The following is a 115343-nucleotide window of genomic DNA, read 5'->3' as shown; positions in this document are numbered from 1 at the left end:
TCAAGGAAGAAGAGTGGTTCAGCACCACAGACAAGTAAATCGTTCACACACATTGCAACCAAATCCTGACCAATTGTGTCATGACGGTTTAAATTCAATGCTAAACGTAATTTTGTACCAACACCGTCTGTGCCAGATACGAGAACAGGTTCTTCATAACCTTTAGGAATTTTACAAAGTGCACCGAAGCCACCAAGACCGCCCATTACTTCAGGACGAGTCGTGCGTTTAGCGACAGATTTGATACGATCGACTAACGCGTCGCCCGCCTCAATGTCGACACCTGCATCTTTGTAGCTTAAACCAGTGTTTGGGGTAGAAGTTGAGTTGCTCATATTGAAGTCTCCGCATTCGCGCGGGGATTATAACCTGAATATACGAAACTCTTATGTTATTTATGCACTAAAATGTTATCTTTACTAAAATATTTTCCTTTACATAACGAATAATCTTAAAAAAGGCGAGTTTCTATGGTAGATCGTACCCTACGCCGTGTTTTTATCCTTGCAGGGATAGCTTTATTTCTCTGGATTTTATACTTATTAAAACCGGTCGTAATCCCATTTATTGGTGCATTTTTAATAGCTTATCTTTTCAGTCCATTGGTTGATCGATTGCATAAGATAGGTTTACCTCGTTGGTTGTCTATCAGTTTGGTATTTATTGGTATTGGCGTCGTGATCACATGGGCAATGTGGTATTTGGTTCCATTAATTTGGGAACAGCTAATGTATGCTAAATCCAGTATCCCGAAAGTAGTTCATTGGGTAAATTATAGCTTCTTACCGTGGTTATCAGATACTTTCAATATAGTGCCACTAGAATTAGATGTAGACCAGATTTCAGCAGCTGTTATGGAGTATGTTCAAACCAATTATAGTGCTGACAGTATCCAAGCGATGGCACTCAAATTGGCACAATCTGGTCTGAATTTTATTCAAATTGGTGGGACAATTGTACTGATTCCAATTATTGCATTTTACTTCCTCTTAGATTGGGATCGAATGCTGAATAGTTTACGTCGGCTCATTCCACGCCCTTATGAAGCTTCAACGCTTGAAATCGTAGGTGAATGCCATAGCGTACTAGGCGCATTTGTAAAAGGACAATTCCTCGTGATGATCCTTTTGGGGATTGTTTATGCCGTTGGTTTACAATTGATTGGTCTGGAAGTTGGTTTGATTATTGGCATGATTGCAGGCTTGGCAAGTATCATCCCATATTTAGGATTTGCAGTAGGAATTATTGCTGCCGTGATCGCAACTTTCTTTCAATTTGGTATGGATTGGACTCAACTCCTTTTAGTTGCAGTGGTGTTCATGGTAGGGCAAGCTGTTGAAGGTTATGTGCTTCAGCCATTCTTATTGGGAGATAAAATTGGTCTTTCTCCAGTAGCGGTCGTATTCGCTGTATTGGCTGGTGCACAATTGGCTGGTTTCTTGGGTATGTTGATTGCATTACCTGTTGCAGCTGTAATCGTTGTACTGCTCCGACATGCACGTGACACTTATGAAAGGAGTACAATTTATGGTACGCCAGCTGTTGCCGTAGCTGATCATGGTGGTGGTGAAATTACAATCCAAACCGATCAGGTTGATATTGAGCTTGATCTCAAACCACAATCAATCAATAATCAACAAGATATTGCAACATCTGAAAAAATCGATGTGCAGAAACAAAATAAAGAACCTTAAGGTGACCAAGCATTTATGCGGCAACTGCAACTTGATATAGAACCTCAACTTGATGCACGGATCAGTGATTTTTCCGGCCCAGGTTGGGGACCCGTCATTGATGCAGTTCGCCAACTTCATGCTGGATTAATGAATCGATTTTACCTTTATGGCGGTGCGGGCACAGGTAAGAGTCACTTATTAACTGCGATATGTGACTCATATCTAGATGTTGGGAAATCTGCAATTAAAGTTTCATTGCTAGAATTGCTCGATGCTCCAATTGAGGCGATTACTTCATTGGATCGTTATGATTTGGTCGCTCTAGACGATATTGAAGCGATTAGTGGTGTACCGCATTGGCAAAAGGCGGTATTTCATTTAATAAATAATAATAATGATGGTGGAGGACAACTAGTCTTTTCATCTAGATCTGCGCCAATTGAATTGAAACTTGAATTACCAGATCTTCAGTCGAGATTAACTCAAGCGGTGAGTGTTAAAGTGCCAACAGGTCAATCCTACGCTGACCGCTATGCCTTATTACATTCTGTGTTAGATCGTAAAGGTGTGCATTTTGATCCTTTAATTATTGATTATCTGCTGACCAATGGCCCGATACAGACCAGTACCTTATTACAAACGGTTGATCAATTATCAAAGTTACTACAGGGTGAAAAAGTTAAGCTATCCAACGCAACCCTTAAGCAAATCTACGCGCTCATCGATCAGTATAGTGCTTAAATGCTTTTTAAATGTTATTCAAAACTCAAAATGTAGATTTTATCTGAACTCGGCAATTTTTTACTTAAAAATAATTGAGAATTCTAAAAATTTGTGACAGATTATTCAAAATGGACAAATAGCGCTACATAATTAAAGTTCGCTACTTAAAAAAATAAAGAAAAATTAAGGAGATGGTAATGCTCAGACGGGGCTTAGGTCTTGTATTGTTGTGTGCAACAGGGCATGTATTCAGTGCAGATATTGTGGTTACGACTACTGAAGATATCACCAAAAATGATGATCAATGTTCGTTGCGTGAAGCAATTGAATATATTAATCAGGGTAAACCTGAAGCAGGTCTCAATGGCTGTGGTGGTAAAGATGCCACAGATAATATTATCCTATCTACGAAAGAATATCTCCTAAACGAGCAAGTTCGCATCTCTAAACCGATGGTTTTTAGAACGCAGTATGAAACTACCATTGTCGACGATATTCCTGGTACAAAAAATGCCGTCATAACAATGAAGGGTACTGATAGAATTTTCCATATTGAGCGAATTCGTCCTAAAGCTGATGATGAAATTAGAGATGCTGCAATTGGTGTGGAATTTTACGAAATTACCTTGCAAGGTTGTACGGCATCTGTATGCAAAGACAAAGGTGGATTAATTCTCAATTATGAACGGCTAAAATTTGATAAAAGCCATCTTATCAATGGCAAAGCAAATTTTGGTGGTGCGATTTATAATGTTGAATCATTTATTGAATCCGAAACTAGCAAAATTCGTTCCGCGCGAGTGAATCTAGTTAATTCGTTACTGGAAAACAATCAAGCACAACAAGGTGCTGTTTTGTATAGTGAATTTCCTGATTTTGACATTAGTGCTTCTGTTATTAAAGGTAATAAAACAACAGATTCAGAAGGTTTCGCAATTTATAGCCATAAAGTGTTGAGTGAAGATGAAACTAAGCTGACCAATCTCAATTATGCCAAAGTGACCAATTCAACAATTTTTAATAATAAGGGCTATATTATCAATGTTAAGGATGGTATTGCACTTAATAACAATACGCTGGTCTTTAATGATTTTGGATTGATTTTTAATGCGCCGTTTAAGAAGGCATTGCTTACTAACAATATAATTGCAAAAAATGGCAATCGAGACTGTCGTGTAGAGACTGCAATAGATCAATCAAATTTAAACAATAATTTATATGGTTTTGGTTGTGAGGGCACAGCTTCAGAAAAACTGGGCGAGCGCACATTATTAGCTGGGACTGATGTAGAAGGTGAATGTGATGTTAATTCATCTGGCATTTTATGTCCGTTCAAAGTCTATTCTGGCTATGCTTTAGGATATTTCCGCCCAAGAGTGTTGCCTAGTTATCGACAATTGACAGATTCTCCGATCATTAATCGTGGACCAGATTCAAATGGTACATCATGTGAAACAGTTGATCAGCGTGGCAACGCACGTAAGGATCGTATTTTGTGTGATCGAGGCGCAATCGAACTGATTCAGTCAAGTACGTCTTCAGGTAGATTTGGCAAAGATATATTTTACGGAGAAATTGTTAAGTTAAATATTAATGATTTTCTAGGCGATGGTGAGCTAATACCTGCTAGTCAATGTGATGCCTTAGTCGGACCTCATCCCAAAAAAGAAGAATGGCAAGCGGGCTGTATGATCATCCAACAAAATAATTCTCCAAGTAAAGGTAAAGCTGAACTACTCCAAAATGGGGAGTTTACTTATACGCCTCAAGGGAATTGGCACGGAACTGATGATTTTAAAGTTTTGGTCGTTGTTTCTACACGTCAATTGAATGAGTCAATGAATCCTTATATTGAAATTCCAACTGTCATTAAACAAGACCCCAGAGATACTTATACAAGCGATAAAGTAAAAACTTCTGGTGGGGGACTAGGTCTAATCTCCGTATTAGGTCTGATGACTTTAATCGCGATACGTAGAAAAAAATAATAAGGGAATCGTATGTTGAAAAGTAGAAAAGCTTTTTTGACCTTAGCAGTCCTTTCTGCAATGTCCTTGATGGCTGCTGAAGATACAATAATTCATGTCACTACCTTTGATGATGAAGACGGTACTAATGATGCAAAGTGTTCACTCAGAGAAGCGTTGACGGCTGCTTCGACTAATCGAGCTTATGGAGGTTGTGCTAAAGGTAATACGGATCGAGTACAAACTGACATTATTCAGCTTGAAGCTGGTACCTATAGCTTGAATGCAGAGCTTCAGCCAACTTCTTCAGTGATAATTAGGGGAAAAGAGCCTGTCGATTATTCCAAACCGAATGTCATTTCAAATAGTTATCCTGCGCAAACTAAAATTCAAACTATAATTAATGGTCAAAATACACATCGCATTTTCAATACGACCAATCTAAATCGACCAAGTTTGAGTTTAAGAAATATAGAGCTGAGAAATGGTAAATCATCTACCAACGGTGGCGCTTTGCTATTGGGCGGCGAGACTGATTTATATAATGTAAATATCACTAGCTCTTCTGCATTAAGAGGTGGAGCGATATTTTTGAATGACAGTGATAGCTCTTTAAGTTATTCGGTCGGTTGGGTGAGTGGTAATACAGCTCAGCAAGGCGCTGTTATAGCGATGTCTTGTTTGGATAATCTTGTGTTCACACGCCGTAAGATTGATTTATCCCGTATGTCTATTACCGAAAATGGAAATACAGCTTCAAACAGTTTATTCTCATTTTGTGGTGAACCTACAGCTCAATTGCAAGCAAATACAATCTCTTCCAATGTATTAAATACTACACAAGGTCAAATTTTTCAATTTAGTGATCGTTTAACAGATGGGGGTCAAATAAATTTGAGTCCCAATTCTATTTTGAAGCTCGATAGTAATACGATTATCGCGAATACCGCGCGATCTGTGCTTTGGTATGGAAATACAGGTGCAAAAGCCTTAAATCATAATGTGATAGGTTTTAATCAGGCTAAAGCCTGTATATATAGTCACGGTGATGTGAGCCAAGTTGAGTCAGCAGGTATTGAATTATTGGCAAATGCTATTCCACTGAGTAATCCATCTATAGACTGTGATCTACCAGCAAAAGCGTCAGAAAATGCTCAAAAAAATAGTCTTGATGTTAGTCAATTGAGTATCAATGATCTGTTTTCAACATCGTTACCGGTTAATGATGAGAATACTAACTTTCATCCTGTCTTTTTTCCGAAGATTAATTCTAGTGGTACAGATTTAGTTGATTTTGGTACTGATGGTTGTTCGCTGCTTGATCAACGAGGTATTAATCGGATTGGATTGGACTCGCTCAACAGTTTAGATGCGACTCCCAATACTTGCGATATTGGTGCGATAGAAACCTTAAAGTTGACTGTTTCCAATTTAAGTAAAGCAAATGAATCATTGGTTCAAATAAAGAAATCAACTGAGAATAGAATTAAAGCATTCGAAGATGCTATTGCCGATCCTGAAACCAAAGAAGAAGTGATTGATTATTATAATAAGGAGCTCACTGAACAAAAAGCATTTTTGAATGAGTTAAATAATCTTAATCAATATCGTCCAATTTTGTTCGATCCATTTAAATTGAATTTACCAGATGAATTTGTTTCTCCTGATGGTAAGGTGCGAAAAATTGAGCATCTTAATGTTGATAATTATGATGTCAAAGTTGAGGTTGTGGGAGTTGGGAAATTAGATATCGATAAAACATTCTTAGGTAAGTTTGATGATCGGTTGAAATGTGAGTGGAAACCGCAGCTTAAGCAGATAGTCATGTATAGAACAGATGGTCGCATAACACCGAGTGGAGACTCTGAATTCTGTACATATACGCTTACTTCAAAAAGCGACAGTAAAAAAACATCAAGTGCATATTTAATTGGTAATTTTATCAATATCGTGCCAACTGTTCCTGAACGTGTGGAATATACAATCAATCCAAAAAAATCGACTCAAATCAGTGTAAATTTACTGGCTGAAGCGAGTGATGCTGGTGATGGCAACAGAAATGCAATCAATCCTCCAAATAAAAAGGAGTTTTACCATAATGCTAATGGGGATGAGGTATCAATTTATTTTGCAAGAGTACCGAATCCCGTTTCAATTATCGCGGATCGGGTAGAGCCATGTGCTAATGACCGTTTTAAAAAGTGTTATGGTGGAAACATTCGAGTTCAGTTGAACAATAATTTGGATGTCTTTTCCTATGATCTTAAGTACTCAGTATTGGACGCAGACGGCGCTTCATCAGGTGAGGGAACATTAGCTGTTCTAAATACGGAAACAGGGCCTGGAAGTTCTCGTACGAGTGGAGGGGGTAGCCTAGGTGGGTTCGGGCTTTTAGGACTCATTGGTTTGAGTTGGCTTAGAATGAGAAAATCTAAATCGCATTAATCAAAAGCCAGCATTTGCTGGCTTTTTTTGTATTTGATTTTGTGTAATATTTTGCAAAAAATTAGTATATTTTGAACAGTTTATTGCTACATTTATGGATTGCTGATTACTTGCTTAAATTACGCTAATGTCATCTTTTAATGAGCTTATACCCTTAAATCAAATTGAAGTTAATCCTTCGGATTTACTCTCAATTAAGAGGCATGATCTTGTTCCTTTATTGACTGATTCGTCTAAACTTAATTTATATGCTGAACATATTGTGCAGGCACAGAATGCTTTATTGGTCGGAATAGACCCGACTTTAAATAAAAAATTAAGCGAAACAATTTCAGATATTATTCAAAAATTGAATCAATCCAAAAAGAAATTAAAACAAAAAAAATTTAATGCTCTCCAAAAGTGGTTAGGTCTGGATTTAGAGTTCGGTGCGAGTCAAATTTCTTATATTCGTGATTTAGATAGACTCATTCTAGATGCTGATCAGCTGTCCCAACGTATTCACATTGAAATCCAAAAGTCTAGTTCTCGATTTCAGCAAGCAGTTGGTTTAAGAGAGCAAATGGCGCGCTACATTCAAGCAGCAAGACAATTTTTAACAGAATACACAGATTTTTCTCATCATCGCCATCCACTCGATAACTTTGAGGAGCGATTGGCTAAAAAAATACAAACATTAGAGTCGGTACAAGCAAACAATGATATTTCTCTCATGCAAATGCAATTGACTCAACAACTTTCATTAACTCTGACAGATCGTTTTCGTGAAGCGCAGCAAGTATTAATCCCAGCTTGGCAATATCATCTTGAGCAAACTCAAATTAAAAATGGCGCAGTCGATATTGAAAAGTTAGATCAAAGTCGCGAACAACTGATTCGATCTCTAAAAAAATCATTAATTAAAGAATAAGGTGTGTTATGTCTGATTTACCAATTCAAAAGAAAAATGAATCGTTAAGCTTAATTTCTACTGAGGAAAAGTTTTCCAAGTTAGATTTAAAAGAAATTGGGTTGACGACGTCAGACCTTGTAGCAGTCGAATCAGTTCACCAAGAACTAGCTGATATGAATCATGCAACGGTTGCTGAATATGGGAAAAACATTGCGACTAGAACGGCGACTTATACGGATGAACTGCTGGATTTAGTCAAAAATAAAGATTTGGATGCAACAGGTCAAAAGTTAAATGAAGTTGTTACAGTGGCTCAACAGCTCAATACAAACAGTATTTTAAGCCCTGCTAAAAGTTCAGGCTTCTTGGGCAGTATCTTAAATCGATTTAAAGGTGCGAAGCAGAGCTTTGATCAAAAGTTCAATTCCACTAAAGAACAAATAGATGCTTTAGTTAAAGAAATCGAAACCTCTCAACAAGGTTTAAAAGACCGTGTAAATACATTGGATCGTATGTTTGATGGTGTGCAGGATGAATATAAACAATTAGGGGTTTATATTGCTGCAGGGAAAATTAAACAACAAGAAGTTCAAGAGCAAATAGCTGAATTGAGTACGCTAGAACAAGATGCGCAAACCAATCAAAAAATCTACGACTTAAATCACTTAGCAAACAATTTGGAAAAAAGAGTGAGTGATTTACAGGTATTGCAACAATCTGCGATGCAAACATTACCGATGATTCGAATTATTCAATCAAATAATTCAATGTTGGTGGATAAGTTTTATGCGATAAAAAATATCACGCTTCCTGCTTGGAAAAATCAAATTAGTTTGGCGATTTCATTACAGGAACAAAAAAATAGCGTCCAATTGGCCAATACTATTGATGATGCGACGAATGAATTGCTTAAACGAAATGCAGATTTATTACACCAGAATTCAGTCGATACTGCTCGAGCAAATCAACGCTCAGTGATTGACATTGAAACACTTGAACATGTTCAAAATACCCTCATTAAAACAGTGAATGATGTTATTAGTATTCAGAAAGAAGGGATGCAAAAACGTGAAGAGGCATCAATTCGTATTAAGGCTTTGCAAGGAAATCTTCAACAACTTGTTTTGGATTCGAGTCAAAATCAGCCAAAACACTAATTTCTTGAGGTTTAAATTTGAATAAAACCAATGAATATCTTGTGGCGCAGACTGAGATTCAAAAAAGATTGCCTGAATTGTACAAGCGAAATCGCATACTTAATTTATGGGGATTTCTAAGTAGCAGCGTACTCATTATTTCAGTTGTGTCGCTTTTTGTTCATCAGGACATGATTTATGGTTTTATGGGTATGAGTGAAACTGTTCAGCAGCTTCATTTGCCACATACTTTAGATGAAGTCGTAAACGTGTACCAACATCAGCCTGACTATTTTTTTAATTTAATATCTTGGTTGGGCTGGTTCATTCTAAAAGTATTTAGCTCAGTCATTGGTGCTTTTTTTATCGTTCATTTTTTAAAGAAAATACGTTTTTTCTATGTGCGCTTTCAATCATTTGTACTTAAGTTTGTTGGTTGGTTAATTGCTGTCTTTTTAATTTGGTCAGGTTTGACCTATGTTCAATATGACTTGAATGATGAGTCGTTGGAACAACAATATCAATTAAGTCATTATGATAAATCGATTCATGAAAGTCAGATTGCTGTCATCATGACTGAACAACAGGTCAATCCAATTATACAAGCCTACGTCCTTGCGCAAGTGGCTTTGATTCACAAACCTGAAGATACCAAGCTAGCAACTACATATTTAGCTCGACTTGCCCAAGCTGAAAGAAATGAAAAACAGTTTGTCGAATATGGTTTTAATGCAGAGCAGTTATGGTCAATGCAGCAACAAGTTTATGGTCAATCTATTACTCCTTGGGCAAAAGCGATAGATCCTCGGGCAAATCAGGCACGACAAATCTCAGAAGTCGTCAAGATGATGTTCATGCTGCTCTCAGCTATCATGTTATTGGCAATGTTTATTTTCTTTGGATTAGCTCGTAGTTTTAAAAGCAGAATTCAAACGATCACTCAACGTTTGGAGATATAGTTAAAGTTTGTACTGTTACGATCATCATAAAAGAATCATTCATTTTTAAATGGATGATTTTTTAATTCAATTTTTCGATAGTCTTTATGTAAACTAACTGTTTTACCTATTTTTGTATTTCTTCTAATATAGCTTTATCAAACAAATATTACTCCTTTGGAGACGTTAGCAATGTTAGATCAAAATACTTCAGCTCAATTAAAAACGCTTTTAGAACGCCTAGAAGGTCCAATCGAATTGGTTGCGACTTTAAATGATTCAGACAAATCTGCAAAAATCAAAGAACTTGTGGAAGAAGTGGTGGCACTTTCTCCATTCGTCACAGCTCGTTTTGATGGTCAAAATAAACGTGCGCCAAGCTTTGGTATTGCAAAAGCAGGTGAAGAACCGCGTGTCTTCTTCGCAGGTTTACCAATGGGTCATGAGTTTACTTCTTTGATTTTGGCATTGCTACAAACTTCTGGTTATGCACCAAAAGTATCTGATGAAGTATTAGCATCCATCAAAGCATTAGAAATCAAATCTGACTTTGACGTATTCGTATCTTTAAGCTGTCATAACTGTCCAGATGTGGTTCAAGCACTTAACTTGATCGCAATCTACAACCCTGGCACAACAGCAACCATGATTGATGGTGCATTCTTCCAAGACGAAGTTGAAGAACGCAAAATCATGGCTGTTCCAATGGTGTTCCAAGACAACGAACATATCGGTCAAGGTCGTATGACATTGGAAGAGATTGTTGCGAAGCTCGATACTAACTCTGCAGCGAAAGATGCTGAAAAGCTCAATGCCAAAGATGCATTTGACGTGCTTGTGATCGGTGGTGGTCCTGCAGGTAACACATCTGCAATCTATGCCGCTCGTAAAGGTATCCGTACGGGGATCGTTGCTGAGCGCATGGGTGGTCAGGTCATGGACACGATGGACATTGAAAACTTTACATCAGTGCAAAAGACGCAAGGTCCTAAGTTTGCGGCTGAAATGGAAGCACATGTTCGTGAATACGGTGTCGACATCATGAACTTACAACGTGTGTCTGACATCAAAGGTGCGGATGAAACTGCCAACGGTTTAGTTGAAGTAACTTTAGAGAATGGTGCAAAACTTGAATCGAAAACGGTCATCTTGTCTACAGGTGCACGTTGGAGAGAAATGAATGTACCGGGTGAGCAAGAATACAAAACCCGTGGTGTTGCGTACTGCCCACACTGTGATGGTCCATTGTTCAAAGGGAAACGTGTGGCTGTGATCGGTGGTGGTAACTCTGGTGTTGAAGCTGCGATTGACCTTGCAGGTATTGTTGAGCATGTCACTTTGGTTGAGTTTGATACCAAACTGCGTGCTGACCAAGTCCTTCAAGATAAATTGAACAGCTTACCTAACACGACTGTCATCAAAAATGCGTTGTCTACAGAAGTGGTGGGTGATGGTTTACAAGTGACTGCACTGAAATATAAAGACCGTGCAACTGATGAAGAGCATACTGTTGAATTGGCGGGGATCTTCGTACAAATCGGTTTGTTACCAAACACGGATTTCTTAAAAGAAACAGCAGTTGAATTAACCAACCGTGGTGAGATTGTGATTAACGATCGCAACGAAACCAATGTAAAAGGTGTATTTGCTGCGGGTGACTGCACAACAGTACCTTATAAACAAATCATCATTGCCACTGGTGAAGGCGCGAAAGCATCACTGTCAGCATTTGATTACATCATTCGTTCTGGTCAGTAGTTCAATCATATTCTTTAAATAAGAAGTTCTTAGTTTTGTAGTTTACAGAGGTTGAAGATGCTAACACTTCAGCCTCTTTTTTTGTAATCACTCACTTGATCTATATTATTTTTCAAATCAAATCTGTATTTTATTTGTAATTTTATTTCACAATAAATGGGTGTTTTGTGTAACAGGACCTGTTTATCGTGTCTGTTTTTTGTTTAAATATTAAGAAATTCTTTAGCCTTATTAAATTATAAAAGACAGATAATAACCATGCTTGCCAACATCTTTTCGGCATTGGAACAGCTCGGCCTTACCGCCCAAAACAGAGCCCTCCACATCCAATTCAGTCATTCACAACTGAATAGCCAAGTCTTCCTACAACGTATCGATGGCAGCCATGTCCTTAACGAAGGCGTGCAAGCAGAACTCATCTGTCTCTCGACCAATGCTTTAATTCCACTCAAACAATTCATCGGTACACGAGTTGCCGTCGATCAAGTCACTGATCAAGGCACCCTGTTTAGAACCACCGGCATCATCACCGAAGCCTCACAAGGACAAAGCGATGGGGCACTGACCCTCTACAAACTCACGCTTAACGATGCAACTTCACTTTGGCACAAACGCCGCAACAGCCGCGTATTTATGAACAAATCCGTGGTCGAAGTGGTGGAAATCCTCTTTGAAGAATGGCAAAACAAAAGCCCGCTCTTTGCCTCTAGCCTCAGCCTAGACCACAGTGGATTGCAACAACAATACGACATCCGCCCCTTTATCATGCAAAGCAACGAAAGCGACTACGACTTTCTGACTCGCTTACTACGCAGTGAAGGCATTAACTGGCTCATTGATGAAGCACAACCGATTGTACCGAGCAACAACAGCCCGATCGAAGCACAAAAGCTCCGCCTGATTGACGACAACAGCCAATACCAAGCGCTTAACCGACGCAACATCCGCTACCACCGTAGTGATGCGACAGAACAATTTGATACCATTACCAGCTTTATCGGACAACGCAGCCTACAGCCCACTGCAGTCCACCTACAACGCTGGCAAGCCACAGCCCTCGAACAAGAAGAAGGCGCAGGCTCAGTACAAAGCAAACACCAACACAGTGACCACCAAGACAATGCCAGCCTAGGCCTCGAACAAGCATGGCACATCAGCCCTGCATGGATCCAAGACCTCAAAGGCGAAGACCAAGCCACCGCATCAGGCAACAGCCAAGTCGAAAAACTCAACCAACACCTCAGCGACTACTACGCCGGACAAAGCAAACAATTCATCGCCAAAGCCAGCGTCAGAGACAGTCAAGTCGGCTACTGGTTCAGACTCGATGGACACCCAGAAATTGCACAACACAGCGGAGCTGACCAAGAATTCCTCATTGTAGGCAAACGCTACTACAACCAAAACAACCTACCCAAAGACTTAGACCAACAAGTCCAACAACTGCTACAACGCAGCCAATGGACGCCAAAACACAAGACAAACACCAACCAAGCAACCCACACGGACCAAGAACGCCAAGCCAGCGAACTCATCCTACAACGACGCAACATCAAAACCGTACCCGAATACAACCCCTTACAACATCGACCCAGCACCCATCCGCAACGCGCCAAAGTGGTGGGACCTGCAGGAGAAGAAATCCATGTCGATGAATGGGGACGCATCAAAGTACGCTTCCTATTTACCCGAGCAGAAGACCACCAATTTGATGGCGGTGCCGGCAGTAACAACAACGACACCGATTCAGCTTGGGTCGATGTACTGACCCCATGGGCAGGCGAAGGCTATGGTGCACGCTTCCTTCCTCGAATCAATGAAATCGTAGTTATCGACTTCTTTGACGGCAACATCGACCGTCCCTTTGTGGTGGGCCGCCTACATGAAGCCCAACGCAGCCCAACCCGATTTGACAGTCAAGGCCAACTGCCGGACACCAAAAAACTCGCAGGGATTAAAAGTAAAGAAGTCCAAGGCGAAGGCTATGGACAACTCCGCTTTGATGACACCACAGGACAAATCTCCACCCAACTGCAAAACACCCACGGGGCGAGCCAACTTAACCTAGGGAATCTCAGTCATCCCAAAGCAACCGCAGAAAGTGAAGGACGTGGCGAAGGTTTCGAACTCAGAACTGACCAATGGGGTGCAGTACGAGCGGGAGAAGGCATACTCATCTCCACCTACAAACAAGAACAAGCCAAAGCAAACCATCTCGATGCAAGCGAAGCCAAACAACAACTCGAAAGTAGCTTAAACAACGCCAAAGCCCTCAGTGAAGTGGCAAAAAACCAACAAACTGACCCACTGAGCTTACTCGAAAACCTACAAGGCTATCTCAAGAACTTAGAGAGCGAAGACCAAAGCAAAGCCGCGGCTTTTAAACAAGCGATCATGCTCTTGGCTTCACCAAGTTCAATTGCCATAGAAAGTAACGAAGACATCCACCTCAGTGCAGATGGGCAGATTAACCAGATTGCACAAGGAAGCATTAACACAAGCACGCAAGACAGCATTATCGGACATGCCAGCAAAAAGATCAGTTTATTTGCCGCGCAAGAAGGGGCACGACTGTATGCAGGCAAAGGCAAGATCGAGATTCAAGCCCAAGGAGATGGTGCTGATCTGATTGCGAGGAAGGGTGTGCAGATTATTTCGACGGAAGATCGAGTTGAAATTAAAGCTGCAAAAAAAATAGTGTTGATTGGTGGTGGTTCACAGATTGAAATTAGCAGTTCGGGAGTTTTACCTACCACAGCTGGTAAGTTTGAAGTCAAAGCTGGGCAGCATCTGTTTAAGCCAGGAGCAAGTGTAAGTGCTTCAGCTCAATTGCCAACAATGCAACCGTTAAAAGGTGCATTGAATCTTCTAAGAAGTTACGGTGGAAGTGAATTCTTTAAAGGAACTGGATATAAAGTTATCGACTCTCTTGGTAAGACAATAACAGGGAAATTAGATGCGAATGGATTTGCTCAAGTAACAGGAATTGCTCCTGGCGGTGCACAAGTCATTTTTGATAAAGATGAGCGAAGTCCTTGGGCATTATCAAGTCATTTTTCGCGAAGTTATGATTGGGCAGATGCTGTAATTCCTGGTGCATCTAATTTTGTGAACTCGAGCTTAAATCAGCTTGGACAGAATTTAATGGCTCAAGTTAAAAATAATTTGACTCAACTTGATAGTATGAATTTAAAGGATATAGGCAAGAATGCTTTAAAAGGTCTAGCAGACCAAACTGTTGGGCAACTCAAAAATCAAGTGGCAAGTTCTACCTTAGGTGGAATTTCAGAAAAATTAAATTTAGGTTTAAGTCCTGATCAATTGAAGACTATAAGCCAAATGGCAATAAATCCTTCTCGATCACTAGATATGATTCGCACGCAAGGCGTTGATTTTATAACTCAGCAGGCCACATCAAAGTTGATTCCGAATTTTATGAATTCAACTGGGTTTATGCCAAATACAAATTTTGATACAGCATTAGATCAGGAAAATATTTCGAATCAATCTGAAAAGGTCATTGTAACTGATGACTACATTGCACAGAAATATTATCAATCTGGCGGATTAACGTATACCGAAACAACAAGAATCAGTACGAAATCGAATCCAGTTCCATTGTTAACAAATCAAAAGACTGTTGAGGTTAATAAGCCTACACAAGTGAATAAAGTAGATGTGAGTACAAAGAATTCAACATCAGCAGATGATCAGTTTATTTCACAAAAATATTATCAATCTGGCGGCATTAAATATACGGAAACAACTCGATTAAAAACGAGTAATGATCGTCCTGATTTAGAACAATATAACGCGAAAAACTTAAAAGATTAAAAATATATAGGTTAGTCATGGCAACTGAAAACGAACAAGTTTCTAATAATGCACAATCGAGTGTTGAACTTGCTGTATTTAATTTAGACAGTGTGAGTAGTGTAGCGGACTTACAAGTTATTGCTAATCAAATTGAAAATTTCCTTGTGGTCTGTGGTCAAACATCATTACTTAAAGTCAAAGCAAATGCCCATATAACTACTGTAGCTAATATATATGCTTTAAGTGGAAGTGTGCTTGATTTATTGTTGTATGCAATGTCTCCTCAAACAGAAGTGCTTTCAATACAACGAAATGCTTTGCTTGGTGCGAATTTAATTGGATTGTTTGCAGAGCCTAAACATGAAGCACATGCAAGGATGGGTTTACGTCCCATTTTAGGATTAATGGCTGAATGTCTATATCCTGAAAATGGTAAAATTAAGTCAAATGACATTCGACGTATGGAATTACATCTTAATGCAAGAATGGCAGGGAATTTAGAGACCTATCTAAAAGAGACACAAGCTAAATTAGCGGACTTATTAACGAATGCAAATGCCTTGGCTGTTCAGATTCTAAAATCTCTTCAATCATCTTCATTATCGTCTGTTGCAACGGAAACAACATCGAGCGCATCAGCTGAAAAAAGAGATCCAAATTTACAATTTCAAAATTGGGCAATACCATTAATAGATTTACTCAGTGTTGAGCCTCAAGCAGATTTAACGCCTAAAATTGAATCAACTCCGAGTCATTTTGAAACTTTACTTGTAGAGGCGATTACTTCGATTAGTAACGATTTGCAGAATCAGACAAACCCAAGCTTGCAATACAGTCTTGGTTGGCTCATTCAACAAACACTTAAGGCTATTCAAGATAATCAAAATAAGGGAAATGCCAGTGTTCCGATTAATCAAACTGGTGAATTTGAGCGTCAAACTGATGGTGATATCCTTGAATTTGTCAGTTTGCAAGCAGATGCATTAATGGATCCACCATGTTTGAATCCAGCTGAACCAACAATAAGTGCTGAAACCAATACTGCTCATAGTATTAGCTATTCTATAGGTGCTGAACGAGTTTCCCATGTAGATTTCAGCCTACCTAAGCTGGGATTAGTATTCAATCGACTTTATAACTCCCAAATGGCGGAATTCGATAACGGTGCTTTGGGTGCTCGTTGGTTAATGCCTTTTTCTAATTTGATTGTTCCAAATGAAAAGGGTTATTTGTTTATTGATGCGAAAGGCAGAAAACAACAATTACCATCGATCATTATGAGCGAATCTTATGAAGTTCCATTCCAAGGTATTACAACACATCTAAATGAACAGGGTGATTTAGTCCTAAATTTTGGAACAGAATGGGATTATCAATTTAGTACATTCGATCAAGGTCAAAGTTATCAGCTTACACAAGAGAAAAATTCATCAACTCAAGAACAAGTTGATCTTCGTTATATCTTGCTAAATAGCAAAGCTTATTTACAAACCGTCCATTTTAATTTTAAGAAGACTCAGCAAATTTTGAAATTTGCGTACAATGATCAAGCAAAAATTATTGCTATATTTGTGGATGATCAAGAACAACCACTTGCTCGTTATGGGTACGATCATGACGGAAATTTAGTAGAAGCATATGATGAGAATGGTCACGCTCGTCAGTATTCATACAATGCGTATCATCAATTAACACGTTATACCGATCGATCAGGTCGTGGTCAAAATATTCGTTATGATTCGAATGAACCAAATGCAAAAGCCATTGAAGAATGGGCGGATGATGGAAGCTTTAAAACAACTTTAAAATGGCATCGTCGTCTGCGCCAAGTCGCTGTGTATGATGCTTACAACGTGCCGACCTATTACTACTTTGATTTGGATGGTTTTACTTATCGTATTCGATTAGCAGATGGTCGTGAAAAATGGTATTCACGTGATCAAAAAAAACGAATCACCCGAGAAATTGATTACAGTGGTCGAGAAACCCAACAACAATACAATGCAGAAGGACAACTGAGTAAAATCATTCAACCAAATGGCGGAGTGATTCGATTTGCTTATGATGAACATAAAAATCTAACTGAAATAAAAGATCCTGAAGGTCATATTTGGAAACGCGAATACAATGCAGATGGTTTGATCACCAAAGAGATCAATCCATTGGGTCACACAACACAATATAATTACAATGCCGAAGGTCAATTGATTGAAATTACTGATGCCAAAGGTGGTGTTAAAAAAATCAAATACAACGACCTTGGACAAATGATCTCCTATACCGATTGTTCGGGTAAAGAAAGTGCTTGGCAATATGATGAGGACGGGCTACTTAAGCAACAACAAGCCGCAGATCAAACAGGTGCACAATACATCTATAGTGATCAAGGGATAGACAAAGGACAACTTAAATCCATCATCTATCCAGATGGACAAAAAGAACACTTTGAACATGACCAAGAAGGACGCCTTCTCAAACACATTGATACCAAAGGACAGGTGACTCAATACCACTACAATGCAGTGGGTCTATTAGAAAAACGCCTTGATGCCAACAAACACCAAATTGCCTATCAGTGGGATAAACAAGGGCGTATACAGAAACTTATCAACCAAAACCATGCAGAATATGTATTCGAATACAACAGTTATGGTTATCTCACACGAGAACAGGCCTTTGATGGTGAAGAAAAACACTATAGTTACGATGAGCTTGGTCGACTTAGCCACATTCAACAACCGAATATCATTACACAATTAGGCTACTATGAAGACGGACAAATTGCGTCAAAAACCTACATCCACCGAGAAAGCAAACAACAACAAACAGAAGAATTTGCCTACAATCTCAATAGCCAGTTAATTCAAGCAAAGAACCAATATAGCCAAAACGACTTCTATCGTAATGCGTTAGGACAACTGGTTAGAGAACACCAACACTACCAAGTGCCAAACTTGAAACCACTCACAGCAGTGCTACGTTACGAATACGATGAACTCGGCAATCTCATCAAAACCGTTCGTCCGGATGGTCAGGAAATTAGCCATTTAACGTATGGCTCAGGACACATCTACGGTATTGCCCTGAACAAACAAGACATGGTGGGTTTTAAACGAGATGACCTACACCGAGAAACAGAACGCTATCTAACTAATGGTTTAATCCAAAGCAACCAATACAACGACGTTGGACTACTGATTGCACAGCGTATACATGTAGAACAAGAAACAGCAGATCGAACACAACATCAGGCACAACGCCAATACACATACGATGCCAACTACTTACTGACCCAAGTGCAAGACAGCCAAAAAGGCAAACTCAGCTACCAATACGATGCAATTGGACGCTTAATACAAGCGCAAAGCGCAAAGCAAACCGAACGCTACCACTTTGACCCAGCGGGCAACTTAATAGATCCGATTGCAACGCAAAGTGCAGAAATCAAAAACAACTTAGTGAAACACTACCAAGGCAAACACTACAAATACGATGCCCAAGGCAATGTGATTGAAAGACAACATTCAGGCCAACAGTTGAAACTGAAGTGGGACAACTTAAATCGCTTAATCGAAAGCGACCACAACGGGCAAATTACTGAATACGGCTACGATGTCTTTGGACGACGCCTGTATAAAGTCAACAAAGCAAATAATAGCCTCACCTTATTTGGTTGGGATGGCGATTTAATGATCTGGGAATCAAAAACCAGTTCAAATCCAACAGATAAAAACAACATAGAACTAGGCAAGCAAAGCTATACCAAACACTATATCTATGAGCCAAATAGCTTTGTACCGCTATTACAAGCAGGGTATCAAAGTTTCATTAAATTGATAGAAACACCGAATTACCAAAGATTTAAAACAGAACCCTATTCAATCTATAAAGACCCAGTATGGCGAACAGACACAAGAAATAATAGAGCAGAGTTAGAACGGATTGCGTTTTACCACTGTGACCAAGTAGGAACACCTCAAGCCTTAAGTAATGAACAAGGCGAATGTATTTGGGAGTTAACACTGAATACATGGGGACAAACACAACAGATCAAAGCAAAGAACCAAGAGAACCCATTAGAACAAAGTGATATCCGTTTCCAAGGGCAATATCATGATGAGGAAACGGGATTACATTACAACCGTTACAGATATTACGAACCATTTAGTGCACGGTATATAAGTAAAGATCCGATCGGTCTATTAGGTGGTTTAAATAACTCAGCTTATGTGAGTGATCCAAATCAGTGGATCGATCCGTTGGGGTTGGAAGAAACTCTTGGTAGCGCTATGAGAGAGGCATTTGTTGAACGCATTCCTGGAGCAAAAATACCAACTAGACTTAAGGATGCACCAGAACTATATCAAATGACTGATAGGGTACTTACTGGTATGAATGTAAACGCTACTGCTGCAGCTTTAGTTGGTGTAACAGCATCTGCAGGTTATGATGGGAATGGGAAGTATAATGTTAGAGGCGGAAATGCATACGGAGTTGCTTTGGAAGTTACTTCAACAAGAGAGGTTATTAATGCGGGTACGCAAACAGATGGTAAATATTATGAATTGTGTGCTAGCGCAGGACTAGGATTAGCAGTACAAACTTGTGTTGGTTATTCAAGGGGGGGAGGGGTTTATGGAAATGCTTCAGTGGGTGTGGGATTGGGAGCAGCTGTAAGTGGAGTAAGTGGGGAGAAAAGATCAAAAGATGCCTTGGCTCCTGAAACAAAAATTGATTATGATCAAATTAGGCAAAATCAAAGAATGCTTCCAACAAAACCCTTAGATTTCGGGGGGCTAAGATAATGACTGATGGTTTAATTGTTTTAATTTTTATTTTGAGTTTGCTTTTTTTTATAATAAGTTTTTGTTTAGTTCGGTTTTATTTGTATAAATATCTTTTAGAAAAAGGAGAGGTTGAAAGTTATATTGATTTTAACTTAAAAAGTATAAATCATATTGTATATATAAAAAAAATTTTATTTGAAGGAGGGGAGGGTGGTTATTATAGTGAAAAAATAAAAATTTTTTATATAGTGCAAATAGTATTTTTGGTCATGTTTTTAATTTCTATATTTGTTATGTTGAGGTGATCTTTGATTAAATTTTTGTTTATATTTTTATTTTCCCCTTTTTTTGTATATGCAAACTGTATTGATATTGATTATTCGATAGCGGATAAAGTTATGGAGAATAGTTTATATAATTTACAGGGAAATAATAAGAAAGTTAAGTATAATATTAACAAAATGAATGATAATTTTTATAAAAGTTATTATTATGGTTATTCTTATTTGGTTGGGAATAATGTTCTAGTGGATTATGAAAAGGCTGAGATTTTTTTAATAGAGTCAGCTAAATATTGTTTTTCGCCGGCACATTATTCCTTAGGTTTTTTGTATCTAGAAAAAAATGAGGTTGAAAAAGCTAAGAAGTGGTTTTTGTCTGCCAAAAACTTGGGAGATAGTTTAGGGGCTTATCAATTAGCTTTAATTTATAGAGATCAAAATAATAGTAATAAAATGTTAGAAAACTTAGAGTTTTCAGTTGAAAACGATTTCTTGCCATCAATTACTGAGCTTGGAGTGCAATATTACGATGGGAAGATAATTCGGAAAGATAATAATAAGGCGTTCCATTATTTTCAACTGGCTGCTAATATGAACGATTCATTAGCACAAAATAATTTAGCTTGGATGTATGAGCATGGCGAAGGTGTCGAAAAAAATATGGTTAAAGCTAAATATTGGTATAAACTCTCGTTGAGTAATGGATTTTTATTAGCTAAAGAAAACTTAGAAAGACTAGATGTTTTAAATCAAAATTAGTAAATTTAAAGCCTATTGATATTGTATTTTAAAAAGTGAAATAGTAGACTGGAATTTTTATTGTGTTTATGGCCTTGTTGCACAAAGCTATTCTTAAGGGCTTCTTCAGCCATATAATTTTCAAATGAAGAAGCTTACACACAAAATCTACCGCACAACCAATTGGCCTGCATATAACCGAGCACTCATTAAATAAAAACAACACAGAATAAGGCAAGCAAAGCTATACCAAACACTATATCTATGAGCCGAATAGCTTTGTACCGCTATTCCAAGCAGGTTATCAACACTTTATACAACTGATAGAAACACCGAATTACGAAAGATTTAAAACAGAACCGTATTCCATCCATAAAGATCCAGTATGGAGAACAGACTCAAGGAAGAGTTGAACAGAGTTAGAACGGATTGCGTTCTACCACTGTGACCATGTTGGAACACCTCAAGCCTTAAGTACTGAACAAGGCGAATGTATTTGGGAGTTAACGCTGAATACATGGGGACAAACACAACAGATCAAAGCGAAGCACCAAGAGAACTCGTTAGAACAAAGTGATATCCGTTTCCAAGGGTAATATTATGATGAGGAGACAGGATTACATTAAAACCGTTACACATATTATGAACCATTTAGTGCACGGTATATAAGTAAAGATCCGATCGGTCTATTAGGTGGTTTAAATAACTTTGCTTATGTGAGTGATCCAAATCAGTGGGTTGATGCCTATGGTTTAGTTGCAGATAGGCAAATAATGAAGAAGGTAAATGAACCAAAACCAGTAACTAAGAAACAAGTTTCAAATTTCATGGGCAATCTGGGATTGGCAGCAGATGTAGGTAGCGTTGCATGCGCAGGTGTAGTTGTTTGTTCACCTCTTTCACCAGCTTTAGCTGGAGCTGGGACAGTTCTGGGGGCAGGTAGTGCAATATTAGATGATGATAAAAATATGCTTCAAAAAGCTGCTAGTATTGCATTACCAGCAGCAGGTAAATATGGTGGGAAATTTGTAGAGAATATACCAGAAATTGGGCAAGGAGGAACATCAGCATTGTATGGTCTATATGTTGATAAAACTACAAGTACCATAACGGATCATGTTATTAGTGAGCAGAATAAGAAAAAGCAGAAAGCTATCCAAAGTCCAACATATAAGGTGGATCTTAGAAATATGCCAATAATTCCTACTGATCCTTATGACTTTAGTTGCTTGCGTTAGGATAAAGTATAGGAATTTATTTTGAGAAAATTTACTATAAATTTATTATTCCTTTATAAATGGCATGCCACTATATTGTGTGTTTTTATATATTTATTTTTGGTAATATTTTTTTTAAGACCAATAAATTTTAATAATTTATTAGGGAGTTTAATTTTTTTAGGACTACTTTTATCTTCTATTTGGAATGTTTCATTTTTAATGTTGGATTCTATAAAAAAAGATAGTCCTGATTTAGTTGTGCTGGGGCGGTTTATTTTAATTGTTGGTTATTTTTTTATTATGATTTATGTGATGGTTTTTTAATGAAATGGAGTTTGTTGTGAAACTTTATTTAATTATTGTTGTTCTTTTAGCTGGCTGTAAAATGACGGATATGAACATTAAATCTAGCCAGGAATACGAATTTATAGATGATTTTATTGTACAAAAGAAAAAATATTTACCAGAAAATAATTTCGATTCTACTATTTGGATAGATGTATCGAGAAAAAAATACTTTGATATATACATATCAATTAGATAGTTTGGGTGATGATTCGATCAATATTAGGGAGGTAAAGAAAAAATATAAATCAGAAGAGAGGAGAAAACTCTTTTGTAATATGATAAAAACAAATTTAAATGTAGATGTTTATGTTGAAACAAAGCTTTTAAATGGAGAAGAAAAAGAAATTTTTAAGTCTGTTTTTGACAGTAAGAATTGTCAATTTCTTAACTGATGATTTTAGGTAAGTTTTATATCGCTCAAATAAATAGAGTTCTTTCATAAGTCATGTTTTACTCAACTCTTTGTTGTAAATTCCAGTAATTAAATTAAATCAGAAGTCGAGTCGTTTGCCTCGATTACGATATCGCACAGAAATGTTTTTGAAATTTTTTAACTGACCAAATACATCCTCAATCCTTATTGTGATGTGTGCTGATAAAAATGGAGACTTTAACTTGGTATAGTAGACATACTCATCTTGTGAATAATTTATTAAAAAATATTGAGTATGAATATACTTATTATAATTTAACTGAAAGCGAAAATTTTACAATTAAGTTTGACAAAAGTAGCTGTAATTAAACTTAAACTTATTATGTATTGAAAAGCATTGCTTAAATGCTAGATCAAGACTAAATTGATTTAAATAATAGGGAAAATAAAACACTCCATAAAAAAACCGAGCAAAAAAGCTCGGTTTTTTATTGTACGTAATTTTATTTTTCAACAAACGCACGTTCAATCACATAATCACCAAGAACACCCATACGTGGAGATTCTTTTAGGCCATGTTGATCAAGAAGTGCAGCTACATCGTCGAGGAATGCAGGAGAACCACATAACATTGCACGGTCAGTTTCAGGATTAAAACGAGGTAAGCCAATTTTCTCGAAAAGAGCACCAGTTTCAATCGCAGTTGTAACACGACCTTGAGTATGGAAGTCTTCACGTGTAACTGTTGGGTAATAAATTAACTTTTCTTTCGCACCAAGTTCCCCAAAGAACTCATGGTTTGGAATTTCATTTTGAATAAGGTCTTGATACGCCAATTCTGAGATATAGCGTGTACCGTGTACAACGATGATTTTCTCAAAACGCTCATAAGTTTCAGGATCACGGATAGTCGAAAGGAAAGGAGCTAAACCAGTACCTGATGATAAAAGATACAAATTTTTACCAGGATTTAAATCATCAAGAACAAGTGTACCAGTCGGTTTTTTAGAAACTAAAATTTCATCACCAACTTTTACTTTTTGTAGGATTGATGTCAAAGGACCATCTGGAACTTTAATAGAGAAAAACTCAAGTTCTTCTTCATAGTTCGCGCTAGCAATCGAATATGCACGCATTAAAGGCTTGCCATTGACTTCTAAACCAATCATCACAAATTGACCATTTTTAAAACGCAATGCTGTATCGCGAGTCGTTTTAAAACTGAATAATGTGTCATTCCAGTGGTGTACGTGAGTAATCTTTTCGACGTTAAAAGCAGCCATTAAAGGTCTCAATAAATTATCAAATTAGAACAGCTTGCTATTCTAAACTAAAACCATTCTCGATAAACTGAATATATTTAATTGAGCTTATCAAAAAAAGTGATTATGAATGAGCTGACTTTACCTGTGATTGGTATAATGAGATCTCCCTACAAAGAAAAGTTTGGTATTCCACGTCAGCCAAATTTAGTAAATGTTGAAAGTTATATTGAACTATTGGCGCCATATAATGATGAATTGGCTTTTGAAGGTATACATGATTTCAGTCACTTATGGCTGATTTGGCAGTTTCACGATAATAAAAATCAGAATAATCAAAAATTTAAGCCTCAAGTCAGACCACCACGTTTAGGTGGAAATAAAAAAGTGGGGGTCTTTGCGACAAGAAGCATGTACCGTCCAGCACCTATCGGTATGTCAGTCGTACAATTCAAAAAACTTTTTAAAGAAGGTGATTCTTTGAGGCTGTATGTGTCAGGCAGCGATCTATTAGATGGAACACCCGTTATCGATATCAAACCATATATTCAATATTCTGATGCCGTGGTTGAGGCGACGAGCGGTTATGCACAGGATAAGCCAATTCAAAAAAATGTTGTTTGGTCAAAAACTGCTGAAATTCAACGAAATGAACTGTTGGTTCAACAACGTGTCGCTGAAAGTTTAATCAAGGAATTGGAACAAGTTTTGTCATTTGATCCAAGACCATCTTATCAAAATGATCCTGAGCGAATTTATGGGCTAAGTTTCGGCCTCTTAAATGTCAAATTTAAAGTGGATACTGAGGTTGAGATCGTTGCACTGGAACTTTGTGCAAACGAATAAATTGTTGGACTGATGTATTTAAAGCTGAATTTGATCTAATGAATTTAATTGTAAATTCTGAATAGGCTAAAGGCTTATGTTGAATAAAGAATTTGTTATAGTTGGGCTCAAGCAATGGGGCAATTTGAATGAATTTTAATTTTGAAATTGATACAACATGGTGTTTAGAACAACTACTAAAAGATGGTCGTATTTTAGAGCGAGATAAGTTGCTCATACAAACCCGACACCGCCAAAAAGATCAATTTAAATGGCATCCATTGCAGTGGATTGCACATTTTGAATTGGTAGATCAAGTTCAACCTCAACATAAGTTAACACTGCAACGCTTATGTGAGTGGTTAGCATTAAAAACACAACTCCAATATTATGTGATCGATCCGCTGAAAGCGGATGTTGCGGCACTGACTCAGGTCATGTCACAAGAATATGCATTCAAAAATAAAATTCTTGCTGTGGAAGTGCATCCTGATCAGATCTTAATTGGTACAGATCAACCATTTCTCGATGATTGGGTCAAGAATTTAGAAAAGAGCTTAAGTCCTAAAAAAATTGTTAAGGTTTTATTGAATCCAGAGCAGTTACAACGTTACTTGATTGAATATTATCAAGTGAGCCGAGCAGTAAACTCCTCTCAATATTCAGGAGCTTACGACCGACAGAGCCGAGGTGTTGAATCCCTTTTACAATTGGGTGATAGTCAAAATCCTGATGCCAACGATCAGCACATCGTAAAATTAGTCGACTGGTTGCTTCAATTTGCCTTTGAACAGGGTGCGAGTGATATTCATCTTGAGCCTCGTGCGGAGAAAGGACGTGTTAGATTCCGTATCGATGGTGTGCTGCATACGATTTATAACATGCCCAGCAATACACTCACGGCAGTAATTTCTCGTATTAAAATTCTGGGTCGTATGAACGTTGCAGAAAAACGACGTCCTCAGGATGGGCGATTAAAAACGCGTACTCCTAAGGGTCAAGAAACTGAACTACGTTTATCAACTCTGCCTACTGCAGCAGGCGAAAAAATGGTAATGCGAATTTTTGATCCTGAGGTGTTAGTGAGGAGTTTCCAACAACTGGGTTTTGAAGGAAAACTGCTAGAACAATGGAATGCCATTACCAAAAATAGTCACGGCATCATATTAGTGACAGGTCCAACTGGTTCAGGTAAAACAACAACCTTGTATTCATCAATGAAACAACTTGCGACTGAGCAATTAAATGTTTGTACGATTGAAGATCCTATCGAGATGATAGAGCCGAGCTTTAATCAGATGCAGGTAAACCCTGCAATTGATCTTCATTTTGCCGATGGTGTACGTGCTCTCATGCGCCAAGATCCAGACATTATTATGGTAGGAGAAATCCGAGACCAAGATACAGCGAATATGGCGATTCAAGCTGCATTAACAGGTCATCTCGTACTTTCAACACTTCATACAAACGATGCACCTTCAAGCTTGACTCGTTTACATGATCTAGGGGTGCAGCCATTTTTAACTGCAGCAACAATCTTAGGGGTCTTGGCGCAAAGGTTAGTCAGAAAATTATGTTCTCATTGTAAAGAAAAACGGGAAATTAATGCTCAAGAATGGGAGCATCTGACCTATGGCTATTTAGTGAAGATGCCTGCTCAAGTGTATCATGCCAAAGGCTGTGAACATTGTCGTCACACAGGGTATAAGGGGCGGGTGGGTATATATGAGTTTATGCCTGTGTCCTTAGAAACAAAACAAAAAATCAGTGCTAATCTTAATTTAGATGAATTACGTGCTCACGCAAAAAAAGAAGGTGTAGAACCGTTGCGTATTGCGGGTGCTCGAAAAGTCCTTGAAGGGGTAACGACGTTAGAAGAGGTGCTAAGAGTCGTACCACTAAGTTAATTGTTAACGATTAATAAATATTCATATTTCTTAAGATTCGCTTCAGCTTTGTTTGTTTTAATAGCTTCATCGAAACGAACATCACTTGAAAAGGTATAGAAAATGAAAATGTTAAATCAAGCTTTAATCGCGACAGCTTTAGTCGGTGCAACTACATTTGCAATGGCTAATACGGCAGTGAACCAAAGTGCTGTTAATCATGCAGCAATTGCACCACAAGCAATTACGACTGTTAAAAGTGCTTTAACTGCCAAAGATGATACGCCAGTGAAATTAAAAGGCTATATTGTTAAGGCAACTGGTGATGAAAAATATCAATTCCGCGATAGCACGGGTGTGATCACTGTGGATATTGATGATGAACTTTGGCAAGGTAAACCAATCTCTGCAAAAACACCTGTTGTATTAATTGGTGAAGTGGATATTGATTATAAGCCTGCTAAGCGTGTAGAAATTGATGTAGATCAAGTTCAATTTTAATGAGCTATCTACTGAATTGAGTATTTGATTTATGGCTTTTAAGTACTCAAACCAAAAAAACCACATTCTCCAGAAATGTGGTTTTTTTATGCATTTTTTTTTTGAAAAACTTTATAGTGAATGAATTGTGGCTTAGTGAAGAGAGACATGCGTATATTATTAGCAGAAGATGATGTGTCACAAGCTGAAAGTATCAAAGCTTGGTTAGAAATGGATGGATATAGTGTTGATTGGGTCGAGCGTGGAGATCATGCGATATTAGCAATTGAGCAGCATCAATATGATTGTTTATTACTTGATCGTGGATTACCGAAAGCAACTGGTGATGAAATTCTGACACATTTAAGAAAACACCAACACAATACACCAGTTATTTTTATTACAGCCCAAGACAGTATCCAAGATCGTGTTGGAGGACTTGATTTGGGGGCTAATGATTATCTAGTTAAACCATTCAGTTTAGATGAGCTCTCGGCGAGAGTGAGAGCACAATTACGTACTCAGCACATAGGCACGTCTCAAATCCTAATGTATGGATCCGTGAGTTTGGACCCCCAAGCCAAAGTTGTTAAATTAAATTCAGAAATTGTCAATCTCACAGCGAAAGAGTACCAAATTTTATATAAGTTGTTGCAACATCCTGAACGTGTTGTGACACGCGAACAACTTGAAGAGTCCTTATATGCTTGGGGTGATGAAATTGAAAGTAATGCAGTTGAAGTTTTTATTTATCAGATTCGGAAAAAAATAGGCTCAACCATGATTAAAACGATTCGTGGATTAGGTTATCGAATGAATCTAGATCAGACTTAAGGTAGAACAGTGTTGGATCAGCAACCTATATCTTTACAAAATCGTCTTGTTAAGTCTTCAATGCTCAGTTCGATGTTGGCGGGCGTTGTCGCATTAATTCTTTTATTGGTGATCTCGCTTTACCAGAACATGCAGACCCATGACAATATGATGGATGAAATCGCCGATTTAATTCTGGTCAGTGATATTTCAAGTCATGTGGGAAATGAGTTAGATGATTTAAGTGAACAATTTGATATCAAATATGAGTTAAAGCTCGATGAACTTATTTTGATTGAATCGCAAGACCTTGCTTTCAATCAAATTGGTTCCAAGGTGTTTTTTCAGAATGATCACTTTGGCTTTGTTTGGCTAGAAGGGCGATTATTTCGTTATTACAGTGAGCAAAGTGATCAGCAAATTCTAACTATGCTTCAACCCATGTCAGCGCGTGTTGATCAGTTATTCAAAAGTTTGCTGGGCTACGGTGGTGTTCTCATTATTTTATGGGGCATTCAATGGTTTATTCTACACTTTATTATACGACGTCAGTTTAGATCTATTCACCAACTTTCAAAATTAATATCCCAAAAGACTGTTAAGGATTTATCACCGATTACACCTTCAAAACCAGAACTAAAAGAACTGCAACCTATTGTGAGTCAAATAAATCAAATGATGGAGCGTTTAGATCGGGCAATTACTGCGGAACAACGTTTTACAGCTGATGCATCCCATGAATTAAGGTCGCCACTTTCAGCGATTCAAATGCGGTTACAACTTTTAAAACGAAAATACCAGTCTGATCATGAGGATTTGTCACAAGACTTAGAGCAGATTCTAAAAGATGTGAGTAGGGGCTCAAATATTTTAGAAAATTTACTTTTGTTGGCCAGACTTGATCCGTCTTCAACGCAAGATGTACCGATACAGTCCATAGATTTAGACCGTTTGACGAAAGAGGTTTTACATTCAGTACAACCTTTGAGCCAAGAAAAAAATATTCAGTTTAAAACTGAGTTAGGAAATCATGCGATTAAGGCAAATCCTGAGTTAATGTTTAGCTGCATTCGAAATTTAGTCGATAATGCAATCCGCTATACGCCACAGAATGGAATCGTCGATATTTTAATCAAACAAAATAATAATGAAATTCTATTTGTGATTGAAAATGAAGGTCACGGCATTGAGCAAACAGTGATTGATCGGCTGGGAGAAAGATTTTATCGTCAGTTAGGCACACGTACAACGGGCTCAGGATTAGGATTATCAATTTGCCGTAAAATTGTCGAATTGCATCAGGCCGAGATTGTATTTAAGAAATCAGAGTTAGGTGGTTTAAAAGTTGAAATAAAATTTCATTAAAACCAATTGTCTATAAAGTTGAAGAAATAAAATTAAAGAAGCAGTATGCGCTGATTCATACTGCTTAGTTCCACGATTATTATTATCAAATTTTAGAATTTTTATTTTGTCAAAATGAGTCGATTATTTCGTGTGAGACGAAGGCGATATTCTTCACCTGCATGCATGATGCGAATTTCTCTGCCTAGAGCAAATAGATTATTTGAGTGAAGCATTGGTAATGATTGGTGGTTTTCGTTATTACGTGTGAATAAGCTAAATGGTGCGTTCATTCCTTGGACTCCGTGGTATGTGGTGAACGATTTAAATGATAATCATTATCGAATAGGGCTGTCAACGATAATTTTTCTCATTTATAAAAAAACATAAAATGCTTACAATTAAGCACTCATTTTTTGAAAGATAATCATGTCAAAAAAAACGATTAATGTTTCTATAGCGTTGTTATTCCATAAAAATCAAGTTCTTGTAGGGTGGAGAGAAGCCTCTTTACATCAGGGGGGTAAAGCTGAGTTTCCTGGAGGGAAAGTGGAGTTAGGAGAAACTCCTGAACAAGCTTGCCAGCGTGAAGTTCAAGAAGAGGTGGGAATTTTTCTAGATCATGTCTATTTATTCGATATTATTACGCATGAATATGAAGATCTAATCGTAAAATTGCACATTTATCAGGCTTATGTTGATCAGTTGCTACTAGATCATATTCAAAGTCCTTGGACATGGTATGATCGTTCAGCACTAACCATTTTGAATTTTCCTAAAGCCAATGATGCCATTGTTAAACGACTACTCTGGCCGAATAAAATTGCAATAAAAAATATAGATCGTATCGATACAACCATTGATCTTAATCAAGTTAGCTATTTGAGAACTGAAAATGCTTTAGATTTTGCGCTGCAACTCAACCAGTATAATCAACTGGATCAGCTCATTATCAATCGTGATGTGTGGATGGGATTATCAGAATCAAATCAGAAAAAAGTATTTGCCGTACAATTTAAACATGATCAGTTGATGCAATTAAATTCTGATTCATTTATGGAGGAATGGAAGGGCATTAAACGCATCTCATCCTGTCATGACCATTCTAGTGTCAGTCGAGCTGTAGCGTTAGGTTTTGATGCAATATTTTTAAGTCCAGTACTGAGTACAACATCGCATCCTCAGCAAGACCCCTTAGGTTGGTCGCAGTTTGAATTGTTAACGAAAGATATTCATATACCGGTTTATGCGCTAGGCGGTATGAAGCCTGAGTTATTAGATCAGGCCATACAACATGGAGCTTATGGAATTGCTGGTATTCGTGATTTTTAAAGGCATTAAAAAAGCAAAACTCATGCTTAAATCAAAATTCTTGATTTGGTTTTGTGCTTCTTGAATAAGTTTATGATTTTTTTGGAGTTGACCTGATTTCAAAATAATTTGCCAAAGTTGTCGTTTCATCGTTTCTGTTTGAGCATAACTGAGACCTCGTTTTGCCAACGATTCAGCATTTTTTGCCTCATTTTTTTGATTGGCAATCATCGCGAGATACATATAGGTCTCTGCAGATTGAGGGGCAAGTCTTTGTGCTTGGAGTGCGGCTTTTTCAGCTTCACTCCATTTTGCTTGACGAAATGCATGATGGGTTTGTTGCATTAAGTTTTTAAATGCGGGAAGTTGGCGGCCATCATCGAATTTTTGAATTGAGCTTTTCTGTTCAGGAATAACAATTTGTAATTGTTCCCGTTTAATTTCAGGTCGATCGTAAGGCGTAATTTTAATACCATCGGCATCTTTTTGGGATGGTGTTGTTTTAGTCTCAGCTTGTTTAGGTTTCTGAGACGGTTGTGAGTTTTGAGGGGAGGTTAAAGTTTGGCAACCGCCTAAGAGTAATATGCTGGCGAATAGTACGCTAAAATTCAGTTTTGTCATTAACCTTAACTCCTCCTAAACTTATTTTAAGGATTATAACTTCCACTCGAAAGTACTCGAGTGGCATTCGTATTTAAATCCCGTTCCATTTCTGTTTCGCTCTCACGAATATATTGGTCGATGCTGTCTTCTGCTGGAATTACTTCTGCATTCGTTTCAGGAACGTAAGTCGGCTCTACTTGGTAGTGTGGTAAGCCACATGCTGTTGCGCGACGTGGAACAGTATATTTAAGTATCGGTACATAGAGCGCACCTTGACAACCTTGTGCTGAAAGCTCGCCGCTATTTGAATCAATCCAATGCCATTGTACCTCATCAGGTTGACGTAAATTGACTGGTTTTTGCTTCAGTTGCTTCATTACGTTGGTCCACACGGGTAAAGCGCCAGATGAGCCCGTTAAGCCTGTGACTTTATTGTCATCTAATCCAAGCCAGACAACAGCCAAATGATTACCTGAATACCCCGCGAACCAAGAATCTCTTGTATCATTGGTCGTACCTGATTTACCCGCTAGATTTAGATTCGGAGCGAGGCCGTTATAAGCAGCACGTCCTGTACCTGCCGACATCACACGTTGTAATCCGTAATTTAAAATATAAGCAGCCGATGGGTCGATCGTTTGTTGAACATTTAAACTATAGCGATTAATGAGCTGACCATTGGTATCAACAACTGTTCGGATAGATTTTGTAGGATATTTAAACCCTCCAGTTGCAAAGTTGCCATAAATATTCATGATTTCCATAGGCGACATTTCAACAGCCCCTAAGAAAATCGATGGATAATTCGGAATAGGTGAAGTCACGCCAAACTTCATTAAATGATTGGTAAATGAAGAAAGTCCAAATTCTTGTCCCAAGCGAACTGTAGATAGGTTATATGAATTGGCTAAAGCTTGAACCATTGGGACGTAACCATACGAAGTTCCGCTATAATTTTTTGGGGTCCAAGTCTGATTGCGATCGACTGGCACACTAATTGGCGAGTCTTCGATTGCCGTCGCCCAGTTATAACGACCAGATTCCAAAGCAGTTAGGAAAATAACAGGTTTTAATAATGAGCCTACCTGACGTTTTGCATCAACTGCGCGGTTAAAACCTGTGAAGTCAGATACTGAACCTACGGCCGCAATCAATTCACCATTTTCAGGGTGAGAAACTAATACCGCGCCTTGAAGCTCTTTCAAGCGTGCAGGATTGGCCTTAGACAGTCTTGATACTGAATCTGTAAATGATTTTTGTACTTTGATTTGTGCGATTGGATCTAATGTTGTGAAAATTCGAAGACCTTGTTTCGTTAAATCGCTTTCTTGGTATTCTGTTCTGAGTTGACGACGTACGATGTCTAGGAAATCAGGGAAGCGAGCTGGACCTAAAGTCGGTTTTTTAATCACGTTTAAAGGTTTAGCTGACTCAGTTTCATATTGATCTTCAGTCAAATATCCCATGACTAACATATTGTTTAGAACAACATTACGGCGTTTTAATGCACTTTCAGGATTTCTCCAAGGATTGTATAAGCTAGGACCTTGAACGAGTCCAACAAGGAAAGCCTGTTGCGCTACACTCAATTCTCTCAGTGGTAAACCAAAATAAAATTGAGACGCTAAACCATAGCCATTGATCGAGTAATTACCATTTTGTCCTAAATTAACTTCATTCAAATATGTTTCCAGAATTTCATCTTTGTCATAATGAAACTCAAGCAACAACGCCATAAAGGCTTCATTTACTTTACGTTTGATTGTACGTTCAGGGGTCAAATAAAAGTTTTTAACCAATTGCTGCGTGAGTGTAGAACCACCTTGACGCTTACCACCAGTAACGTTGCTTACAACTGCGCGTGCTGTACCACGAAACGAGACGCCGTGATGGTGATAGAAGTTACGGTCTTCAGTGGCAATAAGCGCTTGAATTAAAGGTTTAGGAACACGATTGAGTTTAATGAGAACACGGTCTTCGTTGTGTTGAGGGTAGATTCCCCCAACTAACATTGGTTCTAGACGGGCAATCCCCGTACTCGATGGTTTTGTTGCTTTAATCTCTGAAATTTGACTAGCGCCAAAACTGACTTGGAGGATTTGTTCTGGTTCTACACTATCACCAAAATCGAAACCACGCGTGTGGACATAAATGGTATTACCTTGAACCAAAAAATTACCTGGCTTGGTATAGTCTTCAGCGTTTTTATAACCCAACAGACCTAGCTCTTGAATGAAGTTTTGTTGCTCCACGGGTGCATTAGCATAAACTTCCAAGGGACGTGCATATACTTTCGCTGGAATATCCCAACGATTGCCTTCAAATTTATCGCGAATAATATTATCTAAACGGATTAGATAAATACTAAAAGCTACAAATGCAGAAATCACCAGCACTGAGAAAATCAATGCAATTAAGCCAATACCACGTTCAAACTTCATAGATCAAAAAGCAAAACCCTGTTTTATTGCGCTCATCATGCGAAGCTTTTTTATAATTTGCAATAATTAAACTGTGAATTTATGCCTTTTTTAGATAAATGTAATGATTTATCTAATTCAATATTAAGGAGAAAATTAAGATTTTAAGTTGGGGAAATGTGAAATTATTCGTGAAATTCATAACATGAAACAGGCTTGAAATATGTAAGTCACAGAATGATGATGATATGATACTCAACAATTCATCTGGAGCCGTAGCATACGTGCAACTTTCAGCAAAGTCATTTCGTAATATTGGATTAATTGGACGACCAGATAAATCATCTGTGGTTGAGACTTTAAGTCTAATTCATGACCATTTGATTAGTTTAGGTTTGCATCCAGTTTTTGATTCAGAAACCGCTAAATTGGTCCCTTATAAAAATTCGCAAACGGTCAGTCGAGCTTTATTGGGTGAAGTTACAGATTTGGTGATTGTCGTAGGTGGTGATGGTTCATTGCTTCAAGCGGCTAGATCTTTAGTGAAATACAATACTCCCGTCATCGGGGTAAACCGTGGGCGTTTAGGTTTCCTAACAGATATCAAACCGACAGAAGTGTTATTTAAATTAGATCAAGTCTTGAAAGGTGAGTTTCAGCTAGATCGCCGTTTTTTATTAGAAGTCGAAGTTCGTAGTAAAAATGAACTGATTTATGATGCAATAGCATTGAATGATGTGGTGCTGCATTCAGGTAAGTCAGTCCATATGATTGAGTTTGATCTTCATATTGATGGTCAATATGTTTATCGCCAACACAGTGATGGTTTGATTGTATCGACACCTACGGGTTCAACAGCATACGCACTTTCTGGTGGCGGTCCAATTTTGCACCCAAGTATGGATGCGATCGCGCTAGTGCCAATGCACCCGCATACGCTTTCTTCTCGTCCGATTGTGGTGGGTGGTCAAAGTGAAATTAAAATTCAAATTCGTAAGAATCGAGTGTTGCCAATGGTGAGTGCTGATGGGCAACACAGTGTTTCTTTAAATGAAGGTGATTGGTTGCATATTCGCAAACATCCTTTCAAACTTACTTTATTACATCCACCTGGATACGACTTTTATATGGCATGTCGTACCAAACTAGGATGGAATCAAGATTACGATTCATTTCATCAGCAGGACTAAACATGAATATTGAACAAATGTTATCAGTTTTGGATGCAGACATCGTTGCTCGTTTAAGAACTGCCGTTGAAATCGGTAAATGGCCAAACGGTGTAGCTTTAACTCAAGAGCAGCGTCAGATTTCAATGCAAGCAGTCATTGCTTGGGAAGCTAAAAATCTGCCAGAAACAGAAAGATCAGGGTATATTGATAAAGGTCATAAAGAGGAAGGTGATGAATGTGATTCACATGTTCCAGAGCCAGAATTTCAACCTATACGTTTTGTATAATGTTCTATGCTTAAAAAAGACACCTGATGGTGTCTTTTTTTAATCCGAAGTTAAACTCGATGACGTGACTGCCAGTATTCTTGAGCCAAGGTCTGTGCTTGTGTAAATGTTTCAGCCACATTCATAGTGTAGATTGCGATTGCCATAGTTTCAATAATAGCCACCTCTCCATAGCTATGGTGGGCATCACCTAACCATACGGCTTTGAAAGTATCTAAGTTCAACTCTTCTTCAATTGCTGAACGATCAGCTGTGAGTTTCGGAAGTTCAAGCTCATACAGTTCACCGTCTCGTATACCGCAAATTAAGGTTTTTGCATCTGGGTTTCGTTCAAATTCACCGCCTTCACCTTTAATCACCGCACTGTTAACGTAACCTAATTTGGCAGCAGTCTGTTGATGAGAACTGCGATACGCAGGGTGAAATATCGCTTGCAAAGTGGCTTTGGCATTGAAGGGATTGATGAGTCGTGAAAGCGTATGAATGGGTGAGCGTAAGCCCATGATATTGCGTAATGCAATTAAATCACTCAAGGTAGGTGAAATGACTTCGAGTGGTATATAGGCAAAGTTATGCTGATTCAGTTCTGATGCCACTTCGTTTTCATTTTGACAAATGGTATAACCTAAATACTGTAAAACTTGTTCTGTATATAATCGATTAATGGTATGTCCAGAAGCCCCATGCATTACAATACGATGACCATGTTTTGCTAAGGTTAACGCCGATAAGATAAACCACGGATAGTGTTTGCGTTTCCCCGCGTAAGATGGCCAGTCTAGGTCGACATCAATAGCTCTAAATTTAAGTTGATCACGAGTCGCTTGCACAAAGCCAGCCAGTTCATCTACAGATTCTTCTTTCACTCGTAAAAGCATTAAAAAAGCACCCAGCTGAACGTCTAATACCTCATTTTTTAAAATCATCTCAAATGCTTGATAAGCTTCTTCATAGGTCAGTGATCGCGCACCATTTTTTCCTTTGCCAAGAATACGAACAAATTGCGCAAATGGGTGTTCAAAGTCTTTATATAAATTACGTTTTGTATTCATGATCAATGCAGTTGGATGTTCTTAATGACAGTGTAACGTGGAATGATGCTGGGACTAAAAGCTAAATATAAAACTTAATGACCAAGCATTATTTTTAGCTTTTGAGACTGACCAAATTGTATGAATTTTCAAGCGCTTTTGTCCATGACAACTGGAAAAAAACGGGATAGCATGAAAACTTATAAAAAAATGAAGTGTAAGGAACACAAGAATGTTGGCATATGATGCAGATTTAGAATTATTTCGTGATAATTTCAAACGTTTTATGAGTGAGCACGTTGCTCCTCATTATGAGCAGTGGGAACGTGAAGGAAAAATGCCACGTTCAGTGTGGAATGCACTTGGTGAAAATGGCTTCTTGTGCGTAGATGTTCCTGAAGAATATGGTGGTTATGGTGTTCCAACAGAATATTCTTTAATGTTGGTTGAAGAGTCGGCACGTGCAGGTTATAGCGCATTATCGACAGGTATTTCATGTCACTCAGAAATTGCAGCACCATATATTCTACACATCGCGAACGAAGAACAAAAAAAATACTGGTTGCCAAAAATGGTTTCTGGTGAAGTGGTGGGAGCAATTGGAATGACAGAGCCAGGTGCTGGTTCTGATTTACAAGCCATCCGTACGAATGCCATTTTGAATGGTGATCATTATGTTTTGAATGGCTCTAAAACCTTTATTTCAAATGGTCAGCATGCAGACTTGGTTGTGCTTGCCGTTAAAACAGATCCTCAGGCACGTGCTAAAGGCGTCTCACTTCTATTGGTTGATAGTCATTTAGAAGGGTTTAAAAAAGGCACAAATCTCGACAAAATCGGTTTGCATTCGCAAGATACTTCGGAACTCTTTTTTGACAATGTCAAAGTTCCAGCTGATCAGCTTTTAGGTCAAGCGGGTCAGGGATTTGCATATTTGATGCAAGAATTACCACGTGAACGTACAGCGATTGCTGCGACAGCATTAGGAGCAATTCGAGGTTCAATTGATGTGACAGTTCAATATGTCCAAGAACGTCAGGCTTTTGGTCAAAAAATTGGACAATTCCAAAATTCTCGTTTTGTTTTAGCACAAGCGAAAATCGATGAACTGGCTACAGCCGCTTTTTATAATCAAAACCTAGCATTGTATAAAGAAGGGAAATTGGATGTTGAAACAGCAGCTGCATTAAAAAGTTTCAGTACAGATATGCAAATGAAAGTGGCGGATAATCTACTGCAACTCTTTGGTGGCTATGGCTATATGACGGAATATCCTATTTCACGCTTCTTTGTGGATGCACGTATTCAACGAATCTACGGCGGAACCAACGAAATCATGAAAGAAATCGTAGCACGTGGCATGCTAGGACGTTAATTTTTATCCGTATTTACATCTCGCTTGAGGAATACAAGCGAGATGTATTCGAATGTGTTTTCAATTTTAAAACTTATAGAACGAACTGATTTAAAAAAAAAGATTAAAGCTATCCTATTCAATGTTCTTGTCTTTTTTCTAATTTATAGCGCGTATTGGATTGATGATTATTTCAACTGTATATTTTTAAGTCTTATTGCCATAAAGTTTGGTTGCTTAACATTTGAAAGCTAACTATTGTTATACTGTTTACATAACTGATTCTGTAAGGCGACATTACAATGATCAACGATGATCAAAACACGACGAATTCTTTAGACTTAGCTAAAATCCGCGAAGATATCGACTCAGTAGATCAACAACTCCAACAACTGATTAACCGTCGAGCACGACTTGCTGAAGCTGTAGCAAAAGCAAAATTTGCTTCTGAAGAAAATCCAATGTTTTATCGTCCTGAGCGTGAAGCACAAGTTTTGCGTAATGTGATGGAGCGTAATGAAGGTCCTTTATCTGACGTGACGATGGCGCGGTTGTTTAGAGAAATTATGTCTGCGTGCCTTGCTTTAGAAGCACCACAAAGCATTGCTTTCCTTGGTCCAGTAGGAACTTACACCCATTCGGCAGTACTGAAGCATTTTGGACATGATGCGGTTGTGCGCCCACTTCCTACAATTGATGAAGTGTTCCGTGAAGTCGAAGCAGGCAGTGCACATTATGGTTTAGTTCCTGTTGAGAACTCATCCGAAGGTGTGGTTAACCACACGCTTGATTGTTTTAAAGCGTCACATTTAAATGTGATTGGTGAAGTTGAATTACGTATTCATCATCAATTTTTGATTTCTTCAAATACGCGTAAAGACAGCATTAAACAAATCTATGCGCATCAACAAACTTTAGCTCAATGTCGTGGCTGGCTCGATGCTCATTATCCAGGTGTTGAACGTGTGGCTTTGAGTTCGAATGCTGAAGCTGCTCGCCGTATCCGTAATGAATGGCATTCTGCGGCAATCGCATCTGAAACAGCTGCGAGCTTATATGATTTAGAAATCTTACATAGCAATATTGAAGATAATCCAGAAAATACAACACGCTTCTTAGTTATTGGGCGTGAAAAAGTACCACAAAGTGGTAATGATAAAACTTCTTTATTGATCTCTGCACATGACCGTGCAGGTGCGTTATTAGAAATTTTAGCGCCGTTCGCTAAACATAACATTAGCTTGACCAGTATCGAAACAAGACCTGCTTTGCCTGAAAAATGGGCTTATGTATTCTTTATCGATTTAGAAGGGCATATCGAACAAGAGAACGTACGTGCGGCTGTCGAAGAAATTCGTCCATTAGTCAAAGAAATCCGTGTTCTTGGTTCATACCCAATTGCGGTACTTTAAAAAGAGTTGAAACTTAGATATGTCTCAACCTTTATTTAAAAAAGTTGCATTTATTGGGCTAGGATTGATTGGATCAAGTTTAGCACGTGTCATTCAAGCACATGGTCTTGCTGAAAATGTTGTGGCATCTACGCGATCTGTTCAAACGTTAGAAGATGCTAAAGCTTTAGGTTTGATTAGTGAAGGATATGCTGATGCCAAAGATGCAGTGGTTGATGCAGATTTAATTGTTCTTGCTTTACCCGTGAGAGCTACACAATCTGTATTAAACTCGATCAAATCTGTGATTACTCCTGATACTATAATTACAGATGTGGGCAGTACCAAAGGCAATGTGGTTGAGGCTGCAATTGCGGTTTTTGGTGAGCATTTACCCGCAGGTTTTGTTCCAGGGCATCCAATAGCTGGTGCTGAACATACTGGTGTTCATGCAGGTAAAGTAGATTTATTTGCTAACCACAAAGTGATATTAACGCCGTTAGCAACAAGTGCTGAGTGGGCAGTGCAAAAACTGATTCAGTTATGGCAAGCTGCTCAAGCTGAAGTAATTTGTATGGATGTGGAAAAGCATGATGAGGTGCTTGCGCATACAAGTCATCTGCCACATTTAATGGCATTCAATTTGGTTGAGCAACTTGCAAATCGTGAAGATAATCTGGACATTTTCCGTTATGCAGCAGGTGGTTTCAGAGACTTTTCTCGCATTGCGGCGAGTGATCCACAAATGTGGCATGACATATTCTTTGCCAATAAAAAAGCGATTTTGAATGCTGTTGATGGATTTGAGAACCAATTGGCTCATATTCGACAGCTCATTGAAAACGAAGATTCAAAAGCACTCATGGGATTGCTTGGACATGCTCAAGCAGCACGCCAACATTTTAACCATATGCTTGCCAAGAAACCTTTAATGGAGAACAAAACTGTGACACAGCAATTTACTATTCTGCCGGGTGCTAAATCATTTACTGGAAAATTTAGCGTGCCAGGTGACAAATCTGTGTCACACCGTTCAATCATGTTTGGTGCGATCGCTGAAGGTACAACACATGTTACTGGTTTCTTAGAAGGTGAAGATGCCTTAGCAACACTTCAAGCATTCCGTGATATGGGTGTAAATATTGAAGGTCCAAAAAATGGTGAAGTCACGATTCATGGTGTAGGAATGTATGGCCTTAAAGCTCCAGCAAGTGAGCTTTATATGGGTAACTCTGGGACTTCGATGCGTCTACTGTCAGGGATGTTGTCTGCGCAAAAATTTGACTCAGTAATGACTGGTGATGCATCGTTGAGCAAACGTCCTATGGAACGTATTGCAAAGCCACTCCGTGAAATGGGTGCTCAAATTCAAACAACAGGTGAGCGTGGCACACCGCCAGTATCGATCACAGGTAATCAGCAACTTAAAGGTATTCATTACGATTTACCGATGGCTTCTGCACAAGTGAAGTCTGGCATTTTGCTCGCTGGTTTATGGGCAGAAGGTGTAACGTCGGTGACTGAGCCAGAACCTACACGTGATCACTCTGAGCGTATGTTACGTGCATTTGGTTATGATGTGAAAACTGAAGGTAACCGTATTTCTTTAAAAGGTGGTGGTAAGTTAGTTGGCACGAATATTCAAGTGCCTTCAGATATTTCATCTGCTGCGTTCTTTATGGTGGGTGCTGCCATTACTGAAAATTCAGATGTAACACTTGAGGCAGTGGGTATTAACCCTACTCGTACTGGTGTGATCGAAATTTTGAAGCAAATGGGGGCTGATATTTCAGTCGAGAATGAACGAATTGCAGGTGGTGAACCAATCGCTGATATTCGAATTCGTGGCACTCGTACTTTGAAAGGCATCCATATGCCTGAAGATCAAGTACCTTTAGCGATTGATGAATTCCCAGCATTATTTATTGCCGCAGCTTGTGCTGAAGGTCAAACAGTGTTAACTGGTGCAGCTGAACTTCGTGTAAAAGAGTCTGATCGAATCCAAGTGATGGCTGATGGATTGAAAACCATGGGTGTTGATTGTACGCCTACGGATGACGGCATTATTATTGAAGGTAAAGGTAAGTCTGGTGATTGGTCTGCTATCTTTACAGGTGGTGAAATTGAGTCACATCATGATCATCGTATTGCCATGAGTTTCTCCATTGCGGGTCTGCGTACTTCAGGCTTAATTAAAATTGTGGGAACTGAAACCGTTGCAACAAGTTTCCCAACTTTTACTCAACTCACTGAACAAGCGGGTTTATCTATTCAAGTTAGTGAATAATACGACCAAAGATTTGTATATTTCTTTTCAAACAGCCAAGCAAAAGCTTGGCTGTTTTGTTTATATTGCTTATTCTAATTCTATATAATTAAAAAGCCTTTGGATGAGGAAATGAAAAAATTACAATTTTTAGTTGATCAAACGAAATACGCTAAGGCTCATTCAAGTCATTCTCATGATAATGCACAAACTTACGTTACAGCATTGTTATCTGAACAGTTGGTGCAACATGGATTTCACACTCAAACTACGAATCCGCATGAATTAGAAGTCAGTGTCTCTGATCACCCAATCGCTTTAGGGGTGAACTGTAATCAACCAGATGGCGAAGGACATTTTGTATGTGAAATAAGTGCGCATGCAGATGAGGAACAGGATTGGTTCCAAAAAATTGAGACGCAGAGTGTGATTAAACAACTTGCGCAAGCAGTAGAGCAGACATTAAGAGAAGATGAGTCGTTCCAATCGCTAGAGTGGAAATCCTAACGAGGAATAAAACAAACCCAATGTAAAGAATCTACACTGGGTTTTTCTGAAACACGTAATATTTATATTAAGCCGTAAGGAAGCGAGTGATCGCGACGCGAAGTTGCTTCAAATAACCTGTGAAGAAGTGATTAGCACCAGGTAGCACTGTAATAATATGGCGTTGAGGCTTTGCCCATTCAATTAAATCGGATAATAAAGTGACTTCATCTGCCTCACCATGAATAAACAGAATATCACCTTTAATTGCTGGAGTAACATAGTGACGGATACCAGCAACTGTGGCTGTTGGTAAACCACATAGAATGACTTGTTCAGGTTGAATTTCTTGAGGTAGTGCATGATATGCCTTCGCCATAACATGTGCACCAAAACTAAAGCCTCCAACATAGAAAGGCAATGTAAGGTGTTTTGCACGTACTTGACGAATGACTTCTAAAATATCTTCTGTTTCACCAAATCCTTCATCGTGAACCCCTTCACTTTGACCTGATCCACGGAAACTTGGACGATAAACGATATAACCACGCTCAAGGAACATTTGAGCTAACAGAGTGGGAACTTTGTGCTGAGGAGTACCACCTTGAAGCGGGTGAGGGTGACAAACGACCGCAAATCCTTTTACTTCAGACTGAGGATAATCTACAAAAACCTCAATTTTGCCAACAGGGCCTTGAATGAACATTTGTTCAGACATAAAAATACCGATTAACGTGCAGGAGAATCGTATATTTTAACGTCAATAATTAAAAAAAACACAATTGGAAATAAAATAAGTCTACTGTTATAGTTTGATTAATTGTTTTTTGATCAGGTTTCTATGTTTGCCTTAATTTCTCCTGCTAAGACATTAGATTATGAATCTACACTTCCAACTGATGAACATACTTTACCAAGATTGCTTGACCACTCACAACAGCTTATAGACGTAAGTCGTAAACTGTCTGCTTCAGAAATCGCCAAATTAATGAGTGTGAGTGAAAAAATTGCGAATCTGAACGTGGAACGCTTTAGAGATTGGCAATCAGACTTTGATTTATCAAATTCACGCCAAGCAATATTTGCCTTTAAGGGCGATGTTTATACAGGTCTGGATGCGTATTCGCTTACGCAAGCTGATTTAGAATATGCTCAACGCCATTTAAGAATGCTATCAGGTCTCTATGGATTACTCCGACCACTGGATTTAATGATGCCTTATCGTTTAGAAATGGGCACGAAATTAACAAATCCACGAGGTCACAATCTTTATGAATTTTGGGGAGATGAAATTACCCACTTGATCAATCAAGACTTATCAGAAGCCAAAAGTGATTTATTGGTCAATATCGCATCCGATGAATATTATAAATCGGTGAAAGAAAGCAAAATTAAAGCTGAAATTATCAAGCCCGTATTTTTAGACCAGAAAAATGGAAAATATAAAGTAATAAGTTTCTATGCAAAAAAAGCGCGTGGATTGATGGCACGTTATATTATCGAAAATAAACCTAATACTGTGGATGATCTTAAATCATTCAATACGGATGGCTATTATTTCGATGCTGAAAGTTCTTTGAAAGGTGAGCTCGTATTTAAACGTGATGAGCAGGCTGCTTGAAAATAAATAGGCGGTAGCGGGGCAAGGTGTCTGATGATTGATTCATATTTAAAACAGTTGAGAAGATACTGGGCCGCTACTGCACAACAGCTTGAACTATCCTCAGAGGATTCCATATCTATTCTTGATAGATTAGAAGTTCATTACAGTGAGCCTCATCGGCATTATCATACAGTGCAGCATATCGTTGAATGTATGGATCACTTACAATTGGTTCTACCAAATTTAAAAGATCCTTTATCAGTCTCTATAACTCTTTGGTTTCATGATGTCATATATGAGCCTAAGGCACACGATAATGAACAACAAAGTGCTGATATGATGCTGAACATCATATCTCCCCACATGGAGATGAGGAGATGTGAGAAAATTTATCAGTGGATATTAGCGACCAAAGAGCATCGTGCTTCAGTTGATTCAGACCTTAACTATTTACTTGATATTGATCTTGCAATTCTCGGTTCAAACGCCAAACGTTTTGAAGAATATCAGCAGCAAATTCATCAAGAATTCAGTTGGGTACCCTCTGAAATTTATACATTAAAACGAAATGAAGTTCTTAATAGCTTTTATCAAATGGAATCCATTTATAAAACAGCATATTTTCATGACACTTTAGAAAATCAAGCCAAACAAAATTTAGAACGAGCATTAGTTAGCTGATTTGAAAGCAGCTAATGCGCGCTGTCGACTCATCTTTAAATCAACAATAGGTTTTGGATAATTGAGTTTAAGATTCGGATATTTAGCATAAGGCTCATGAATGATTTTCGCATCAAGATGAGCTAATTCAGGTATCCATTTGCGAATATAATCACCTTGACTATCAAATTTTTGTGATTGACTAATGGGGTTAAAAATACGGAAATAAGGTACAGCATCTGTACCTGTTGAAGCACACCATTGCCAGCCACCATTATTTGCCGCTAAATCTCCATCAATCAAATGTTGCATAAACCATTGTTCGCCTTTACGCCAGTCGATGAGCAAATTCTTACTAAGGAACATGGCGACAATCATTCTGACACGATTGTGCATCCAACCTGTTTGAAGCATTTGACGGATTCCAGCGTCCACAATTGGAATACCCGTTTGTCCAAATTTCCAAGCATTTAATTCATCGGGTGCATCACGCCATGGCACATTAGACGTATTTAAATTGAATGGTTGATATTTCGATAATCTTGGAAAATCAAATAGGATGTGTTGATAAAATTCTCGCCATAATAACTCATCTAACCAAGTTTGTTGACCATCAGAGTAGAGATGAAAATTGCCGTTTGAGCGACTAAAAATTGCAGCCAAACATTGTCGAATCGAAATAATTCCTAGATTTAAATACGGTGATAATTGACTGGTTGCATCAATGTTTGGAAAGTCGCGTTGTTGTTTGTACGTCTCTAAATTCTCGTCAACAAATTTCTCGAGCATTTGTAGTGCAAATGACTCTCCAACAGGCCATTGATATTTAATCTGAGCATCAGGATAAAAATCATGTATCGATGGAATTTTGGAAGTATGAAAGCGTTGTATAAGCTCATGAGGCTGTACTTTCGGTACAGCGAGTGGTTGAGGAACAGAGATATTCAAGATTTCATAGCATGCACGTTTATAAGCACCAAAAACTTGATAAGGCTGGCGACTCTTATTGCGAATTGATCCAAGTGGGAAAATTGTGCGGTCATGATAATACTCGACAGTCACTTGATGCGATTCTAATAAGGTCTGGACTTGCGCATCACGATGTAACTCATTCACGCCGATTTCAATGTTGGCGTGTATCGCAGTAATTTGATATTTATTTGCGAAAGTTAATAATCTAGCTGGTACATCGTCCCATTGGGTAACGATTTCCACCACAAGTGGGATATTGAATTGCTTTAACTCACTTTCAAGTGATTTAAGTTGGCGAAGATAAAAGTCAATTTTAATCACTGCATCATCATGCAATTTCCATTGTTGAGGCGAAAGTATCACCACCGCACAAGTATTCCCATGCCGGTTTGCCTCCATTAACGCCGTGTTATCCCTAACTCTTAAATCCTGACGAAACCAAATGAGATTCATATGATTAATATCCAAATATCCTCAGGAAATTATAAGAATTTGAATCATTTAAATCGTTAAGCATTGTAATTTTTTGCATAAAAAAAAGGCGAAGCAGAAGCTTCACCTTTTTGTCCTAAAATCCGTAGATCTTAGTGGTGGTGACCACCTACACCGTGAACGTGACCGTGATCTAACTCTTCTTGAGTTGCTTCACGGATTTCAACGATTTCAACATCAAATGTTAAGTCTTGACCAGCAAGCGGGAAGTTAGCATCAACGATTACGTTTTCGCCTTCAACCGCTTTAACAGTCACAATTTGAACGCCATCATCAGTTTGCGCTTGGAATTGCATACCAGCTTCGATGTTGTCTACGCCTTGGAACATTTGTTTAGGTACTTCTTGAACTAAATCAGTGTTGTACTCACCATAAGCTTCAGCAGCAGGAATCGTTACTGTAAATTTGTCACCAGTCGTTTTACCTAACATTGCTTTTTCTAAGCCAGGGATAATGTTGCCAGCGCCTTGCAAATATGCAAGTGGTTCACCTTGAGATTGATCGAGAGTTTCACCCTCTGCATTAGTCAATTTATAGTTAAATAAAACCACAAGGTCATTTGCAATAACTGTCATGTTAATGATCCATTCAAATATTTTAAGGGTACATCATAAAGTGAAAACCAATTTTTGTAGACAATTTTCTAAAAAAAATGCAGTTTCGATAATTTATAACGCTTAAATATTACATTGGGGCGTCTTTTAGATTTTTCAATGCAATTTGATTTTAGGTGCTATTTTTCTGGTCACAAAATCTTTGGCTGTGAGTAATCCTGCCTGTGCATAACCATAAATCGTGGCTTGATGCAGTCGGTAAAGCGATACATACATCGACTTCGCCACAAATCCTTGAACATTGACCTGACCTAGTAATTCGCCGACTGCTTTATTCTCACTTAAAGACACAAGTGAACCTTTGTCAGAAAAATTGAACATCGGTTGTGATCTTCCTGAAATTCGCGCTTTCATTGCATCAACGAGGAAAGCAGCCTGTTGACTTGCAACTTGCGCACGCGGTCCTAAAGCTGTTTCACGGGCATCTAAAATACAGTATGCGCAATCACCGAAAGCAAAAACATTCGGATCTGCTTTTGTTTGGAGTGTTGCAAATACGTGTAAGCGACCCATACGATCTTTTTCGAAGCCTTCTAGGTTTTGAATCACTGCTGGAGTTTTAATGCCTGCAGCCCAAACTTTTAATTGTGCTGGAATTGAACTTCCATCATTAAAGTAAATTTGATCAGCATCCACTTTTTCGACACGCTTAGACGTTAAAATATCCACATTCATGCGCTTAAGCTGCTTAGTGCTGTGGTCTGACATTTTTTCAGAAAGAGCCGGTAAAATACGATCAGCGCCTTCGATTAACGAAATTTTGACGTTTTTAGGGTCAATTTTATTAAGACCGTATTTAAAGAAGTTTTGTTTGGCTTGAACTAATTCAGCTGCAAGCTCAACGCCAGTTGCACCTGCACCTATAATGCCAATATGCAGCTCACGATGGTCATTATTATTTTGAGCTTCGATATAAAGATGAAGTAGATGCTGCTGGAACTGTTCAGCCTGTTTTGGATTATCTAAATAGTGACAATGTTCTTGCACACCTGAAGTATTGAAATCATTGGAAACCGAACCAACCGCCAGAATAAGAGTGTCATAACTTAGCGTTAAATGATCAGTCGATTGGTCATAGGTCGATGCAACAGGTTTGAGCAATTGAATGGTCTTGGCTTCACGATCTAATTGTTCGAATTTACCCAATACAAACTCATAATGATGCTTCGCAGCATGACCAAAATAATTTGTTTCTTCATCACTAGGGCTCAACGTACCTGCTGCAATTTCGTGTAAAAGTGGTTTCCAGATATGTGTGAGCTTTTGGTCCACTAATGTAATTTTTGCTTTTTTCGATTTGCCCAGCGTGTCACCCAGTTGTGTTGCTAGTTCTAAGCCACCAGCACCACCACCCACAATGACAATATGATGAAGATTCGACATTTAATATTCCTATTTTTATAGCGTCATAAATAAAAAAGAGATGGGGGTAATATGCCATCTCTTTTTTAAAAGAATTGTTCTTTTTGTATTACAAGTTACAGATTTACAATAAAAAACTGCAATCAGTTTAAAGGATAGATTTTTGCTTGATTTGTACTGCTAGATCCAAAACTAAATAATTGTTTAAACCAATTCAAAATACTTTCAAACCATGATGCTTCATCAATTTGAAGTTCATCTTCAATCAATACCGTTTGAATGAGTCTGTTATTTTGATAGATATGAATACGTGCCAACTGCTGAATTTGCGCGATAGGTGCGGTTAATGATTGTGTTAGTAGCTCGACGTTCATATGCGTTTGAGTTTGCTGTAAAGGCTCAAGAGCTGAAGTGAATCCAAAAGCATCTGCTTGAATCAAACGATGAGTTTGATTGTCAAAATTACGCATATCAATCATTTGATTCGCGTTATACAAAGAGGTCGTCACGATACTTGGCTTTTTAGTTTCGACTTTGAACCTTTTTAAGGTCGATGCGACTACAGGGAGTTCAGCAATCAGTTGCTTATTTTTAATTGCAATTTCATTGCGTGTATAGGCATAGGATAGGTTTAAAAGTTGATGTGCGATTTCAGCGCGTTTAAAGCCACTTTGAGCACCGAGTACCACAACAATAAGTCTCCTTTGATTGAGGTCAAATTGTTGAGTTGGTCGATTCGCAGTGAGTGCAAGATTATAGCCTGCAGCACGAGTAAACCCTGTTTTCAAACCATCAACAGTGGCATCTTGTTTGAGTAAGATATTCGTTGCACGGTGAAAATGCTGATTGTAAGTAAAACTTTGCTGTTTCGAGTAGTCAAGGTAATTGGGTGTTTCATTGGTGAGCGCTTGTGCGAGCACGGCTAAATCATGCGCTGTTGAATAGTGCATGTCCATTGTAATGCCCGCTGGATTGGCAAAGTTTGTATCTTTCATGCCTAGCGCTTTGGCTTCTTGATTCATGCGTTGAACAAATGCAGGCACTGATCCTGAAATTCGTTCAGCCAATGTGACAGCAGCATCGTTGGCAGACATGATAATTAAGCCTGCCAAAAGCTGATCAATCGTAATTTTTTGAGTCGGCTTCAGATACATCTGAGACTCATCCCATTGAACTACATTGACGACTGGTGAGGCAGTAATAACTTCATTTTTGTTAATTTTACCTGCTTGAATGTCTTTCAGAGCGATGTATGCCACCATCATTTTGGTTAACGAAGCTGGTGCACGTTGGACATGGCTATTGTGTTCAGTAATGACTTGACCTGATTGTGGATCTAAGACAGTCCATGCTTCAGCTTCTAAACTTTCTGGTGCAACTTCGAACAAGGAAGCATGTGTGATATTTACTATAAAAAAACTAAAAATTATGAGTAGAGCAGAGTAGAGTTTCAACGGGTTTACCTATATAAGCCAATCCAATGGCATAGATCATCAAGCACACCGCATGCTATGCCTTTTTTTTCTGAAACTCTAGTCAGATTTGTAGACAATTAATACGAATCGCGCAACTCCAAGTAAAAAAATGCTAATCTAAATACAAGTTGGTTCTATAGTTTCTCAATTAAGACATTATGTTGCATTATCAGATCGAATTTGACGACTTTCGTCAGCATCTCATTCACGTTACTGTTCGTTTCGTTGCTCAGCCAACTCAAGTATTGAGCTTGCCAACTTGGATTCCAGGAAGTTATCTCATTCGAGAGTTTTCAAAACATATTGAGTCTGTTCGTGCCTATGATGAAGATGGTCGAATACTCAAGATTCGTAAAAATGAAAAAAATAAGTGGCAGTTATTTAATACTGATTTTGAGCTGATTACGGTTGAGTACGACGTCTATGCATACGACCTCTCAGTACGTGGTGCTTATGTTGATGAAACACGCTTATATGTGAATCCTGCTTGTGCATGTTTAGGTTTAGAAGGACAAGAAGATAAAGCGGTAGAAGTTGAGTTATTTTTGCCAGATGAATTGAAACATTTCCAACTTGCTACAGGATTGGCATCTAAAAGTTTAGTGCGTGGTCGCTATACGCTTAAGGCAAAAAACTACGCTGAATTGATTGATGCACCATTTGAGCTTGCAGATCAAACTCGTTTTGCTTTTGAAGCAAATGGTATTCCGCATGAGTTTGTGATCTCTGGCAAACATGCGATGAATATCGAACGTATGAAACAAGACATTGAGAAAATCTGTGCGACAGAAATATCGATGTTTGGTTCGGCACCTTTCGAAAACTACACCTTTATGACCATCGCGACGGGTAATAGTTATGGTGGTTTAGAGCATCCGAACTCAACCAGTTTGATTTCTCCACGTGATGATCTACCTAAGTCCAATGAGCCTGTTGAACCTTCCGCTGATTATCAGCGTTTCTTAGGGTTGTGTAGCCATGAATATTTTCATTCATGGTTGGTGAAATTTATTCGCCCTGAAAATTTTGTGAATTATGATTTAGACAAAGAGGGCTATACCTCTTTGCTGTGGATTTTTGAAGGCTTTACGTCCTACTATGATGATTTGATTCTACTGCGTAGTGGTGTGATTTCTCAGGAATCTTACTTGAAGTTGTTAAAGGCGCAGATCGATCGTTATTTGCAAAATCCAGGTCGTTTTGTTCAAACTGTTGCAGAGTCAAGTTTTGATGCATGGGTCAAATTCTATCGTCAAGATGAAAACTCTAACAATGCTGGCACAAGTTACTATAACAAGGGTTGCTTAGTAGCACTGTGTTTAGATTTAGGTTTACGTTTAAGAGGTTCAAGTCTTGATGCATTGATGCGTAAGCTGTATGAAAATGCGCAAAAGGGTATACAGGTTCATGAACGTACCATCTATGAATTATGCCAAGAATTAACAGGTGATGATTGGTCTGAACAAATTAATCATTTGATTAATACCACGGATGAGTTACCGCTTGATCAATTGTTCCCTGAATTTGGCTTAGACTATGTTTTAAAGCATGATAAATCTTTACCATTTGGTTTAAAACTTCTAGATAAACCTGAAGGCGTATTAATTCAGTCTGCTCGTCGTGATGGCGCTGGTGTTAAAGCTGGGCTTTCTGCTCATGATATTATCATCGCAGTTGATGGTTTAAAGGCGACCACTAAACAACTCGACAAGTATGCAAAATTGGAAGGTACTTTTAATGTGCATGCTTTCCGTCGTGATGAATTAATGCAATTTGAAGTTCAATCGGGTGGTAGTGAACTCACTGAAGTAGATCTTAAGGTTTCCGATCAATCTAAAGTTGAGAAATGGCTTAAAGCTTAATTTACTTAGACTATAAAGTTCATGAAAAACCCATGCTTAGCTATGGGTTTTTCATAACTACAGTTTTCGTCTTAGAACTTCCAAACGCTTTTCAAATATTGTTTTGTCTTTTGAGTATTTTTCAAAAGCAATTTGAACCTTTTTTATAGATTCTTTTCTTCTGTTTATGTCGGTTTCTGTAGCGTAATTTTGACCATAATTTACCTCACTTAAATGAGCTTCTGAAACAAGTCTATGAGCAGAATCTATAGCAGTTTCAAAAGTTCTTAAAACTTCTTTAAAATCTTTATGCTTGTTCACATTTTTTTCTTGATTAAGCCACTGTTGAAGATTTATTAATTTGTCGTAGTAATACAGATTATTGAATTTATCTTCGTATTTTTGCTCTTCTAAATCAAATGAGCTGTGTAATTCATAACCTTTAGCGCGGATGAGTGAGTTTTTTAATTGGTATAAGATGGTGTGATATTGATTTGAAATAATCTTGAGTTCTTCAAACTTGGATAAAGTTTCAATTGTTGTATGGAATTTATAGGCATCTTTCCATGATTCTAGGGACTTCAGTACGAAATATAGGCTGATCCAAGCTGTGATTATCCCAAGAAATTCAGCTAAAGATAAGATTTCAAGACAAATATAGTTATCACAATAGTGCGATAACTTGTTTTCATTCAATGCATAAAAGAAGTAGTAAAGAATTGATAAAAATACAAGCAGCGTAATAGCCTTTAGGAAAGCTTTTTTTATGTTCATAAGAAATCCTTATTCTTTTGAATAGGATAATTAAACTTTTAAGATTAATAGAGAAATAAAAAAGCTCACATAATGTGAGCTAAATTTGTGTCATAAATGATTAACAAAAAAACATTAGTTCCCTCGATAGGTTGAATAACCATAAGAACTTAATAACAACGGAATATGGTAATGATCTAAACTACCATCAATCACAAAAACCACTGGCACTTCAGGGAAGAAAGTACGCTTGTTGTTTGCTTTAAACCAGTCGCCAGTTTTAAAAGTTACTCTGTAAACACCTTTTTGAAGATCTGTTTCGGCTGGATATAGAGTCTTGATACGACCATTTTCATCCGTTTTAGCTTCGTTGAGCTTTACCCATTTTTCACCCTGCTGCGCTTCAAGGGTAACTGCAATATTAGAAGACGGAAGACCAGTTTCTTGATTAAGCACATGAACACTTAAAGGATTTGCCAATGTGAATGTTGAAAATGCAAAACCTGAAAGAGCAAGTGAAAATTTTTTCATAAGTATCAACTCACAGTAAGCAAATAATCGAAAAGTGTACTTAAAATGAGAGATTATTTAAGTTAATTTATGTATAAAAAAAGGATGCAATCGCATCCTTTTTACTTTTTTTTACAATAGCTTGAGCTTAGCGTGCGCGTCCACGTGGAGCTTTTGTATTTGGGCGAGTAGTACCATTGGTCTTACGACGTGGTTTCTCATGTTCTTCCATTTGCCAAATACGTTTAGTACCCGATTTTTTCTTAGTACCATCTTTATTGACTTTCTTATTAATCGGCTTGCCACCTGTACCGCCTGGTTTCTTCACATAAGAGCGTGAGCGGTATGGCTCTTCTGCAGGAACATTTTGAAAGTCAGGATAAAGTAATGGTTCAATTTCTCTAGTTTCGCCAGATTCAAGACCCATCTGTACTAAGTCGATTGATCCAATTTTAGTGCGAATAAGACGTAAAGTTGGGAAACCCACTGCTGCAGTCATACGTCGAACTTGGCGGTTACGACCTTCGCAAATCGAAATTTCAACCCAAGAAGTAGGTACAGAAGCACGGAAACGAACAGGAGGATCACGATCCCATAACCACTCAGGCTGTCCAACTTTTACAGCTTTTGCAGGTAGAGTTATACCGTCTTTAAGCTCTACACCTTTACGAAGCTGTTCTAAAGCCTCTTCAGTCACATCACCATCAACTTGAACCAAATAAGTTTTAAATTTCTTATTGGCAGGGTTGGTAATGTACTGATTTAAACCACCATGGTCGGTTAAAAACACTAGACCTTCAGAGTCCATGTCTAAACGTCCAGCAAGACGTAAAGTCGGATCGTCAACGAAATCAGACATTGTCATATGTGCTTCGTCTTTACGAAACTGGGAGAGAACGCCATAAGGTTTATTGAGAATGACGATTTTCATATAAAAACTTCAATAATGTGCAAATAGTGAAAGGTCTGACTTATCAAGAATTTATGAACATCCTGAATTGATCTGAGGATTCGATCAATGAAGTCAAACAAAATAAATAGGGGAATTGGTGACTATTATGCGTGATTCAAAAAAGAAAGTATCGTATTGATCAAAAAAAATATGTAATTCTGACGATTTAATCGGTATAAGCAGGCTTTTATTGGTTTATGACAAGTGCTTTTAATTTAATCAATACAATGCAAACGTCGATCAGACGCTAAAATTTAACTCAATTTAAGATGTTGGGTTGTATATGAAAAAAAGGATTATTGGATCACTCATTGCAATCAGTTGGATGCTTACTGCTTGTCAGCCCCCAACTTCGGGCGAAACAGCAGGAATACAATATCCATATTTGTACTGGAAACTTCAACAGCAAGCGTTGACAGTGCCATTAGCGATACCTGTTGAAGGCGTAAAAGAAACTCAATTAGCAGATACTTGGGGGGCGGCACGTTCAAATGGTCGTACACATCAAGGAATTGATATTTTTGCCAAACGAGGTACGCCTGTATTGAGTGCAACACAAGGTATTGTAAGTCGTATCGGCACAAACAGTTTGGGAGGTAAAGTCGTCTGGGTGGTAGGACCTCAGTTAAGTCGCCATTACTATGCACATTTAGATGAATATGCAGCACACATCCAAGAAGGTGACTGGGTTGAAGTCGGTGAAGTATTAGGATATGTGGGAAATACTGGCAATGCGATCAATACACCTCCACATTTACATTATGGGATTTATTTAACGAGTGGTGCTACAAATCCATATCCATATTTAAAACTAAAGGAATAAGTCTCGTTAATACAAGTAAACAAATGAGAGAGCCTTGTAAGCCTCGTAACACGTATCAATTTTAATCCTCTGAAATTTATATAGCTTACAGAATGAAAGTTACGATGCAGTATTTTGATACAGCTCTATGCTCGCAGTTTCATGCAAAAGGGTTATGGTTATTTGTACTGGTCTAATTCATTCAAGTGAAAAAGAATTCAAGATCAGTATCAAAATCTGATAATCATGGAGATATGAAATGAGTAATCAATACAATCAAGATCAAAATGAGCAACAGCAACAAAATCACCAGCAACGTCAACAAGGTCAACAGCCACATCAACAGCAGCCCAATCAGCAGCAACAGCAACAAGGTCAACAGCCACATCAACAACAACCGAATCAGCAGCAACAGCAACAAGATCAACAGCAGCAGAATCAGCAACAGTCCCGTCAACAATCACAACAGCAATCTGATTTAGATCAACAAAATCGTTAATCCATTAATCATGAATTGAATGGGAATTTAGGGATGAATGCCCATTCTTGTCAGTAAATTCAAGCATTAACAATTTAAAGTGAATGACACGAGGAAGATAAGATATGGCGAATAAGTCCAAGTTAAAAATTAAAGATTTAAAAGATCAAATTAAATCGAGACTTAAGAAAATTTCTAAGCATGAATCTAAGTTAAAAGATTTAAAGAAAGCGCTCAAAAAGCGTAAATAGCAAAAGACCCTCATGTGAGGGTTTTTTTATGGAAGATCATTAGAAATATACAGTTTATGAACGAATCTTTGTGAAGCAATAATTTATAGTCAAGATTGAAATTAATCTATGATTTGAAATGATAAAAGATTATTATTCTCAATTAGAAGTTTGGAAATATTAGGGTGTATTTATGAAAATGTATCAAGTTGATGCCTTTACTACAGCGTTGTTTAAGGGGAATCCTGCAGCTGTAGTGGTCAGTGAAGAATGGCTTGATACATCACTCATGCAAAATATTGCATTTGAAAATAATTTGGCTGAAACGGCTTTTGTTAAAATTATTGATGATGAAAATTATGAAATCCGTTGGTTTACACCTAAAGTTGAAGTCGATTTTTGTGGTCATGCCACTTTAGCGAGCAGTTATGTACTTTTTAATGAGTATACTCAAGCGAAAAAAATTAAATTTCATGTCAAAGATTTAGGAATTTTTACCATCACTCGACAAGATGATGGAAAAATTACAATGAATTTCCCTGTTCGAATCCCTCATTTAACTGAAGAGTTTCCTGAGTTATTAAAAGAAGTGGTTGATCGTCCAATCAAGGAAATTTATCTAAATCAACAAGCTTATATTTTAGTCTTGGAAAGTGAACAAGATGTGCTTGATGCCAAACCTAATTTTGCCAATATTAATGCAATTGCTGAAGCATATGAGGTTAGTACTTGTATTACAGCATCCGATCATCCCGATATTGCTATAACTGCAGCATCAGAACAATATGATTATGTGGCACGTTATTTTGCACCACATAAAGGCATCAATGAAGATCCTGTAACAGGTTCTATGCATACAGGATTAGCACCCTTGTGGGCTGAGAAATTGAATAAAACAGAACTTATTGCTTTTCAAAGCTCAGAACGAGGTGGCGTGTTGTATTGCCAACTTAAAGAGAATCAAAGAATTGAAATTTCTGGCTATGCCAAACTTTATATGAAAGCTGAAATTTACCTTTAAAGCATAAACCCTATTGATCATACCCTTGTCAGGCGTGTGATCAATTTTTTTATATCAATAATTGGAAGAACAATGCTAACTCGTTTTAAAAAACTTTCACTTACTTTAATGATCGTTGCGGTCAGTTCTAGCGGTTTAGCACAACCTGTTTTGGTCAAGACTGAACAAAATATTGAAGAATACAAACTAGAAAATGGTTTACGGGTAATTTTGGCACCAATACCTAAAGAAAATAAAATTTTTATGAATATGGTGTATTTAACGGGAGCTTTGAATGACCCACAAGGTAAAGGTGGTTTAGCACATTTACTTGAGCATCTCGCGTTTAAAGGCACAGAAAATGTAAAAGGAGATGAGTTTCAACGTCGTCTAGATCAGCATACGCTCATGAGTAATGCGATGACTGACTACTATTCTACCCAGTATATGAGTGTCATCCGTCCAGAAAAAAAAGCCATTGATGAAATGTTGTATCTGGAGGCAGAGCGAATGGATAAGCTCGTACTTCAGGAAAAATTTGTTCCGTCAGAAATCGCAATCGTAAAACGAGAGCGTGAGGTTCGAATGGATCAACCTTTTTCAGTATTGATGGATCAAATTTGGAAATCTGCTTACGGAAATCAGTATCTAGGTCGTCTACCGATTGGTGATTTAACTGAGCTTCAGTCAATCAACATGAAGGAACTGAATCAATTTTACCGACAATGGTATGCACCGAATAATGCAGTTCTAGTGATTGCAGGTAAATTTAATAAAACGGATATCCTGAAAGCAGTGGATAAAAATTTTAATCAAATTCCTGCGCGTCAAATTCCTGAGTCAACCAAAGTTCCAATGCTTGATTCGACCAAGATCAAAGATCGTCAATTTATCGTGCAAAAGGGAAGTGATTTAGGCAAATACAATATTTATCTCAATGGCACCCAGCAAAAAACACAGACTGCACTTGCTTTAGCACCTTATTTATTTACAATGCAACCTAGTGGTCACTTGTACAAAGATATTGTAGAAACAGGTACGGCTACACAGGTTCAATCGACGACATGGTTAACACCAGATTTTAATCTTGTTTTTATGGGGGCAGTGTATGCTCCTAATCATGATGAGAAAAAAGTTGCCCTTTCTCTAGAGAAAGGAATTGAGAAAAAGCATCAATTTAATGAAACAGAATTAAATCGTGTCAAAAACATGATTAAAAATGGTCAAGAGAGCATGATGACCAATGCCTCTTCTGTGGGTGGTTTCATTAGTGATTATGTGGTTTCATCCAATGGGGATTGGACAAAATATTTTAAAGACCAAGCAGAGATACAAAGTTTAAATGTCGATCAGGTTAATCAGGCAATAAATCAATTCTTGGTTGCTGAGCATCGTATTTCGGGAGACATACAACCTACGCCTGAGGATCAAAAAAAGGCACTCGAGCTAGACGCTCATGAGCAAGAATCAAAAACTTTAGATCAAGTGACAACTCAAGAAGAGCCTTTAAAAGACCCAGCTGTGTATAAAGCTGAAGTGGCTGAGCACCTAAAAAATTCCAAACAGTATGTTGAAAATTTAGAGAAAAAAATCAAGCGTGGTACTTTGAAAAATGGGATGCAGTATGCACTATTCCCAACGTCAACACGCGATGACAAAACTTACGCATCGATATCTTTAAATTTCGGGACAGCACAATCACTCAAGCATCAAGGTGAAGCACTAGGCTTTATGTCTTATTTGCTATTGAGAGCATCTGAGCAGTATAGCCTGCAAGATATTGCAGACAAATCAATCGAGGCGGGTGGTCGAGCATCTGCGTCTGCTGTTGATAATGGTATTGTGATTAACGTATCTGCGAAGAAAGAAAAATTTCCAGAATTCTTCAAGTTTATTGTCGACGTTATGAATAATCCGAAATTTGAGCAGAGTCAGTTTGACCTCATCAAATCACAAACATTATCGTCATTAAATCGACCATATACAGAGCCTGAAACTGTTGCAGGACTGACTATCGCTAGAATCGTAGAGCGATATGAACCAGGTGATTTGCGATATCATTTTGAACCTGAGCTGGCAAAGCAGCAAATTGAAACCATCACCAATGATCAAATTAAAGCTTTGTACCAAAAGTATTTTACAACTCAAAATGGTCAAATATCGGTGACTGGCGATTTTGATGACAAAGCCATTCTGAAATATTTGAATTCATCTTTAGGTCAGTCTAAGACAAAAGAACCATACCAACGTTTACAGGGCAGTCATATAGATTATCCTGCTCAAAAAGTTCATGCGCTGGCCGAACAGCGTCAATTTGGTAATTATCAAGCGGTTATTGCCATTCCAGTGGGTAGTAATCATCCTGATGCAGAAGCATTATATGTGTTGAGCCATATTCTAGGCGAGTCACAATTATCATCACGCCTTGCCATGGAGTTACGTGAAAAAAATGCGTTGGTTTACAGCTTTGGAAGTAGTTTGAGTTTGGATAATTTTATCAATGCTGGTGCTATAGGTGTAAGTGCTAATTATGCAGCTGGAAAATCAGCTCAAGTTTCTCAAGGTGTGCATAAAGTATTCACTGACTTATTAAAGAATGGTGTGACGGAGCAAGAGCTTGAAGCGGCTAAAGCCAATATTATGAAACAGCGTGTCACGAATTTAGAGGATGAGCGCCGTATTCATCGTGGATTGAACAGCCAGCTTGAACAAAATAAAACACAGCTTTCAAGACTAGAGCGAGATCAGGCATTTGCAAAACTGACGAAGAAAGATATAGATGCAGTGATCAAAAAATATATTAAGCCTGAGTTTTTGGTTGAAGTTATGGCAGATCAGTACGGTAAACCACAACCTGAAATGATTTCTAAGCCTAAAAGTTAGAACCACAATGTACGATTCAAAAAGGCTCATTCGATCGTGAATGAGCCTTTTTTTCAAAGCTTATAAAATTGCTGCGCATTTTTACAAAATATCTGTTCAACAACATCTGAATTATAGGCAGCGACAATGTCGCTAAAGGCATCAATGATATTTGTAAGTGATGTGCTCACTTTGTCCATCGGAAAGTTGGATGCAAACATGACACGATAAGGCCCAAAACATTGTAAAGCATGAATAATCATAGGAGAGACCAATTCAATGATTTGTTGTTTAGATGCTAAGGTTCGTCGTGTATGAAATTGATGACCCAAAACTGGCATGAAGAGTCCAGACATTTTTGTATATACATTCGGACATTGAGCTAATTCTGCAAGATCTTCTTTCCAGTGGAAATAGATATTGTCTCGCGCAGTTTGGGTAATTCCTGTGTGTTTACCTACTGGGCCGAATAAACCTGCTGGTGTGCCCAAATGATCTAAGACAATCGAAGTCTCAGGAAAACGTTTTGCCAAAGCAATAACATCTTTAAGCTGGCTAGAATAAACCCAAGCATCGAAGCTTAAATTGTACTGGGCTAAGGCTTCAAAACCTTTTAAAAATTTTCGATCAGTGTAGAGATGGGGATCATCGTTCCAAGCATGAATTCCGGGATCTTCATGATGTGCAGCCATTCTTCGAATACCACGAAAATGCGGAGATGCCTTTTTATGCATTTTAAGAATTTTTTTGAAATTGCTTTCACGAGGATCAGCTGTTGCAACGATTCCAGCCAATTTGATGTTTTCTTGAGAAAAAGGAAGCTGCTGAATAAATTGCGTTTCTTCTACAACGCCAGTCCCTTTTTGATGATGCCAGCTGGCTTCGACATGTACAACACGGCTCACAGTATAATGTCCAATGTCTTTGTGGTAATCCGCTGGTAAATAGGGTGCTGTGATGTAATCTGTAAGTCCTACTGTCTCTATTAAATCTTTAGGTTTTACGAGACGAACGACTTTATCCAAGATTTTTGGATGTTTTCCAAAAAGCTTAACAGCTAAAGCGGCAGCATGCGGTGTGTGATAAGGATCCCATTGATGGATATGTGCATCGACGATGGGAAAGTTGAGTTGATTCATCGCTATCCTTAGTTGAGTCATCAATAAGAATAACATACGAGAAATTGATCATTTTTTGAATTGCATTTTCGTTTGAATATTAGAGTTTAATCATTAAAAAAGCCCCCTAAAGGAGGCTCAATGCACACAATGCAAATCTATTTAATGATCGTGGTCATGTTTATTTGCATGAAACTCTTCATTACGACGGAAGCGAAGGTAGTTCTCAAACTGTTCGCAGTATTCGTCATAATTATCTTCAAGCATCATATGAAACTGTTGCATGATATAAGACATCACTTGTTCTTTAGCATCACGCATTTCATTGCCATCTTTAAAGTTATTGGCAGCAACCCATGTGTTAAAACGAGCAGTACCAAATAGCATCGCAGCACTGACTTGACCACGAGCATCGGCTGGTTTAACAGTAGAACCTTTTTCAACACGGCAAAATTCATTGGCTTGCTTAATAAATTCATCAGCACGTTCGAAGAAAATCGCATTCAATGCTTCTTCTTCAGTGACATCAGTCGCTTGAATCTTTTGAACCATGAATTGTTCCTAATAAATAACTTAATTCAAGCACTATTATAGGCAAAGGCTTGCATAAACTAAACCTTTCACTTAATCTAAAAATAGCCTAAGTAATTTTTATGAGCCTTTCTATGCAAGATGCTATCGCAGTTCAAAATTTAAAAAGTGATATTGCGTTACTGAGACAGAATATTTGGCCACCTGCCGATCTTGCGAATGTCGAAGGTCTTCCCATTTATTATGGAAGCAAAGAGCAAGTTGCTGCATATTACCAGCAGTGGACAGGTCTAATCGAAAGGGCACAAGATTTATTTCAACCTTTTATGGAAGACGAGGTTTTAGATGCCGTTCATTTACCAAGTCATCTAAATTTACCGCTGTTTTATTTTCATGTAGACCGAATTCGCATTAACAAAACACGTGCAAAGGAATCAAAGACTTTTCGTGGTATTGCTAGTGTATTAGAGAAGTGTGGACAGTTTGAACCTGAACAAGTTTTGGCAATGAGTCGTTGGTTGGATCATGATGACACTGCTGCATTAGTTGCGCATCGCGAATTTATAGATTTAAGAACTTATGTATTTCAGCATGGGCAAAGTGAATATACGAGAACACGTTTTTATGTAAATGGTATTGTCTTAAGTGTTGAGCCTCATTTCGAGTTGGTTGATGCTCGCGATAAACCACGTAAGCAACGAAATGACTCATATAGCGATCCATTGGCGGATAACAACACGTGGCGTATTTATGGTAAATATCGTTAGTTGAGCTGATTGAACTTAGTTTTTAGACATTAGAATCAATGATTAGCTACTTTATAAGTACAAAGCTTCTACGATCAATATCCAAACTTATTGATTAGTATTGTTTAAAATAGTCATCACAAAAAATAACTAATTTAAAGAATGATGACTGAAAAGATTAAACAATTTAAAAAGGCGTGGATGTTATTCCGTCAACATGATGAAAATGGATTAAGTGTATTCTTCGTTTTAGCCATACTTCAAATTTTAATTATTGGTACGAGTGTTGGTTTACCGTATTTGTTTAAGCTGCTGATTGACCAGACCAGTGAACCTGATCATTACTATTCGATTCAAGACTTTTTTCAAATTCATCTGCTCTATTTATTCGCCGTTGCTTATGCACTCGCTTGGTTTATCAATGAGGGGATGAAGAATATAAATAATTTTGCCATGTCTATGATGATCAGAAATGTTGATGCATCCATGCTTAAAGCTGGAGTATTTAATTTTCTTGATTTGAAATTAAAAGATCAACGACAACAAGATATCGGTGTATTTAATGCAAATCTAATTCGTGGCAGTGAAGCACTTGGTACAATTATTTTTACTATATTTTTTGTCATTGTACCTACGGTATTTAAAATCTTAGGTATGGTGTATGTGCTCGGAAATACGATCAATCTTGAATTTGGTGTGTATTTTTTCGTATTCTCAGCTTGTACAGTTGCTTTATCGCTCATCATTACCTTTAAGACACAAGATATCTTTACGATTATGTATGGTGCTCGAAATCAACTGAATCAATTTGTGATTGAAAAACTCCAACAAAGTTATGATATCAAACTCAGTCATTCGAAATATTACGAATTTGAAGAGTTTAGCCGCAGAATCGATGACTATAAAATAAAGACTCAGGATACCTATAAAAAACTTCAGTATCTCATGATATATCAACTGTTATTTGTGTCATTTTTTCTTTTGGTATTCATGGTTTTATCAGTCTATATGTTTGAATATCAAAGTTTTAGTTCAGGTGATTTTGTTTTAGTCAGTACCTATATTATAGGTTTAACCATTCCTTTAATGATGATGTCTCAAAATATCATTCATTTGAAAGGTCATATTGTGGCTATTGATCAGTACCTAGAATATTTTGAATTGGAACATGAGTCATTCAGTACGAATGATCTAACAGCTGAGGAACAGAAAGAAAGTGAGGTGGCGTATTCATTTCAAAATGTGACATTTGATCTAGGTCAGCAGACGATTGAAAATTTTAATTTAGACATCGTGTGTGGAAAAATATATTTAATTCAAGGTCGAACAGGTATTGGAAAATCAAGTTTCCTCAATTATTTGGTGGGAATAGAAAAGATCAAATCTGGACGACTATTCTTTAGAAATTTAGAGATCACTTCAGTATTTTCAGAAAAGATATTTGATCAGATTGCTGTGGTCAGCCAAACTCCGATCGTTTATTCAACCTCATTAAGACAAAATTTGATTCAAAATACTGAGATCAAATATTCTGATGAGGAGCTTAAACATTGGCTAAAAGAGTTTGATTTACTCCATTTGCTGGAAAAAAATCAAATTGAGTTAGACGATGATATACAAGAAATTTATAAAAATTTTTCTGGTGGTGAAAAACAACGATTGAACATCATTCGTGCATTACTAAAACAACCAAAGTTCCTGATCTTAGATGAACCTACAGCAGCCTTAGATGAGAAAACAAGTTCGAAAATTTTAAAATTTATTCAAGAGCGAGTTGAAACAGTCATTATGATTTCTCATGAACGTATGGCGACAGAAATTGCTGATGAAATTATTGATTTCAACATCATTTTAAATTCTAAGAATGAGGATTAAATGATGATTGTTCTGGCATGAATATCATTCAAAAAAAAGCGATTTTTAAAAATATGTATTTATTTGATTAAATTTAGTCATGAGCAACGATTCAAGTACTTGATGATAGATTTTGATGTCAGTTAAATATTTTTTAGCGTGAGCTGAAAGATGTTTATGCTATGAAATATTTATGATAATACAAAATCTACAGCTGCTTGCGCATGAATAGAAGTTGTATCAAATAGTGGGACTGAGAATTTTAGATCTCCTATAAGCATACAAATCTCAGTGCATCCTAAAATGATTCCTTCAGCGCCAGAAGATATTAATTCTTCGGCAATATGAATATATTTCTTTTGCGAAGCTTCGCTAATTATTCCTAAACATAATTCGTTGTAAATAATATCATGAACAATTTTTCTACTCGCTTTATTAGGTGTTATTACTTTAAGTCCTTTTTCCTCCAATCTGCTTTTATAAAAACCTTGTTCCATCGTAAATGCAGTACCAAGCAGCCCAATTTTTGTAATTTTCTGGCTCATGATTTCCATGGCTGTCGCATCTGCTATATGAATAAATGGTATGTTGGTTGATTCCTCAATATAAGTTGCTACTTTGTGCATTGTATTTGTACAAAGTACTATGCCATCTGCACCTGCTTTTTCTAACTGTATGGCTTGATCTCGTAAATAGATTCCTGCATCTTCCCATAATCCTTTGCGTTGTAACTCCTCAATTTCAGCAAAATCAACGCTAATAAGAATAACCTTAGCAGAGTGTAACTTGCCAAGTTTCTTTTGAACCATCTTATTGATTTGTTGATAGTACAAATCAGTCGACTCCCAACTCATTCCACCTAATAAACCAATTGTCTTCAAGTTCGCACCTTTAAAAATTAAATATTTAATTTATCAATATAATGAAAATTATCGAGTATGAAATTGCTACTTTTTAAAATAATGACTTAATCAAAGTGAGAAAAGTTCAGCTTTTGATGTGTATTTTTAGGGATGAATGTATATAAGTTTAGCAGCAGAATTTACCAATCTTATGGTTGAGTAAGCTTCTCATCGGAAGAATTCACATTAACCCCGAACTTAGATGCCATAAATAGAGGAAAATTATTGTATTGCTGAACAATCCATGTATAGAGCATTCTAGTTCAAAATCTTGTAGGATATCAATCAAAAGGCTCATTCACGAGCCTTTTGATGAGTGATTTGAAAGATTAAAAAGTCTATTGTTTATAAGATTTTTAAAATTAAATCAACGTGTCTACAACACCTTTTAATACACCTAATCCTAGTGAATCAATTGTTCCATTAAGTGTTTCATTTACGCCAGTGCCAATTTTCACTAAAGGATCTTTTAATCCTACAAGAGAGCCGACAGTACCAAGCAAATTAGTCACTAAACCTGCACCAGATACTGCTTCAATTTCATCTAATGTAAGTTCTTTTAAAGTTGTTGGATTTGAATTATTCATTGTATTCACCATTCATATTTGATTTTATTTTCAAGTAAATCGAATAACTAGCGTTAAACGATAGACTCATCATAATGAATGCATTTTGTATGCCAACTAATAAATAATGATAAATATATAATTTAAGTATAATTAATAATATGGAGGAGTGATTAACGGATTTTTCATGAAAAAATTCATCATTTTTGTGCAAATGTCACCGAATTGGTGCATTGATCGATTTGAATGATGGTTGAGAATTTAGCGCGTTAATTTCTTAAATTGATTTCACTCAACGAAATGAGTTTATATTTCATAGAATTATTTAAGAATTGAGCGTAAAAAATTACACTCAACTCAACTCAACTCAACTCAACTCAACTCAACTCAACTCAACTCAATTAATTGATGTACATTGCTGAGCTTTAGGATTATTCAATCCTCGACTATGAGTGAATACAGCAATTACAGCTAAAGAGATAAAAATCAATACACTGTAAATTAAGGTACTGGTATTGAAGTGATCTACCATAAAACCACCAAATAAAGCGCCTGCTGCAATCATGATTTGGAACATACTGACAAAAAGAGGCATCCCTTTTTCAACCGCATGTGGCGCATGTAAAAACATCCAGATATTGGCTGTCGTAGGAAAGGCACCAAAAGCAAAACCCCATAATGCTGTAAGAATATATGCACCAGTTAAGAATTTGGCATAAACAGGGAATGTAAGGAATACGATTGCTAAACACAATGCAACAGCAAAAAGCGTATAGCGGACATTGATATTGCTGCTATAACCGGAGAATGCATTGCCTACGAAGCCTGCTGCTCCATAAATAAGAAGTAAAGAACTGATGGTTGAACCATCAAATCCTGCTTCATTTTTATAGAAAGGCGCCAAGTAACTGTATGTTGAAAAATGCGCTAATCCGATAAATAAAACAATGATTAATCCTTTACGAGCTTTTGGATCTCGAAACAATGCGGGTAGATCACTATATTGAATAGCTGAAGTCGGCGGTAATTTCGGTAGGAATTTAATTTCAAAAAACAGAATAATGGCACCAATCACCGAGGTGATCATAAAGGCATTACGCCAACCGTAAATTTCACTTAGCCATGTTCCAACCGGAACACCCAGCACAGTTGCCAGAGTCACGCCAGCCATGATGATAGCTGTTGCTTTGGCGATGGGTAGGTGAGGAGGTGCAACACGACCACTTAAGGCGATTGCAGTTGCCCAGAATCCGCCTATCGCGATACCCAAGAAAAAGCGACTCAATAGAATCCAAGTGAAACTTTCTGAATAGCTCGTAATGAAATTTGCAATGACCATGACCGCTGTGAGTGCGATTAATAAATAGCGTCGATCAAGTTGCTTCACCCAGACCGAGATAAGCGGTGCTGCGAAAGCACCCATCACGCCTGGAAGGGTAATGAACAGGCCAGCAGTACCGACTGAAATGTTGAGATCTAGTGCGATTGCATTGAGCACACCAATAGGGAGAAACTCACTGGTCACTAATATAAAAGCGGTGATAGAAAGTGTAATAACAGCAAACCAATTTCCTTGATTTTTTGTAGGAGATGGAGAATTAACAGCGGTTTCAGTCAGATGAGATTCGGATTTCATTGACCAACGCTCCTTGAAAATAATTTCATAATGATTGTTATAAAAATAAAATATTTGAATTTAAGATCTGGGTCAATTAATTTATTAATGATCATTATAAAATTAATTGGGTTGAATATGCATGAAAGTTCAAAGCCAATAAATCAAATGGATAGTGTCAAATCAATATCTAAGGGGCGTGGACGTCCTAAGTGTTTTAATGAAGAACAAGCACTTGAAAAAGCCATGACACTATTTTGGAAATACGGTTATGAAGCCACTTCAATGAGTGATTTAACATTCGCCATGGGAATCACTGCACCTAGTCTTTATAGTACGTATGGTGATAAATCTGAGCTCTTTAATCGTTGCATTGACTATTATCTCAGGCACGAATCATGCTCGATGGAAATGATTTTTAAACATGCACATTCCATAAAATTAGCAATGGAACTTTATTTGATTGAAAATCTAAAACGACTGGTGCAGAAAGACAAACCCAAAGGATGTATGTTGGTCGTGTCGACAATGAACTGTTCGATTCAAAATCAACAAATACAACAATCAATTTCGGAAAAAAGACAGCTATCTAAATCGAATTTACTAGAAAAATTATTAGCTGCCCAAGCTTCAGGTGAAATTAGTAAACAAACTAATATTCAGGCAATGACAGATTATTATATGACGATTTTGCAAGGACTAAGCTTACAAGCACGTGATGGTGCAACTTTTGAACAATTGGAAAGCGTTGTACACAAGGCGATGCAAACTTGGGATCATTTTTGAGTCAGAACTTCTCACTGACGAAAAGTTCTGACTTAAATTTTATGACTTGATAAATTTTCGACTGACTAGGAATTGTTCAGCCGCTTCCAAAAGTTTTTCAGCGTAAATTTCTTGTTTTGCCGTCAACCAACCTAAGGCGAACCAGTCACTGGCTTCTAATTCTGTTTGCTGTAAGTAGGATGATGAGGAAGACAATACTTGATATTGTTCAGCTGCATAATGTGCATCATTAAGCGCCTTGCCGTATTTTTGTAAGTTCTTCACATCAAAAATTTGTGTTAAGACTGGGAAACTGAATTTTAATTCACTTAAATGTATTGCCAATTGGTCAAGACTTTCAAAGTTAGAGGGATCAGCTTCATTTAGACATTCCTGTAAAACTTTATACTGCTGTTGAAGCGTATTTTGAGCATAGGTTTTGAGGTCTTGGGGTTGCACCTTCTTGGAATTGCCTAAACTAAAACTCAAAAGTTCAAGATAGTGTTGAACGTTTTGGGTAGATCTGACTAGGTTGTTTAATTTTTCTCGGGCGTAGAGCACATCTTTGCTGAGCATTTCAGCAGTTTTAGGGTTTTGCAGAATAGCGCCTAAGGTGTGTTGCATATGCTCATAATGTTTTAGGTTTTCAAAATGGCTTTTAAATGCAGATAATTGATGTGCCCATTTATCAGTGCTTTTTGAGGTCCAGTCTTTAAAAATAGATAGACTTAAAAACAAATAGTTCAAAGCAATATGTGCTTGTTTGATGTGTTCCTGTTCAGCCACTTCCGCAGAAATCGCAGCAATATTCGGCAGTAAATGTTGCATATGATGACCAATCATCATCCGAATCGTTTTTTCTGCGCTTTCTTTTTTTGCAACGATCCATTCTTTTTCAGTTCGCGCTGGGCTTACAACTAAATTTGAAACCAATAAATTACCAAACTCAGCTTTACTTCGAACATCTAGCCAAAGTTGATATTTTTTGACCCACTCAAAACTAAACGCTAGTAATGTTTCAACTTTTCCTTGTTTGAGTTCAAACTCTACTTCATGAATCTCATGTTCTCGATCACCTGATCGTACAACGCCAATATCTAGACACACTTCAATTTCAGCATTCTCAAAGCTAATTACTCGGACTGTACGTTGAATGTCTGTTTCAAACTGCAAGACTAATTGGTCAAAATCACCTTTTAATGCGTCATTTAAGACCTTATAAGCTTCGGAATCATCTGAATAAATAGATAGATCTAAATTCGGTGCAGCTTCAAGATTACCTAAATTATGATTATGTTCGAAACGGTGTAAATGACTTTTACTTTTCGTCGCTTTTAAGGTTTGAACCCATTTGGTATTTTCAAGACGTTGTCGAATGGCTATGCCATGCTGAGAGAGTAGGCGATCTGGAGTGTCATAGTACTTTGCTTGCATTTGAATGAGTTCAGACTTTTTCGGATCGATTGCTTTTAAAATCGCATTTCGTCGAGATTCTGGGATCTGAAACTTTAATTCAATTTCAAGCATGTGATTTTCCTAATTGATCAATCATTTTCATAGAAGTAAGACATTTGATTGCCTTTTAATTTAAAGGGGATTGTAACTGATTCAGTTAGAACCACAATCTTGACAATTCACTTACATTTAATTGAATGAATGATTAATCACAATATTTGTAAGATAAGCTTTTCAAGTGCGATTTTTTGAATTATGGTGGTCAAAAAAAGGACAGGAATACAACAATGAATGCTTATGTAGAGCCGTCTTCATCGCAAGAAGAAGCTAAACTTCAATTACCCATCAAGAATTACTCAGAATTTTATCGTTTTTATTTGACTGAACACCGCAGCATTATGAGTCGTCGTTTACATGCAGCAGGTAGCTCAATCGGTATTTATTTTTTTACTCAAGCGATTCGTCAGCGTAAAGCTAAATATCTAGTCTACGGATTAGTTTCAGGCTACGCATGCGCGTGGGTGGGGCATTTTGTTTTTGAAAAAAATAAGCCAGCAAGCTTTAAACAACCGTTGTATAGCTTTATTTCAGACTGGAGAATGTTATCTGATATTTTGCGCGGAAACTTGAGTTTGAAAGATCGTAAATTTGATAAAATTGATAGCTAAATTTATATTTTTTTAAAAAAGCTCAGAAAATTCTGGGCTTTTTTGTCATGAAATGTTTTAAGAAAGCTACACAAAAATATGATTATATGATAGCTGGAAAGGCTTAAGATCCAATGAATAAATCCAAATTATAAATATTGGGATTAAATAAAAAAATTAACGTATTAAGTTAGATGAGTTAACGGTATTATTCTGATAAACCGCATATAATACATATTATGTTAATTTGAATAATACTGAAAAAAAAAGAAGATGAACTATATATAGAACTTTTATTATGAGAGTAAGTATTTTTAATGCGAAACATACTTCTGTTTGATTTGGATCAAACTATTTTGAATAGGAATGAGTCACTTATTCGTTTTATAAGTTGGCAAGTAAATTTTTTCCAATTAGTACCACAAGAACTAAAAGATGCATTTATAAAAAAATTTATTGAATTGGATGATAATGGAAATGTTTGGAAAGATATCGTTTACAGTCAATTAATCAAAGATTTTAATATAAAAAAATTTACTGTTGATGAATTACTTAATTCTTACATTACTGATTTCAATAAATTTTCAATTGGTTTTGATGACGTCCAAAAAGTCATTTCAGATCTTTATCAAAAGGGATATAAGATTGGGTTAGTCTCCAATGGAAAAAGCCCATTTCAGGAACATAATTTTTATGCTTTAGGTCTTACCGAATATTTCTCGACTATCATAGTTTCAGAAGCGATTGGCTTGAGAAAGCCCGATAAAAAAATATTTGCTTACGCTTGTAACCAGTTAAATTGTACACCTTCTGATTGTATTTTTATTGGTGATAATCCTAAAGCTGATATAGAAGGTGCAAAAAATGTTGGTATGAAAACTATTTTTTTTTCACCCAAATAAAATACTAAAAAAAGCAATTACAGATGAGAGTATTCATCATTATGATGAATTAGAGCAAGCCATCAATAGAATAAATAATGGGGGCTAATGATGAATGATAAAATTAATTTATATGAAAACGTTTTATATAGTTGAATGAGTTAAGAAAATGTATTGATAATATTGGTGCTTCACTCATTTTGATACTATCCGAGCGCTTTAAGTAAACAAATAAAAATAGGAAAATTAAAGGCTTAATCTGAGTTACCCTCAGTAGATCTCTGAAAGAGAAAACAATCAAATTGTTAATTTTAAAAAACTTTCTGACGAAGCTATTTATGTCCATTAGTTGCCGGCAAGTTTTACGATTGATTATTGATGAAGTTATCAAACATTATGAATTAAGTACTGAATCAAATAATTAAACGCATCTATTTAACATAATTGAGATTATACAAAATTATTGACTGTACTTTAATGGAAGAGGGAATCCCTTAAGCATTTGCTGTGCATGACATGCTAAAAGGTGTTTTCATACTGATTCGTTTATAACTAATGCCAGGTATAGGCTCCTTCGCAGGCAACATATCTCTTTTTTCGCAAATTTCCTTTATGTACTTAAGTATGTCTTTCGAAGAACTAGATGGAATATATTCAAGCGTATTGGAGCCAATTTTTCTTGGATTAAATTTCTCAAATTCATTTCAATCAATATCTTGAACACGCTTAGTCAACAATAGAGCCTGTTAATTTCTACATTTTATCAATGTGTTCTTCCAAGGCTTTGTCCTATAATGTTTTAAATTTTTAGTATTTGCCTAGAGTTATTCTTTATGCGCGGTTTGTATTTAATCACCAACGATGATCCTATTGAACTTCTATTAGCAAAGCTTGAAGGAGCGATGGCAACTTATGAAGTTGCAGTACTTCAGTATCGTCGTAAAAACGTTGCGAAAGAAGATCAAGCTTATGAAATTGAATACATGAAGAATATGTGTAATCAATATAAGGTTCCTTTTGTCATCAATGATGATTTAGAGGCCGCAGTCAAATATGGCGTGGGTGTGCATCTTGGTCAAGATGATGGTTCAATCCAAGAGGCTGTGGAAAGATTGCCAAAAAACGTCTTAATTGGACGTAGTTGTAATAATTCTATTGAACTAGCTGAGCAAGCGATCGCAGACGGCGCAAATTATGTAGCATTTGGCGCAATTTATGCGACACAAAGCAAACCTGAAGCAGGTAATATTGGTTTAGAAACATTAAAAGCTGCAAAAGCAAAATTAAATGTACCTATTTGCGCGATTGGAGGTTTGACGGTTGAAAATGGCGCTGAAGTGATTGCTGCCGGAGCAGATCTTTGTGCTGTCATTAGCGATGTATTGGGTCGGTCTATGTCAACTGTTGGTCAACGTGTTTACGACTGGTCAGAGCTATTTGCTAAACAAGCTTAAATTTTTTACTTTTTTGAGTTGAGTGATTTTCATGAGTTTATCTCCTAAGCAAGAACAACTATTTAAACAAGCCAGCAAACATATTCCTGGTGGTGTGAATTCACCAGTACGTGCTTTTAATGGTGTAGGCGGTACGCCGGTATTTATTGAAAAAGCTCAAGGTGCCTACCTGTATGATGTAGATGGCAAACGCTATGTAGATTATGTGGGTTCATGGGGACCAATGATTTTAGGACATGCACACCCTGCGATTATTAAAGCTGTTCAAGACGCCGCTGTTGATGGTCTAAGTTTTGGTGCACCTACGGTGCATGAAACGACATTGGCAGATATTATCTGTGAAATTATGCCGTCAATTGAATTGGTACGTATGACCAACTCAGGGACAGAAGCAACAATGACTGCGATTCGACTTGCACGTGGGTATACAGGTCGTGACAAGATTGTTAAGTTTGAGGGCTGTTACCATGGTCACTCAGATTCACTTTTAGTGAAAGCAGGTTCTGGTCTACTCACAAGTGGTGAAGGCGAGGCGACATCTGCGGGTGTTCCTGCTGATTTTGCAAAACATACATTAACGCTTCCATACAATGATATTGCGACTTTAAAAGAATGTTTTGCTAAGTTTGGTTCCGAAATTGCGGGTGTTATTGTTGAACCTGTTGCAGGTAACATGAACTTGGTCAAACCAATTGATGGATTCTTGCAAGCCATTCGAGATGTGTGTGATGAGCATGGTTCAGTATTCATTATTGATGAAGTGATGACTGGATTCCGTGTGGGATTAGGTGGAGCTCAAGCACACTACGGCGTTACACCTGATTTAACTACGCTAGGTAAAATTATTGGTGCAGGTCTTCCTGTAGGCGCATTTGGTGGTAAGCGCGAAGTGATGGAATGTATTGCACCTCTAGGTAAAGTTTATCAAGCGGGAACTTTGTCAGGTAATCCGCTGGCAATGAGAGCTGGGATTGAGATGTTTAAACATCTTCGTCAACCAGGTTTCTATGAAAATCTAACCGCACAGCTCGAAAAGTTATTGACTGGTTTACAGACTGCCGCTGATGAAGCAGGTATACCATTTAAGACTCAACAGGTTGGAGGTATGTTTGGATTGTATTTCACTGATCAAGAAGACATCACAAGCTTTGATTCAATGTTGAAATGCGATGTTGAAATGTTCCGTAAATTCTTCCATGGCATGTTGGATGAAGGTGTAAATTTAGCGCCTTCTGCTTTTGAAGCCGGCTTTATCTCAAGTGCGCATTCCGATGAAGATATTGCGTTCACTATTCAAGCAGCTAAGAATGTATTTGCGCGTTTAAAATAGAATTTTTTTGAAAATCTATTAACATAAGCCTACAGTGTAAATACTGTAGGCTTTTTTGCACGTATAAAATTCACGGACTTAAAATAGAAATGAAATTAAAACATTATTTAACTTTAGAAGACGCGGAGTTCTTACTGACGCGTGCGCAACAATATGCGATTGATAAAAAGTTGAATGTCAGTATTTCTGTTGTAGATGAAACTGGAAGTTTACTTGCAATGAAACGCATGGATGGTGCCTCTCCGATGACTGCGAATTTGTCAGCCGAAAAAGCAAAATGTTCAGCTTTGAGCCGCCACCCATCTCAAATTTTTGAAGAGCTGATCAAAGATGGGCAATTGGGTTTTCTGACTGTTCACTCATTGTCGGGAATGTTAGAAGGTGCAGAACCCATTATTTATCAAGGGCAATTGGTGGGAGCTGTGGGAGTTTCAGGTGCTAAATCTTTTGAAGATGCTGAAATTGCGCTGCATGCCATAGAAGTTTTCTTGGCTTTAGCTGATTAAAGTGGCAATGTCATATTTTTATACACCACCCAAAAAAATTGAACTCAGCGGGAGTTTGGCAAAGTGGTCCATTCAAGCTGAACAATGCGTCTTGGTGGTTTTTGGATTTCAACGTTTAGCTGAATATAGCAATGACCAACATCAAGAATTATTAATTCATTTAAATCGCTTAATTAAAAAAGCTCAGGCTTTAGATATTGAAGTGATTGAAATTGAAGAGCAGCAATCATTTTCTAAAGTAGCGCAGTTGGGTGAATTACTCGCAGAAAAGAAACAACTCATTGTGTCTGGCATGATCAATTCACCTATAAAGCAACTTTTACAGCATATCATTTCGATTACTCCTCAAATTTGTGTGGTGAACGATGCTGTTCATGTAGAAACGAAGAGCCAACATTTACAGTGGATTCAGAACTGTGTAGAACAAGGTATTCATCATATGAATACATCTTCCATGATTCGAATGCTGGAATTGAGTGCGCCGACCTCATTTATTCTTTCTGAAAAGGGTATATTGCTGTCTATTGCTGAATACCTTGAATTCGATATTTTAGAAATTGATCCATTTCAAGATTTAAGGCGCTATGGCTTAGATTCGGTCGCAATGGTGAGTTTGATTGGCTTGTGGAGAGCCAATGGCGCACATATAGATTTTGAATCATTTGGGCAAAATTGCACACTTTCTCAATTGCTTCCTATCCTGAGAAAAGACAGCTAGATGTCACAAACAAAACTTAATTCATTTGAATCGTTAGATTGATTTAATTTCTATCAGATATCGGAAAAATCGTCACTGTTTGTCCATTTCAAGATTGTAATTTATCGCTAAGCTTTCTATTATTGCCGCCTTGTTTTCACGATCTGCTAGGAATAGAAATTTGAGTCATTTTCTTCAGGAACATCTCATTCATCGTGATCAAGATTTTATGGTGATTCACAAACCAGCTGGATTACTTTCTGTTCCGGGCAAAACGCCTGACCTTCAAGATTGCGTTATCAATCGTCTTCTTCAAGAAGAACCGCGTACACTTCTTATTCATCGTTTAGATCGTGATACATCCGGCTTATTGGTGTTTGGACTCAGCAAAACAGGTCAAAAATCGATTTCGCGCCAATTTCAAGAACGTGAAACGGATAAAACTTATCAAGCACTAGTCGCGGGATGTGTAGAAGGTCAAGGAACTGTAGATATTCCTGTGATTTACGACCCATCGCGTCCGCCATTGCATATCGTAGATGAGCATCACAATAAAGCAGCGTTAACGCATTGGGAAGCAGTTGAAAAATTTCAAATTCAAGATCAGTGGGTGACACGCGTAATATTAACGCCAATCACAGGTCGAGCACATCAACTTCGCGTTCATATGCAGCATTTAGGGCATCCCATCGTAGGGGATACTTTGTATGCAACACCAGCGCAACAAGCTTTGAAAGATCGACTCTGTTTGCATGCAGAGCAGTTAAGTTTCAATCATCCTGTTACCGGTGAACGACTGAACTTTCATTGTCCAGTGCCGTTCTAAATACACATTTTTAAATCAGCATACGAATATTTTATGATCTGATCATAATGAAATCTTGGTTATGATCAATTAAATAGATCGGTGCTAAATATTGCTCACTTTTTGGTGGGCTTTATGTCAAAATATATTGCTTATAGACGTTAAATTTTGCTCAAATCATCTCCTGTTTGAGCATAAGTTTTCAGTCCTAACTTGAGATAAGGTGGAAAAATTGCAGCAGTTTGCTATTGGTCAACGTTGGTTATCAGACACAGAGACAGAGTTAGGTTTAGGGGTTTTGATTGATGTAAATGAACGATCAATTAGTATCCTCTTTCCTAAAAGTGACGAAACCCGTGTCTATGCACGTAGTAACGCACCTTTATCTCGAATTGTGTTCAATGTGAATGATGAGCTTCAAGACCAAGAGGGCATCGTCTGGAAAGTCGAATCATTAGAAGAGCGTGGTGGCGTTATTCGTTATAACGTCATTCGTCAGTTACAAGATGGTACTGATGAACGCAAATCATTAAATGAAACCCGTGTTGGTGCGACGATTCAATTGTCTAAACCACTTGATCGTTTACTGGCAAGCCAAATTGATTATAAAGAATGGTATGACCTGCGTATTGAAGCATTACAAATGCAAGCTAATATGCAAAATAGTCCATTACGTGGCATGGTGGGTGCTCGTGTTGGATTGATTCCTCACCAATTTTATATCGCGCATGAAGTAGGTAAGCGCTTTGCTCCACGTGTCTTATTGGCGGATGAAGTTGGTCTAGGTAAAACCATTGAAGCAGGTTTAATCATACACCAGCAACTTAAAACAGGACGTTCTGAACGCATCCTGGTTTTAGTTCCTGATTCGCTGCAATATCAGTGGATGATTGAAATGCGTCGCCGTTTCAATTTGAATTTCTCGCTATTTGATTTAACGCGTACTGCTTCGATCAAAGAACATGATCCAGAATTGAATCCGTTCTTAACTGAACAGTGCATCATTGCATCTGTTGATCTCATGATCGACCACGAAGATTTACGTGAGCAAGCACTTGAAGCCGGTTTTGATTTGCTTGTGGTGGATGAAGCACATCACTTAATGTGGTCAGAAGAAGAAGGTGGTAATGACCGCTATGACCTTGTTGAAGAATTTGCTGAAAAAACAGCAGGGGTACTTTTACTGACTGCAACGCCTGAACAGTTAGGTGTCGAGTCTCATTTTGCCCGTTTACGTTTACTCGATCCACAACGTTTTAGTTCGCTTGATCGTTTCTTAGATGAAGAGGAAAAATATCAGCAAACAGCTCAAATTGCAGAAGTGCTGATGTCGGATCAGGCTCTTGAAGCTGATCATTTCCAAGCGATTGAGCAGTTACTGGGTCACAAGATTGAAGATGATCCAGAACAGCGTTTCCGTGCAATTCATGAATTGTTAGATCGTCACGGTACGGGGCGTGTACTATTCCGTAATACACGTGAAGCGATTCAAGGCTTCCCTGGTCGCGATTGTCAGCCTGCACCATTACCTGCGCCAGAAGGATGGTCGATGGATGGTAAACTTCGTGAACAAATGTGGCCAGAAGAAGCGCAATTGGACGGTGCTTGGATGGAAACTGATCCGCGTGTAACGTGGATTATGGAAATGCTCCGTACTCAGTTAAAGCATAAAAAAGTCTTACTCATTGCGCGTAGTGGGCCTGTAGTTGAAGCTTTAGAAAATGCATTACGTATCCATGCAGGGATCCGTACAGCAATGTTCCATGAAGGCATGAGTCTATTAGAGCGTGACCAAGCAGCTGCTTATTTTGCAGAAGATTCGTATGGTGCTCAGATTTTATTGTGTTCAGAAATTGGTTCAGAAGGTCGTAACTTCCAGTTTGCTTCAGATTTAATCCTATTTGATTTGCCAGCGAATCCTGATGTGCTTGAACAGCGTATCGGTCGACTTGATCGTATTGGTCAAGAAAACCGTATTCAGATTCATGTGCCATATTTAGTGGGCACAGCACAAGAGCGTATGTTCCGTTGGTACAATGAAGCATTAAATATTTTCAGCAATATTTCTCCAACTGCGCAAACCTTACAAGAAAATTTTATTGTTGATCTTAAAGATTGCTTGTTGGCTGATAAAGGTCAAGCTTTTGAAGATTTGCTTGAAGCCGTAAGTGTGCAACGTGAAGCTTTAGAGCAAGAGCTACAAGCTGGACGTGATCGTTTATTGGAATACAATTCTTGTCGCCCAATGGTTGCGCAAGAAATTGTGCAAGCACTCGAAGAGTATGATGACAATACGACTTTGCCAATGTTTATGAAACGCTTCATGGCATCAACCAATATTGATTTTGATGAGCAAAGTAATGGCACGGTAATTATTAAGCCTACGGATCAAATGCAAGTCCAAGGTCTGACTTTGGATGAGGAAGGCATGACCGTGACGTTCTATCGTGATCAGGCTCAGATCCGTGAAGATGCGCAATACATAACGCTTGAGCATCCTTTCACTGAAAGTGTCATGGAAATGATCAATACGCAATCGTTTGGTAGTACCAATGTGGCGTTATTGAAGTCTGCAGCTTTACCACAAGGTTCAGTTTTAGTTGAGGTGTGGTTCAAAGTGGATGTGATTGCACCGAAAGCATTGAACTTGCCAGCGAGTTTACCAACACAATTGATTCGTGTGTTATTAAGTGAAAAAGGCCAAGATTTATCAGCTAAAATTGCACCAGATATTTTGAAACCATACTTACATCATCTTGACGGTAATAGTTGTCGCCAAGTGGTGAAAGCACGTCGTGATGTCGTTGAACAACGTTATGCACAAGCTTTAGACATTGCAAAAGGTGCTTTGCCTGAATTAAAACAGCAAGCGAAAGAAATCTATAGCAATAAATGGCAATATGAAATTGATCGTTTAAGTTATTTGAAACAATTTAACCCAAGTATTCGCGAAGATGAAATTGCACGTTTGCAGAAGCTTCAAAAAGAAGGCTTAAGCCTTTTAGAAGGTTTAGCTGTAACGCCTGAAGCGATTCGAGTCTTGGTGGTGGTAAAGCCATAAAATAAAAAAAGCACCCTAGGGTGCTTTTTTTAGGACTGCAGAAATTGATTGAAGTCAGGTTTTCTTTTTTGTAAGAAAGCCATCACGGCTTCAATCATTTCAGGTGATGTTAAACGTTCTGCAACAACCTCAGCTTCCTGGACAATACAATTCTGAATTTGATCTTGCTCGGGTCGAATTTGTTTTTTAATAATTTTTAGCGTGGTCATTGGCAGTTGACTCATCTGTTGAGCCCGCTGTAAAGCTAATTGTTCAGGTTGCTCGCAAATCTGATTGATGATTCGACATTTTAGCGCCTCTTCCGCTGAAAATTTTCGACCTGTGAGCAATAATTCGGCAGCCATATGATAACCAGCCAACTCAGTGAAAAGAAGGCTGGTGCCACCTTCTACAGATAATCCCAAACTTACAAATGGAATTTGAAATTCTGTATTGGGGTGGGCGTATACCATGTCACAGTGAAATAGCATAGTGACGCCAACGCCTATGGTGCAGCCACGTACCGCAGCAATAATAGGTTTAGAAAATCTTGCGATCGCTTTTAGGAAGACAAAGGGTGGTGTAGCATCAGCGGCTAAACCAACATATTTTTGAGCGGCAGACATAAAATCTTTCAGATCATTTCCTGCGGTAAAATCCTGTTCGTTACCCTGTAAAATCACAACATTCACTTGTTGAGATTGATCTGCCGCATCCAATACTTTTGCAATGTCATTGTACATTTCCCCATTTAAAGCATTTTTTTGCTCGGGGTGATCAATTTTGATGGTCAGGATTCTATTCTCAATCGTGACATGAATAAAAGGGTTTAGTGAATCTAAATTTTTTAACATGGCGGCATTCCTTGTCGCAAATTAAAAAAGCTCAGTAGACACGATTGTATACTGAGCTTTTATTCGTGCCTTATTGGCATTAAAGTCGATTTAAAATTTGCTCAGCATCTGAATAATTCATGTATTTTGGTACGGCATAAATTCCATGGGCTTCAGTAAAAGCAGATTTAATCATCTCTGGGAAATCTTGCTTTTTTAAATTCGGAATCTCAGTATTGATTTTCAAATCTTTGAGTAATTGCTTTACGCTTTGAATGAATATATTTGCGGCTTGTTCATCCGAAGTGTGTGACGAGCTTAAACCAATTTTCTTCGCTGCTAGTGCTAAGCGTTTTTCTGATGCTTTACGATTAAATTCTAGAACATGAGGCAAGATAATGGCATTAGCGCGTCCGTGTGGGATTTGATATTGAGTCCCTAATTGATGCGCCAAAGCATGTACATAGCCAATTCCAGCACTATTCATTGCTAAACCAGCATAATGAGAACCGAGCGCCATTGCTTCACGTGCTGCAATATTCTGACCATCTTCAAATGCTTTTTTTAAATTCTCCATGATCAATTTCATGGCTGCACTGGCGTAATAATCTGATTGTTTGTTGGCGAATCCGCTTACCCACGATTCAATTGCATGAGTAAGGGCATCAATGCCAGTGTCAGCAGTGATAGCAGGTGGCATGCCTTTCATGATGACGGGATCTAAAGCAGTTGCTAATGGAACGACTTTGGGATCAATAACTAAGCCTTTAATATGAGTTTCACTGTCTGAAATAACTGCGGCAATGGTAACTTCAGAACCTGTACCTGCGGTGGTCGGAATCACGAACAATGGATATGCAGGTTTACGGCTTTTTAAAATTCCAAAAAGTTGTTTAGGCGATTTATGGTTTGCGGCTGCGAGCGCTAATACTTTTGCTGTATCAATCGTCGAACCACCCCCTATACCCAATACGCTATCGCATCCGGTATTTTTAAACAGTGCTAGAGATTTTTCGACAATTTCACAAGTTGGATCAGGTTTTACATCAGAGAAAATAACAACTTCAATCCCATTGTGCTGTAATTGATCTTGAATGGGTTGTATGACACCTAATTTGACCAATATTGCATCAGTCACAATCATCACTTTTTTCATGCCGAGCTGAGCAATATTGCCACACAATTGCATTGATGAATCTTCACCCGCAAATACGAGAGGATGTGATACTGGGATTGCAAGGGTGAGGGCTTTGACAGCCATGAGTTGAGTTTTTGCACGTAAAATAGTGGCAATCTGAGCCATAATGATCAATCTCTATCCATGAGTTTGATTTAGTTATAGGATAATCATTGTCCAAGTACATTGGCGATAATCATCAACACATTGGTCTTAAATTACAATTTTATCAAAAATATAGCGCTATTAAACTGAGCAAAATAATGGTTGGATTTTGATCAGAATTCATGATAGAAAATAGAAAATAATTCGAAAATTTAAATCGTAAAGCTGTAGTTTTTACTCGGCAATCAGGAACTCAGGACGAGTTTAAAACGATTAAATCAGCTTTCGGTTATGAGTCATTACATAACAACAATGATGCGTTATTGGGAGTCATTTCACATGGAAGTAAATCAGCACAACAACCAATTTGAGTTTTTACCGACTCATATTCACTACTTAATGTATTGGGAAAAGAAATCGCCAAACCAAGATTTCTTGGTTCAGCCTTTACCAAATGGTCAGGTGATTAAATACACCTGGGGAGAAGTGGCCAGTCAAGTCAAAAAAATGGCTGCTTATTTACAATCTCTGAATTTGCCAGGCCGCTCACAGATTGCAATTTTTGGTAAAAATAGCGCGCATTGGATCATGGCAGATCTAGCCATTTGGATGGCAGGGCACGTGTCGGTTCCCTTATATACGACTCTCAATGGTGAAGGCACCAAATATGTTCTAGATCATAGTGAAACTAAGGCTCTGTTTATCGGTAAGTTGGATGGCATTGGAGATAGTTGGAACGATGTAAAACAAATCATCCCGCGAGATATGCATTGTATTAAATTGCCATTGGCGCCTGACTATAATGCGCCGACATGGGATGAAATCACTGCGAAAACAGCACCAACCAGTGAGCCTTATTTTCCAAACGAGGATGAGCTTGCGACCATTATTTATACCTCGGGCAGTACAGGTCTACCTAAGGGCGTTATGCAAAGTTATAAGACCTTACTCTCACCTGCGAGTGAGCTGAAATCTACGTTTGGTGTTTCAGAAAAAGATCGTGCTTTATCTTACTTGCCGCTAGCTCATGTTGCAGAGCGTGTATTTATTCAATCATCCGTGATGATTTGTGGTTTTACCGTTTATTTTGCCAATTCATTAGATACATTTATTGAAGATCTTAATCGTGCAAAACCAACGATCTTCTTTTCTGTGCCACGTTTATGGACCAAATTTTATTTGGGGATTAATGAAAAAATTCCACTTAATGTACAAAACGTGTTGTTTAAAATCCCATTCTTGGGCAATAAGATTAAGCAAAAACTCTTGGCAAAATTGGGTTTGAATCATGTTCGTTATGCTTTAACGGGTTCTGCACCTTTACCCGTAGATATTATTAAATGGTATCGTAATTTGGGCTTAGAGTTGCTTGAAGTTTATGGAATGACAGAAAACTGTGGATACTCGCATATCACACGTATGGGTGAATATATGAGTGGATATGTCGGACATGTTCAAGCACGAGTAGACTGCAAGATTGATGAGAATGGTGAGATTTTAGTCAGAAGCCCAGGAACAATGTTGGGTTATTACAAGAACCCAGAAAAAACAGCTGAAGATTTGACTGAGGATGGTTATTTAAGAACAGGAGACATGGGTGAAATTGATGCGACTGGCCGTCTAAAAATTACTGGACGTGTAAAGGACATCTTTAAAACTCAGAAAGGTAAGTATGTAATGCCTGTACCAATTGAACAAAAGATTGGTAATAACCAAATGATTGAATCTGTCTGTGTTGGTGGTGCAAGCCATAAACAGCCGATCGCCTTTGTGATGTTGGCAGAAGAAATTCGCAATAAATTGCAACAAGATAATAAACGTGATGATATCGAAGCAAAATTAATTGAGTTGAAGAATGAAATTAATGAAAAGCTTGAGTCACATGAAAAAATTGCATTCTTTGTGGTCATCATGGATTTGTGGACGATGGATAACGATATGTTGACGCCGACTATGAAGATTAAGCGTAATAAAATTGAGGCGAAGTACGAAGCCCTTATTCCAACTTGGGTTGCTCAAAATAAAGAAGTTATTTGGGAAAAGTAATAAAAAAGCCCTTCAACTGAAGGGCTTTTTTTACACTCAGTATTTATTCTTTCAGATGACGTGCGCCTTCTAAAATCATTCGGATCATCGTCATCGTTTGTTCAGCTACAACTTTTCTTTCATCGTGTGGCATGTTGATTAATTTAGCACCCATAGTGAATACCAATTGGGTAATCGCTTTAGCTGCCAATTCTGGGTGCTTGATTTTATGAGGGTTATTTTGCTCAAGACGAACAAGGTCATCCATGAGTTCTTGCTGAAAGTAATTGAGCTGTTTTTCAACCGCCTCTTTATAAGAGGCAGAACCAGTATAACCTTCACGTAACAATAGGCTCAGATTACCTTCGTCAGCATCTAACTGTTCAATAAATACTTCAACTGAACTACGCACAATACTTGAATTGCGAACTGCTTTTAAGCGAGCTTGATGCAAGATTTGACGTAAAACAATACCTGAGCGATCAATCAATTCAATGGCAAGTTCGTCGATATCTTTAAAATGTCTATAAAAACTGTTTGGCGCAATTCCTGCTTCACGGGCAACTTCGCGCAAGCTTAAAGATGCGATGCTTTTTTGAGGTCCGATAAGGTTGAGAGCAGCTTGGAATAATTCTTCTTTCGTGATTGTGGCTTTTCTTCCGACTGTACGTGCAGTTGGATGCTCCAAAATGGATGCGGATTCACTGGCATGTAGAGGAGAAAGAGTAATCGTAGAGCTGCTCATAAATATCAGAAGTTTACAGTTAGAGTTGCATTATATCGCTCTGTGTCAGGATATGGAAATCAATAGATGATATACAAGTGTCTATACAAATATATATACATGTGTATAATAATTCTAAACCCACTGTGATGAGCCCATAATGCAAGCAGTTAAGCCACCTAAAAATTTGATTAGATCCGCAGTAAATGCTGTATTTGATCCGAATGCTGCCAATTTTTGGTTGCAAAAGATCGATCCAATTTGGTCGGTGAATCAATCATTAGGCAAAATTGTTGAACGTACACAAGTTGCAAATGATACGGTCAGCTTAAAAATTGCGGTTAATCGAAAATTTCAGTTTGGTGAAGCAGGGCAACATCATCCAGTTATTGTCACGACACGAGGTCGTTGTTTTGAACGTACCTATAGTTTGACCAAAATCGACACTCAACATGTATTGTTGACTGCTAAGAAAGTCGATCAGGGTGTAGTCAGTTCTTGGATTAACGATATTGCTGAGGTAGGCGATATTGTTGAGTTTGGTGCACCCTATGGAGATATGAGACTTGGAAGTGTAAATACACCTCTATTAATGCTGGCCGCAGGGAGTGGTATTACTCCAATGTACAGCTTGATCAAGGCATTATTGCAGCAAGAAAAAAAATTAGTTCAGCCAGTCAAATTGATGTACTGGGCAAAAAAAATAGAAGATTTAGCATTTCAAACAGAGTTGATTGCTTTGGCGAATCAACACTCAAATTTTAATGTTGAATTTTTTACCACTCAAGATGAAGTGGCTGATTCCCGTTTAGAAGATTCTCATTTAACTGCTATCGAATCCTTAGATCAATATACGGTTTATGCATGCGGTCCAGCAGGATTTGTGCAAGTTGCTGAACAACTAACTGATACTCGTGTTCATAAATTTAAAGGTGAAGCATTCAGTGTTGAACCATTCATTAGTGATGAAACTGGTTTTGTTCAGGTCACACTTACGAAATCAAATAAGGTCGTCACGATTCCAAAGGGACAATCAATACTTGTAAGTTTAGAGCAACAAAATATTCGCCCACAGCACGGTTGCCGCATGGGGGTATGTAATAAATGTGCATGCCATAAAGCGCAAGGTGCAACTAAAAACCTCGTCAATGGTGCAGAAAATACTGAGCCTGGAAATCTGCTCAAAATCTGTATCAATTCAGCTCAGTCTGATCTCACTATCGACCTATAAGCGAGAATAATCATGAATATGCCAGTCCAAGCACAATATTTCAAAAACCCAAAAAATCGTGAACTCACTGATGCACAACTTGATGAACTCGCACGTGAACTTGATGCAATTAAGCAGGAAGTTCTTGATGATTTAGGTGAAAAAGACGAAAAGTATATTAAGCGAGTGTATGCAGCGATTCGCTACAGTTCAATCCTTGGACGTGCATGTTTATTTGCTGGCTGGTTTCCTCCAGCATGGCTTTTAGGCACAGGCTTGCTTGGTTTTGCCAAAATCATGGAAAACATGGAGTTGGGCCATAATGTGATGCATGGTCAATATGATTGGATGAACGACCCTAAATTTAAAGGGACAACTTACGAATGGGATATCGTCGGCACATCTGATGATTGGCGCCAAACCCACAACTACAAACACCATACCTATACCAATATCAAAGGTATGGATGATGATATTGGTTATGGAATTCTTCGTTTGTTCCCAGAGCAACGCTGGAAAAAAGGATATTTATTACAACCACTTTACAGTATTCCATTCTGTTTGTTATTCCAGTGGGGTGTAGCGATTCAGAACTTAGAAATTGGTAAGCGCTTAAAAGGGCGCATGAGCAAAGAAGAATTTCAACAACGTTTGAACCCGATGAAAAAGAAAATGGGGAAACAGTTATTTAAAGATTATGTTTTCTTCCCACTCATTGCAGGTCCTGCAGCATTACCCGTTTTCACAGGTAATTTAGTCGCTAATGGTATTCGTAATATTTGGACATTCAGTATCATTTTCTGCGGTCACTTCACCAAAGATGTGGAAGTTTTTCCGAAGTCAGTTTTAGAAAATGAAAGCCGTGGCCATTGGTATATGCGTCAAATTCGTGGGTCTTCTAACCTGACAGGTTCTGAAGGATTCCATATTTTGACGGGGCATTTGAGTCATCAGATTGAGCATCATCTTTATCCAGATATTCCTGCTCGACGTTACCGTCAAATGGGGCCTAAAGTGAAAGCGGTGTGTGAAAAATACGGCTTGAATTACAATAATGCGAGTTTATTTAAACAATATGGTCAGGTTTTGGGACGTATTGTGAAATATGCCTTCCCATTTAAAAAGTAAGAAACAAAAAAAGCCACTTATTGAGTGGCTTTTTGAACTTTAATAGCGAACTATTTTAATTGAATTGATCCATTTGCATTGACTGTGATTGTTGATTCTCCAGCAGCCATATTTTGTGAGTCTGCAGCGGGTGCACTCTCTACAACCATTGCGGCACGTGCCATGGCTAATGGTCTTGGTGAATAATTATTGGTGTTCATATTCAAGTTAACCAAGTTATAACTAGAACGATTCCAAGCTTTAGTGAGAACCTGAGCGCGCTGTTGGAAATTTTGCGTGGCTTCTGTCAATAACTCATTTTCAACCTGCTTTCGTTTTTCAGTGGAAACAGTGAAATTAATCGATTGTGTTTGAAAATCTTGTTGTAACTCGCTAATTAATTGGCTCGCTGCTTTAAAATCTTTGCTTTCAATATTCACTTCAGCACGGCCACGCCATTCCTTCAGTTTTGTTGAATTGTTGTTGTCATAGACAGGATAAGTGGTCTGAGAACCCGTTTCGACCTTTACTTGGGGGAATTTTTTACTGATGTTGATGGCCTGATTCATCAATTGAGTCATTTGTGTTGAAAGTTGTGCAGGCTGTTTATTACTTTTTTCAATAAATAAAATGGCGTGCATTTCATCATTAGAGACTTGTTTAGAAGCGTCTGCTTGAAGATTAATAATATTAGTTTTAGGTTCTGTGTCAGCAAGTACCGAAAAGCTAATCCCGGTAGCTAAGATCAATAGTGGCAGTTTTAATAATTTCATTGTTATCTCTGTATCTTCACCTGATGAATATTCTACAGAATATTCTAATCTTTTTTGATGGAGAGAAAATGTGATTATTTGGTGATGAGATAGTAGCAATTGTAATATTTAACACAAATTTTACGACTTAAGTCGGCTTAACAAGGCTTTTAAAATGTATTTTAATTGAATTGTAGTTGAACAATAAAAAAATATAACTTGTCTTTGAATTAGTGATTAATAATTTGTAATCCATAGATAATTCTATTATCAATGGTCTAACAAGTAGTATTAGAAATAGATTAAACATTCTGTATATTTAAATAATAAAATTTTAAAAACATGTAAAACAATAAGATAGAGTCTTCATTTGATAAATTATTTATAGTCTGAAACTATTGTCATAAAGAAAATAAGTATTGGCATATAGGTCAAGATTTTTCCATTCTAGCTCTCATCAGAGATGCAGGTATCTCTCTAAAAGAATTTGTCCCTCAGAAGGTTGTTTTCAAGCAATTTTCCTAAGGTCAAATAGATCATCGAATGAAGTTGAAGGAAGTCTTGATGTCTAATTCTGCTGTAGTTGAATCAGTAGCACAAGCGTTACGAACTGCTGAATTATCACAAAGTGCAATCGCACCAATTCGCCCAACGTTGGGTGGTGAAGCTGCTGATGTAGATATCGCTTACGCTGTACAAGAAGTGAATACAGCGCGTGCCTTATCAGAAGGTCGTCGTTTAGTTGGGCGTAAAATCGGTTTGACATCAAAAGTGGTTCAAGCACAACTCGGTGTAAATCAACCTGACTTCGGTATGCTGTTTGCAGACATGGCTTATGGTGATGGAGAGGCGATTCCTGCAGGTCTATTGATCCAACCTAAAGTAGAAGCGGAAATCGCTTTGGTGATCAATCAAGATTTAACGAAAGAAAAACACACTTATGCTGACATTATCAGCGCGACTGATTATGCACTTCCTGCTGTAGAGGTGGTGGATAGTCGAATTGAAAACTGGAAGATCAGTTTGATTGACACTGTCGCAGATAATGCATCTTCAGCTGCATTTGTATTGGGTTCACGTCCTGTAAAACTCGATAACCTTGATCTAGTGAATTGTAAAATGATCATGACACGTGGTGAAGAAGTCGTGTCTCAAGGTGTTGGTAAGGCTTGCTTAGCAAACCCTTTAAATGCAGCTGTCTGGCTTGCTGATGAAATGGTACGTCGTGGTCGTCCATTGTTAGCTGGTGACATTATTTTAACAGGTGCATTAGGCCCTATGGTTGTAGCAAACCCAGGTGATGAATTCAAAGTTGAGATTGAAGGCTTTGGTTCAGTGACTGCTGCTTTCGCTGCTGAATAAGTCGGAATTTTGAGAGAGTACGTTAATGAAAAAGATTAAATGTGCAATGATCGGACCAGGTAATATTGGTACTGATTTGCTTTACAAACTTCAACGTAGCGAATGGTTAGAGCCAGTTTGGATGGTGGGTATCGATCCTACTTCTGAAGGTCTTGCTCGTGCTGCGAAAATGGGTTTAAAAACCACTGCAGAAGGGGTTGATGGTCTTCTTCCTCACGTCATTGAAGATGATATCAAAATTGCTTTTGATGCAACGTCTGCATATGTACATGCGGAGAACAGCCGCAAGTTAAATGAGCTTGGCGTGCTCATGATTGACTTAACACCTGCTGCAATTGGTCCTTTCTGCGTTCCACCTGTGAACTTAGAAGCTTTACTTGCAGAAGGTGAAGTGCCTAACGTGAATATGGTAACGTGTGGTGGTCAGGCAACAATTCCTATGGTTGCAGCAGTTTCACGTGTTCAACCTGTTGAATATGGTGAGATCATCGCGACTGTGTCTACAAAATCTGTAGGTCCTGGTACACGTAAAAACATCGACGAATTCACACGTACAACTGCGGGTGCTATTGAGAAAGTTGGTGGTGCGAAAAAAGGTAAAGCGATCATCATCATTAACCCTGCTGAGCCACCACTTATGATGCGTGACACAGTACACTGTCTTGTTGAAGGTGAGCCAGATCAAGCTGCGATCACTGAATCAGTTCACGCGATGATTAAAGAAGTGCAAAAATATGTACCAGGTTACAAACTTGTAAATGGTCCAATTTTTGATGGTAACCGTGTTTCTATCTTCTTGGAAGTAGAAGGTTTGGGTGATTTCTTGCCGAAATATGCAGGTAACCTCGACATTATGACAGCTGCAGCTGCTCGTACAGCAGAAATGTTTGCTGAACACGTATTCAACAAAGAAGAAGCTTAAGGAGCAACTGCATGTCTAAGATTATTGTTCATGATATGACTTTACGTGATGGTATGCATCCACAGCGCCATCAAACGACTGTTGAGCAAATGATTGCAATTTCAACAGCACTTGATGATGCAGGCGTACCTTTAATTGAAGTAACACACGGTGACGGTCTTGGTGGTTCATCAGTAAACTACGGTTTTGCTGCTGCGACTGACGAAGAATACTTATCTGCTGTTGTACCTCGTATGAAGAATGCAAAAGTTTCTGCATTACTTCTTCCTGGTATCGGTACAGTTGACCATTTAAAAATGGCGCATGAAATCGGTGTATCAACGATTCGTGTTGCAACTCACTGTACTGAAGCTGACTGTTCTGAACAGCACATCACCGCTGCGCGTAAATTAGAAATGGACACAGTGGGCTTCTTAATGTTGGCTCACATGGCAACTCCTGAGCGTCTTTTAGAAGAAGCGAAGAAGATGGTGTCTTACGGTGCAAACTGTATTTATGTTACAGACTCAGCAGGTTATATGCTTCCTCAAGATGTAATCGATCGCGTTGGTCACTTACGTCAACACTTGGACCCAAGCATTGAGTTAGGTTTCCACGGTCACCACAACTTAGGTATGGGTGTATCAAATACTGTTGCTGCGGTTGAAGCAGGTGCAGTACGTGTAGACTTGGCGTCTGCAGGTCTTGGTGCTGGTGCAGGTAACACGCCACTTGAATTGTTTATTGCTGTTGCTAACCGTATGGGTATGGACACTGGCGTTGACTTGTTCAAAGTACAAGACGTTGCTGAAGATCTCGTGATTCCAATGATGCACAACCCAATTCGTGCAGACCGTGATGCGGCAACTTTGGGTTATGCGGGTGTTTACTCTTCATTCCTATTGTTTGCTAAACGTGCTGAAGCGAAATATGGCGTATCTGCGCGTGAAATCTTAATGGAGCTTGGTCGCCGTGGTACTGTTGGTGGTCAGGAAGACATGATTGAAGATCTAGCTTTGACTATGGCTAAAGCAAAAGAACTTAACGCATAATTTAAAAGTGATTTGAAAAAGCACTCTTAGGAGTGCTTTTTTTATGAATTTAGAAAAGAAACATATAAAAAAACAATTGCGTGAGATGTTTGGATGCTTATATTGGGTGATTTGGTGTAGAGCGTATCGTAATTGTTAAACTTAAAAACGATTAAATAAAATGGCAAAATGCTTTTGGGTTAATTTGTAAGATATTAAAATATAATAAATTATCCATCGTAAAAGTTAATTTGCTTAGTTACTGAGCTATTATTAATTGTTTATAACAATGAGAGTTTTTAAAGTATTGTTTTTCATCGGAAAAGTCTAAATTTTTTTTAGACTCTAGTCTGATTTCTTCAGAGTGCACAATTTAGCAATATGCTCATCAACGCTGATTTGAGTATAGGATGAAGCCATGCGTCATCAAAAATTATGGCTAGCAATGATTGCTGCAACAACTCTAGGGACAACTTCTGCTCACGCGAATTTTGTGGCTGATTCAAATGTTCAGCTTAAATTTAAAAATTTCTATTTAGAACGTAATTACGATACAGCACCAAATCTAGATTATGGTAACTGGACGCAAGCAATTACTTTAGATGCTAAATCGGGTTATCACGATATTGGTGCAGGCATTCAAGTTGGTGCAGATCTCTTGGCTCAATATGCAATTGGATTGAAATCGCGTGATTCTGTAAATGACATTCATATGCCATATGATAACAGTCAAGGTCGTACAGAACGTGATAATGCTAAAATTGGTGCGACTTTAAAAGTTAAAGTTTCTGAAACTGAACTTAAAGTAGGTGATTTATTGCCGATGTCACCAGTTATTTTCTTCGATCCATCACGCCAATTATTAACTACTTATAGTGGTGCATGGTTAGAGTCGAAAGATATTCAGGATACTAAATTAACCTTGGCATATATTGATGGTATTAATGCGCGTTACGATAATCAGTATCAAGATTTGACCTTATTCCCAAACAATGATTTTGCGAAGGCAGAAGCTCAAGGTCTCACAACTGATGATGGAATGTATATTGTTGGTGTTGATCACCAGTTTACATCAAAGATTGGTGGTAGTTATTGGTTCGCTGATTTAACTGACATCTTCAAGCAACATTATGTTGCTGCAAGCTATAAAACTAAACTTGATGAAAAAACGAATTTAGATGCACATATTCGTTACTTCGATAACAGTGAAACTGGTGATAAACTTTTTGGTAAAATTGATAGCCAAGCAATTTCTATGGGGGCGAAAGTCAACCATGGTATGCATACCGTTCAATTGGGTTATCAAGAGATGTTTGGCGAGCATGGAGATAAAGCGACACTATTCCCAACATTGGGTGGTTGGGTGCCACAACCTTATTTAGATAACTGGTCAGTCGCGAGTTTTATCCGTAAGGATGAGAAATCTTGGAGTGTGGGTTATACCTATAATTTTAAAGAAATGGGTGTACCAGGATTATCTGCCACTGTACGTCATTTCCAAGGTTGGAATATTGATACGGCAACACCAGGTCGAGGTCGCGAGAATGAAAATAACATCATCGTGAACTATGTTGTGCCAGAAGGTAAGTATAAAGGTCTTGGTTTCAACTATATGTTCATTGATACTAATTATAACAACATCAATGTTCCAGGCACCTTGAGTGATTTAGAAGAGCATCGTGTGGCGTTAAGTTATAGTTATAAATTCTAAAAATGAAATTGATCTCGATATGATGAGTAGGGATTATATCGAGATCTTATTAAGTCATATTCAGAGGGTGAATATTGATTTTAAAAAAATAAGGAAAAACAGTAATTTATTTAATTGGTAAAAAGATGGATGCAATCGTAAATTTGTATCAGTTGAAAGGTACAGAGCAGTTAATATAAGCCTGTAAAACTATCATTTGTAAACATCAACTGATGATTGTTTCACAAATATATGATCAGTTATAGACAGTTAGAGGACTATGATGAGCACTGTTCAAATTCCAGAATATAAAACGGATTCATTCTTTGGTTTAGAAGATAAATGGATCGAAACTGCTGAAGGTGAGTTAACCCATTATCATGAAATTGGTGAAGGCACGCCTATTTTATTCCTTCATGGTTCTGGTACTGGTGTATCAGCAGCTGCTAACTGGTGGTTGAATTTACCTGCAATTGGTGAGCAAGCGCGTTGTATCGCAATTGATACCATTGGTTATGGTCAAACTGTCGTTGCACCAGGAACTCAATACGGTATCCGTGCATGGGTTGATCATGCAATTCGTACTCTTGATGCACTTGGTATTGAAAAAACATGGTTAGTAGGTAATTCTCTAGGTGGTTGGTTAGCATTCCAATTGGCACTTGATTATCCAGAGCGTGTACTCGGTATTGTTTCAATGGGTACAGGTGGTGCAAAACAAACTGCAGCCCTAAAAGCGCATGCAAACCCAGTTTTAACAGAAGAAGGTATTCGTAAAACACTTTCAATGTTCGTTGTAAATAAAGACTTAATTACAGATGAGCTGGTAAAAGTACGTTTTGATTCTGCAGCGAATGACTACGCATCTGATCGTTTAATGGATGTTGTGGGTGCGCGTGACCGTGATCGTTTCGAGTTCCCATTAGACTTTGAAAAAATGAAAGATATTACAGTTCCTGTATTATTGATTCATGGTACTCAAGATGTGGTGATTCCTGTGTCTCGTACTTGGGACATTTTAAATATCGTTCCTAATGCTGATGCACATATTTTCAGTCAGTGCGGTCACTGGTCGCAAGTTGAAAAAGCAGAAGAATTTAATACGGTGATCAAAAATTATCTAGCAGTTCATGGTGTTAAATAATTTAAGATCCTAAAAAACTAAAAAAGAGGATGAATTAATCATCCTCTTTTTTAAAACTGAAAATACAGAACATGTGTTTAATACGTTTAAATCTGCATATTGATAATCAATATTGAGCATTGATCTGTTTTAATGCATTAGACTTAAGTGGTAGAGCAAGTCTAGTTAGTTGATGGGTTGTTTAAAAAATAGTCTAATCTAAAGCCTGAATTCATAGAATTTATGATGATATTTGTAAAACTTTATTAGACTAAAGTCTAAGGTGGGCAGTTAAAATAAAAAATAAAAATCACCGCTATTTCTAACGGTGATCATTAATTTGAAAAAATTGATTAATTACGATTAATATCAAGATAAAAAACAGAGCTCAGTAAGTCCATAAATTTTTTGACGCCTTCTGAGTTAGTACTTTTTCTATAGCTCGCAAATAAATCGATTGAAGGTAATTCCACGTCTAACGGGCGAATCACAGTGTTGTTCATCGTCAGCGGTGCGATATATCCAGGTAGAAAAGTACAGCCCAGGTTCATGCCAATAGAATTAATGTTAAAGAGGATATTGTCTGCAGTTTGAACAATATTTAAGTTGATTTGATGGTATTTTGCAAAGTCTAGAATGATCTTATTTAGGGTTTGAGATTGCTGTTCAGAAGGAATAATGAAATCGATTCCATCGAGCTCTTTTACTGGAATGCGATCGTATTTAGCGAGTGGGTGATCTTTGGGTAGTAAGAAAATCAAAGGTTCTCGTAAAACAAATTGACTTTCGATTTCATCACTAAATAGATTTTGACGAGTAAAAGCGATATCAATTTCGCCTTTTTTTAACATTTTTGACTGATCCGAATTGTTTAAGCTTAACAATTCAATCTTTAAATCCCGGTTTTGAACACGAAGATTAGGGAGAACGTAAGGAAAAATTTTCATTTCAACGACAGGAACAAAGCCGATACGTAACAATTGCTGTTTAGATTTGGCAATCTGACGAGTCATTGCGACTGCTTTGTCTGCTTGGGCTATCGTGAGGCGAGCTTGTTCAAGGAAGACTTGCCCCTCCTCAGTGAGTTCTACCTTACGTTTTGTACGATAAAGCAAAGGGACGCCAATTTCATCTTCAAGATCTTTAATCTGCTGGCTCAATGATGGCTGAGCAGTATAAAGGCGCAAGGCTGCTTTGGTGAAGTTGAGTTCTTCTGCCACAGCAATGAAATATCGTAGGTGTCGTAGTTCCATAAAAAATCATCCAAAGATTGATTCATATAATGTCTAAATATGATCAAGTGCGAGTATAGTTCACAAATGGATATTCGGTGAAGTAGGGCTGAGCATATTGAAATATCAACGTTATTATTAAAATATGGTAAAATTCACGTATTGAGCTATTGATTAATTTATCGATAAAACATCTTGATTCAAACAAAAAAAATATTTCCCCAAAACTCGTTCAAAACTCATTATCTCTGCAAAGTTGAGTCTATTAGTTTGTGTCTAATTTAGTCACAGGAGAGCTTTTCATGAGTGGGAAAATTGATGTGCGCGAAATCGATGCTTTAGTCGATGCACAAAATGGACGTATCACGCCATCTATTTATACAGATCCAGATATCTATGAACTAGAACTTGAACGTGTGTTCGGTCGTACATGGTTATTCCTTTGCCATGAAAGCCAAATTCCAAAGGCTGGTGATTTCTTCAATACCTATATGGGTGAAGATCCGATCATCGTGGTACGTCAAAAAGACGGTTCAATCAAAGCATTATTAAACCAATGTCGTCACCGTTCAATGCGCGTGAGCTTTGCTGACTGCGGTAACACTCGTGCGTTTACATGTCCATACCATGGTTGGTCTTATGGCGTAGACGGCTCTCTTAAAGATATTCCTCTTGAAGATCGTGCATTCCCTCAAGGCGCATGTAAAGAGAAGTGGAGTTTGATCGAAGTAAACCGTGTGAAGTCTTATAAAGGCTTAATCTTCGGTTGCTGGGATGAAACAACTCCAGACCTTGAAGAATACATGGGTGATATTGCTTGGTACTTAGATGGTGTATTAGATCGTCGTCCAGGTGGTACTGAGATCATCGGTGGTGTTCATAAGTGGGAAATCGAATGTAACTGGAAATTTGCGGCTGAACAGTTTGCATCTGACCAATATCATGCATTGTTCTCTCACGCATCTGCGATTCAAGTATTAGGTGCTAAACCTGATGACGAATCTTCGAAGAAACTAGGTGCTGCGCAAACTGCACGTCCGGTATGGGAAACTGCGAAAGACGCGATCCAATATGGTTCACGTGGTCACGGTTCAGGCTTCTTCTTTACAGAGAAACCAGATGCAAACGTATGGGTTGATGGTGAAGTAGCAAACTATTTCCGCGAAACTTACGAAGAAGTTAAAGAGCGTCTTGGTGAAATTCGTGCGTTACGTCTTGCTGGTCATAACACTATGTTCCCAACATTGTCTTGGTTAAACGGTACAGCAACACTTCGCGTATGGCACCCACGTGGTCCAAACAAAACTGAAGTATGGGCGTTCTGTATTGCGGATGCTGAAGCGTCACAAGAAGTGAAAGAAGCGTTTGAACGTTCTGCGACACGTGCATTTGGTCCAGCTGGTTTCTTAGAGCAAGATGACTCTGAAAACTGGATCGAAATTCAAAAAGTATTACGTGGTTACAAAGCGCGTCAAAACAAACTCATTATGGAAATGGGTCTTGGCAACGAGAAAATTCGTGAAGATGGTATCCCTGGTATCACCAACTACATTTTCTCAGAAACTGCGGCACGCGGCATGTACCGTCGTTGGGCAGACTTGCTAATCCATGAAAAATGGGAAGATGTTGAGAAAGCAGCTGACGAATATGAGAAGGAGCTTATGAAATGAGTCAAGTGAGTTTAGAACTTCACCATCAAATTAGCCAATTCCTCTATCGTGAAGCGAAATTGCTTGACGATTGGAAATTCCGCGACTGGTTAGATACGTTAGCTGAAGATATTTCTTACACGCTACGTACAACACCAAATGCTCAAACACGTGACCGTCGTCGTTCAATTGAACCACCTACAACTTGGGTGTTCAATGATACGAAAGATCTTTTAGAGCGTCGTGTTGCTCGTCTTGAAACAGGTATGGCTTGGGCTGAAGAGCCTCCATCACGTACAACTCATATGGTGAGTAACGTGATCGTAGAAGCTACTGAAGTGGAAGGCGAATACGATGTATACGTTACATATCTTTTGTACCGTACACAAAAAGAGAAAGATGTCACGATTTACTGTGGTAAACGTCATGACAAGATCCGTAAAGTTGAAGGTGGCCTAGGCTTCCAAATTTTCAACCGTAAGATCACGCTTGATCAAGTTACCTATAACTCTCACAACCTGAGTGTATTCTTCTAATGAATAAGATTTTTGTTTGCCAAGTTGACGAATTAGACGAAGGCGAAGCGTTGAAAGTAGATTGCGGCGTTAACGGTATCGATGCGCTTGCAGTGTTTAACAATGGTGGTGAGTTCTTCGCAATGAATGACCGTTGTTCTCATGGTAATGCTTCAATGTCAGAAGGTTATCTTGAAGACGATGGCACTGTCGAATGCCCATTGCATTCAGCTCGCTTCTGTTTAAAAACCGGTCAAGCATTATGTTTACCAGCGACAGATCCAATTCAAACTTTCCCAGTGATTGTTGAAGATGGTGCGTTATACGTTGAGATGGCAGGAGAGTAATCATGGGTTGGCTTAAAGGCGAAGTTGCACTGATCACAGGTGGTGGTTCTGGTTTAGGTTGGGCTTTAGTTGAACGCTTCCTTGAAGAAGGTGCACACGTTGGTGTGTTACAACGTTCACAATCTAAAGTCGATGCTTTAAAAGAACGCTTTGGTGATCAAATTGTTGCAATCGCTGGTGATGTTGCCAACTATGAAGACAATGTCCGTGCTGTAAAAGCAACTGTTGAGCGTTTTGGTAAGCTTGATTGCTTTATTGGTAATGCAGGAATCTGGGATCACTACGCAGATATCGTCAATACTTCAGGTGAGCAACTTGATAAAGCGTTTGACGAAATCATGGGAATTAATACGAAAGCATTAATTCTAGGTGCAAAAGCTGCACTTGATGAGTTGGTTAAATCTGAAGGCTCAATTGTCTTCACATTATCTAACTCAGCATTATATTCTGCGGGTGGTGGTCCTGTTTACACAGCGTCTAAGCATGCTGGCGTAGGCATCATGAAGGAATTGGCGTATGAGCTTGCACCGAAAGTTCGTGTGAATGCTGTTGCGCCATCAGGTATGAATGTAAACATTAAAGGTGCTGCATCATTAGGCCAAGAAAATTTAGGTCTTTTAGATGCGCGTGATCCTGAGAAAATCGCGCGTGGTATGCCTTTGAACTTCTTACCTGAGCCTGAAGAAATGACAGGTTCATATGTGCTCTTGGCATCTCGTCAAAATAACCGACCTTTAACTGGAGTTCTGATCAACGCAGAATGTGGTTTGGGTATTCGTGGTCTACGTCAACCACGTGCTGGTTTCTTTGACGAATAAAATCTAGTCTAAAAAATGGACTTATCGGCAGCCTGTTCTAAGGCTGCCTTCCTTTTAAGGAGTCTCTCATGGCCGTTAAACTTATTTGTGCTTCGCACAGTCCTTTAATGGAATTTGCTTCACCTCAAGATCAGTCAAAAGAGCAAAAAGTACGTGCTGCTTTTGAACAATTATCTGCTGAAGTAAAAGCTTACGATCCAACACTGATCATTACTTTTGGTCCAGACCATTTTAACGGTTTTTTCTACGACCTTATGCCAAGTTTCTGTGTCGGTATCCGTGCTACGGCTGCTGGTGACTGGGATTACGGTAAAATTGACAATAAAATCGATGTTCCTGAAGACAAGGCTTTGGCGCTTGTGCGTCAAGTTCTAGATGAGGGTGTTGATGTTGCATACTCATATCGTATGCAGGCTGACCATGGTGTGACTCAACCATTACACTTCCTTTGTGATGGTAAACTTGATCGTTATAAAACGATTCCAATATTTATTAATGGCGCTGCCGCACCAATGCCAACCACAAAGCGTACCATTGCTTTAGGTCGTGCGGTTGGACAATATATTAAGTCACTTAATCTTGAAAATGAGCGTGTACTTGTATTGGGTACAGGCGGTTTGTCTCATGATCCACCAACACCTCAAATGGGTTCAGTGCCACCAGAAGTTGAAGAGTTTTTAATTGCTGGTCGTAATCCAACTGAAGAAGCACGTAATGCGCGTCAAGCGAAAATTATTGCAGTTGGTCAGAAACTCGCTGCTGGAGATACATCAGTTGCAGTACCGCTGAGCCCTGAGTGGGATATTGCATTGCTTGAGAAATTCAAACAAGCAGATTTTGCTGCAATGGAAGCGATGACTGAGGCAGAAATTCGTGTCGAAGGTGGTCGTGGTGGTCAAGAAGTGCGTTGCTGGATGGCAGCATTTGCTGCACTGAACGAAGTTGGTGAGTATGAAATGACAACTCACTGCTATGAAGACATTAGTGAGTGGATTGCGGGCTTCGGTATCGTATCTGCGGAATTAAAAGGTTAATCCCATGAGCAATGTTAACAACATCGTCATCGTTGGTGCGGGTCAAGCAGGCGCAAGTGCGATCCTTGAGCTTCGTGCAAACAAATATGAAGGTAAAATCACATTAATTGGTGATGAAACGCATCTTCCTTACGAGCGTCCACCCTTATCAAAAGATGTCATTTTAAAACCTGAAGAAACCAAGATTGAAATTTTATCTGAAGAGAAATTAGCAGATCTTGGTGTGACAGCAATTCGTGGTAATGGTGTCGTTAAAATCAACGCTGAAGCCAAAACTGTCGAACTTCAAAATGGTGATGTTGTTGCTTATGACAAATTGCTGATTGCAACTGGCGGTGCAGCACGTCGTCTTCCAAACTTCGATGCATTAGGCAAACACGTTTACACGCTGCGTAATCTTGAAGATTCACAAGCCCTTGTACCAGTGTTACAAAAAGGTCAGCGTATCATCCTGATTGGTGGTGGTGTAATCGGTCTTGAGCTTGCATCATCTGCACGTTTCAAAGAATGTGAAGTCACTGTCATTGAAATGGGTCCAATGGTGATGGGGCGTTCATCGCCACGCATCTTGAGTGAATTCTTGCTTGAACAGCAAAAATTGGCGGGTGTGGATGTGCGTCTTTCAACTTCAATTGCAGAGTGCAAGCTTGATGGCGAAGAAATCGTGGTGATTTTAGCCGATGGCGAAGAACTTCGTGCGGATGCTGTGGTTTACGGTATCGGTATTGTGCCAAATGCGCAGTTGGCAGTTGACGCTGGTCTTGACGTTGATCTCGCGATCAAAGTAAATGAAAATTGCCAAACCTCGAATGCTGACATTTATGCGGCAGGTGATGTGGCAACTCAACTTCGTGACTGTGGTAACCACCGACGTGTTGAGACTTGGGAAAATGCCAATCTTCAAGCAGGTATCTTTGCACGCCATGTGATGGGTGTAGAACATCCTACTCCTAATCCAGCATGGTTCTGGACAGATCAGTTGGATATCAACTACCAATTCGTAGGTGATATGGCAGCGGCTGAATGGCTCGTTCGTGGTGAGATTAAACCTGAGCTTCGCGCTGAATCATCATTTGTATTGTTCGGTGTGACTGATGGCATCATCGTGGGTGGCATCACTGTAAATGCGGCCAAAGAAATGCGTCATCTTAAAAAATTGATTAGCAAGCAAGCTGCATTTGAAGCAGATAAATATTTAGATCTTAGCCAAGACCTTCGTAAACTTGTGAAGTAAACTCGGCATGATTGTGCAACAGACCTAGGGTAACTTAGGTCTGTTTTTTATGTGCCTAAGAAAATATTGATTTAATTTTGAGCAAATTATGAATTCTAGTTCCGCGAATATAATGGTCGTTGCGAGTATATTTGCCTTATTGGTATTGATATGGGCTGCAACGCCACTTGCCATTGTATGGAGTGTTGCAGAAATTCATCCAATGTGGGTGCTCATCATTCGATACTTTGGTGCATCTATAATTGCTTTGGCGTTGCTCAAAATGATGCGTGATCCACTCCCGTTTGATCATGTATCGCTGAAAAGTTATGTGGCTGGTAGCCTAAATTTAATAGGTGCGCAGTTATTTATCTACTTGGCAGCGAATTATTTAACTTCAGGCTTAATGGCACTGATCTTCGGATTTTCGCCATTGATTGCAGGTCTCATTGGGCATCTCATCCTAAAAACACATAAGTTGTCTATTTTACAATGGAGTGGAATGGTCATTGCCGTATTAGGTCTCACATTTGTTTTCGCAGAATCTGCAGATGAGCGAGTCAATCCTTGGGGTGTGGTTTTGATGCTGATCAGTATGGTGTCGTATATCAGTTCGATTTTTTGGGTCAAACAAATTAATGCACCTTTAAGCCCCATGAGTCAGGCGACAGGTTCCTTAATCTTTTCAGCTTTAGGATCACTCTTAATCATTCCATTCATTTGGCAACAAATCCCAACTGTGCTACCAAGTACGCAAGCGATGGTGGGTTTTTTATTCACAATGATCATGTCATCAATTGTTGCGATGCTGTGCTATTTTTGGTTAATCCGCCGTTTAGCAGCGTCGACAGTGTCTTTGAGTAATGTCATGACGCCAGTCATCGCCCTAATTTTGGGGGCATCCTTAAATAATGAAATTATTCATAATGAAGCCTTGTGGGGGATTGTCGTTGTGATGATGGGTTTGCTGATGTATTTTAATCGAGAGCTCTTGAAACTATTCTTAAAAAAATGAGTGAAAAAAAGTGGTTTTAATCACACACGTACAACTACATGAATATATAAGATTCATAATGTTACAAAAGTATGCTTTAGCCCAAGCTCGAATTTAGGAATACTGAAAAAGTCAGTTCAAATCAGCAAAAAAATTGAACATTTTTTGCATAATTTGGACTGTTTTACTTTAGCTCAAGTTCAAACTTATCTAAAATAGAAGTGGTACAGTTTGAAATCTATACAAGTTATCTATTTGTCACATTAATATTTTAGAATCTGCTGGTGAAAACGATAGAAATCTATTTATTTTATTTCAAAATTCGTTATCATCGCGCCCTCTAGTTATAACTCTACACAATAGGCTAACTAGAACTCTATAAAGCACCGAGTCAAAGGACCGCAAGTCACCCGACTTATTTCTATTAACCCATATCAGAGATGGTAATTCGATATGAGCGTTTCTTCTGTAAATCCTGCACCTAATTCTACTAACGAATACTATTTGACTCGCCAAAGTCAGATGGAATCTAATGTTCGTAGCTATCCACGTAAATTGCCGTTAGCGATAGCAAAAGCACAAGGTTGCTGGGTTACTGATGTTGAAGGTACAGAGTACCTCGATTGTTTAGCTGGGGCAGGAACATTGGCTTTGGGCCATAATCATCCTGCGGTCATTCAAAGTATTCAAGACACTTTAGCGAGTGGTCTTCCATTACATACTTTGGATTTAACGACACCTTTAAAAGATGCTTTTACTGAAGCTTTACTTGCTGAATTACCGGGTGGTAAAGAAGAGTACTGCCTACAGTTCTGTGGTCCATCTGGTGCAGATGGTACAGAAGCAGCAATTAAACTTGCAAAAACATATACTGGCCGTGGCACTGTGATTAGCTTCTCTGGTGGCTACCATGGTATGACTCATGGCTCATTAGCAATGACAGGTAATTTGTCTGCTAAAAACGCTGTTAATGGTTTAATGCCAGGCGTTCAATTCATGCCGTATCCACATGAATACCGTTGCCCGCTAGGTTTAGGCGGTGAAGCTGGGGTTGACGCGCTTACTTATTTCTTTGAAAACTTCATCGAAGATGTTGAAAGCGGTGTGACTAAGCCTGCTGCAGTTATTCTTGAAGCCATTCAAGGTGAGGGTGGTGTGGTTACAGCACCTGTGAAATGGTTGAAAAAAATTCGTGAAGTGACTGAAAAGCACAACATCGTTTTAATTCTTGATGAAGTACAAGCTGGTTTCGCGCGTTCAGGAAAAATGTTTGCCTTTGAACACGCGGGTATCGAACCTGATGTTGTAGTGATGTCGAAAGCAGTAGGTGGAAGCTTACCACTTGCGGTACTTGGTATTAAGCGTAAGTTTGATGCTTGGCAGCCTGCAGGTCACACGGGTACTTTCCGTGGTAACCAATTGGCTATGGGTACTGGTCTTGCTACGATCAAAACGATCAAAGAACAAAATCTTGCGCAAAACGCACAAGAGCGTGGTGATTTCCTTCAAGCTGAATTGAAGAAATTAGCTGCAGAATTCCCATGTATCGGTAATGTACGTGGCCGCGGTTTAATGATCGGTATCGAAATCGTTGATGAGCGTAAACCTGCTGACCATATGGGTTCACTTCCTGCAGATGGTCAATTGGCTGCTGCAATCCAAGCAGCGTGTTTCAACAACAAATTGTTGTTAGAAAAGGGTGGACGTAACGGTACAGTGATTCGTCTACTTTGCCCATTAATTATTAACCAAGCTGAATGTGAAGAAGTAATTGTGCGCTTTAAGAAAGCAATTTCTGAAGCTTTAGTTGCGGTACGAGGCGCTTAATTCATGGTAGATTTTGCAGAACACCGTAAAGCTTTGCTCTGTAATGATGCTGCATCCATTGCTGACTATACGTCAGCAATGGATCAGGCAACTCAAGCAGTAGCAGCTTGGTTACAAAATGACAAAATGTACACAGGCGGTAGCATTAAAGAGCTTCGCAGTGCAATTGCATTTAATCCTTCTAAAGAAGGATTGGGTGTAGAAAAGTCATTAGAGCGTATGGTTGAGTTATTCCTCAACAAAAGCTTAAAAGTACATCATCCTCATTCTTTGGCACATTTGCATTGTCCTACTATGGTCACTAGCCAAATCGCAGAAGTTCTCATTAACGCAACTAACCAATCGATGGACTCATGGGATCAAAGCCCTGCAGGTTCATTGATGGAAGTTCAGTTGATCGATTGGCTTCGTCAAAAAGTTGGTTATGGTGCAGGTCAAGCAGGTGTGTTCACCTCTGGCGGTACGCAGTCAAACTTGATGGGTGTATTGCTTGCACGTGATGCATGTATCGCGAAAAACTGGAAAGACGAAAACGGCAATCCGTGGTCTGTTCAGCGTGATGGCGTACCTGCGGAAGCGATGCGTAACGTTAAAGTCATTTGTTCTGAAAATGCTCACTTTTCTGTGCAAAAGAACATGGCGATGATGGGAATGGGATTCCAATCTGTAGTGACTGTGCCTGTCGACGAAAATGCGCGAATGGACATGGATGCACTAGAGAAAACCATGGCACACCTTCAAAATGAAGGTAAAATTGTGGCATGTGTGGTTGCAACTGCAGGTACTACCGATGCGGGTGCAATTGATCCATTGAAGAAAGTCCGTGAAATCACCAACAAGTACGGCGCGTGGATGCATATCGATGCAGCATGGGGCGGTGCTTTAATCCTATCTAATAATCACCGTGATTTGTTAGATGGTATCGAGCTTTCTGACTCAATCACACTTGATTTCCATAAGCACTATTTCCAAACGATTTCTTGTGGTGCATTCTTACTTAAAGATGAAGCGAACTATCGCTTTATGCATTATGAAGCGGAATACTTAAACTCTGCTTATGATGAAGAGCATGGTGTACCAAACTTAGTGTCTAAATCGCTACAAACAACACGTCGTTTTGATGCGTTGAAATTGTGGATGACGATTGAAGCACTCGGTGAAGAACTTTACGGTTCTATGATTGACCACGGTGTAACTTTAACGCGCGATGTTGCAGATTATATTAAAGCATCGGACGGTTTAGAGTTATTGGTTGAGCCACAATTTGCATCAGTCTTGTTCCGTGTAATTCCTGAAGGTTATCCAACAGAATTACTCGATACACTGAATCAAAACGTTGCGGATGAATTGTTTGCACGTGGTGAAGCGAATATTGGGGTGACTAAAGTCGGTCAGGTTCAATCATTGAAAATGACAACTTTAAGTCCAGTGGCAACTTTAGACAATGTGAAGAACTTGCTTGCGCTTGTACTGGCTGAGTCTGATCGTATCAAAGCTTCAATTGCTGATGGTACATATACGCCACCAATCGATTAATAGATTGTTTGTGAAAAAAGCGCTCAATTGAGCGCTTTTTTGATATCAAAAATTCATAACTTTGACATATTTTTAGATCATGATTAAAGAACCTTTATGCAGAATTAGGGGGGGATAATTATTAAAGAATAAGTATGTAATAAAAATATCAGTATTTAATCGTAATTATTATAAATTATTGAAATATAATTAAAAAATAAATAAGTAGGTTGGTGTAATAAAAATAATAAAATCGTAATAAAGCTGTAACCTTATTGTCATATTATCAAATCAAAATGCATGTATCGAAATAAGTACAATACTTCAATAAAAAGTAGCGTACTCCAAATTTGCATAAATTGAGAGATAACATGATGCGCTTTACAAATATTGCAATTGCATTAGCACTTTCTGGGGCAGCTGTAGCAACAACCGCAAATGCAGCACGTGACACAATTCAAATTGCGGGTTCTTCTACAGTATTGCCATATGCAAGTATTGTGGCTGAAGAATTCGGTAATAATTTCCCTCAATTCAAAACACCAGTAGTTGGTTCAGGCGGTTCGTCTGGTGGTCTAAAACAATTTTGTAATGGTGTTGGTGACAACACAATCGATATTGCTAACTCATCTCGTGCAATCAAATCGAGCGAATTAGCCGAATGTAAGAAAAATGGCGTTAACCAAGTATTAGAAATAAAAATCGGTTACGACGGTATCGTATTTGCTTCAAATGCTAACAAAGCAGCTTATAAATTACGTCCGCAACATGTATTTGCAGCTTTGGCAGCTGAATTACCTTCAAACGGTAAAATGGTAAAAAACCCATATACACGTTGGAATCAAATTGATAAATCATTACCAAATGAGCCTATCACGCTTGTAATCCCTGCTTCGAATCATGGTACACGTGAAGTCTTCCAGGAGAAAATGGTGGACGCTGGTTGTGAATCGTATGCTGCTATTAAAGCTTTAGATAAAGATGCGAAAAAGAAAGCTTGTACAACATTCCGTAAAGATGGTCGTGTTGTCGAAATTGCGGGTGACTATACAGAAACACTTGCACGTTTAAAAACTTCTCCGAGCGCTGTTGGTGTGTTTGGTTTAGGTTTCTATGATCAAAACCGTGACCGTTTACGCGTTGCAACTGTGAACAATGTGGCACCGTCTGAAAACACGATTTTAAATGGTTCTTACCCTGTATCACGCCCTTTATTCTTCTACGTAAAAGGTGAGCATTTGAAATCAATCAAAGGTTTACCACAGTTTACTGAATATTTCTTAAACAAGCGTGTTTCAGGTAAAGGTTCTAAGTTAGAAAAAGCGGGATTAATTTCACTCTCTGACAAAGAACGCGCAGCAATTTTGGCAAACTTTAAAGCAGGTAAAGCTGTTAAGTAATCAAACGACAAACTAATGGCAGGAATTATCCTGCCATTGGTTTTTTCATTGAAAAAAGTTTTTTCAAACCATGAAAATTGAAAAGACAGTGGAGAATACATGAATCTGCTACTTATAGGTGTGTTATTGGCGATCATCGCCATTGCCTATCAAATCGGATTACGCAAAAGCCGTAACTTAGCAGGTCAGGGAAATAACTCTGCCGCTTTGCATTCACGTCCTGGTTACTATGGGGCATTAGTTGCGTTGTGGTGTGGTATCCCTGCATTTTTAATTTTGATTGTTTGGAACTTGGTTGAGCCAACGATCTTGGAGCAGGTGGTGCTTAATCATTTGCCACAGGATATTAAAGCAAGTCTAGATCCAGCAAGCCTAAACGTAGTTGTTGACCGTGTTCAAGCAATTGCGTCCGGATTTGGTGTCAGTGACACGGCAACGGCATATGAAGTTGCTGCTGCAGAGCAACTGAGTAAATTTTCAACTATTGGCTCTTTTGCAAAATTAGCAGTTGTTATTTGCGCTGCATTGGCAGGTTTGGTATGGGCTAAAAAAAGAATTAGCCAAGATTTTAGAGCGCGTAATCAAGTCGAGAAAGTCATCAATGTTGGCTTAGCTTTATGTTCTGGTGTCGCGATTCTTACAACACTAGGGATTGTAATGTCGATGTTTGGAGAGGCGATGCGTTTCTTCAGTTTCGTCAATCCTTTTGATTTCTTCTTTGGTACAGAGTGGAACCCAGGTTTCAGTACTTCGGGAAGTGCAGAGGGTAGCTATGGTTTACTTCCATTGTTGTGGGGTACGCTCATGGTCAGTGGGATCGCACTATTGGTTGCTGTACCAGTAGGTTTAATGATCGCGATTTATTTGGCTGAATATGCTTCTCCACGCTTCCGCTCTTGGGCAAAACCGACCATTGAAGTGTTAGCGGGTATTCCAACGATCGTTTATGGTGTATTCGCGCTTATGATTATTGGCCCATTTATTAAAACTGTAGGGGCAATGGTTGGTATTGATATCAACGCAACGAGTGCGCTCACTGCAGGTTTTGTCATGGGAATCATGATCATTCCTTTTGTGTCATCTTTATCTGATGACATTATTACTCAAGTGCCTCGAGCATTACGTGATGGATCTTTAGGATTAGGGGCGACCAAATCTGAAACGATTCGTAAAGTGGTCATTCCAGCAGCGTTGCCTGGCATTATTGGTGCATTTTTATTGGCTGCTTCCCGTGCAATTGGCGAAACTATGATCGTAGTTCTAGCAGCTGGTAACAGTCCTCTTTTACACGCAAATCCATTAGAAGCTGTTTCGACCGTAACGATTACGATTGTTAATCAATTAACAGGTGATACTGACTTTGCAAGTCCGCAAGCATTAGTCGCTTTCGCACTAGGACTTACATTGTTTGTGATTACTTTAGGTTTGAACATTGTTGCACTTTACATCGTGCGTAAATACCGTGAGCAATACGACTAATGAGTACTTCTAATCCTAATACTCTCGAGACAGTTGATTCAGCAACAGCTGAGCAGCTTAGAGAAAAGCGTAAGAAGACTATTCAGAATTCTTTAGCTAAACGTCATCGTAAAGAAAAGACGTTCCGTTTCTTCGGTTTTTCAGCAGTGATTGCTGGCTTATTCTTCGTAGTATTGCTATTCGGTAGTATTTTAGCGAAAGGCTTGCCTGCTTTTTGGCAAAGTAGCATGAATTTGCCAATCTATTTCGATCCAAAGATTGTTGAAGTTGGTCCAAAGCCTGTACTAGCTGAAGGTGAGAATCCAGCTCAGTATGAAGAACGCTTTATTGAGTGGCAGACTGAAGTTGGCATGGTGGATTGGGATGCATTGATCATCAATGCCATGATCAAACAAGATCCTCAACTCGAAGCAGAACGTGATGATTTAAGCTATATCTATACGAGCTCTGAAGCATATCGTATCCGTGATATGGTGATGAATGATCCAAGCTTGGTTGGTAAAACAGTCGATGTAAAAATCCTTGCTGACGCAAATATTGATGTGTGGCTTGCAGGTAATATTGATCGCTCATTGCCAGATGAACAGCAACAACTTAGTCCTGAGATTCGTCAAATTGCCGATGAACTCAAGGCTAAAGGTGTCATCGAAAATTCATTTAACACGAATATTTTCACGAGTCCTGACTCTCGTAGTTCACCAGCGACATCTGGTTTAGCTGGTGCATTCATGGGCTCATTGTTCATGATGTTAATTGTAATCTTTATTTCGATTCCAATCGGCGTTGCATCTGCGATCTATCTTGAAGAGTTCGCACCAAAGAACTGGATTACAGATATTGTAGAAGTCAATATCAATAATTTGGCTGCTGTTCCATCGATTGTATTCGGTTTACTTGGTGCTGCAATTTTTATTGGTTGGATGCATTTACCATTATCTGCCCCTTTGGTAGGTGGTCTTGTGTTAAGTTTAATGACATTGCCAACGGTGATTATTACGACACGAGCTTCTTTAAAAGCCGTTCCACCTTCGATTCGCCAAGCTGCATTAGGATTGGGTGCATCAAGACTGCAAACTGTTTTTCATCACGTCCTGCCTTTGGCATTACCAGGTATTTTAACAGGTGCGATTATTGGTGTGGCTCAAGCATTGGGTGAGACAGCGCCGTTATTGCTGATTGGTATGAGTGCTTTTGTAGCCAGTGTTCCAGCAAGCCCATTCGATCAATCTACAGCGCTGCCTGTACAGATTTTCTTGTGGCAGGGTAATGAACTTCGTAACTTCTTCGAAGGTCGTACTGCTGCAGCCATTATTGTTCTCCTTGCGATGATGATTAGCTTAAATAGTTTAGCGATCTGGTTACGTAAGAAATTTGAAGTCCGTTGGTAGTCGGAGTAAAATATGAATACAGTAACTTCGCAAGTAACTCAAAATTCCTTAAAAAAGGATCAATCAGTGAATTCAGATCAAACACAATTTACATCTCAAGATGCAAATCAAAAAACGTCAACTTCGTTTGTTTCACAATTTGACACGCAAAGCGAAAATAAAAAAGAAGCAAAATCGGATGTTGTAAAATTGAGCACAACTGATGTTCATGTTTATTATGGTGAATCTGAAGCGATTAAAGGCATTGATCTTAATATTTACCAAAATGAAGTGATTGCTTTTATTGGTCCATCTGGATGTGGTAAGTCAACATTCCTACGTACTTTAAATCGTATGAACGACACGATTGATAGTTGTCGTGTGACGGGTAAAGTCATGTTGGATAATCAAGATATCTATGATCCTAATCTCGACGTAGTATTACTGCGTGCGCAAGTGGGTATGGTGTTCCAAAAGCCAAACCCATTCCCAAAATCAATTTTTGAAAACGTTGCATACGGACCTAAACTCCATGGTTTAGCACGTGACAAATATGATTTAGAAGAGATCGTTGAAAATAGTTTACGTAAAGCGGGCTTGTGGGATGAAGTTAAGGATCGTTTGAATCAGCCTGGAACTGGTTTATCAGGCGGTCAACAGCAACGTCTATGTATTGCTCGAACTATTGCAGTTTCGCCAGAAGTGATTTTAATGGACGAACCTTGTTCAGCACTTGACCCAATTGCTACGGCTAAAGTTGAAGAGTTAATCGCTGAGCTTTCAACACAATATACTATTGCAATCGTTACGCACTCAATGCAACAAGCTGCACGTGTATCAGACCGTACTGCCTATTTCCATTTAGGTGATTTGATTGAAGTGAATTCGACAGAAAAAGTATTTACTCAACCTGATCATCAATTGACTGAGGCATATATTACGGGTCGATTTGGTTAATTAAAAATTTAGAAACATAAATAAAAAGAGTCTTCGGGCTCTTTTTTTATTACAAAAATCTGTGGATGGAATAAGGTTTTTCTCTAAAATGGAATTCTTAATAAACTGATATCCACATGACAATGAAAAAAATACTTTGTTTAACAGCATTAATGACCAGTATTTTTATGTTGAGTGCTTGCTCACATACACCAAATCAAAATCAACAAGTAACCACGCAAATCAATACTTCGAATTTGATCGAACAACGTCTCATGAGTCATCTTAGTGCCTTAGAAGATATTGCAGCAGCTCATGGCGGTAATCGCGCAGTTGGAACGGATGGTGGTAAGGCAACTGCAACCTATATTATTGAAGAGGCAAAAAAAGCTGGTTTGCACGCTCAGATGTTGCCGTTTGAAAATCGTAATAAGCTCGTAGGTCAGAATATTATTATCGAAATCAAAGGTAAAAATCCTGATTTAGCTACGATAATCGGTGCACATTATGATTCTGTGACCACAGGGCCTGGGATCAATGATAATGGTACAGGTGTAGCCGTTCTATTAGAGCTATTACAACATTATTCAAAATCTGAAAATCATCCTCAAAATACAATTTACCTTGCATTTTGGGATTCTGAAGAAGATGGTATCGGAGGTTCGCAAGATTTTGTTGCTAAAATGACACCTGAACAGCTGAAGGGAATAAAGGCTTATATCAATGTTGATATGGTCGGTACAAAAAATCCGAATATTTTGGTTGCTGATGTAGATAAATCTTCATTAAAAGATTTAGAAGCCCAGTTTAAGTCTGCTGGATTATCTGAATCTGACTATAAACCAATGATTGATGGCTTAAAGTCTTTACCTAGTCATCCAGAAGATACTGCGCTTGAAGAACATTTAAAATCATTCTTTAAAGCAAAGAACTTAACGATCAAAGAAGACATCACCACTTTAACAGCAAGCGACACATCACCATTTCTAGGAAAAGTGCCGGTCACATCGATCATTTTATTTAATGAACAAGAACGTCCAGGTGCAAACGAGGGGGAGATAATTTTAGATTTTGCGCCATGTTATCACCAAGCTTGTGATACCAAGGATTTAGTTGATCCAAAATCTATGATTATGGCTCTAGAGGCGATTCAACATCTGTTAAAAGTCACCAACACTCAATAGTTGAGATGACTGAAGAATTATTTAGGCGTATCTCATTTGAATTGCATCATAGGGTGCAATTCAATTTTTTTTACTGAATAAAAAAGATTTATTCGTAAACTCGATCGAAAATATGTCTTAAAGCAGTTTTGCTATCTAGCTGAATTTTGCAATACACAGTAGAATATGCGCTCTCTTCAAGTCACATTGTGGCATGGTTCAAAAGACCATCCCGTGGAGCCAAAATCAGCATGTTTATCGTGGCCGGTGCACCAGCACACTCTTCTTTTAAGCAAACGCAACTATTAACTCGTTTACAGTCAATTAGTTCGGTTCAATCAATAGAAAGTCAATGGGTTTATTTATTCGACCAAGCGCTCAACGAGCAACAACAGCAATCAGCTTTACAGCTTCTAAATGATGGTGCGTCATTTGAATTACGCCAAGCAGCCACAGATGAGATTCAAATCTTAGTCACTCCACGCGTAGGCACAATTTCGCCGTGGTCTTCAAAAGCGACCGATATTTTCGCGAACTGCAACACACCGGTTCATCGTCTTGAACGCGGTGTTTTGTTTACTTTGAAGGGTGTAAAAGACGTTTCAAATGAAATTAAGCAAATTCTGCATGACCGAATGACAGAAAGTGTTTTCAATCAAATTGAAGATGCTGCTGCTTTATTCACTGAAACTGAGCCAAAACCGCTGAACTCGATTGATATTTTAGGTCAAGGTAAAGAAGCGCTCGTAAAAGCAAACTCTGAATTTGGTTTTGCTTTATCGGATGAAGAAATTGATTACTTAACTGATGCATTTATCAAGTTAGGTCGCAATCCGCATGACATTGAACTCATGATGTTTGCACAAGCGAACTCTGAGCATTGTCGTCATAAAATCTTTGGTTCAGAATGGACAATTGATGGAGAAGTCCAACCATTGTCATTGTTCCAAATGATTAAAAATACCTATAAAGAATCACCTACAGATGTATTGTCAGCATATAAAGACAATGCTTCAGTGATTGTTGGTTTTGATACGCAACGTTTTTATCCAAAAAAAGATGAAAATGGTCATTATGTTTATAAATACAAGAGCCAAGCTGCCCACATCTTAATGAAAGTGGAAACCCACAACCATCCTACAGCGATTGCACCATTTGCAGGTGCGGCAACAGGTTCGGGCGGTGAAATCCGTGATGAAGGTGCAACAGGTCGTGGTGGTAAGCCAAAAGCAGGCTTAACAGGTTTCACTACATCTAACTTGAATATTCCAGGCTTTGAACAGCCATGGGAAGAAAACTACGGTAAACCATCTCGTATGGCATCTCCACTTCAAATTATGATTGAAGGTCCATTGGGTGGTGCTGCATTTAACAACGAATTTGGTCGTCCTGCGTTAAATGGTTACTTCCGTACATTTGAGCAAAATGTAAATGGTGATGTAAAAGGTTTCCATAAGCCAATTATGATTGCTGGTGGTTACGGTAACATCCGTCCTGACCACGTTGAAAAAGATGCGATCCAACCGGGCGATTTATTGATCGTGCTTGGTGGTCCTGCAATGCTCATCGGTCTTGGTGGTGGCGCTGCTTCTTCTGTAGATAGCGGTACAATGGGCGAAAGCTTAGACTTTGCTTCTGTACAACGTGAAAACCCAGAAATGGAACGCCGTTGCCAAGAAGTCATTGATACTTGCTGGCGTATGGAAGACCACAACCCAATCGTGTCTGTACATGACGTAGGTGCTGGTGGTATTTCAAATGCGATGCCTGAACTGGTAAATGACCACGAATTAGGTGCAAAACTTGATCTTCGTAAAGTACCATCATTGGAGCCAGGTATGGCGCCAATGGAAATTTGGTCAAATGAAGCGCAAGAGCGTTATGTATTGGCGATCCGTCCATCTTCATTAGAATTATTTGAATCAATCTGTGCGCGTGAACGTTGTCCGTTTGCCGTATTAGGTGAAGCGACTGAAGCGCGTCATTTAACGGTTGAAGATCCTTTGTTTGGTAACAACCCAGTTGATGTACCAATGCAAGTGATCTTAGGTGGTACGCCACGTATGAGCCGCGCCTATGACTGTATCGAACGTCACGGTGATGACTTTAATGCGGCTAAAGTGACTGATCTTAAAGATGCGATTTACCGTGTGATTAAGAACCCAACAGTTGCGTCTAAATCATTCTTAATTACCATTGGTGACCGTTCAATTACAGGTATGGTTGCACGTGACCAAATGGTTGGTCCATGGCAAGTGCCTGTAGCAGATGCTGCGGTAACAACAACAAGTTTAGTGGGCTACACAGGCGAAGCAATGGCAATGGGTGAACGTCCACCTGTAGCATTGTTAAATCCTGCGGCATCTGCACGTTTAGCAGTGGCTGAGTCAATCACCAACATCATGTCTGCAAAAATCGAGAAAATCAGCGACATTAAATTGTCTGCGAACTGGATGGCAGCAGCAGGTCAAGTAGGCGAAGATCAAGCATTATTCGAAGGTGTAAAAGCCATCGGTATGGAAATGTGTCCTGCGCTTGGTATCGCAATTCCTGTAGGTAAAGATTCTTTATCGATGCGTACGACTTGGAATGACGAAGGTGAAGTTAAGTCTGTAACTTCTCCAATGTCAGGTGTGATCACAGCATTTGCACCAGTGACTGATGTGCGTAAGACATTAACACCAGAATTGAAAAACTTAGATTCAGTACTTGTACGTATTGATTTGTCTAAAGGTCAATTCCGTCTAGGTGGTTCGATCCTTGCGCAAGTGTATAAAGCAATTGGTTCTGTAACGCCTGACGTAGATAGCTTCGATGACTTCAAAGCATTCTTTGCATTGGTGCAAGATTGGAACAACCGTGGCTTAATCAAGGCTTACCATGACATCGGTGATGGTGGTTTAATCGCAACTGTTGCAGAGATGATGTTCGCTTCACGCTTAGGTGTGGCATTAGAAGATCAATCTGTAGCAAGCTTATTTGCTGAAGAAATTGGTGCAGTATTACAAATTGCTAAAGCTGATTGGGATGCACTACAGGCTGAAGTTTCAGCATCAAGCTTAAAAGATGCGATCAGTGTCGTTGGTACAGTGAATACTACTGATACGCTAACGATCAATGGTTTAACGCTTGATCGTGTTGAACTGCAACAAGCGTGGACTGAAGTGTCACATCAGATTCAACGTTTACGTGACAACGTGGAAACTGCAGATCAAGAATATAGTTTAATTGCGAATAAAGATCATAAAGGTCTTATTGCAAAAGCGACATTCGATTTGAATGAAGAAATTGAAGCACCGTATATCAATACACGTCGTCCGAATATGGCAATCTTGCGTGAGCAGGGTGTAAACGGTCATGTCGAGATGGCAGCTGCATTCGACAAAGTCGGTTTCAATACGATCGATGTCCATATGAGTGACCTACTCGCTGGTCGTGTAAGCCTTGATGAATTTGAAGGTTTAGTGGCATGTGGTGGTTTCTCTTACGGTGACGTTTTAGGCGCTGGTGGTGGTTGGGCGAAGTCAGTATTGTTCAATCCTAAACTTCGTGATCAATTTGAGAAATTCTTTAACCGTCAAGAAACATTCTCACTCGGTATCTGTAACGGTTGCCAAATGTTGTCTCAATTGGCTCCACTCATTCCAGGTGCTGAAAACTGGCCACGTTTCCATCGTAACGTATCAGAAATGTTTGAAGCGCGAGCTGTAAACGTTCGTGTTGAAAAATCTAAATCTGTACTGTTAGAAGGTATGGAAGGTTCGATTTTACCAATTGCTGTGGCGCATGGTGAAGGTCGCGTTGTTGCAGCGGACAGCTCTATTGCTGCATTGAATGCGGGTAATCAAGTGACTTTACGTTATGTTGATAGCCAAGGTAATCCAACTCAACATTACCCATTGAACCCGAACGGCTCACCTGAAGCAATTACAGGTGTGACTTCAACTGATGGTCGTGCGACGATTATGATGCCTCATCCAGAGCGTAATTTCCGTGCGATTCAGCACTCTTGGAAACCTGAAGATTGGGATCAAGATGGTGCATGGTTACGTATGTTCCGTAATGCTCGTAAGTTTATTGGTTGATTAAATCAATAGATTGAAAAAGCCACCATAAGGTGGCTTTTTCATAGGTAAATTATTGTTTTGAAGATGTAGAATTGAGTTGAAAAAAAATAAAGAGTTCTCAAATGTCTGGTCTAATTTAAAAAGTATTACACTTGCGTGAATTGCTAATAGCTAGGGCTACAGATAGTTATGAAAAAGGTACCTCAGAGGCATTTCAAGAGCTTAGAAAAGAATTGCTGATAAAAAACCTTTATGGATATATTCCATTTATTGTTAAAGATACAAATACCTTAGATGAGTTTGAAGCAAGAATTAAATGGGATTTTAAATCTTATGTGGAACGTGAGAATTATATTTATTCAGAATTTAAAGAGTTATTGAATGTTTTAGAAAGTAGAAATACTTCTCCCTTAGATCAAGTAGTGGAGTTGAGAATTAACGAATTAAGTTCTGATTATATTCATCAAATATGGCAGAAAGCATTAGAGCGGAGAGTAACTGATCCTGATGGTGCTATTACATTAGCAAGGACACTTTTAGAGTCGACTTGTAAATATATTCTTGATGAACATCAAATTGACTACGGAAATGCGCCTGATATTAATCAACTATACAGATTAGTCAGTAAAGAATTAAATTTAGCACCTTCTCAACACACAGAACAAACTTTTAAACAGATTCTTGGAGGATGTAGTTCAGTGATTGGAGGCTTAGGATCATTGAGAAACAAAGTAGGGGATGCACATGGTCAGGGCAAAAAGAATTTTAAGCCTGCATCGCGTCATGCTGAATTGGCAGTCAATTTAGCTGGAACAATGTCAGTTTGTTTATTTTCAACGTGGAGCTTAAAAGAAAATAATGAATAAATTTATTAATAAAAAGCATTGTTAAATAGTATCTTAAATTTACCTTATGGAAAAATAAATTTAGATTCGCTAACATGAGCTTATTCAGCCACCATTTTGGTGGTTTTTTGTTTTTATAGATTTGGTTTCAAAATCTTTCTCCCACTGGACTTGGTTTGGTTTTTGCTTTTATATAGAGGTTAGGACAAGTGTGTTTATTGGACATATAGCTAACCATAATAAGTAAGAATTTAATGCGGTTCGTTTTTAACTCAGGTATGAGGTGACGATATGACCAAAACAATGATGATACTGAACAAACACGAGTTGAGGCAAAAAGGCTGGAAGCTATTCGCTTTTGTGGCCAGTCTTCAAATCCTATTTTTAATTGCAGGTTATTTCTTAACTGCGTAAAAAAAAGCCACCTTAAGGTGGCTTTCTTTAAATTCGAATTTAAAGCTCAGTTAATGAATCTTTAAGTTGATGCTGATCGAATAAATGATTACAAGCTACGACATTGTCCTTCTTTGTCACCCTTAACGCGGTTTTGTCCGCCTTTTGGAGTTTGGCTATTTGACTCACATTTTAAATTACCATCGACCTGATTTGCAGTAACCTGAATGCTTGAACGATTTTCTTTAAGTTCAATATTGCCATCTACACGGTTATTGTGCAGTTGGATCGTTTTACCTTTTTCAAGTTGAATATTGCCGTCAATGCTATTGTTTTTAGCCGTCACTTGACCAAAATTTCCTTTAGATTCGAGGTTACCATCAATCGTGCTATTTAAAATAGTTGCTTGCGTATTTGAATAGAGCATTACATTGCCTTTGACCGTAACTTGATCAAGCGTACATGGTTGTTTCACTTTTATATTGTCATCAATGGTTTTATTCTTAATTACACCGTTACAATTAAAGTCAGCGAGCGCTGGAACAGACAAACCTAAAAGTAGGGATGATAAAATTAACTTATTCATTTTAAACTCCTTTCATTATAATATGTTCATAATTGAACCATGTCATGATATGAAAGAAATGTGACAATCCTTTGAATACTCAGCTAATTTTTTTGCTTTAATGATAATTTGTATAAATAAAACTTAATAATGACTATTTTGTTCAATAACGGAATATATCCAAACAGTCACTCACAAGTAGTGAGGCAGATTTTTATCAAAAGCCCTCTATAAGTTAATTCTACTATTTCAATAAACAATTAAATAAAGCATTTTGTAGAGTAAAATTTTTTTTAAATTGTAGAATAGATCTCTTTCATAAATCAAAAAACGATCTATTTCTTGCTGATTATTTGTACCGAAGAATTTTAAATATTCATGCATAATCTGCGGATGA

93 protein-coding genes and 3 pseudogenes (1 of these 96 running past the window's edge) are annotated in these 115343 nt (G+C 38.3%); 70 read left to right on the top strand and 26 right to left on the bottom strand.

The features are described from left to right. On the bottom strand, nucleotides 1-335 hold the beginning of the coding sequence (gene purM / locus AC1M9P_RS00480) for a phosphoribosylformylglycinamidine cyclo-ligase (protein WP_481586445.1). The gene continues 736 nt to the left of window position 1, outside the view; the window shows 335 of its 1071 coding nt (coding positions 1-335); the start codon lies at nucleotides 333-335; its stop codon lies off the left edge, out of view. A gap of 135 nt (nucleotides 336-470) precedes the next feature. Between purM and cxpE the strand changes: the two genes are divergently transcribed. From cxpE to AC1M9P_RS00410, 14 genes and pseudogenes are all read left to right on the top strand, one after another. Further along, a complete protein-coding gene (gene cxpE / locus AC1M9P_RS00475) occupies nucleotides 471-1694 on the top strand; it encodes a chloramphenicol efflux transporter CxpE (protein WP_481586444.1) in 1224 nt (407 codons plus the stop codon). Between the two features lie 15 nt (nucleotides 1695-1709). Continuing rightward, nucleotides 1710-2417, top strand: coding sequence for a DnaA regulatory inactivator Hda (gene hda, locus AC1M9P_RS00470; RefSeq protein ID WP_035266869.1), 708 nt, complete (start codon nucleotides 1710-1712; stop codon nucleotides 2415-2417). A 179-nt stretch (nucleotides 2418-2596) separates the two neighbouring features. Continuing rightward, nucleotides 2597-4387: a rhombotarget A gene (gene rbtA / locus AC1M9P_RS00465; protein ID WP_481586443.1), complete on the top strand. Its 1791-nt coding sequence runs from the start codon at nucleotides 2597-2599 to the stop codon at nucleotides 4385-4387. Between the two features lie 12 nt (nucleotides 4388-4399). Further along, nucleotides 4400-6811 (top strand): CSLREA domain-containing protein, encoded by a 2412-nt coding sequence (locus tag AC1M9P_RS00460; RefSeq protein ID WP_481586442.1) that lies wholly within the window; start codon nucleotides 4400-4402, stop codon nucleotides 6809-6811. A 127-nt stretch (nucleotides 6812-6938) separates the two neighbouring features. Continuing rightward, complete coding sequence (locus AC1M9P_RS00455; protein ID WP_481586441.1) at nucleotides 6939-7721, top strand: tellurium resistance protein; 783 nt, start codon at nucleotides 6939-6941, stop codon at nucleotides 7719-7721. Between the two features lie 8 nt (nucleotides 7722-7729). Next, nucleotides 7730-8860: a toxic anion resistance protein gene (locus AC1M9P_RS00450; protein WP_481586440.1), complete on the top strand. Its 1131-nt coding sequence runs from the start codon at nucleotides 7730-7732 to the stop codon at nucleotides 8858-8860. 17 nt (nucleotides 8861-8877) lie between these two features. Next, nucleotides 8878-9798 carry a hypothetical protein gene (locus AC1M9P_RS00445; protein WP_481586439.1) on the top strand — a complete coding sequence of 307 codons (921 nt, stop codon included), beginning with the start codon at nucleotides 8878-8880 and terminating at the stop codon, nucleotides 9796-9798. 171 nt (nucleotides 9799-9969) lie between these two features. Then, complete coding sequence (gene ahpF, locus AC1M9P_RS00440; protein ID WP_481586438.1) at nucleotides 9970-11535, top strand: alkyl hydroperoxide reductase subunit F; 1566 nt, start codon at nucleotides 9970-9972, stop codon at nucleotides 11533-11535. 258 nt (nucleotides 11536-11793) lie between these two features. Continuing rightward, complete coding sequence (locus tag AC1M9P_RS00435) at nucleotides 11794-15369, top strand: type VI secretion system Vgr family protein (protein WP_481586437.1); 3576 nt, start codon at nucleotides 11794-11796, stop codon at nucleotides 15367-15369. Nucleotides 15370-15386: 17 nt separating this feature from the next. Next, nucleotides 15387-20156 (top strand): RHS repeat-associated core domain-containing protein, encoded by a 4770-nt coding sequence (locus AC1M9P_RS00430; protein ID WP_481586436.1) that lies wholly within the window; start codon nucleotides 15387-15389, stop codon nucleotides 20154-20156. Next, nucleotides 20156-20443 carry a hypothetical protein gene (locus AC1M9P_RS00425; RefSeq protein ID WP_481586435.1) on the top strand — a complete coding sequence of 96 codons (288 nt, stop codon included), beginning with the start codon at nucleotides 20156-20158 and terminating at the stop codon, nucleotides 20441-20443. Before AC1M9P_RS00430 ends, AC1M9P_RS00425 begins: the two co-directional genes overlap by 1 nt. Before the next feature lie 93 nt (nucleotides 20444-20536). Further along, on the top strand, nucleotides 20537-21178 hold the full coding sequence (locus AC1M9P_RS00420) for a tetratricopeptide repeat protein (protein WP_481586434.1): 642 nt from the start codon (nucleotides 20537-20539) through the stop codon (nucleotides 21176-21178). Nucleotides 21179-21396: 218 nt separating this feature from the next. Next, nucleotides 21397-21930, top strand: a pseudogene (locus tag AC1M9P_RS00415) (RHS repeat-associated core domain-containing protein); the annotation flags it as partial. Nucleotides 21931-22717: 787 nt separating this feature from the next. Then, entirely contained in the window at nucleotides 22718-22921 is a 204-nt protein-coding gene (locus AC1M9P_RS00410) for a hypothetical protein (RefSeq protein WP_481586433.1), read from the top strand. Nucleotides 22922-23601: 680 nt separating this feature from the next. Here the strand turns inward: AC1M9P_RS00410 and AC1M9P_RS00405 are convergent. Then, on the bottom strand, nucleotides 23602-24381 hold the full coding sequence (locus AC1M9P_RS00405) for a ferredoxin--NADP reductase (RefSeq protein ID WP_035267346.1): 780 nt from the start codon (nucleotides 24379-24381) through the stop codon (nucleotides 23602-23604). A 105-nt stretch (nucleotides 24382-24486) separates the two neighbouring features. Between AC1M9P_RS00405 and tsaA the strand changes: the two genes are divergently transcribed. The 5 genes from tsaA (at nucleotide 24487) to AC1M9P_RS00380 (ending at nucleotide 29729) form a co-directional block, all read left to right on the top strand. Further along, nucleotides 24487-25206, top strand: coding sequence for a tRNA (N6-threonylcarbamoyladenosine(37)-N6)-methyltransferase TrmO (gene tsaA / locus AC1M9P_RS00400; protein WP_481586432.1), 720 nt, complete (start codon nucleotides 24487-24489; stop codon nucleotides 25204-25206). A gap of 128 nt (nucleotides 25207-25334) precedes the next feature. Further along, entirely contained in the window at nucleotides 25335-27092 is a 1758-nt protein-coding gene (gene tfpB / locus AC1M9P_RS00395) for a type IV pilus assembly ATPase TfpB (RefSeq protein WP_035267342.1), read from the top strand. Between the two features lie 108 nt (nucleotides 27093-27200). Next, the gene (locus AC1M9P_RS00390) at nucleotides 27201-27572 is read left to right on the top strand and encodes a NirD/YgiW/YdeI family stress tolerance protein (RefSeq protein ID WP_373687176.1); all 372 of its coding nucleotides are present in this window, start codon (nucleotides 27201-27203) and stop codon (nucleotides 27570-27572) included. A gap of 147 nt (nucleotides 27573-27719) precedes the next feature. Next, nucleotides 27720-28385 carry a response regulator transcription factor gene (locus tag AC1M9P_RS00385; RefSeq protein ID WP_481586431.1) on the top strand — a complete coding sequence of 222 codons (666 nt, stop codon included), beginning with the start codon at nucleotides 27720-27722 and terminating at the stop codon, nucleotides 28383-28385. A 9-nt stretch (nucleotides 28386-28394) separates the two neighbouring features. Next, a complete protein-coding gene (locus AC1M9P_RS00380; RefSeq protein ID WP_481586430.1) occupies nucleotides 28395-29729 on the top strand; it encodes a sensor histidine kinase in 1335 nt (444 codons plus the stop codon). 101 nt (nucleotides 29730-29830) lie between these two features. Here the strand turns inward: AC1M9P_RS00380 and hemP are convergent, their stop codons facing one another. Beyond that, complete coding sequence (gene hemP / locus AC1M9P_RS00375) at nucleotides 29831-30001, bottom strand: hemin uptake protein HemP (protein WP_481586429.1); 171 nt, start codon at nucleotides 29999-30001, stop codon at nucleotides 29831-29833. Nucleotides 30002-30137: 136 nt separating this feature from the next. Here hemP and AC1M9P_RS00370 point away from each other — a divergent pair, with 136 nt between their 5' ends. After that, nucleotides 30138-31040: a thiamine phosphate synthase gene (locus AC1M9P_RS00370; RefSeq protein WP_481586428.1), complete on the top strand. Its 903-nt coding sequence runs from the start codon at nucleotides 30138-30140 to the stop codon at nucleotides 31038-31040. A 36-nt stretch (nucleotides 31041-31076) separates the two neighbouring features. On the opposite strand, the pseudogene AC1M9P_RS00365 reads toward AC1M9P_RS00370, so the two are convergent. Both AC1M9P_RS00365 and mrcB read right to left on the bottom strand, forming a co-directional pair. Then, nucleotides 31077-31640 (bottom strand): annotated as a pseudogene (locus tag AC1M9P_RS00365) (tetratricopeptide repeat protein); the annotation flags it as partial. 26 nt (nucleotides 31641-31666) lie between these two features. After that, complete coding sequence (gene mrcB, locus AC1M9P_RS00360) at nucleotides 31667-34063, bottom strand: penicillin-binding protein 1B (protein ID WP_481586427.1); 2397 nt, start codon at nucleotides 34061-34063, stop codon at nucleotides 31667-31669. A gap of 227 nt (nucleotides 34064-34290) precedes the next feature. On the opposite strand from mrcB, the gene AC1M9P_RS00355 reads away from it, so the two are divergent. Both AC1M9P_RS00355 and AC1M9P_RS00350 read left to right on the top strand, forming a co-directional pair. Further along, nucleotides 34291-35232, top strand: coding sequence for an NAD(+) kinase (locus AC1M9P_RS00355; protein WP_092767167.1), 942 nt, complete (start codon nucleotides 34291-34293; stop codon nucleotides 35230-35232). Nucleotides 35233-35234: 2 nt separating this feature from the next. After that, entirely contained in the window at nucleotides 35235-35501 is a 267-nt protein-coding gene (locus tag AC1M9P_RS00350; RefSeq protein WP_035267325.1) for a YeaC family protein, read from the top strand. A 50-nt stretch (nucleotides 35502-35551) separates the two neighbouring features. On the opposite strand, the gene AC1M9P_RS00345 is transcribed toward AC1M9P_RS00350, so the two are convergent. After that, nucleotides 35552-36553 (bottom strand): glycosyl transferase family protein, encoded by a 1002-nt coding sequence (locus AC1M9P_RS00345; protein WP_481586426.1) that lies wholly within the window; start codon nucleotides 36551-36553, stop codon nucleotides 35552-35554. 211 nt (nucleotides 36554-36764) lie between these two features. On the opposite strand from AC1M9P_RS00345, the gene AC1M9P_RS00340 reads away from it, so the two are divergent. The 4 genes from AC1M9P_RS00340 to AC1M9P_RS00325 all read left to right on the top strand — a co-directional run bounded on the left by AC1M9P_RS00340 (nucleotide 36765) and on the right by AC1M9P_RS00325 (nucleotide 42050). Next, the gene (locus AC1M9P_RS00340; RefSeq protein WP_481586425.1) at nucleotides 36765-37907 is read left to right on the top strand and encodes an acyl-CoA dehydrogenase family protein; all 1143 of its coding nucleotides are present in this window, start codon (nucleotides 36765-36767) and stop codon (nucleotides 37905-37907) included. Between the two features lie 281 nt (nucleotides 37908-38188). After that, nucleotides 38189-39298, top strand: coding sequence for a prephenate dehydratase (pheA, locus tag AC1M9P_RS00335; protein ID WP_035267321.1), 1110 nt, complete (start codon nucleotides 38189-38191; stop codon nucleotides 39296-39298). Nucleotides 39299-39317: 19 nt separating this feature from the next. Next, nucleotides 39318-41564, top strand: a complete 2247-nt coding sequence (locus AC1M9P_RS00330) for a bifunctional prephenate dehydrogenase/3-phosphoshikimate 1-carboxyvinyltransferase (RefSeq protein WP_481586424.1) — start codon at nucleotides 39318-39320, stop codon at nucleotides 41562-41564. A 111-nt stretch (nucleotides 41565-41675) separates the two neighbouring features. After that, nucleotides 41676-42050 (top strand): hypothetical protein, encoded by a 375-nt coding sequence (locus AC1M9P_RS00325; protein ID WP_092767159.1) that lies wholly within the window; start codon nucleotides 41676-41678, stop codon nucleotides 42048-42050. A gap of 67 nt (nucleotides 42051-42117) precedes the next feature. Here AC1M9P_RS00325 and AC1M9P_RS00320 read toward each other — a convergent pair whose 3' ends face one another. Further along, nucleotides 42118-42747: an alpha/beta hydrolase gene (locus AC1M9P_RS00320; protein ID WP_035267316.1), complete on the bottom strand. Its 630-nt coding sequence runs from the start codon at nucleotides 42745-42747 to the stop codon at nucleotides 42118-42120. Nucleotides 42748-42870: 123 nt separating this feature from the next. Between AC1M9P_RS00320 and yaaA the strand changes: the two genes are divergently transcribed. Together yaaA and AC1M9P_RS00310 are read left to right on the top strand one after the other, a co-directional pair. After that, nucleotides 42871-43650 (top strand): peroxide stress protein YaaA, encoded by a 780-nt coding sequence (gene yaaA / locus AC1M9P_RS00315; protein ID WP_481586423.1) that lies wholly within the window; start codon nucleotides 42871-42873, stop codon nucleotides 43648-43650. A gap of 33 nt (nucleotides 43651-43683) precedes the next feature. Continuing rightward, entirely contained in the window at nucleotides 43684-44313 is a 630-nt protein-coding gene (locus AC1M9P_RS00310) for an HD domain-containing protein (protein WP_481586422.1), read from the top strand. On the opposite strand, the gene AC1M9P_RS00305 is transcribed toward AC1M9P_RS00310, so the two are convergent. From AC1M9P_RS00305 to AC1M9P_RS00290, 4 genes are all read right to left on the bottom strand, one after another. Beyond that, nucleotides 44302-45717 carry a cryptochrome/photolyase family protein gene (locus AC1M9P_RS00305; RefSeq protein ID WP_481586421.1) on the bottom strand — a complete coding sequence of 472 codons (1416 nt, stop codon included), beginning with the start codon at nucleotides 45715-45717 and terminating at the stop codon, nucleotides 44302-44304. The genes AC1M9P_RS00310 and AC1M9P_RS00305 overlap by 12 nt on opposite strands. A gap of 131 nt (nucleotides 45718-45848) precedes the next feature. After that, on the bottom strand, nucleotides 45849-46331 hold the full coding sequence (locus tag AC1M9P_RS00300; protein WP_092767151.1) for an FKBP-type peptidyl-prolyl cis-trans isomerase: 483 nt from the start codon (nucleotides 46329-46331) through the stop codon (nucleotides 45849-45851). A 135-nt stretch (nucleotides 46332-46466) separates the two neighbouring features. Beyond that, nucleotides 46467-47753 carry an NAD(P)/FAD-dependent oxidoreductase gene (locus AC1M9P_RS00295; RefSeq protein ID WP_481586420.1) on the bottom strand — a complete coding sequence of 429 codons (1287 nt, stop codon included), beginning with the start codon at nucleotides 47751-47753 and terminating at the stop codon, nucleotides 46467-46469. 122 nt (nucleotides 47754-47875) lie between these two features. Continuing rightward, nucleotides 47876-49186, bottom strand: coding sequence for a D-alanyl-D-alanine carboxypeptidase family protein (locus tag AC1M9P_RS00290; protein ID WP_481586419.1), 1311 nt, complete (start codon nucleotides 49184-49186; stop codon nucleotides 47876-47878). A gap of 179 nt (nucleotides 49187-49365) precedes the next feature. On the opposite strand from AC1M9P_RS00290, the gene AC1M9P_RS00285 reads away from it, so the two are divergent. After that, complete coding sequence (locus tag AC1M9P_RS00285; RefSeq protein ID WP_481586418.1) at nucleotides 49366-51069, top strand: M61 family metallopeptidase; 1704 nt, start codon at nucleotides 49366-49368, stop codon at nucleotides 51067-51069. A 57-nt stretch (nucleotides 51070-51126) separates the two neighbouring features. Here the strand turns inward: AC1M9P_RS00285 and AC1M9P_RS00280 are convergent, their stop codons facing one another. The 3 genes from AC1M9P_RS00280 to AC1M9P_RS00270 all read right to left on the bottom strand — a co-directional run bounded on the left by AC1M9P_RS00280 (nucleotide 51127) and on the right by AC1M9P_RS00270 (nucleotide 53242). Beyond that, the gene (locus AC1M9P_RS00280; RefSeq protein WP_481586417.1) at nucleotides 51127-51822 is read right to left on the bottom strand and encodes a hypothetical protein; all 696 of its coding nucleotides are present in this window, start codon (nucleotides 51820-51822) and stop codon (nucleotides 51127-51129) included. A 114-nt stretch (nucleotides 51823-51936) separates the two neighbouring features. After that, on the bottom strand, nucleotides 51937-52332 hold the full coding sequence (uraH, locus tag AC1M9P_RS00275) for a hydroxyisourate hydrolase (RefSeq protein WP_481586416.1): 396 nt from the start codon (nucleotides 52330-52332) through the stop codon (nucleotides 51937-51939). Nucleotides 52333-52459: 127 nt separating this feature from the next. Next, a complete protein-coding gene (locus AC1M9P_RS00270) occupies nucleotides 52460-53242 on the bottom strand; it encodes an rRNA large subunit pseudouridine synthase E (RefSeq protein WP_481586415.1) in 783 nt (260 codons plus the stop codon). Between the two features lie 304 nt (nucleotides 53243-53546). Between AC1M9P_RS00270 and AC1M9P_RS00265 the strand changes: the two genes are divergently transcribed. From AC1M9P_RS00265 to AC1M9P_RS00245, 5 genes are all read left to right on the top strand, one after another. After that, the gene (locus AC1M9P_RS00265) at nucleotides 53547-54086 is read left to right on the top strand and encodes a M23 family metallopeptidase (protein WP_481586414.1); all 540 of its coding nucleotides are present in this window, start codon (nucleotides 53547-53549) and stop codon (nucleotides 54084-54086) included. Nucleotides 54087-54324: 238 nt separating this feature from the next. After that, the gene (locus AC1M9P_RS00260) at nucleotides 54325-54564 is read left to right on the top strand and encodes a hypothetical protein (RefSeq protein ID WP_481586413.1); all 240 of its coding nucleotides are present in this window, start codon (nucleotides 54325-54327) and stop codon (nucleotides 54562-54564) included. A 104-nt stretch (nucleotides 54565-54668) separates the two neighbouring features. Continuing rightward, entirely contained in the window at nucleotides 54669-54794 is a 126-nt protein-coding gene (locus tag AC1M9P_RS00255) for a hypothetical protein (RefSeq protein ID WP_257219857.1), read from the top strand. Between the two features lie 172 nt (nucleotides 54795-54966). Beyond that, on the top strand, nucleotides 54967-55794 hold the full coding sequence (locus AC1M9P_RS00250) for a PhzF family phenazine biosynthesis protein (protein ID WP_092767133.1): 828 nt from the start codon (nucleotides 54967-54969) through the stop codon (nucleotides 55792-55794). 72 nt (nucleotides 55795-55866) lie between these two features. Then, nucleotides 55867-58656, top strand: a complete 2790-nt coding sequence (locus tag AC1M9P_RS00245; protein ID WP_481586412.1) for a M16 family metallopeptidase — start codon at nucleotides 55867-55869, stop codon at nucleotides 58654-58656. A gap of 53 nt (nucleotides 58657-58709) precedes the next feature. Here the strand turns inward: AC1M9P_RS00245 and AC1M9P_RS00240 are convergent, their stop codons facing one another. Continuing rightward, a complete protein-coding gene (locus AC1M9P_RS00240; protein ID WP_481586411.1) occupies nucleotides 58710-59774 on the bottom strand; it encodes an amidohydrolase family protein in 1065 nt (354 codons plus the stop codon). Nucleotides 59775-59915: 141 nt separating this feature from the next. Continuing rightward, nucleotides 59916-60305 (bottom strand): DUF3144 domain-containing protein, encoded by a 390-nt coding sequence (locus AC1M9P_RS00235; RefSeq protein WP_481586410.1) that lies wholly within the window; start codon nucleotides 60303-60305, stop codon nucleotides 59916-59918. A 113-nt stretch (nucleotides 60306-60418) separates the two neighbouring features. Here AC1M9P_RS00235 and AC1M9P_RS00230 point away from each other — a divergent pair, with 113 nt between their 5' ends. Both AC1M9P_RS00230 and AC1M9P_RS00225 read left to right on the top strand, forming a co-directional pair. Then, a complete protein-coding gene (locus tag AC1M9P_RS00230) occupies nucleotides 60419-61051 on the top strand; it encodes a hypothetical protein (protein WP_481586409.1) in 633 nt (210 codons plus the stop codon). A 144-nt stretch (nucleotides 61052-61195) separates the two neighbouring features. Beyond that, on the top strand, nucleotides 61196-62905 hold the full coding sequence (locus AC1M9P_RS00225) for an ATP-binding cassette domain-containing protein (RefSeq protein ID WP_481586408.1): 1710 nt from the start codon (nucleotides 61196-61198) through the stop codon (nucleotides 62903-62905). Nucleotides 62906-63075: 170 nt separating this feature from the next. Here AC1M9P_RS00225 and AC1M9P_RS00220 read toward each other — a convergent pair whose 3' ends face one another. The 3 genes from AC1M9P_RS00220 to AC1M9P_RS00210 form a co-directional block, all read right to left on the bottom strand. Continuing rightward, the gene (locus AC1M9P_RS00220; protein ID WP_481586407.1) at nucleotides 63076-63765 is read right to left on the bottom strand and encodes an aspartate/glutamate racemase family protein; all 690 of its coding nucleotides are present in this window, start codon (nucleotides 63763-63765) and stop codon (nucleotides 63076-63078) included. Between the two features lie 383 nt (nucleotides 63766-64148). Beyond that, nucleotides 64149-64373 (bottom strand): hypothetical protein, encoded by a 225-nt coding sequence (locus AC1M9P_RS00215; RefSeq protein WP_180028591.1) that lies wholly within the window; start codon nucleotides 64371-64373, stop codon nucleotides 64149-64151. Between the two features lie 376 nt (nucleotides 64374-64749). Continuing rightward, nucleotides 64750-65988 (bottom strand): MFS transporter, encoded by a 1239-nt coding sequence (locus AC1M9P_RS00210; protein WP_481586406.1) that lies wholly within the window; start codon nucleotides 65986-65988, stop codon nucleotides 64750-64752. Nucleotides 65989-66105: 117 nt separating this feature from the next. Here AC1M9P_RS00210 and AC1M9P_RS00205 point away from each other — a divergent pair, with 117 nt between their 5' ends. Further along, nucleotides 66106-66753, top strand: coding sequence for a TetR/AcrR family transcriptional regulator (locus tag AC1M9P_RS00205; RefSeq protein ID WP_481586405.1), 648 nt, complete (start codon nucleotides 66106-66108; stop codon nucleotides 66751-66753). 39 nt (nucleotides 66754-66792) lie between these two features. Here the strand turns inward: AC1M9P_RS00205 and AC1M9P_RS00200 are convergent, their stop codons facing one another. Further along, complete coding sequence (locus AC1M9P_RS00200) at nucleotides 66793-68259, bottom strand: CYTH domain-containing protein (RefSeq protein ID WP_481586404.1); 1467 nt, start codon at nucleotides 68257-68259, stop codon at nucleotides 66793-66795. Between the two features lie 215 nt (nucleotides 68260-68474). Between AC1M9P_RS00200 and AC1M9P_RS00195 the strand changes: the two genes are divergently transcribed. The 8 genes and pseudogenes from AC1M9P_RS00195 (at nucleotide 68475) to rapA (ending at nucleotide 77568) form a co-directional block, all read left to right on the top strand. Next, entirely contained in the window at nucleotides 68475-68855 is a 381-nt protein-coding gene (locus AC1M9P_RS00195; protein WP_035268687.1) for an Mpo1-like protein, read from the top strand. A gap of 296 nt (nucleotides 68856-69151) precedes the next feature. Next, nucleotides 69152-69824: pseudogene (locus AC1M9P_RS00190) on the top strand (HAD family hydrolase). A gap of 724 nt (nucleotides 69825-70548) precedes the next feature. After that, complete coding sequence (thiE, locus tag AC1M9P_RS00185; protein WP_481586403.1) at nucleotides 70549-71169, top strand: thiamine phosphate synthase; 621 nt, start codon at nucleotides 70549-70551, stop codon at nucleotides 71167-71169. Nucleotides 71170-71200: 31 nt separating this feature from the next. After that, nucleotides 71201-72499, top strand: coding sequence for a glutamate-1-semialdehyde 2,1-aminomutase (gene hemL / locus AC1M9P_RS00180; RefSeq protein ID WP_481586402.1), 1299 nt, complete (start codon nucleotides 71201-71203; stop codon nucleotides 72497-72499). Nucleotides 72500-72588: 89 nt separating this feature from the next. Continuing rightward, nucleotides 72589-73005 carry a GlcG/HbpS family heme-binding protein gene (locus AC1M9P_RS00175; RefSeq protein ID WP_035267160.1) on the top strand — a complete coding sequence of 139 codons (417 nt, stop codon included), beginning with the start codon at nucleotides 72589-72591 and terminating at the stop codon, nucleotides 73003-73005. Nucleotide 73006: 1 nt separating this feature from the next. Then, nucleotides 73007-73723, top strand: a complete 717-nt coding sequence (locus AC1M9P_RS00170) for an acyl carrier protein (protein ID WP_481586401.1) — start codon at nucleotides 73007-73009, stop codon at nucleotides 73721-73723. A gap of 160 nt (nucleotides 73724-73883) precedes the next feature. Beyond that, nucleotides 73884-74528, top strand: coding sequence for an RluA family pseudouridine synthase (locus tag AC1M9P_RS00165; RefSeq protein ID WP_481586400.1), 645 nt, complete (start codon nucleotides 73884-73886; stop codon nucleotides 74526-74528). A gap of 202 nt (nucleotides 74529-74730) precedes the next feature. After that, nucleotides 74731-77568: an RNA polymerase-associated protein RapA gene (gene rapA, locus AC1M9P_RS00160; protein WP_481586399.1), complete on the top strand. Its 2838-nt coding sequence runs from the start codon at nucleotides 74731-74733 to the stop codon at nucleotides 77566-77568. Nucleotides 77569-77597: 29 nt separating this feature from the next. Here rapA and AC1M9P_RS00155 read toward each other — a convergent pair whose 3' ends face one another. Both AC1M9P_RS00155 and AC1M9P_RS00150 read right to left on the bottom strand, forming a co-directional pair. After that, nucleotides 77598-78401, bottom strand: a complete 804-nt coding sequence (locus tag AC1M9P_RS00155; protein WP_481586398.1) for an enoyl-CoA hydratase-related protein — start codon at nucleotides 78399-78401, stop codon at nucleotides 77598-77600. 79 nt (nucleotides 78402-78480) lie between these two features. Further along, nucleotides 78481-79683 (bottom strand): iron-containing alcohol dehydrogenase, encoded by a 1203-nt coding sequence (locus tag AC1M9P_RS00150; RefSeq protein ID WP_481586397.1) that lies wholly within the window; start codon nucleotides 79681-79683, stop codon nucleotides 78481-78483. Nucleotides 79684-80001: 318 nt separating this feature from the next. On the opposite strand from AC1M9P_RS00150, the gene AC1M9P_RS00145 reads away from it, so the two are divergent. Continuing rightward, nucleotides 80002-81708, top strand: coding sequence for an AMP-binding protein (locus AC1M9P_RS00145; RefSeq protein WP_481586396.1), 1707 nt, complete (start codon nucleotides 80002-80004; stop codon nucleotides 81706-81708). A gap of 43 nt (nucleotides 81709-81751) precedes the next feature. On the opposite strand, the gene fabR is transcribed toward AC1M9P_RS00145, so the two are convergent. Then, nucleotides 81752-82432, bottom strand: coding sequence for an HTH-type transcriptional repressor FabR (gene fabR, locus AC1M9P_RS00140; RefSeq protein ID WP_035267148.1), 681 nt, complete (start codon nucleotides 82430-82432; stop codon nucleotides 81752-81754). Between the two features lie 139 nt (nucleotides 82433-82571). On the opposite strand from fabR, the gene AC1M9P_RS00135 reads away from it, so the two are divergent. Both AC1M9P_RS00135 and AC1M9P_RS00130 read left to right on the top strand, forming a co-directional pair. Beyond that, nucleotides 82572-83642, top strand: a complete 1071-nt coding sequence (locus AC1M9P_RS00135) for a flavin reductase family protein (protein WP_481586395.1) — start codon at nucleotides 82572-82574, stop codon at nucleotides 83640-83642. 12 nt (nucleotides 83643-83654) lie between these two features. Continuing rightward, nucleotides 83655-84749 carry a fatty acid desaturase family protein gene (locus AC1M9P_RS00130; RefSeq protein ID WP_481586394.1) on the top strand — a complete coding sequence of 365 codons (1095 nt, stop codon included), beginning with the start codon at nucleotides 83655-83657 and terminating at the stop codon, nucleotides 84747-84749. Nucleotides 84750-84799: 50 nt separating this feature from the next. Here AC1M9P_RS00130 and AC1M9P_RS00125 read toward each other — a convergent pair whose 3' ends face one another. Continuing rightward, nucleotides 84800-85501: an SIMPL domain-containing protein gene (locus AC1M9P_RS00125; RefSeq protein ID WP_481586393.1), complete on the bottom strand. Its 702-nt coding sequence runs from the start codon at nucleotides 85499-85501 to the stop codon at nucleotides 84800-84802. 543 nt (nucleotides 85502-86044) lie between these two features. Between AC1M9P_RS00125 and AC1M9P_RS00120 the strand changes: the two genes are divergently transcribed. The 5 genes from AC1M9P_RS00120 (at nucleotide 86045) to AC1M9P_RS00100 (ending at nucleotide 91608) form a co-directional block, all read left to right on the top strand. Beyond that, nucleotides 86045-86842 (top strand): fumarylacetoacetate hydrolase family protein, encoded by a 798-nt coding sequence (locus tag AC1M9P_RS00120; protein ID WP_481586392.1) that lies wholly within the window; start codon nucleotides 86045-86047, stop codon nucleotides 86840-86842. 25 nt (nucleotides 86843-86867) lie between these two features. Continuing rightward, nucleotides 86868-87764, top strand: coding sequence for an acetaldehyde dehydrogenase (acetylating) (locus tag AC1M9P_RS00115; RefSeq protein WP_035267137.1), 897 nt, complete (start codon nucleotides 86868-86870; stop codon nucleotides 87762-87764). An 11-nt stretch (nucleotides 87765-87775) separates the two neighbouring features. Beyond that, a complete protein-coding gene (gene dmpG, locus AC1M9P_RS00110) occupies nucleotides 87776-88795 on the top strand; it encodes a 4-hydroxy-2-oxovalerate aldolase (protein ID WP_035267135.1) in 1020 nt (339 codons plus the stop codon). A gap of 397 nt (nucleotides 88796-89192) precedes the next feature. Continuing rightward, entirely contained in the window at nucleotides 89193-90485 is a 1293-nt protein-coding gene (locus AC1M9P_RS00105; RefSeq protein WP_481586391.1) for an OprD family outer membrane porin, read from the top strand. Between the two features lie 262 nt (nucleotides 90486-90747). After that, on the top strand, nucleotides 90748-91608 hold the full coding sequence (locus AC1M9P_RS00100) for an alpha/beta fold hydrolase (protein WP_035267132.1): 861 nt from the start codon (nucleotides 90748-90750) through the stop codon (nucleotides 91606-91608). A gap of 332 nt (nucleotides 91609-91940) precedes the next feature. On the opposite strand, the gene hcaR is transcribed toward AC1M9P_RS00100, so the two are convergent. Continuing rightward, nucleotides 91941-92840 (bottom strand): DNA-binding transcriptional regulator HcaR, encoded by a 900-nt coding sequence (gene hcaR, locus AC1M9P_RS00095; protein ID WP_035267131.1) that lies wholly within the window; start codon nucleotides 92838-92840, stop codon nucleotides 91941-91943. A 281-nt stretch (nucleotides 92841-93121) separates the two neighbouring features. On the opposite strand from hcaR, the gene hcaE reads away from it, so the two are divergent. From hcaE to AC1M9P_RS00010, 17 genes are all read left to right on the top strand, one after another. Then, nucleotides 93122-94489, top strand: a complete 1368-nt coding sequence (gene hcaE, locus AC1M9P_RS00090; RefSeq protein ID WP_035267128.1) for a 3-phenylpropionate/cinnamic acid dioxygenase subunit alpha — start codon at nucleotides 93122-93124, stop codon at nucleotides 94487-94489. Continuing rightward, nucleotides 94486-95004: a 3-phenylpropionate/cinnamic acid dioxygenase subunit beta gene (gene hcaF, locus AC1M9P_RS00085; RefSeq protein WP_035267127.1), complete on the top strand. Its 519-nt coding sequence runs from the start codon at nucleotides 94486-94488 to the stop codon at nucleotides 95002-95004. The genes hcaE and hcaF overlap by 4 nt, the downstream gene beginning before the upstream one ends. Beyond that, a complete protein-coding gene (gene hcaC / locus AC1M9P_RS00080) occupies nucleotides 95004-95330 on the top strand; it encodes a 3-phenylpropionate/cinnamic acid dioxygenase ferredoxin subunit (RefSeq protein ID WP_005181999.1) in 327 nt (108 codons plus the stop codon). The genes hcaF and hcaC overlap by 1 nt, the downstream gene beginning before the upstream one ends. Nucleotides 95331-95332: 2 nt before the next feature. Then, nucleotides 95333-96148 (top strand): 3-phenylpropionate-dihydrodiol/cinnamic acid-dihydrodiol dehydrogenase, encoded by an 816-nt coding sequence (gene hcaB / locus AC1M9P_RS00075; protein ID WP_481586390.1) that lies wholly within the window; start codon nucleotides 95333-95335, stop codon nucleotides 96146-96148. A gap of 68 nt (nucleotides 96149-96216) precedes the next feature. Continuing rightward, a complete protein-coding gene (locus AC1M9P_RS00070; protein ID WP_035267122.1) occupies nucleotides 96217-97182 on the top strand; it encodes a 3-carboxyethylcatechol 2,3-dioxygenase in 966 nt (321 codons plus the stop codon). 4 nt (nucleotides 97183-97186) lie between these two features. Beyond that, complete coding sequence (gene hcaD / locus AC1M9P_RS00065; protein WP_481586389.1) at nucleotides 97187-98416, top strand: 3-phenylpropionate/cinnamic acid dioxygenase ferredoxin--NAD(+) reductase subunit; 1230 nt, start codon at nucleotides 97187-97189, stop codon at nucleotides 98414-98416. A gap of 88 nt (nucleotides 98417-98504) precedes the next feature. Next, on the top strand, nucleotides 98505-99410 hold the full coding sequence (locus AC1M9P_RS00060) for a DMT family transporter (protein ID WP_481586388.1): 906 nt from the start codon (nucleotides 98505-98507) through the stop codon (nucleotides 99408-99410). A 432-nt stretch (nucleotides 99411-99842) separates the two neighbouring features. Beyond that, nucleotides 99843-101216 carry a diaminobutyrate--2-oxoglutarate transaminase gene (locus AC1M9P_RS00055; protein ID WP_035267118.1) on the top strand — a complete coding sequence of 458 codons (1374 nt, stop codon included), beginning with the start codon at nucleotides 99843-99845 and terminating at the stop codon, nucleotides 101214-101216. 3 nt (nucleotides 101217-101219) lie between these two features. After that, a complete protein-coding gene (locus AC1M9P_RS00050; RefSeq protein ID WP_481586387.1) occupies nucleotides 101220-102752 on the top strand; it encodes a pyridoxal phosphate-dependent decarboxylase family protein in 1533 nt (510 codons plus the stop codon). 353 nt (nucleotides 102753-103105) lie between these two features. Next, a complete protein-coding gene (locus AC1M9P_RS00045; RefSeq protein WP_035267165.1) occupies nucleotides 103106-104131 on the top strand; it encodes a substrate-binding domain-containing protein in 1026 nt (341 codons plus the stop codon). Nucleotides 104132-104230: 99 nt separating this feature from the next. Then, entirely contained in the window at nucleotides 104231-105610 is a 1380-nt protein-coding gene (gene pstC / locus AC1M9P_RS00040; RefSeq protein ID WP_035267115.1) for a phosphate ABC transporter permease subunit PstC, read from the top strand. Then, on the top strand, nucleotides 105610-106998 hold the full coding sequence (gene pstA, locus AC1M9P_RS00035; protein ID WP_481586386.1) for a phosphate ABC transporter permease PstA: 1389 nt from the start codon (nucleotides 105610-105612) through the stop codon (nucleotides 106996-106998). The genes pstC and pstA overlap by 1 nt, the downstream gene beginning before the upstream one ends. Before the next feature lie 12 nt (nucleotides 106999-107010). Further along, nucleotides 107011-107934, top strand: coding sequence for a phosphate ABC transporter ATP-binding protein PstB (gene pstB / locus AC1M9P_RS00030; RefSeq protein WP_035267112.1), 924 nt, complete (start codon nucleotides 107011-107013; stop codon nucleotides 107932-107934). Between the two features lie 116 nt (nucleotides 107935-108050). After that, nucleotides 108051-109097: a M20/M25/M40 family metallo-hydrolase gene (locus tag AC1M9P_RS00025; protein WP_481586385.1), complete on the top strand. Its 1047-nt coding sequence runs from the start codon at nucleotides 108051-108053 to the stop codon at nucleotides 109095-109097. Between the two features lie 230 nt (nucleotides 109098-109327). Next, complete coding sequence (purL, locus tag AC1M9P_RS00020) at nucleotides 109328-113161, top strand: phosphoribosylformylglycinamidine synthase (RefSeq protein ID WP_481586384.1); 3834 nt, start codon at nucleotides 109328-109330, stop codon at nucleotides 113159-113161. A 134-nt stretch (nucleotides 113162-113295) separates the two neighbouring features. After that, nucleotides 113296-114009, top strand: coding sequence for an abortive infection family protein (locus tag AC1M9P_RS00015; protein WP_481586383.1), 714 nt, complete (start codon nucleotides 113296-113298; stop codon nucleotides 114007-114009). Between the two features lie 270 nt (nucleotides 114010-114279). Next, nucleotides 114280-114402: a KGW motif small protein gene (locus AC1M9P_RS00010; protein WP_257219859.1), complete on the top strand. Its 123-nt coding sequence runs from the start codon at nucleotides 114280-114282 to the stop codon at nucleotides 114400-114402. A gap of 88 nt (nucleotides 114403-114490) precedes the next feature. Here the strand turns inward: AC1M9P_RS00010 and AC1M9P_RS00005 are convergent, their stop codons facing one another. Next, complete coding sequence (locus tag AC1M9P_RS00005; RefSeq protein ID WP_481586382.1) at nucleotides 114491-114967, bottom strand: hypothetical protein; 477 nt, start codon at nucleotides 114965-114967, stop codon at nucleotides 114491-114493. Nucleotides 114968-115343 lie beyond the last annotated feature (376 nt).

This window comes from Acinetobacter sp. 25-47-122 (assembly GCF_056779695.1).
This window is presented reverse-complemented; position numbering and strand designations above follow the sequence as displayed.

Bases quoted from the DNA above. Each gene is read 5' to 3' on its own strand.
- cxpE (WP_481586444.1), top strand. From the start codon at position 471: ATGGTAGATCGTACCCTACGCCGTGTTTTTATCCTTGCAGGGATAGCT.
- hda (WP_035266869.1), top strand. From the start codon at position 1,710: ATGCGGCAACTGCAACTTGATATAGAACCTCAACTTGATGCACGGATC.
- rbtA (WP_481586443.1), top strand. From the start codon at position 2,597: ATGCTCAGACGGGGCTTAGGTCTTGTATTGTTGTGTGCAACAGGGCAT.
- AC1M9P_RS00460 (WP_481586442.1), top strand. From the start codon at position 4,400: ATGTTGAAAAGTAGAAAAGCTTTTTTGACCTTAGCAGTCCTTTCTGCA.
- AC1M9P_RS00455 (WP_481586441.1), top strand. From the start codon at position 6,939: ATGTCATCTTTTAATGAGCTTATACCCTTAAATCAAATTGAAGTTAAT.
- AC1M9P_RS00450 (WP_481586440.1), top strand. From the start codon at position 7,730: ATGTCTGATTTACCAATTCAAAAGAAAAATGAATCGTTAAGCTTAATT.
- ahpF (WP_481586438.1), top strand. From the start codon at position 9,970: ATGTTAGATCAAAATACTTCAGCTCAATTAAAAACGCTTTTAGAACGC.
- AC1M9P_RS00435 (WP_481586437.1), top strand. From the start codon at position 11,794: ATGCTTGCCAACATCTTTTCGGCATTGGAACAGCTCGGCCTTACCGCC.
- AC1M9P_RS00430 (WP_481586436.1), top strand. From the start codon at position 15,387: ATGGCAACTGAAAACGAACAAGTTTCTAATAATGCACAATCGAGTGTT.
- AC1M9P_RS00425 (WP_481586435.1), top strand. From the start codon at position 20,156: ATGACTGATGGTTTAATTGTTTTAATTTTTATTTTGAGTTTGCTTTTT.
- AC1M9P_RS00420 (WP_481586434.1), top strand. From the start codon at position 20,537: ATGGAGAATAGTTTATATAATTTACAGGGAAATAATAAGAAAGTTAAG.
- AC1M9P_RS00405 (WP_035267346.1), bottom strand. From the start codon at position 24,381: ATGGCTGCTTTTAACGTCGAAAAGATTACTCACGTACACCACTGGAAT.
- tsaA (WP_481586432.1), top strand. From the start codon at position 24,487: ATGAATGAGCTGACTTTACCTGTGATTGGTATAATGAGATCTCCCTAC.
- tfpB (WP_035267342.1), top strand. From the start codon at position 25,335: ATGAATTTTAATTTTGAAATTGATACAACATGGTGTTTAGAACAACTA.
- AC1M9P_RS00390 (WP_373687176.1), top strand. From the start codon at position 27,201: ATGTTAAATCAAGCTTTAATCGCGACAGCTTTAGTCGGTGCAACTACA.
- AC1M9P_RS00385 (WP_481586431.1), top strand. From the start codon at position 27,720: ATGCGTATATTATTAGCAGAAGATGATGTGTCACAAGCTGAAAGTATC.
- hemP (WP_481586429.1), bottom strand. From the start codon at position 30,001: ATGAACGCACCATTTAGCTTATTCACACGTAATAACGAAAACCACCAA.
- AC1M9P_RS00370 (WP_481586428.1), top strand. From the start codon at position 30,138: ATGTCAAAAAAAACGATTAATGTTTCTATAGCGTTGTTATTCCATAAA.
- mrcB (WP_481586427.1), bottom strand. From the start codon at position 34,063: ATGAAGTTTGAACGTGGTATTGGCTTAATTGCATTGATTTTCTCAGTG.
- AC1M9P_RS00355 (WP_092767167.1), top strand. From the start codon at position 34,291: ATGATACTCAACAATTCATCTGGAGCCGTAGCATACGTGCAACTTTCA.
- AC1M9P_RS00350 (WP_035267325.1), top strand. From the start codon at position 35,235: ATGAATATTGAACAAATGTTATCAGTTTTGGATGCAGACATCGTTGCT.
- AC1M9P_RS00345 (WP_481586426.1), bottom strand. From the start codon at position 36,553: ATGAATACAAAACGTAATTTATATAAAGACTTTGAACACCCATTTGCG.
- AC1M9P_RS00340 (WP_481586425.1), top strand. From the start codon at position 36,765: ATGTTGGCATATGATGCAGATTTAGAATTATTTCGTGATAATTTCAAA.
- pheA (WP_035267321.1), top strand. From the start codon at position 38,189: ATGATCAACGATGATCAAAACACGACGAATTCTTTAGACTTAGCTAAA.
- AC1M9P_RS00330 (WP_481586424.1), top strand. From the start codon at position 39,318: ATGTCTCAACCTTTATTTAAAAAAGTTGCATTTATTGGGCTAGGATTG.
- AC1M9P_RS00325 (WP_092767159.1), top strand. From the start codon at position 41,676: ATGAAAAAATTACAATTTTTAGTTGATCAAACGAAATACGCTAAGGCT.
- AC1M9P_RS00320 (WP_035267316.1), bottom strand. From the start codon at position 42,747: ATGTCTGAACAAATGTTCATTCAAGGCCCTGTTGGCAAAATTGAGGTT.
- yaaA (WP_481586423.1), top strand. From the start codon at position 42,871: ATGTTTGCCTTAATTTCTCCTGCTAAGACATTAGATTATGAATCTACA.
- AC1M9P_RS00310 (WP_481586422.1), top strand. From the start codon at position 43,684: ATGATTGATTCATATTTAAAACAGTTGAGAAGATACTGGGCCGCTACT.
- AC1M9P_RS00305 (WP_481586421.1), bottom strand. From the start codon at position 45,717: ATGAATCTCATTTGGTTTCGTCAGGATTTAAGAGTTAGGGATAACACG.
- AC1M9P_RS00300 (WP_092767151.1), bottom strand. From the start codon at position 46,331: ATGACAGTTATTGCAAATGACCTTGTGGTTTTATTTAACTATAAATTG.
- AC1M9P_RS00295 (WP_481586420.1), bottom strand. From the start codon at position 47,753: ATGTCGAATCTTCATCATATTGTCATTGTGGGTGGTGGTGCTGGTGGC.
- AC1M9P_RS00285 (WP_481586418.1), top strand. From the start codon at position 49,366: ATGTTGCATTATCAGATCGAATTTGACGACTTTCGTCAGCATCTCATT.
- AC1M9P_RS00280 (WP_481586417.1), bottom strand. From the start codon at position 51,822: ATGAACATAAAAAAAGCTTTCCTAAAGGCTATTACGCTGCTTGTATTT.
- uraH (WP_481586416.1), bottom strand. From the start codon at position 52,332: ATGAAAAAATTTTCACTTGCTCTTTCAGGTTTTGCATTTTCAACATTC.
- AC1M9P_RS00270 (WP_481586415.1), bottom strand. From the start codon at position 53,242: ATGAAAATCGTCATTCTCAATAAACCTTATGGCGTTCTCTCCCAGTTT.
- AC1M9P_RS00265 (WP_481586414.1), top strand. From the start codon at position 53,547: ATGAAAAAAAGGATTATTGGATCACTCATTGCAATCAGTTGGATGCTT.
- AC1M9P_RS00260 (WP_481586413.1), top strand. From the start codon at position 54,325: ATGAGTAATCAATACAATCAAGATCAAAATGAGCAACAGCAACAAAAT.
- AC1M9P_RS00255 (WP_257219857.1), top strand. From the start codon at position 54,669: ATGGCGAATAAGTCCAAGTTAAAAATTAAAGATTTAAAAGATCAAATT.
- AC1M9P_RS00250 (WP_092767133.1), top strand. From the start codon at position 54,967: ATGAAAATGTATCAAGTTGATGCCTTTACTACAGCGTTGTTTAAGGGG.
- AC1M9P_RS00245 (WP_481586412.1), top strand. From the start codon at position 55,867: ATGCTAACTCGTTTTAAAAAACTTTCACTTACTTTAATGATCGTTGCG.
- AC1M9P_RS00240 (WP_481586411.1), bottom strand. From the start codon at position 59,774: ATGAATCAACTCAACTTTCCCATCGTCGATGCACATATCCATCAATGG.
- AC1M9P_RS00235 (WP_481586410.1), bottom strand. From the start codon at position 60,305: ATGGTTCAAAAGATTCAAGCGACTGATGTCACTGAAGAAGAAGCATTG.
- AC1M9P_RS00230 (WP_481586409.1), top strand. From the start codon at position 60,419: ATGCAAGATGCTATCGCAGTTCAAAATTTAAAAAGTGATATTGCGTTA.
- AC1M9P_RS00225 (WP_481586408.1), top strand. From the start codon at position 61,196: ATGACTGAAAAGATTAAACAATTTAAAAAGGCGTGGATGTTATTCCGT.
- AC1M9P_RS00215 (WP_180028591.1), bottom strand. From the start codon at position 64,373: ATGAATAATTCAAATCCAACAACTTTAAAAGAACTTACATTAGATGAA.
- AC1M9P_RS00210 (WP_481586406.1), bottom strand. From the start codon at position 65,988: ATGAAATCCGAATCTCATCTGACTGAAACCGCTGTTAATTCTCCATCT.
- AC1M9P_RS00205 (WP_481586405.1), top strand. From the start codon at position 66,106: ATGCATGAAAGTTCAAAGCCAATAAATCAAATGGATAGTGTCAAATCA.
- AC1M9P_RS00200 (WP_481586404.1), bottom strand. From the start codon at position 68,259: ATGCTTGAAATTGAATTAAAGTTTCAGATCCCAGAATCTCGACGAAAT.
- AC1M9P_RS00195 (WP_035268687.1), top strand. From the start codon at position 68,475: ATGAATGCTTATGTAGAGCCGTCTTCATCGCAAGAAGAAGCTAAACTT.
- thiE (WP_481586403.1), top strand. From the start codon at position 70,549: ATGCGCGGTTTGTATTTAATCACCAACGATGATCCTATTGAACTTCTA.
- hemL (WP_481586402.1), top strand. From the start codon at position 71,201: ATGAGTTTATCTCCTAAGCAAGAACAACTATTTAAACAAGCCAGCAAA.
- AC1M9P_RS00175 (WP_035267160.1), top strand. From the start codon at position 72,589: ATGAAATTAAAACATTATTTAACTTTAGAAGACGCGGAGTTCTTACTG.
- AC1M9P_RS00155 (WP_481586398.1), bottom strand. From the start codon at position 78,401: ATGTTAAAAAATTTAGATTCACTAAACCCTTTTATTCATGTCACGATT.
- AC1M9P_RS00150 (WP_481586397.1), bottom strand. From the start codon at position 79,683: ATGGCTCAGATTGCCACTATTTTACGTGCAAAAACTCAACTCATGGCT.
- AC1M9P_RS00145 (WP_481586396.1), top strand. From the start codon at position 80,002: ATGGAAGTAAATCAGCACAACAACCAATTTGAGTTTTTACCGACTCAT.
- fabR (WP_035267148.1), bottom strand. From the start codon at position 82,432: ATGAGCAGCTCTACGATTACTCTTTCTCCTCTACATGCCAGTGAATCC.
- AC1M9P_RS00135 (WP_481586395.1), top strand. From the start codon at position 82,572: ATGCAAGCAGTTAAGCCACCTAAAAATTTGATTAGATCCGCAGTAAAT.
- AC1M9P_RS00130 (WP_481586394.1), top strand. From the start codon at position 83,655: ATGAATATGCCAGTCCAAGCACAATATTTCAAAAACCCAAAAAATCGT.
- AC1M9P_RS00125 (WP_481586393.1), bottom strand. From the start codon at position 85,501: ATGAAATTATTAAAACTGCCACTATTGATCTTAGCTACCGGGATTAGC.
- AC1M9P_RS00120 (WP_481586392.1), top strand. From the start codon at position 86,045: ATGTCTAATTCTGCTGTAGTTGAATCAGTAGCACAAGCGTTACGAACT.
- AC1M9P_RS00115 (WP_035267137.1), top strand. From the start codon at position 86,868: ATGAAAAAGATTAAATGTGCAATGATCGGACCAGGTAATATTGGTACT.
- dmpG (WP_035267135.1), top strand. From the start codon at position 87,776: ATGTCTAAGATTATTGTTCATGATATGACTTTACGTGATGGTATGCAT.
- AC1M9P_RS00105 (WP_481586391.1), top strand. From the start codon at position 89,193: ATGCGTCATCAAAAATTATGGCTAGCAATGATTGCTGCAACAACTCTA.
- AC1M9P_RS00100 (WP_035267132.1), top strand. From the start codon at position 90,748: ATGAGCACTGTTCAAATTCCAGAATATAAAACGGATTCATTCTTTGGT.
- hcaR (WP_035267131.1), bottom strand. From the start codon at position 92,840: ATGGAACTACGACACCTACGATATTTCATTGCTGTGGCAGAAGAACTC.
- hcaE (WP_035267128.1), top strand. From the start codon at position 93,122: ATGAGTGGGAAAATTGATGTGCGCGAAATCGATGCTTTAGTCGATGCA.
- hcaF (WP_035267127.1), top strand. From the start codon at position 94,486: ATGAGTCAAGTGAGTTTAGAACTTCACCATCAAATTAGCCAATTCCTC.
- hcaC (WP_005181999.1), top strand. From the start codon at position 95,004: ATGAATAAGATTTTTGTTTGCCAAGTTGACGAATTAGACGAAGGCGAA.
- hcaB (WP_481586390.1), top strand. From the start codon at position 95,333: ATGGGTTGGCTTAAAGGCGAAGTTGCACTGATCACAGGTGGTGGTTCT.
- AC1M9P_RS00070 (WP_035267122.1), top strand. From the start codon at position 96,217: ATGGCCGTTAAACTTATTTGTGCTTCGCACAGTCCTTTAATGGAATTT.
- hcaD (WP_481586389.1), top strand. From the start codon at position 97,187: ATGAGCAATGTTAACAACATCGTCATCGTTGGTGCGGGTCAAGCAGGC.
- AC1M9P_RS00060 (WP_481586388.1), top strand. From the start codon at position 98,505: ATGAATTCTAGTTCCGCGAATATAATGGTCGTTGCGAGTATATTTGCC.
- AC1M9P_RS00055 (WP_035267118.1), top strand. From the start codon at position 99,843: ATGAGCGTTTCTTCTGTAAATCCTGCACCTAATTCTACTAACGAATAC.
- AC1M9P_RS00050 (WP_481586387.1), top strand. From the start codon at position 101,220: ATGGTAGATTTTGCAGAACACCGTAAAGCTTTGCTCTGTAATGATGCT.
- AC1M9P_RS00045 (WP_035267165.1), top strand. From the start codon at position 103,106: ATGCGCTTTACAAATATTGCAATTGCATTAGCACTTTCTGGGGCAGCT.
- pstC (WP_035267115.1), top strand. From the start codon at position 104,231: ATGAATCTGCTACTTATAGGTGTGTTATTGGCGATCATCGCCATTGCC.
- pstA (WP_481586386.1), top strand. From the start codon at position 105,610: ATGAGTACTTCTAATCCTAATACTCTCGAGACAGTTGATTCAGCAACA.
- pstB (WP_035267112.1), top strand. From the start codon at position 107,011: ATGAATACAGTAACTTCGCAAGTAACTCAAAATTCCTTAAAAAAGGAT.
- AC1M9P_RS00025 (WP_481586385.1), top strand. From the start codon at position 108,051: ATGACAATGAAAAAAATACTTTGTTTAACAGCATTAATGACCAGTATT.
- purL (WP_481586384.1), top strand. From the start codon at position 109,328: ATGTTTATCGTGGCCGGTGCACCAGCACACTCTTCTTTTAAGCAAACG.
- AC1M9P_RS00010 (WP_257219859.1), top strand. From the start codon at position 114,280: ATGACCAAAACAATGATGATACTGAACAAACACGAGTTGAGGCAAAAA.
- AC1M9P_RS00005 (WP_481586382.1), bottom strand. From the start codon at position 114,967: ATGAATAAGTTAATTTTATCATCCCTACTTTTAGGTTTGTCTGTTCCA.